Annotated in this window: 101 protein-coding genes and 5 pseudogenes (2 of these 106 cut by a window edge); 34 read left to right on the top strand and 72 right to left on the bottom strand. The window is 66.8% G+C overall.

The features are described 5' to 3' along the window. Positions 1-485 carry the 5' portion of a hypothetical protein gene (locus GDIA_RS12240; protein WP_012554306.1) on the bottom strand. It extends 364 nt beyond the left edge of the window, so the window shows 485 of its 849 coding nt (coding positions 1-485); it begins with the start codon at positions 483-485; the stop codon falls past the left edge of the window. Between the two features lie 58 nt (positions 486-543). Then, positions 544-915, bottom strand: a pseudogene (locus tag GDIA_RS12235) (transposase); the annotation flags it as partial. A gap of 57 nt (positions 916-972) precedes the next feature. Here GDIA_RS12235 and GDIA_RS12230 point away from each other — a divergent pair. Next, positions 973-1,965: an IS481-like element ISGdi9 family transposase gene (locus GDIA_RS12230; RefSeq protein WP_012554305.1), complete on the top strand. Its 993-nt coding sequence runs from the start codon at positions 973-975 to the stop codon at positions 1,963-1,965. On the opposite strand, the pseudogene GDIA_RS18660 reads toward GDIA_RS12230, so the two are convergent. Next, a pseudogene (locus GDIA_RS18660) lies at positions 1,960-2,651 on the bottom strand (IS630-like element ISGdi4 family transposase); the annotation flags it as partial. The gene GDIA_RS12230 and the pseudogene GDIA_RS18660 sit on opposite strands and share 6 nt — an antisense overlap. A gap of 518 nt (positions 2,652-3,169) precedes the next feature. Next, on the bottom strand, positions 3,170-4,258 hold the full coding sequence (locus GDIA_RS12220) for an IS110-like element ISGdi15 family transposase (protein ID WP_012222184.1): 1,089 nt from the start codon (positions 4,256-4,258) through the stop codon (positions 3,170-3,172). Between the two features lie 280 nt (positions 4,259-4,538). Here GDIA_RS12220 and GDIA_RS12215 point away from each other — a divergent pair, with 280 nt between their 5' ends. After that, entirely contained in the window at positions 4,539-5,069 is a 531-nt protein-coding gene (locus tag GDIA_RS12215) for an RcnB family protein (protein WP_012222669.1), read from the top strand. Positions 5,070-5,123: 54 nt separating this feature from the next. Here GDIA_RS12215 and GDIA_RS12210 read toward each other — a convergent pair whose 3' ends face one another. The 7 genes and pseudogenes from GDIA_RS12210 to GDIA_RS12185 all read right to left on the bottom strand — a co-directional run bounded on the left by GDIA_RS12210 (position 5,124) and on the right by GDIA_RS12185 (position 13,192). After that, on the bottom strand, positions 5,124-6,137 hold the full coding sequence (locus tag GDIA_RS12210) for a Gfo/Idh/MocA family protein (protein ID WP_012554304.1): 1,014 nt from the start codon (positions 6,135-6,137) through the stop codon (positions 5,124-5,126). Positions 6,138-6,182: 45 nt separating this feature from the next. Then, positions 6,183-7,676: a CoA-acylating methylmalonate-semialdehyde dehydrogenase gene (locus GDIA_RS12205; RefSeq protein WP_012554303.1), complete on the bottom strand. Its 1,494-nt coding sequence runs from the start codon at positions 7,674-7,676 to the stop codon at positions 6,183-6,185. Between the two features lie 34 nt (positions 7,677-7,710). Beyond that, positions 7,711-8,511: a 5-deoxy-glucuronate isomerase gene (gene iolB / locus GDIA_RS12200; RefSeq protein ID WP_012554302.1), complete on the bottom strand. Its 801-nt coding sequence runs from the start codon at positions 8,509-8,511 to the stop codon at positions 7,711-7,713. Then, positions 8,493-9,329, bottom strand: a pseudogene (iolE, locus tag GDIA_RS12195) (myo-inosose-2 dehydratase); the annotation flags it as partial. The gene iolB and the pseudogene iolE, both read right to left, overlap by 19 nt. A 68-nt stretch (positions 9,330-9,397) precedes the next feature. Beyond that, positions 9,398-9,940: a thiamine pyrophosphate-dependent enzyme gene (locus GDIA_RS19965; protein ID WP_456305434.1), complete on the bottom strand. Its 543-nt coding sequence runs from the start codon at positions 9,938-9,940 to the stop codon at positions 9,398-9,400. A gap of 328 nt (positions 9,941-10,268) precedes the next feature. Then, a pseudogene (locus GDIA_RS19960) lies at positions 10,269-11,132 on the bottom strand (thiamine pyrophosphate-binding protein); the annotation flags it as partial. Between the two features lie 131 nt (positions 11,133-11,263). Next, a complete protein-coding gene (locus tag GDIA_RS12185) occupies positions 11,264-13,192 on the bottom strand; it encodes a bifunctional 5-dehydro-2-deoxygluconokinase/5-dehydro-2-deoxyphosphogluconate aldolase (protein WP_012554300.1) in 1,929 nt (642 codons plus the stop codon). A 260-nt stretch (positions 13,193-13,452) separates the two neighbouring features. Between GDIA_RS12185 and GDIA_RS12180 the strand changes: the two genes are divergently transcribed. From GDIA_RS12180 to GDIA_RS12165, 4 genes are all read left to right on the top strand, one after another. Next, positions 13,453-14,310 (top strand): MurR/RpiR family transcriptional regulator, encoded by an 858-nt coding sequence (locus GDIA_RS12180; RefSeq protein WP_012554299.1) that lies wholly within the window; start codon positions 13,453-13,455, stop codon positions 14,308-14,310. Between the two features lie 165 nt (positions 14,311-14,475). Further along, positions 14,476-15,651, top strand: coding sequence for an ABC transporter permease (locus GDIA_RS12175; RefSeq protein ID WP_012554298.1), 1,176 nt, complete (start codon positions 14,476-14,478; stop codon positions 15,649-15,651). A gap of 3 nt (positions 15,652-15,654) precedes the next feature. Then, complete coding sequence (locus tag GDIA_RS12170; protein WP_012554297.1) at positions 15,655-16,503, top strand: ATP-binding cassette domain-containing protein; 849 nt, start codon at positions 15,655-15,657, stop codon at positions 16,501-16,503. A 45-nt stretch (positions 16,504-16,548) separates the two neighbouring features. Then, a complete protein-coding gene (locus GDIA_RS12165; RefSeq protein ID WP_012554296.1) occupies positions 16,549-17,493 on the top strand; it encodes a substrate-binding domain-containing protein in 945 nt (314 codons plus the stop codon). Positions 17,494-17,589: 96 nt separating this feature from the next. Here GDIA_RS12165 and GDIA_RS12160 read toward each other — a convergent pair whose 3' ends face one another. From GDIA_RS12160 to GDIA_RS12150, 3 genes are read right to left on the bottom strand one after another with little or no spacing between them, the layout of a single operon-like run. After that, the gene (locus GDIA_RS12160) at positions 17,590-18,732 is read right to left on the bottom strand and encodes a Gfo/Idh/MocA family protein (RefSeq protein WP_012222639.1); all 1,143 of its coding nucleotides are present in this window, start codon (positions 18,730-18,732) and stop codon (positions 17,590-17,592) included. 26 nt (positions 18,733-18,758) lie between these two features. Then, positions 18,759-19,595, bottom strand: coding sequence for an SDR family oxidoreductase (locus GDIA_RS12155; RefSeq protein WP_012554295.1), 837 nt, complete (start codon positions 19,593-19,595; stop codon positions 18,759-18,761). A gap of 7 nt (positions 19,596-19,602) precedes the next feature. Further along, entirely contained in the window at positions 19,603-20,799 is a 1,197-nt protein-coding gene (locus tag GDIA_RS12150) for a phytanoyl-CoA dioxygenase family protein (protein ID WP_012554294.1), read from the bottom strand. Between the two features lie 91 nt (positions 20,800-20,890). Here GDIA_RS12150 and GDIA_RS12145 point away from each other — a divergent pair, with 91 nt between their 5' ends. Beyond that, positions 20,891-21,991 (top strand): LacI family DNA-binding transcriptional regulator, encoded by a 1,101-nt coding sequence (locus tag GDIA_RS12145; protein ID WP_012554293.1) that lies wholly within the window; start codon positions 20,891-20,893, stop codon positions 21,989-21,991. Between the two features lie 7 nt (positions 21,992-21,998). Here GDIA_RS12145 and GDIA_RS12140 read toward each other — a convergent pair whose 3' ends face one another. Genes GDIA_RS12140 through GDIA_RS12130 form a run of 3 tightly spaced genes read right to left on the bottom strand, consistent with a single transcriptional unit; the run spans position 21,999 to position 24,421 of the window. Continuing rightward, a complete protein-coding gene (locus GDIA_RS12140; RefSeq protein ID WP_012554292.1) occupies positions 21,999-23,396 on the bottom strand; it encodes a DHA2 family efflux MFS transporter permease subunit in 1,398 nt (465 codons plus the stop codon). Beyond that, positions 23,393-23,950, bottom strand: a complete 558-nt coding sequence (locus GDIA_RS12135; protein ID WP_012222634.1) for a cysteine hydrolase family protein — start codon at positions 23,948-23,950, stop codon at positions 23,393-23,395. Before GDIA_RS12135 ends, GDIA_RS12140 begins: the two co-directional genes overlap by 4 nt. An 18-nt stretch (positions 23,951-23,968) precedes the next feature. Then, a complete protein-coding gene (locus GDIA_RS12130; RefSeq protein ID WP_012222633.1) occupies positions 23,969-24,421 on the bottom strand; it encodes a MarR family winged helix-turn-helix transcriptional regulator in 453 nt (150 codons plus the stop codon). A gap of 100 nt (positions 24,422-24,521) precedes the next feature. Here GDIA_RS12130 and tcuC point away from each other — a divergent pair, with 100 nt between their 5' ends. Further along, complete coding sequence (gene tcuC / locus GDIA_RS12125) at positions 24,522-25,796, top strand: MFS transporter (protein WP_183115971.1); 1,275 nt, start codon at positions 24,522-24,524, stop codon at positions 25,794-25,796. Positions 25,797-25,834: 38 nt separating this feature from the next. Here tcuC and GDIA_RS12120 read toward each other — a convergent pair whose 3' ends face one another. The 7 genes from GDIA_RS12120 to GDIA_RS12090 form a co-directional block, all read right to left on the bottom strand. Beyond that, on the bottom strand, positions 25,835-27,226 hold the full coding sequence (locus GDIA_RS12120) for an NAD-dependent succinate-semialdehyde dehydrogenase (protein ID WP_012554290.1): 1,392 nt from the start codon (positions 27,224-27,226) through the stop codon (positions 25,835-25,837). Positions 27,227-27,594: 368 nt separating this feature from the next. After that, the gene (locus GDIA_RS12115; protein ID WP_012222629.1) at positions 27,595-29,022 is read right to left on the bottom strand and encodes an NAD(P)(+) transhydrogenase (Re/Si-specific) subunit beta; all 1,428 of its coding nucleotides are present in this window, start codon (positions 29,020-29,022) and stop codon (positions 27,595-27,597) included. Continuing rightward, entirely contained in the window at positions 29,019-29,381 is a 363-nt protein-coding gene (locus tag GDIA_RS12110; RefSeq protein ID WP_041249245.1) for an NAD(P) transhydrogenase subunit alpha part 2, read from the bottom strand. The genes GDIA_RS12115 and GDIA_RS12110 overlap by 4 nt, the downstream gene beginning before the upstream one ends. Continuing rightward, the gene (locus tag GDIA_RS12105) at positions 29,372-30,547 is read right to left on the bottom strand and encodes an NAD(P) transhydrogenase subunit alpha (protein ID WP_012222627.1); all 1,176 of its coding nucleotides are present in this window, start codon (positions 30,545-30,547) and stop codon (positions 29,372-29,374) included. Before GDIA_RS12105 ends, GDIA_RS12110 begins: the two co-directional genes overlap by 10 nt. Before the next feature lie 376 nt (positions 30,548-30,923). Beyond that, positions 30,924-32,030 (bottom strand): NADH:flavin oxidoreductase/NADH oxidase, encoded by a 1,107-nt coding sequence (locus tag GDIA_RS12100; protein WP_012554289.1) that lies wholly within the window; start codon positions 32,028-32,030, stop codon positions 30,924-30,926. A gap of 48 nt (positions 32,031-32,078) precedes the next feature. Further along, positions 32,079-32,888 carry a phosphate/phosphite/phosphonate ABC transporter substrate-binding protein gene (locus tag GDIA_RS12095; protein WP_012222625.1) on the bottom strand — a complete coding sequence of 270 codons (810 nt, stop codon included), beginning with the start codon at positions 32,886-32,888 and terminating at the stop codon, positions 32,079-32,081. Further along, a complete protein-coding gene (locus tag GDIA_RS12090; protein WP_012554288.1) occupies positions 32,885-33,799 on the bottom strand; it encodes a fatty acid desaturase in 915 nt (304 codons plus the stop codon). The genes GDIA_RS12095 and GDIA_RS12090 overlap by 4 nt, the downstream gene beginning before the upstream one ends. A gap of 137 nt (positions 33,800-33,936) precedes the next feature. On the opposite strand from GDIA_RS12090, the gene GDIA_RS12085 reads away from it, so the two are divergent. Continuing rightward, positions 33,937-34,857: a helix-turn-helix domain-containing protein gene (locus tag GDIA_RS12085; protein ID WP_012222621.1), complete on the top strand. Its 921-nt coding sequence runs from the start codon at positions 33,937-33,939 to the stop codon at positions 34,855-34,857. Next, the gene (locus GDIA_RS12080) at positions 34,850-36,145 is read left to right on the top strand and encodes an MFS transporter (protein WP_244410088.1); all 1,296 of its coding nucleotides are present in this window, start codon (positions 34,850-34,852) and stop codon (positions 36,143-36,145) included. The genes GDIA_RS12085 and GDIA_RS12080 overlap by 8 nt, the downstream gene beginning before the upstream one ends. A gap of 427 nt (positions 36,146-36,572) precedes the next feature. Here GDIA_RS12080 and GDIA_RS12075 read toward each other — a convergent pair whose 3' ends face one another. The 8 genes from GDIA_RS12075 to GDIA_RS12045 form a co-directional block, all read right to left on the bottom strand. Further along, positions 36,573-36,839 (bottom strand): ArsB/NhaD family transporter, encoded by a 267-nt coding sequence (locus GDIA_RS12075; protein WP_244410087.1) that lies wholly within the window; start codon positions 36,837-36,839, stop codon positions 36,573-36,575. Next, positions 36,776-37,612 carry an IS5-like element ISGdi1 family transposase gene (locus tag GDIA_RS12070; protein ID WP_012222260.1) on the bottom strand — a complete coding sequence of 279 codons (837 nt, stop codon included), beginning with the start codon at positions 37,610-37,612 and terminating at the stop codon, positions 36,776-36,778. Before GDIA_RS12070 ends, GDIA_RS12075 begins: the two co-directional genes overlap by 64 nt. Next, on the bottom strand, positions 37,581-38,759 hold the full coding sequence (locus GDIA_RS12065) for an SLC13 family permease (protein WP_081434732.1): 1,179 nt from the start codon (positions 38,757-38,759) through the stop codon (positions 37,581-37,583). Before GDIA_RS12065 ends, GDIA_RS12070 begins: the two co-directional genes overlap by 32 nt. Beyond that, a complete protein-coding gene (locus tag GDIA_RS12060) occupies positions 38,756-40,018 on the bottom strand; it encodes an MFS transporter (RefSeq protein ID WP_012554286.1) in 1,263 nt (420 codons plus the stop codon). The genes GDIA_RS12065 and GDIA_RS12060 overlap by 4 nt, the downstream gene beginning before the upstream one ends. 264 nt (positions 40,019-40,282) lie before the next feature. Continuing rightward, positions 40,283-40,690 (bottom strand): VOC family protein, encoded by a 408-nt coding sequence (locus GDIA_RS12055; RefSeq protein ID WP_012554285.1) that lies wholly within the window; start codon positions 40,688-40,690, stop codon positions 40,283-40,285. Positions 40,691-41,163: 473 nt separating this feature from the next. Then, complete coding sequence (locus GDIA_RS12050; RefSeq protein WP_012554284.1) at positions 41,164-41,547, bottom strand: type II toxin-antitoxin system VapC family toxin; 384 nt, start codon at positions 41,545-41,547, stop codon at positions 41,164-41,166. Further along, on the bottom strand, positions 41,544-41,840 hold the full coding sequence (locus GDIA_RS18655) for a type II toxin-antitoxin system Phd/YefM family antitoxin (protein WP_173363392.1): 297 nt from the start codon (positions 41,838-41,840) through the stop codon (positions 41,544-41,546). Before GDIA_RS18655 ends, GDIA_RS12050 begins: the two co-directional genes overlap by 4 nt. Positions 41,841-42,042: 202 nt before the next feature. Then, positions 42,043-44,442 carry a TonB-dependent receptor gene (locus GDIA_RS12045; protein WP_012222607.1) on the bottom strand — a complete coding sequence of 800 codons (2,400 nt, stop codon included), beginning with the start codon at positions 44,440-44,442 and terminating at the stop codon, positions 42,043-42,045. Between the two features lie 296 nt (positions 44,443-44,738). Here GDIA_RS12045 and mgtA point away from each other — a divergent pair, with 296 nt between their 5' ends. Continuing rightward, positions 44,739-47,258, top strand: a complete 2,520-nt coding sequence (gene mgtA / locus GDIA_RS12040; RefSeq protein WP_012554283.1) for a magnesium-translocating P-type ATPase — start codon at positions 44,739-44,741, stop codon at positions 47,256-47,258. Here the strand turns inward: mgtA and GDIA_RS12035 are convergent. After that, on the bottom strand, positions 47,255-47,758 hold the full coding sequence (locus GDIA_RS12035; protein ID WP_012554282.1) for a hypothetical protein: 504 nt from the start codon (positions 47,756-47,758) through the stop codon (positions 47,255-47,257). The genes mgtA and GDIA_RS12035 overlap by 4 nt on opposite strands. A gap of 157 nt (positions 47,759-47,915) precedes the next feature. Then, the gene (locus GDIA_RS12030; protein ID WP_012222603.1) at positions 47,916-50,363 is read right to left on the bottom strand and encodes a membrane-bound PQQ-dependent dehydrogenase, glucose/quinate/shikimate family; all 2,448 of its coding nucleotides are present in this window, start codon (positions 50,361-50,363) and stop codon (positions 47,916-47,918) included. A gap of 382 nt (positions 50,364-50,745) precedes the next feature. On the opposite strand from GDIA_RS12030, the gene GDIA_RS12020 reads away from it, so the two are divergent. Both GDIA_RS12020 and GDIA_RS12015 read left to right on the top strand, forming a co-directional pair. After that, on the top strand, positions 50,746-51,288 hold the full coding sequence (locus GDIA_RS12020; protein ID WP_012222601.1) for a cupin domain-containing protein: 543 nt from the start codon (positions 50,746-50,748) through the stop codon (positions 51,286-51,288). Next, the gene (locus GDIA_RS12015; RefSeq protein ID WP_012222599.1) at positions 51,285-51,803 is read left to right on the top strand and encodes a VOC family protein; all 519 of its coding nucleotides are present in this window, start codon (positions 51,285-51,287) and stop codon (positions 51,801-51,803) included. Before GDIA_RS12020 ends, GDIA_RS12015 begins: the two co-directional genes overlap by 4 nt. A gap of 144 nt (positions 51,804-51,947) precedes the next feature. Here GDIA_RS12015 and GDIA_RS12010 read toward each other — a convergent pair whose 3' ends face one another. The 7 genes from GDIA_RS12010 to GDIA_RS11985 form a co-directional block, all read right to left on the bottom strand. Beyond that, entirely contained in the window at positions 51,948-53,060 is a 1,113-nt protein-coding gene (locus tag GDIA_RS12010; protein WP_012222596.1) for a sugar ABC transporter substrate-binding protein, read from the bottom strand. A gap of 56 nt (positions 53,061-53,116) precedes the next feature. Next, entirely contained in the window at positions 53,117-54,556 is a 1,440-nt protein-coding gene (locus tag GDIA_RS19915) for a GMC family oxidoreductase (protein WP_407635491.1), read from the bottom strand. A 39-nt stretch (positions 54,557-54,595) separates the two neighbouring features. Next, positions 54,596-54,772 (bottom strand): NAD(P)-binding protein, encoded by a 177-nt coding sequence (locus GDIA_RS19910; RefSeq protein WP_390614212.1) that lies wholly within the window; start codon positions 54,770-54,772, stop codon positions 54,596-54,598. A 72-nt stretch (positions 54,773-54,844) separates the two neighbouring features. Beyond that, positions 54,845-55,627, bottom strand: coding sequence for an enoyl-CoA hydratase/isomerase family protein (locus tag GDIA_RS12000; RefSeq protein ID WP_012554279.1), 783 nt, complete (start codon positions 55,625-55,627; stop codon positions 54,845-54,847). Positions 55,628-55,695: 68 nt separating this feature from the next. Next, positions 55,696-56,754 carry a LacI family DNA-binding transcriptional regulator gene (locus GDIA_RS11995; protein ID WP_012554278.1) on the bottom strand — a complete coding sequence of 353 codons (1,059 nt, stop codon included), beginning with the start codon at positions 56,752-56,754 and terminating at the stop codon, positions 55,696-55,698. 95 nt (positions 56,755-56,849) lie between these two features. Beyond that, positions 56,850-57,266, bottom strand: a complete 417-nt coding sequence (locus GDIA_RS11990) for a hypothetical protein (protein ID WP_012222588.1) — start codon at positions 57,264-57,266, stop codon at positions 56,850-56,852. Positions 57,267-57,492: 226 nt separating this feature from the next. Beyond that, entirely contained in the window at positions 57,493-58,116 is a 624-nt protein-coding gene (locus GDIA_RS11985) for a YitT family protein (RefSeq protein WP_043459304.1), read from the bottom strand. 121 nt (positions 58,117-58,237) lie between these two features. On the opposite strand from GDIA_RS11985, the gene GDIA_RS11980 reads away from it, so the two are divergent. After that, the gene (locus tag GDIA_RS11980) at positions 58,238-59,152 is read left to right on the top strand and encodes an SPFH domain-containing protein (protein ID WP_012554277.1); all 915 of its coding nucleotides are present in this window, start codon (positions 58,238-58,240) and stop codon (positions 59,150-59,152) included. 136 nt (positions 59,153-59,288) lie between these two features. After that, on the top strand, positions 59,289-59,999 hold the full coding sequence (locus tag GDIA_RS11975) for a TetR family transcriptional regulator (protein WP_012554276.1): 711 nt from the start codon (positions 59,289-59,291) through the stop codon (positions 59,997-59,999). Here GDIA_RS11975 and GDIA_RS11970 read toward each other — a convergent pair. Further along, the gene (locus GDIA_RS11970) at positions 59,968-61,251 is read right to left on the bottom strand and encodes an NAD(P)/FAD-dependent oxidoreductase (protein WP_012222578.1); all 1,284 of its coding nucleotides are present in this window, start codon (positions 61,249-61,251) and stop codon (positions 59,968-59,970) included. The genes GDIA_RS11975 and GDIA_RS11970 overlap by 32 nt on opposite strands. A gap of 83 nt (positions 61,252-61,334) precedes the next feature. Beyond that, on the bottom strand, positions 61,335-62,837 hold the full coding sequence (exaC, locus tag GDIA_RS11965) for an acetaldehyde dehydrogenase ExaC (protein WP_012222576.1): 1,503 nt from the start codon (positions 62,835-62,837) through the stop codon (positions 61,335-61,337). Positions 62,838-63,271: 434 nt separating this feature from the next. Here exaC and GDIA_RS11960 point away from each other — a divergent pair, with 434 nt between their 5' ends. The 5 genes from GDIA_RS11960 (at position 63,272) to eutC (ending at position 67,506) form a co-directional block, all read left to right on the top strand. Beyond that, complete coding sequence (locus tag GDIA_RS11960; protein ID WP_012554275.1) at positions 63,272-64,651, top strand: ethanolamine ammonia-lyase subunit EutB; 1,380 nt, start codon at positions 63,272-63,274, stop codon at positions 64,649-64,651. A gap of 98 nt (positions 64,652-64,749) precedes the next feature. Beyond that, positions 64,750-65,988: an alpha-hydroxy acid oxidase gene (locus tag GDIA_RS11955; RefSeq protein WP_012222572.1), complete on the top strand. Its 1,239-nt coding sequence runs from the start codon at positions 64,750-64,752 to the stop codon at positions 65,986-65,988. 113 nt (positions 65,989-66,101) lie between these two features. Continuing rightward, entirely contained in the window at positions 66,102-66,362 is a 261-nt protein-coding gene (locus GDIA_RS11950; protein WP_012554274.1) for an antitoxin, read from the top strand. Positions 66,363-66,376: 14 nt separating this feature from the next. Beyond that, on the top strand, positions 66,377-66,772 hold the full coding sequence (locus GDIA_RS11945) for a type II toxin-antitoxin system VapC family toxin (protein ID WP_012222568.1): 396 nt from the start codon (positions 66,377-66,379) through the stop codon (positions 66,770-66,772). Next, positions 66,769-67,506 (top strand): ethanolamine ammonia-lyase subunit EutC, encoded by a 738-nt coding sequence (eutC, locus tag GDIA_RS11940; protein ID WP_012222567.1) that lies wholly within the window; start codon positions 66,769-66,771, stop codon positions 67,504-67,506. The genes GDIA_RS11945 and eutC overlap by 4 nt, the downstream gene beginning before the upstream one ends. A 10-nt stretch (positions 67,507-67,516) precedes the next feature. Here eutC and GDIA_RS11935 read toward each other — a convergent pair whose 3' ends face one another. Continuing rightward, positions 67,517-67,981: a retropepsin-like aspartic protease family protein gene (locus tag GDIA_RS11935; RefSeq protein WP_012554272.1), complete on the bottom strand. Its 465-nt coding sequence runs from the start codon at positions 67,979-67,981 to the stop codon at positions 67,517-67,519. A 111-nt stretch (positions 67,982-68,092) separates the two neighbouring features. Between GDIA_RS11935 and GDIA_RS18650 the strand changes: the two are divergent. Further along, positions 68,093-68,263: pseudogene (locus GDIA_RS18650) on the top strand (IS5/IS1182 family transposase); the annotation flags it as partial. A gap of 112 nt (positions 68,264-68,375) precedes the next feature. Beyond that, positions 68,376-69,433 (top strand): IS630-like element ISGdi4 family transposase gene (locus GDIA_RS18645; protein ID WP_157864088.1). Its coding sequence is split into 2 segments (ribosomal slippage): positions 68,376-68,868 and positions 68,868-69,433, totalling 1,059 coding nucleotides; the frame shifts between segments, so codons are not numbered across the junction. Here GDIA_RS18645 and GDIA_RS11920 read toward each other — a convergent pair. Together GDIA_RS11920 and GDIA_RS11915 are read right to left on the bottom strand one after the other, a co-directional pair. Next, positions 69,430-70,200 carry a hypothetical protein gene (locus GDIA_RS11920; protein WP_231854182.1) on the bottom strand — a complete coding sequence of 257 codons (771 nt, stop codon included), beginning with the start codon at positions 70,198-70,200 and terminating at the stop codon, positions 69,430-69,432. The genes GDIA_RS18645 and GDIA_RS11920 overlap by 4 nt on opposite strands. 230 nt (positions 70,201-70,430) lie before the next feature. Continuing rightward, positions 70,431-72,242: a putative bifunctional diguanylate cyclase/phosphodiesterase gene (locus tag GDIA_RS11915; protein ID WP_012554271.1), complete on the bottom strand. Its 1,812-nt coding sequence runs from the start codon at positions 72,240-72,242 to the stop codon at positions 70,431-70,433. A gap of 619 nt (positions 72,243-72,861) precedes the next feature. Here GDIA_RS11915 and GDIA_RS18640 point away from each other — a divergent pair. From GDIA_RS18640 to GDIA_RS11895, 3 genes are all read left to right on the top strand, one after another. Further along, positions 72,862-73,554, top strand: a complete 693-nt coding sequence (locus GDIA_RS18640; protein ID WP_081434730.1) for a helix-turn-helix domain-containing protein — start codon at positions 72,862-72,864, stop codon at positions 73,552-73,554. Beyond that, positions 73,455-74,400, top strand: a protein-coding gene (locus tag GDIA_RS18635) for an IS630-like element ISGdi6 family transposase (RefSeq protein WP_076611189.1) whose coding sequence is annotated in 2 segments (ribosomal slippage) — positions 73,455-73,793 and positions 73,795-74,400 — 945 coding nt in all. Because the reading frame shifts where the segments join, the coding sequence is not laid out codon by codon here. Before GDIA_RS18640 ends, GDIA_RS18635 begins: the two co-directional genes overlap by 100 nt. 27 nt (positions 74,401-74,427) lie before the next feature. Further along, positions 74,428-74,658 (top strand): S24 family peptidase, encoded by a 231-nt coding sequence (locus GDIA_RS11895; RefSeq protein ID WP_041249240.1) that lies wholly within the window; start codon positions 74,428-74,430, stop codon positions 74,656-74,658. 16 nt (positions 74,659-74,674) lie between these two features. On the opposite strand, the gene GDIA_RS11890 is transcribed toward GDIA_RS11895, so the two are convergent. From GDIA_RS11890 to tkt, 10 genes are all read right to left on the bottom strand, one after another. Further along, a complete protein-coding gene (locus GDIA_RS11890; RefSeq protein WP_012554269.1) occupies positions 74,675-75,709 on the bottom strand; it encodes a retropepsin-like aspartic protease in 1,035 nt (344 codons plus the stop codon). Positions 75,710-75,723: 14 nt separating this feature from the next. Then, positions 75,724-76,272 carry a gluconokinase gene (locus GDIA_RS11885; protein ID WP_012222552.1) on the bottom strand — a complete coding sequence of 183 codons (549 nt, stop codon included), beginning with the start codon at positions 76,270-76,272 and terminating at the stop codon, positions 75,724-75,726. Further along, positions 76,269-76,973, bottom strand: a complete 705-nt coding sequence (rpiA, locus tag GDIA_RS11880; protein ID WP_012222551.1) for a ribose-5-phosphate isomerase RpiA — start codon at positions 76,971-76,973, stop codon at positions 76,269-76,271. The genes GDIA_RS11885 and rpiA overlap by 4 nt, the downstream gene beginning before the upstream one ends. 64 nt (positions 76,974-77,037) lie before the next feature. Further along, a complete protein-coding gene (gene pgl / locus GDIA_RS11875) occupies positions 77,038-77,775 on the bottom strand; it encodes a 6-phosphogluconolactonase (RefSeq protein WP_012222550.1) in 738 nt (245 codons plus the stop codon). Beyond that, positions 77,775-78,596, bottom strand: a complete 822-nt coding sequence (locus GDIA_RS11870; RefSeq protein ID WP_012222549.1) for a Cof-type HAD-IIB family hydrolase — start codon at positions 78,594-78,596, stop codon at positions 77,775-77,777. Before GDIA_RS11870 ends, pgl begins: the two co-directional genes overlap by 1 nt. Before the next feature lie 42 nt (positions 78,597-78,638). Next, complete coding sequence (locus GDIA_RS11865) at positions 78,639-79,517, bottom strand: Cof-type HAD-IIB family hydrolase (RefSeq protein ID WP_012222548.1); 879 nt, start codon at positions 79,515-79,517, stop codon at positions 78,639-78,641. Continuing rightward, positions 79,514-81,046 carry a glucose-6-phosphate dehydrogenase gene (zwf, locus tag GDIA_RS11860; protein ID WP_012222547.1) on the bottom strand — a complete coding sequence of 511 codons (1,533 nt, stop codon included), beginning with the start codon at positions 81,044-81,046 and terminating at the stop codon, positions 79,514-79,516. Before zwf ends, GDIA_RS11865 begins: the two co-directional genes overlap by 4 nt. A 44-nt stretch (positions 81,047-81,090) precedes the next feature. Then, entirely contained in the window at positions 81,091-82,089 is a 999-nt protein-coding gene (gene gnd / locus GDIA_RS11855) for a phosphogluconate dehydrogenase (NAD(+)-dependent, decarboxylating) (RefSeq protein WP_012222546.1), read from the bottom strand. 111 nt (positions 82,090-82,200) lie between these two features. Beyond that, positions 82,201-85,068: a bifunctional transaldolase/phosoglucose isomerase gene (locus tag GDIA_RS11850; RefSeq protein ID WP_012554268.1), complete on the bottom strand. Its 2,868-nt coding sequence runs from the start codon at positions 85,066-85,068 to the stop codon at positions 82,201-82,203. Between the two features lie 115 nt (positions 85,069-85,183). Beyond that, positions 85,184-87,295, bottom strand: coding sequence for a transketolase (gene tkt / locus GDIA_RS11845; RefSeq protein WP_012554267.1), 2,112 nt, complete (start codon positions 87,293-87,295; stop codon positions 85,184-85,186). A gap of 425 nt (positions 87,296-87,720) precedes the next feature. Between tkt and GDIA_RS11840 the strand changes: the two genes are divergently transcribed. From GDIA_RS11840 to GDIA_RS11825, 4 genes are all read left to right on the top strand, one after another. Then, the gene (locus GDIA_RS11840; RefSeq protein WP_012554266.1) at positions 87,721-88,794 is read left to right on the top strand and encodes an MBL fold metallo-hydrolase; all 1,074 of its coding nucleotides are present in this window, start codon (positions 87,721-87,723) and stop codon (positions 88,792-88,794) included. 41 nt (positions 88,795-88,835) lie between these two features. Next, entirely contained in the window at positions 88,836-89,357 is a 522-nt protein-coding gene (locus GDIA_RS11835; protein WP_012554265.1) for an ankyrin repeat domain-containing protein, read from the top strand. A gap of 69 nt (positions 89,358-89,426) precedes the next feature. Then, the gene (hisC, locus tag GDIA_RS11830; RefSeq protein WP_012554264.1) at positions 89,427-90,497 is read left to right on the top strand and encodes a histidinol-phosphate transaminase; all 1,071 of its coding nucleotides are present in this window, start codon (positions 89,427-89,429) and stop codon (positions 90,495-90,497) included. A 60-nt stretch (positions 90,498-90,557) separates the two neighbouring features. Next, positions 90,558-90,833: a hypothetical protein gene (locus GDIA_RS11825; RefSeq protein WP_012554263.1), complete on the top strand. Its 276-nt coding sequence runs from the start codon at positions 90,558-90,560 to the stop codon at positions 90,831-90,833. A gap of 298 nt (positions 90,834-91,131) precedes the next feature. On the opposite strand, the gene GDIA_RS11820 is transcribed toward GDIA_RS11825, so the two are convergent. Further along, entirely contained in the window at positions 91,132-92,814 is a 1,683-nt protein-coding gene (locus tag GDIA_RS11820; protein WP_012554262.1) for a Na+/H+ antiporter, read from the bottom strand. 184 nt (positions 92,815-92,998) lie between these two features. Here GDIA_RS11820 and GDIA_RS11815 point away from each other — a divergent pair, with 184 nt between their 5' ends. Both GDIA_RS11815 and gabT read left to right on the top strand, forming a co-directional pair. Beyond that, entirely contained in the window at positions 92,999-93,772 is a 774-nt protein-coding gene (locus GDIA_RS11815) for an EAL domain-containing protein (protein ID WP_012554261.1), read from the top strand. A gap of 139 nt (positions 93,773-93,911) precedes the next feature. Then, entirely contained in the window at positions 93,912-95,183 is a 1,272-nt protein-coding gene (gene gabT / locus GDIA_RS11810) for a 4-aminobutyrate--2-oxoglutarate transaminase (RefSeq protein ID WP_012554260.1), read from the top strand. Positions 95,184-95,198: 15 nt separating this feature from the next. Here the strand turns inward: gabT and GDIA_RS11805 are convergent, their stop codons facing one another. From GDIA_RS11805 to GDIA_RS11780, 6 genes are read right to left on the bottom strand one after another with little or no spacing between them, the layout of a single operon-like run. Next, positions 95,199-95,759: a thioredoxin-like domain-containing protein gene (locus tag GDIA_RS11805; RefSeq protein ID WP_012554259.1), complete on the bottom strand. Its 561-nt coding sequence runs from the start codon at positions 95,757-95,759 to the stop codon at positions 95,199-95,201. Next, a complete protein-coding gene (locus GDIA_RS11800) occupies positions 95,756-96,298 on the bottom strand; it encodes a MauE/DoxX family redox-associated membrane protein (protein WP_244410085.1) in 543 nt (180 codons plus the stop codon). The genes GDIA_RS11805 and GDIA_RS11800 overlap by 4 nt, the downstream gene beginning before the upstream one ends. Positions 96,299-96,319: 21 nt before the next feature. Continuing rightward, positions 96,320-96,826: a cytochrome c family protein gene (locus GDIA_RS11795; RefSeq protein ID WP_012554257.1), complete on the bottom strand. Its 507-nt coding sequence runs from the start codon at positions 96,824-96,826 to the stop codon at positions 96,320-96,322. Between the two features lie 6 nt (positions 96,827-96,832). After that, entirely contained in the window at positions 96,833-97,420 is a 588-nt protein-coding gene (locus GDIA_RS11790; protein ID WP_012554256.1) for a methylamine dehydrogenase light chain, read from the bottom strand. 34 nt (positions 97,421-97,454) lie between these two features. Next, positions 97,455-98,087, bottom strand: coding sequence for a thioredoxin domain-containing protein (locus tag GDIA_RS11785; protein WP_012554255.1), 633 nt, complete (start codon positions 98,085-98,087; stop codon positions 97,455-97,457). Positions 98,088-98,100: 13 nt separating this feature from the next. Further along, the gene (locus GDIA_RS11780) at positions 98,101-99,318 is read right to left on the bottom strand and encodes an amine dehydrogenase large subunit (RefSeq protein WP_012222511.1); all 1,218 of its coding nucleotides are present in this window, start codon (positions 99,316-99,318) and stop codon (positions 98,101-98,103) included. A 314-nt stretch (positions 99,319-99,632) separates the two neighbouring features. Between GDIA_RS11780 and GDIA_RS11775 the strand changes: the two genes are divergently transcribed. After that, positions 99,633-100,589 carry a LysR substrate-binding domain-containing protein gene (locus tag GDIA_RS11775; RefSeq protein WP_012554253.1) on the top strand — a complete coding sequence of 319 codons (957 nt, stop codon included), beginning with the start codon at positions 99,633-99,635 and terminating at the stop codon, positions 100,587-100,589. A gap of 110 nt (positions 100,590-100,699) precedes the next feature. Beyond that, positions 100,700-101,182: a hypothetical protein gene (locus GDIA_RS11770; protein ID WP_012222506.1), complete on the top strand. Its 483-nt coding sequence runs from the start codon at positions 100,700-100,702 to the stop codon at positions 101,180-101,182. 69 nt (positions 101,183-101,251) lie between these two features. Here GDIA_RS11770 and GDIA_RS11765 read toward each other — a convergent pair whose 3' ends face one another. The 9 genes from GDIA_RS11765 to GDIA_RS11725 all read right to left on the bottom strand — a co-directional run bounded on the left by GDIA_RS11765 (position 101,252) and on the right by GDIA_RS11725 (position 112,563). Further along, positions 101,252-102,091, bottom strand: coding sequence for an MIP/aquaporin family protein (locus GDIA_RS11765; RefSeq protein ID WP_012222505.1), 840 nt, complete (start codon positions 102,089-102,091; stop codon positions 101,252-101,254). A 44-nt stretch (positions 102,092-102,135) separates the two neighbouring features. Next, positions 102,136-103,635, bottom strand: a complete 1,500-nt coding sequence (gene glpK, locus GDIA_RS11760; protein ID WP_012222504.1) for a glycerol kinase GlpK — start codon at positions 103,633-103,635, stop codon at positions 102,136-102,138. Between the two features lie 109 nt (positions 103,636-103,744). Further along, positions 103,745-106,042, bottom strand: a complete 2,298-nt coding sequence (locus GDIA_RS11755; RefSeq protein WP_012222503.1) for an HPr family phosphocarrier protein — start codon at positions 106,040-106,042, stop codon at positions 103,745-103,747. Between the two features lie 2 nt (positions 106,043-106,044). After that, a complete protein-coding gene (gene dhaL / locus GDIA_RS11750; protein ID WP_012554251.1) occupies positions 106,045-106,680 on the bottom strand; it encodes a dihydroxyacetone kinase subunit DhaL in 636 nt (211 codons plus the stop codon). A 4-nt stretch (positions 106,681-106,684) separates the two neighbouring features. Further along, entirely contained in the window at positions 106,685-107,686 is a 1,002-nt protein-coding gene (dhaK, locus tag GDIA_RS11745) for a dihydroxyacetone kinase subunit DhaK (RefSeq protein ID WP_012554250.1), read from the bottom strand. A 46-nt stretch (positions 107,687-107,732) separates the two neighbouring features. Further along, positions 107,733-109,283 (bottom strand): glycerol-3-phosphate dehydrogenase, encoded by a 1,551-nt coding sequence (gene glpD, locus GDIA_RS11740; protein WP_012554249.1) that lies wholly within the window; start codon positions 109,281-109,283, stop codon positions 107,733-107,735. 201 nt (positions 109,284-109,484) lie between these two features. Continuing rightward, the gene (locus GDIA_RS11735; RefSeq protein WP_012222499.1) at positions 109,485-110,225 is read right to left on the bottom strand and encodes an SDR family NAD(P)-dependent oxidoreductase; all 741 of its coding nucleotides are present in this window, start codon (positions 110,223-110,225) and stop codon (positions 109,485-109,487) included. Positions 110,226-110,365: 140 nt separating this feature from the next. Beyond that, a complete protein-coding gene (locus GDIA_RS11730; RefSeq protein WP_012554248.1) occupies positions 110,366-111,361 on the bottom strand; it encodes a zinc-binding dehydrogenase in 996 nt (331 codons plus the stop codon). Between the two features lie 137 nt (positions 111,362-111,498). After that, on the bottom strand, positions 111,499-112,563 hold the full coding sequence (locus tag GDIA_RS11725) for an SDR family oxidoreductase (protein ID WP_012554247.1): 1,065 nt from the start codon (positions 112,561-112,563) through the stop codon (positions 111,499-111,501). 120 nt (positions 112,564-112,683) lie between these two features. Between GDIA_RS11725 and GDIA_RS11720 the strand changes: the two genes are divergently transcribed. Then, positions 112,684-113,395, top strand: the 5' portion of a protein-coding gene (locus tag GDIA_RS11720) for a LysR family transcriptional regulator (protein WP_211205822.1). Its footprint extends 155 nt past the window's final position; only the first 712 of its 867 coding nucleotides appear in the window; its start codon is at positions 112,684-112,686; its stop codon lies off the right edge, out of view.

Genomic DNA, 113,395 nt, shown 5'->3' with positions numbered 1-113,395 from the left:
CTGGCGATGTTCCGCGTGGTGGCATAGCGGTTTTGCTGCTTCCAGAGCTTCAATGCGGTGCGCAGGTCGGCGCGTTTCGGACCCTGAAGCCGGTCCAGGGACAGGCCGATGATGTTGGGCACGCGTGGCAGCCCGGTTTCGTCCGGCGCCGCGGCCCGCAGCGCGTGCAGGCGCGCAATGGCGTCATTGAGATTGCGTATGACTTCCAGCGGCGCAACCAGCGTGCCGACGCGTTCGAGGACGATGTTCCGGGGTGACTGGTATAGCAGGATCTGGATGACGGCCTGGAAGCACGACGCCGGGAAACATGCCGGCTGGAAGCGAATGCGCGTATAATGCGGAAATGTCGCCATGGCCGCGAATCCAAGATTCCGGATGGAATCCGAAACCATATCGTAATCACTGCGAAAGCATCCGATATATTTAAAAAATTCGTTACTATACGGATGCAGGATTTTTCCGTCGGGACTGATCAGTATTTCCATAAACCGTCACTTTGGCACTATATCAGGGTTTATAGAGCATTATACCAACTCCTGTTTGTTAAAACCCATGTGCCCATTGTCGTAGCCCGAGGGACATGATGCGCCAGGGCTGGTCGACGAGCTGGTTCCAGGCGTGGCAGCAGATATCGACGATGTCGTCGTAGGTGCGGAAGATCCGGTTCGACAGCCAGGTATTGCGCATGAACTGCCAGACGTTTTCCACCGGATTGAGTTCGGGCGAGCGTGGCGGGAGCGGCAGGATGGTGATGTTGGCGGGGATATCGAGTTTCGGGCTGGTATGCCACGCTGCCTGATCGACGATGAGGATAGCGTGAGCGCCCGGCGCTACGGCCTGCGAGATCTCGTCGAGATGCCGGTTCATGGCGTGGAGGTTGCACCAGGGCAGGACGAGGGCCGCTCCCTTGCCTAGCTGTTTGGTCCCGGGATTTGGTGGTGCATTATTTTCACATGAGTGGAAGGATGCGCTATGGGCCAGGTTCACCACGGAAGCGCCACGACGACAGCGGCAGTCCGTCGAGCGATACAACATAGTCAAGAGAGCCTGAGGGTTCTGACGAAACGCTACGGGATCAACCCGAAGACGGTCGCCAAATGGAAGGGGCGGACCGATACGTCGGATCGACGCACCGGTCCGAAGGTCGCATCCTCAACCATCCTGTCGACCGAAGAAGAAGCGATCGTTGTGGCCTTCCGTCGCCATACCCTGCTGCCTCTTGATGATTGCCTTTATGCGCTTCAGGCGACGATCCCGCATCTGACGCGATCTTCCCTGCACCGTTGTTTTCAGCGCCATGGGATCAGCCGCCTGCCCGAGACCGAAGGCGACAAACCAAAACGGTCGAAGTTCAAGAGTTATCCGATCGGCTATTTTCACATCGACATTGCTGAAGTCCGCACTGAAATGGGGCGCCTTTATCTTCTGGTGGCGATCGACCGGACCTCGAAATTCGCTTTTGTCCAATTGCACGAGAAAGCGACACGTCGCGTTGCCGGTGACTTCCTGCGTGCTCTGGCCGCTGCGGTTCCCTACCGCATCCATACCGTGCTGACCGATAACGGCACGCATTTTACCGATCCGGCCGGCAATGGATGGACACCCGAAGACATCAAGGCCATGCGGGCGGATGGTGTCCTGTTCCGGTGCCACTCTTTTGAACTGGCCTGTGCTGATCTCGATATCGAGCATCGACTGACAAAGCCGCGACATCCCTGGACGAATGGCCAGGTCGAGAGGATGAACCGCACGATCAAGGACGCCACCGTCAAGCGCTTCTACTACGAAACACATGACCAGTTGCGTCAACACCTCGCCGACTTCGTTACCGCCTACAATTTCGCCCGCAGGCTCAAGACCCTGCGCGGCCTCACTCCATATGAATTCATTTGTCAGCAGTGGGAAAAAGAACCATCACGGTTCATACATAATCCGCACCACCAAATCCCGGGACCAAACACCTAGCGCCGGACAGATCGCTCCGAAGATCCAGGCCGAACGTGTGCGCTGATCGGCAGGCGCGCGTGGACGGGTGCCGCGTCTGGCCCAGCGGCGCGTCAGCTTCGTTTTCTGGCCGACCCTCGCCTCGTCGCCCCACCAGAGTTCGATGGCCTTGCCGGGATGCCGGGCCCGGATCCCGGCCATGACGTCGGGGAAGCTTTTTTAAAAACGTCCTGGGCCTCGGGATCCTGGGCATGGTGCCGGGGGCGTCCCGTCAGAAGGCGGAAGTCGAGGCCCCGGATAACGGCGCTCAGCCGGCTGCGCGAAAGAGAGACGCCGAATTCCTCATAAAGCCATTGCCCCAGATCAGCCTGCCGCCAGCGCACCACCCCATGCACGGCAGCGATCGGGCCGTCCTCGATCCGGCGCATCAGCGCTTCCAACATGGCTGGTGTCAGGCGGGGAACGACACCGCCCCCATGATGATCCCGCACGCCATCCGGGCCCTCGGCGTTGAAACGCACCACCCAGTCCCGCACAATCTGCCGATCCGTCCCAGCCAGTCGTGCCGCGTCTCCGCGTGACGCACCATCGTAGATCGCCGCCAGCGCCAGAAGCCGACGCGCCTGGCCCGCATGCCTCGTTGTCCGCGCCAGAGCACGCAGTCCCGCCGCATCATAATCCTCACGCAACGCTAACGCCCCGCCCATTCGGATGCCTCCCGCCCGGTTCGGCATCCTGTGAATCACAGCTCGTTCCAGAACGATACCGTCAGGCAATCACATATGAGTCAGGGCGGACCGGAGTTGGTATTAATCCTGCCCTCTTAATCGGGCGGGTTTTTTGGTCAAGTTTTTCATTCTTCGTTTTCCTTTAGCTTCCTTTCACGATCACAGTTCTGCTCCTGGACTGGCATCTCGGCCCTGACTGAGGGTTCGTGGCACGCCGTGCACTCTTCCGCGCTCAGCGACGACTGATATGCCGCCCCATCCGTGGATGGGCGGCCGGCCTTTCGTCGTGGCGCATTTTGCCATCGGATTCACGGGGCAGCATCACAGGCACTCGAGCGGAGTCCCACGAGGCGTTCACCTGCGCGTGCTCCAGGCAAGATATCGTGCTTCCCGTCGTCCTCGACTGCACCCTTCCCCATCCGCCTTGGCGGATCTCCCTGTTCAGAACGCCGCGGTCATCCCGACACGCGGCGGAACATTCCTTTGCAGCTGGACACTCACGCGAGCGCCCGCGGCAATTTGCGGTTCTTGCAAGCGATATGACGGGCCCGCTCTTCGGGATCGACGGCCGGACCGCCGTCATAGACCGTTCCGTCGAGCCACATGGCATGCATGATCACGGCCATCTTGCGCGCCACGGCGACCGCCGCCTTGCGATGGCAGGACCGTTTCGCCAGTTCCAGGCCCCAGGTCCGCAGCTTGTCGCGCCCCTTGAAACGCGTCAGCAGGACCGACGCCGCTTCATAGAGGGACCGCCGCACCTCCGGATCGCCGGCCTTGCTGATGCGTCCCTGCACATCGATGCTGGTACCCGACTGCCAGCGCCGCGACGTCAGGCCGAAATACGCCGCGACGTCGCGCGAGCGCCGGAAGCGCGACGGATCGTCGATCGCCGTCATCACGCCAAGCGCGGTCACCGGCCCCACCCCCGGAATGGCCATGAACCGCCGGCACACCTCGTCACCCGCGACGATCCGCACCACCAGCTTGTGCAGCCGGGTATATTCTTCCCAGAGCACGGCCTTCGCCCGCAGCATCGCCTCCATGAGATCGCGGGTCAGCGCGTCCTGCGCCACGGCCTCGCGAACGGCGGTGTCGAAGCGCGCCCGCGAGACCGTGCCCAGGCGGATACCGAACGCCTTGAGCGAATGGCGGATCGTATTCTCGAGATCCATGAATTTGCGCTTGAGCGTGCTGCGCTGGGTCAGGATCAGACGCAGCCGATAGCTTGCTTCGCTCTTGATATGGGCCGTCCGGAACCAGCCGGTGCGCACGATATGCGCGATCCCCAGCGCGTCCGCCTTGTCGGTCTTGTTGCGCTGCGCCGACATCGCCGCCCGCACGTGTTTCGTCTCCAGGCAGACCGCCGGCAGGCCCAGCGCCAGCATCTCCGGATGCAGCCAGGGCGACAGGGAACCTGCCTCGTGACCCATACGGCGCAGGCGCGGCAGGAACGGCTTCACGGCATCCCTGAGCGCAGCCGGGTCCGTGGCCACCGTCGTTTCCAGATGCACGGTGCCCTGCTCGTCCACCACACAGACCGCCGTTTCGTCGATCGACACATCGAGACCGCAAAAGAATTCCATCGCACGCCTCCCGCGCTGCTGTTTCACCGCGGCAACTCTACCTTCTTTCCGGCCCGGGAGACCGCCAATCGACGACGACCGCTCAGGCCCGATTACGGCTGGCACCGGAAGAGCGCGGAACACGTATCGGCGCCCCGCCGTTGCCTGTGGGGGGCTTTCGGTGTCATCTGGCGGGAAGGGCTCGGGGCCGCATGGAAGAGCCTCCACCGTCTGTTACGAGTCCGGCCAATTTTCGCCACATCTGGAGAGGCTTAATGGTGTGGCAAGGAAAGAGATTTGGATGTCCATCAAGATGAACCGCTTCATGGCGCTTCTCATGGGTCTGGCCCTGGCGGTCGCGCCGGTTGTCGCGAACGCCCAGGGCGGGCCGGGAGGACATGACGGCGGTGGTCGCGACGGCGGTCACGGCGGCGAGGGCCCCCGAGGGGGTGGTCCGCGGGGTGGGCCGGGCGGCGGCGGCTTTCGTGGTGGCGATTTCCGTGGGGGCGGCGGCCCGCATGGTGGCCGGTGGCGCGCCGGGGACCGCTATAATGGCGGCGGCGTGTTCGTCGACAACTGGCGGGGGTACCACGGCCTGTACGCGCCCCCGCGCGGCTATCGCTGGATCAATTACGGCGGCGGCTTCCTGCTGGCCGCCATTGCGACGGGCGTGATCGCCAACGTCATCGCCGACGGGGCGTATGGCGGTGGATATGGCGCGGCCCCCGCGCCCTACCCGGCGGGAACCGCGTATCCGGCCTATGGCGCGTATCCGGGCGCGCCCGCGCCATACCCCGCCGCGCCCCCGCCGCCGCCGCCACCGGGGTACTGATTTCACGGATTCGGCGGGGTGCCTCGATCGGGGCGTCCCCGCCGAATCCGGGCATTACCGGCTGTAGAAGGCCGGTTTCGCGATCATCTCGATCGGTTCGATCCGCCCGCTTTCCTGCGCGCGGACGCAGGCATCGGCCGCGACGGAGGCCGCATAGCCCGCCCAGGAATCCGGGCCGGCCGGCGAGCCGGTGGAGGCCCGGTCGATGAAATCCTGGATTTCCGCGTCATAGGCGTCGATGAAGCGGTATTTCCAGTCCTTCATGATGTGGCGTGACAGTGTCTCGCCCGTCTTGACGGGAACGGCGGGCGGGTCCGGCAGGTTGGCCTGCCCCAGTTCGCCGACGACGGCGCACTGGATGTCGTAGCCGTACTGGCAGTTGACGAAGATTTCGACATCGATGCGGATGCCGCGCTTCGTTTCCAGCAGGGCGATCTGCGGGTCGCGCATGTGGGGCAGCGCCTTGCTGGTGCGGCGGGGGAAGATGACCTGCGCCGAGACGTATTCGCCATCCAGCAGCCAGCGATGCACGTCCAGTTCATGGACCAGCGTGTCGGTGATGGCCATCTCGGTCTTGTAGTTCGGCCCCACGCGCTGGTTGCGGTGCATGGCGTGGACCATCAGTACGTCGCCGATGGTGCCGTTATCCAGAATGGCCTTGAGGTCGAGATAGCCGGAATCATAACGCCGGTTGAAGCCGACCTGCACCAGCCGCCGGCCACGCGCCATTTCGGCTTCCATGATCCGCAGGCAGTCGGCCGCGTTGGTCGCCAGCGGCTTTTCGCAGAAGACGGGCTTGCCCGCCGCGATCGCGTCCAGCACGTATTCCGCGTGCGTGCCGCCCCAGGACGTGACCATGACGGCCTGCACGTCCGGCCGGGCGACCAGGTCGCGGGCGGTGTCGCATATCACCGCATCGGGTGCCCATTCCTGCGCCGCCCTGCGGGCATTGTCCGCATTGATGTCGTTCAGGGCGACGATCCTTCCGCCCGACAGGGCCCGGCTGACGCGCCTGATATGATCCTGGCCGATCGCGCCCGTACCGATCACGCCGATTCCGAGTGTCATGTGGCTTCTCGTTTTCTGTTCTTGGTTTTCTGGAAGCGATCCGGATCAGCCCAGTGTGGGCATGACGAATTCGGCACCCGCGCGGGCACTTTCCGGCCAGCGCGCGGTCACGGCCTTCAGCTTGGTGAAGAAGCGGATGCCTTCGGGGCCGTGCATGTGGTGGTCCCCGAACAGCGACCCCTTCCAGCCGCCGAAGGAATGGAAGGCCATGGGCACCGGGATGGGCACGTTGACGCCCACCATGCCGGCCTGCACCCCATGGACGAAGCTGCGCGCCGTATTGCCGTCCCGCGTGAAGATCGCGGTGCCGTTGCCGTACGCGTGGTCGTTGACCAGGCTGATGGCGGATTTGAAATCGGGCGCGCGGACGACCGCCAGCACGGGGCCGAAGATTTCCTCGCGATAGATGCTCATGTCCGGGGTGACGTGGTCGAACAGGCTGCCGCCGAGGAAGAAGCCCTTTTCATAGCCCTGCAGGGCGATGGAGCGGCCGTCGACGACCAGGTCCGCGCCCTCGGCCACGCCGGCATCGACATAGGACCGGACCTTGTCGCGATGCTGCGCGGTGACCAGCGGCCCCATTTCGCTTTCGGGGTCGGTGCCCGGTCCGATCTTCAGGCCGCGCACCTTCGGCGCCATCGCGTCGATCAGCGGTCCCGCGACATCGCCCACCGCGACCGCGACCGACAGCGCCATGCAGCGTTCGCCGGCCGAGCCGTAGGCGGCGCCCATCAGGGCGTCCACGGTGCGCGGCAGGTCGCAGTCGGGCATGATGATGGCGTGGTTCTTGGCCCCCCCCAGCGCCTGCACGCGCTTGCCCTGCGCCGCGCCGGTTTCATAGATGTAGCGTGCGATCGGCGTCGATCCGACGAAGCTGACCGCCTTGATGTCCGGGTGGTGCAGGATGTCGCCCACCATGTCCTTGTCGCCCTGCACGACCTGGAACACCCCGTCGGGGAAGCCGGCTTCCCTGAACAGGTCGGCCAGGAACAGCGAGGCCGAGGGGTCGCGTTCCGAGGGTTTGAGGATGAAGCAGTTGCCGGTCGCGATGGCCATCGGCGCCATCCACAGCGGCACCATGACCGGGAAGTTGAACGGCGTGATGCCGGCCACCACGCCCAGCGGCTGGCGCAGGGTCCAGGCGTCGATGCCGTTGGCGACCTGTTCGGTATATTCGCCCTTCAGCAGTTCGGGGATGCCGGTGGCGTATTCCACCACCTCCATCCCGCGCGTGATCTCGCCCCTGGCGTCCGACAGCACCTTGCCGTGCTCGGACGTGACGATGGCGGCCAGGTCGCCCGCGCGGCGTTCCAGCAGGTCGCGCAGCCGGAACATCAGGCGCGCGCGGGTCAGCGGCGGCGTGGCCGCCCAGGCGGGAAAGACGGCCAGCGCGGCCCGGACGGCGTCGTCCAGGTCCTGCCGCGTGCCCAGCGCCAGTTGGTGGGCGACCTGGCCCGAGGACGGGTCGAAGACATCCGCGCGCCGCGTGCCGTGGCCCTCGGTCCGCTTGCCGCCGATGAAGTGGCAGATGAGGCTCATGTCGGAACTCCGTAACCTGCTGGGCAGGTCTGCATCAGTAGGGAAGATGGGCCTGGTCGGGGTCCATGGTGAATTTCCATAGCCGCACCGGTCCGGCCATGACGTTCAGGTAATACAGGTCGAATCCGTGCGGCGCGCCGACCGGGTGGTAGCCCTTCGGCACCAGCACGACGTCGCCGTCGGCGATCGCCATCGCTTCGTCCAGCGATCCATCCTTGGTATAGACCCGTTGCAGGGCGAAGCCGCTGCCGCGCTTCAGGCGGTGGTAATAGGTTTCCTCCAGGTAGGTCTCGTTCGGGAAATCGTCGGTGTCGTGCTTGTGGGGCGGGTAGCTGGACCAGTGGCCGCCGGGGGTGATGACCTCGACCACCAGCAGCGTTTCCGCATCCGCCGTGTCGGGCAGGATGTTGCGCACCAGGCGCTGGTTGGTGCCCGTGCCCCGGGTCAGTTGCCCGACCTGGTCCGGCCCGATCAGGCGCGGCGGGTAGAGCCCCCGCGCGGGCGAGGCGCAGATGGCCAGTTCGACCGGCCCCTGCGCCTGGACCCGCCAGGCCGAACGGGGCGGCAGGTAGACCGACCACGGCAGGCCGTCGAACGGATTCGTCCGTTCCCCGATCACGCCGAAATCGATATCGGCCCCCGTGACGCGCGCGCGGCCCGAGACCAGAACCAGGCAGATTTCGGTATCGTCGGTCTGCCCGACGGCCACGGCGCCGTCGCGCAGGGTCCGTGCCTCGAACCCCACGAAGCGCCAGCCGGCGCTCTGGGGCGTGACCGAGACCACGCGCCCGGCATCGTCCGGCGCGTGGGGATGGATCAGGAGGCGTGACGGCATGACAGCAGCCCCGCATCGTGCAGTGTTCTGGCAAGGTAGTTCCGGCCCATGCGCGCATAGGTCAGCGGATTGGCGCGGGCCGGGTCCTGTTCGGCCTCGATGACCACCCAGCCGTCATAGCCGGGAAGGTTGCGGAACACGGCGGGAAAATCGATTTCACCGTCGCCCGGGACCGTGAACACGCCGTTCAGCACAGACCGGAGGAAGCTCCAGTCCTGCGCGTCGGCCTGGGCACGGATGGCGGGGCGCACATCCTTGGTGTGGACATGGGCGATGCGGTCGCGATAGCGGGCGGCCAGCGCCGCCGGGTCCGCCCCGCCCCACCAGGCATGGCCGGTATCCAGCAGCAGGTGCACCGATTCCCCGGTCAGGCGCATCAGGGTGTCGATGTCGGCGGGCGTCTGCACCACGGTGCCCATATGGTGGTGATAGACCAGCTTCAGCCCCGCCCGGGCCACCGCGTCACCCACGATCGTCAGGCGCCGTGCGAAACCCTGCCAGTCCTGGCTGTCCAGGACCGGGCGGGCGGAGAGCGGCACGTCGATTTGCGTATGCACCGTGTTGGACGTTTCCGCGAAGATCATGACCGGTGAGCCCATGGCGCGCAGCAGTTGCAGATGGTCCTGCATGGCGGCGATTTCGTCTTCCGCGCTGCGGGTCAGCAATTCGCAGGAATACCAGCCGGAGATGCAGGCCAGGCCGTGGGGGGCCAGCGCCGCGCGCAGGGCGTCCGGCGTGCGGGGGAACTTGTTGCCCAGTTCCAGGCCCTCCATCCCGGCGCTGTGCGCCTCGGCCAGGCAGGTTTCCAGCGGGGTCTCGCCCCCCAGTTCCGGCATGTCGTCGTTCGACCAGATGATGGGGTTGGCGCCGATTTTTGCGGACATGGTCAGTTTCCGATGCGTTGGGAATTGCGCTTGCATTCGTATTCCGCGCGGGCCTGGTTCACGCCCGGGCGGGCCGAGATTTCGGGCACCGCCACGTCCCACCACGCGCCGCCGTCCTGCGTCGTCGGCATGGGGTCGGTGTCGATGACGATGACGGTGGTGCGGGCGGCGTCGCGGGCCTGGCGGACCGCTTCCTCCAGCGCCGCCAGGCCGGACACCTTGACGGCGTCGGCGCCCAGGCTGCGCGCGTGGGCCGCGAAGTCGATGTCGGGAAATTCGTGCATATGCATAGAATTTTTCCACAGATTGTTGAACGGCGCGCCGCCGCATGCCTGCTGCAGCCGGTTGATGCAGCCATAGCCGTGATTGTCCAGCACGACGATGGTCAGCCTGAAGCCCAGCATCACCGAGGTCGCGATTTCGGAATTCAGCATCAGGTAGGAGCCGTCCCCCACCATCACGATGACCTCGCGCGACGGATCGGCCATCTTGACGCCGAGCGCGCCGGCCAGTTCGTACCCCATGCAGGAAAAGCCGTACTCCATGTGGTAGCCGCCCGGCCTGTCCGCCCGCCAGTGCTTCTGCAGTTCGGCCGGAAGCCCCCCCCGCCGCACAGACGACGACGTCCGCAGGCGTGCCGGCGCGGCGCACGGCGCCGATCACCTGCGCGTCGGACGGCAGGGCGCCCGATGGCGGGGCCGAGGCCGAAGATGCCGCCAGGCAGCGCGCCGAGATTTCCAGCCATTCGGCGCGAGCGCGTTCGGCCATGCCCGTCCAGTCGCCTTCCGCGCGCCAGTCCCCCAGGTGCGCGTCCAGCGCCGCCAGCCCCACGCGCGCGTCGGCCAGCAGCGGCTGCGCCTCGTGCTTCATGGCGTCGAACGCCTGCACGTTCAGGCCCACGATCCGCATGTCGGGGTTCTGGAACAGGCCCCAGGACCCGGTCGTGAAATCCTGCAGCCGCGTGCCGATGGCGATCACGACGTCGGCACGCGCCGCCATGGTGTTGGCCGCGCTGGTGCCGCTGACGCCGACCCCGCCCATGTTCATGGCCAGCATGGCCGGCAGCGCGGATTTCCCCGCCTGGGTTTCCCCGGCGGGAATGCCGTGCGCGGCGCAGAAGGCGGCCACCTGCTCCCCTGCCCCGGAATACGGCACGCCGCCGCCGACCACCACGAAGGGCCGCCGCGCCGCGCGGATGATGCCGGCCGCGTCGTGCAGTTCCCGTTCGTCGGGGGCGGGGCGCCGGGGCCGGTGGATGCGCTCGGCGAAGACATGCTCGGGATAGTCGAACGCTTCCGCCTGCACGTCCTGGCACAGCGCGAGCGTCGCCGGGCCGCATTCGGCGGGATCGGTCAGCACGGCCATGGCGCGGGCGAAGGCGGGAATGAGCTGTTCCGGCCGGGTGATGCGATCGAAATAGCGCGATACCGGGCGGAAGGCGTCATTGGCGGTGATGGTGCCGTCCCCGAAATCCTCGACCTGCTGCAGCACGGGATCGGGCACGCGGTTGGCGAACACGTCGCCGGGCAGCAGCAGCACCGGCAGGCGGTTCACGTGCGCCACGGCGGCGCCCGTGACCATGTTCAGCGCGCCCGGGCCGATCGAGGTGGTGCAGGCCATGGCCCGCCGCCGCCGCTGCGCCTTGGCATAGGCCGTGGCGGCGTGGACCATGCCCTGTTCGTTATGGGCGCGGAAGGTGGTGATGTCGTCGCGCTGGGCGTGCAGTGCCTCGCCCATGCCGGCGACGTTGCCGTGGCCGAAAATGGCCCAGACACCGCCGAAGAACGGCACGATCTGGCCGTCCAGCTCGGTCTTCTGCGCGCACATGGCGCGGACCAGCGCCTGTGCCATGGTCAGGCGGATCGTGTTCATGACCGTTGTCCCGTTGCGTCGGTGGTGCGCGGCACCGCCTGCCAGGCGGCGACGAAGCGCGCGAAACGGCGGCTCATTTCATCGACCGCGCCTGCGTCGTCCAGGCTGCCCGCGAACCAGGCGCGGGCCGGGTCGCCGAAGATGGTGCGGCCGATCGCGAAGCCCCGGACCCAGGGCGTGACCGCGGCGGCCTGGAACGCGGCCAGCAATTCCTGTTCGGGCGCGTCCAGGCCCAGGATGACGACGCCCCGGCAATCGGGGTCGTTCGCGCCGATCACCTCGCCGATGGCGTGCCAGGCGGCGGGGCTGGACTGTCCTTCCAGCTTCCACCAGTCCGGGCGCAGTCCGGCGGCGTAGAGCATCTGCAACGCGCGGGATACCGTGTCGTCGCGCATCGGGCCGTTCTTGCCGGCGATGATTTCCAGCAGCAGCTCGCGGCCGGTCCGGCGGCAGGCATCCTGCGCGCGCAGCATTTCGCGTTCCTGGCGCTGGCGCAGGGCCTCGTCATCGTCCGGGTGGTAGAAGCACAGGCATTTCACCACCTGGTCGGTCGGCCATTCGGTCAGGTGGGCGCCCAGGCTGCCGCCGAACTCGAAATCCAGCGGGCGCGAGGCCGGCAGTTCGATCGGGCGGGCCGTCCACAGACCGCTCTTCGACGCGGTGAACAGCGCGTCCTGGCCGTAGCGCCCGTCCATGAAGACGCCGAAGCCCGGTGCGCCGTTCGCCACCCTGACCGCCGCCTGCACCGCGAGCGTCTTGAACTGCGGAATGCGCGACAGCGGGGCCCCGGCTTCCAGCGCGATGGCTTCGAGCTGGATGCGATGGTCGCAGGCCAGCGCCATGACCGGATAGGCCTGGGCGCGCCGCGTGGTGACCCAGTGCAGGTGATTCAGCGCGACATCATGCCGCAGCGCGGTTTCCACGCTGCCATGGTCGAGGAAATAGGTCAGTTCCCGCCAGGTCGGGATTTCGGGCGAGCACAGCAGGCGCGACACCGCGAAGGCGCCGCAGGCATTGGCGTAGCGGCAGCAGGTCTCCAGCGCCTCGCCCCGCACCCAGCCGCGCAGGAAGCCCGACATGAAGGCATCGCCCGCGCCCAGCGTGTTGTAGACCTCGACCGGGAAGCCGGGGCCGGAAATGCCGTCATCCAGCCGGTCCGGGATCGCACCGTCGAACACCACGCAGCCCATCGGCCCGCGCTTGCACACGATGGTGGCGGCCGAGCGCGCGCGGATGGCGCGGATGGCATCCAGCGTGTCTTCCGACCCGCCGGCGATATGCAGTTCCTCCTCGGTGCCGACGATCAGGTCGCAGTCCGGCAGGATCGGCGCCAGGTGGCTGGTGACGGTGTCCGATCGGACATAGCGCGCCTCGCCGTCCCCGATGCCGGCCAGGCCCCACAGGTTGGGGCGGTAGTCGATGTCGAACACCACCTTGCCGCCGGCGGCGCGGATGATCCGCATGGCCTTGCGCTGCGCGGCGGCGGAGCCGGGCCGGGCGAAATGCGTGCCGGTCACGACCAGGACACGGCTGGACCGGATCAGGGCCTCGTCGATATCGCCCTCGCCCAGGGCGCTGTCGGCGCAGTCGGTGCGGTAGAACAGCAGCGGGAACGTGGTCCGGTCGCGCACGCCCAGGATGGCCAGCGCGGTGAAGCGGGCCGGGTCGGTGTGCACGCCCCGCACGTCCACCCCTTCGCGGCGCAGCTGTTCGCGGATGAAGCGCCCGAAATGCTCGTCCCCGACCCGGGTGACCAGCGCCGATTTCAGGCCCAGCCGCGCGGTGCCGATGGCGATGTTGGCGGGGCAGCCGCCGACGGCCTTGCTGAAGCTGGCCATGTCCTCCAGCCGGCCGCCGATCTGCTGCCCGTACAGATCGACCGACGCGCGGCCGACCGTCACGACGTCAAGTGCAGGGTTCGTCATTCCTTACCTCTTTTCGGGCGACCTCTTGGCGGGCCTGCTTGGCGGCGATTTAGGGATAAATGTTCCCTTTGCGTCAAATCACAGAACGTTTATTCCGTTTTCCAGCGGGCAATTCCGGCGCCTTCCGGGTGTCAACATCATGATTATTCTTGGTTATATGGCCGAAATCCCGGCGCGGGCGGCCTGAACATGAATGTTCCATTGCATTTCATTCCGTGAAATAACCGACCCCATATCCCCTTGCCCGATACGAGAGCACGATGCCCAACGACATGGCCGCCGGATCGATCCCGATTCAGGATTTCGATGTGCTGCGCGACGATATTCGCGCCCGCTACGATTCGCTGCCGAAGCGGCTGGCCCAGGTGGCGGATGCGATCATGGCGGCGCCGGACGATTTCACCTTCGGGACCGTCAGCAGCGTGGCGTCCGTGGCGGGCGTGCAGCCTTCCACGATCATCCGTTTCGCACGGGCCTTTGGATTCCACGGGTTTTCCGACATGCAGGTAGTGTTTCGCGAGCGCCTGCGCGGCCGTGCCTCGACCTACCAGGCGCGGCTGGATGCCCTGCGGGGGCCCGACGGCGCCAGCCCGCCGGCCACGATGCTGCTGGAAGGATTCGCCCACGCGCTGGAACAGTCGCTGACCCGCCTGCGCGCCAGCATCGACGCCGAGCGCCTGGAGCGCGCCTGCGCCGTCCTGGCCGAGGCCGAGACCCTGTTCGTCCTGGGGCTGCGGCGGTCCGCGCCGGTGGCGGATTACCTGTCCTATCTGCTGAACAAACTGTCGATCCGCCATGTCGATGTCCGTTCGGCCACCGGCATGGAGGACGAGATCGCGTCCTTCGCCACGCACCGCGACGCCGCGATCGTGATCAGCTATTCGCCCTATGCCCGGCGTACGATCGAAGTGTTCAACCAGTTCCAGGCGGTGGGCGTGCCGACGATCGTGCTGACCGACAGTCCGTTCAGCCCCGTCGTGCCCGCCGGCGGGCTGTGGTTCGAGATTCTGGAACAGGATTTCCAGGGCTTCCGGTCCAATGCCGCCGCGACGGCGCTGGTGATGACGCTGGCCACGTCGGTGGCCAAAATCCGTGACGTAAAGGGCAGAAAACGGTAACGGCCGCCCCGTCCGCGGGCAGCACAAACGCGTGAGAAGCGCGCGGGCCGGGGCGGATGACGCGTTTGCGCCTTGACCTTGCGGGGACAAGAACGGAATGTGCGTTCCGTAGACATACAAAAATAGAAACGACGGTTCATCCTGCGTTTCATGGAGAATAATCGAATGTCTATCGAACCTTCAGGTGGGCCGCTGCTGGCGGCCCAGCCGGGCGCGGTCCTGCCCCCGGCACCCCGCGCACCGGACGGGGCCGGCACGCCGGACGAGCGGCTGCGCCATTCCTCGCTTCTGGTCCGGGCCATGCGCCGGCCCGAACTGGGCGCCATCGGCGGACTGGTGCTGGTGGGGATCTTCTTCGCCTTCACCGCCGACCGGTCGATGTTCTCGCTGAACGGCGGGCTGGCGATCATGAACCCCTCGGCGCAGCTCGGCATCATGGCGGTGGCCGTGGCGCTGCTGATGATCGGGGGCGAATTCGACCTGTCCATCGGGTCCATGGTCGCGTTTTCCGGCCTGGCCTTCGGCATCTTCCTGCTGCAATGGCACCTGCCGCTGCTGCTTTCGATCCTGCTGACCCTGGTGGTCGCGGCGATCGTGGGCACCATCAACGGCCAGTTGGTGATCTGGACGCGGCTGCCGTCCTTTATCGTGACGCTGGCCTTCTTCTTCATCCTGCGCGGCCTGTCCCTGGTCGGGCTGAAGGCGGTCACGGGCGGCACCACCCAGTTGCGCGGCTTTACCGAGGCCGCGTCGGACAGCATCTTCACGCCGCTCTTTTCCGGCTTCGCCTTCGGCGGCCCGTTCCGGTGGGCGGCGCATCACGGCCTGATCGCGCTGCTGCCCGACGGCACGCCCGCCGCACCCGGCATCCCGATCGCGGTGATGTGGTTCGTCGGCCTGACCACGCTTTCGACCTGGTGCCTGTTGAAGACGAAGCTGGGCAACTGGATCTTCGCCAGCGGCGGCGACCCCAGGGCGGCCCGCAATTCGGGCGTGCCGGTGGACCAGGTCAAGACCGGGCTGTTCATCCTGACCGCGTGCGCCGCGGCGCTGGTCGGCATCCTGACGGTGCTGGATGCCGGGTCCACCGATGCGATGCGCGGCACGCAGAAGGAATTCCAGGCCGTGATCGCCGCCGTGATCGGCGGGTGCCTGCTGACGGGGGGATATGGATCGACGCTGGGCGCCTTCTTCGGGGCGATCATCTTCGGCGTGGTGTCGATCGGGCTGAGCTACACCACGTTCGACAGCGACTGGTTCCAGGTCTTCCTCGGGGTGATGCTGCTGATTGCGGTGATCTTCAATAACAACCTGCGCCGGAAGGTGACGGGGGAGCGTTGAGCCATGAATTACATCACACCACGTGGGACATCCTCAGGGCATGGCGGTTCGGACGCGGTCGATCTGCCGCCGAAGGGCACGCCGATCATCGAAATCAAGGATGTCCGCAAGGAATTCGGGCAGGTCATCGCCCTGGCCGGCGTGTCGCTGACCGTCCGGGCGGGCGAGGTGCTGTGCCTGCTGGGCGATAACGGCGCCGGCAAGTCGACGCTGATCAAGACGCTGTCGGGCGTGCATGCGCCCACCAGCGGCACGATCCTGGTCGATGGCCAGCCCGCCCATTTCCACGGCCCGCGCGACGCGCTGGCGGCGGGGATCGCCACCGTGTTCCAGGACCTTGCGATGATTCCGCTGATGTCGGTCACGCGGAATTTCTTCATGGGGCGGGAGCCGGTGCAGGGCGTCTTTCCCTTCCGCTGGGTGGATTTCAAGGCCTGCCGCCGCATCACCCATGACCAGATGAACAAGATCGGCATCGACGTGCGCGACCCCGACCAGGCGGTGGGCACGCTGTCGGGCGGCGAGCGCCAGTGCGTGGCCATCGCGCGGGCCGTCTATTTCGGCGCGCGGGTGCTGATCCTGGACGAACCGACATCGGCGCTGGGCGTCGCGCAGACCTCGATGGTTCTGAAATATATCGACCAGGTCAGGAACAGGGGCCTGGCCGTGGTCTTCATCACGCACAATGTGCGGCATGCCTTCGCCGTGGGGGACAGTTTCACGGTCCTGAACCGCGGCAAGACGCTGGGTTCCTACCGGAAGTCGGAAATCGACATGGACCGCCTGCAAAGCCTGATGGCCGGCGGGCGGGAGATGCAGAAGCTTTCGGACGAACTGGGCGGGATGGTGTAGCAGGCTTCCATCATTCCAAGACGACGATAACAAGAAGAGAAAGAAATGAAAAAATCGTCCGTTATCGCGGCAGGCATCCTGGCGCTTTCCAGTGCCGCGTGGGTCCCCGCGGGCCGCGCCGCCGACAAGTCGATCAACATCATCATGGTCACCCATGGACAGGCTGCCGATCCCTTCTGGGCGGTCGTGCGCAACGGCGCCAAGGCCGCCGCGCAGCAGGCCGGCGTGCATGTGGAATTCCGCCAGCCCGACACGTTCGACATGACGCAGATGGCCAACCTGATCACCGCCGCCGTCAGCCAGCACCCCGACGGGCTGGTGGTCAGCGTGCCCGACGTGGATGCGCTGTCCGGCCCCATTCACAAGGCGCTGGCGGCCGGCATCAACGTCATCGCCACCAACGCGGCGGCGGAAACCGCGCGCCAGGTCGGCGTCGGCCTGGATGTCGGGCAGGAGGAATCCACGGCCGGCGAGGCCGCGGGCGCCGCGATGAAGAAGGCCGGCGGCACGAACGCGCTGTGCGTCAACCAGGAACCGGGCAACGTGGCGCTGGACCATCGCTGCGCCGGATTCGCGAAGGCGTTCGGAAAATCCAAGGTCCTGCCGGTCGATATGGATACCAGCAGCACCAAGGCCAAGATCCAGGGCGCGTTGCGGGCCGATCCCACGATCGACACGATCATCGGGCTGGGCGCCGAGACCGTGGGTGAACCCGCCGTCTCCGCCGTCAAGGCGCTGGGCCTGACCGGCAAGGTGCGGGTGGGCGCGTTCGACCTCGCCCCCGGCTTCCTGCAGGAAATCCGCGACGGCCAGGCGCTGTTCGCGGTGGACCAGCAGCCCTACCTGCAGGGCTATCTGCCGGTGATGTTCCTGGCCCTGAAGGTGCGGTACGGGATGATGCCGGCCAGCGACGTGGCTTCGGGCCCCAGCCTGGTGATGAAGGACCAGGCTGCGTCGGTGATCGCGCTGTCCGGACAGGGTATCCGGTAGAACCAGGCCGCGAAATTCATCCGGCGCGCCGTCATCGGCACGCCGGATTTTTTATGTAATATATTCCATTTTTCCGAAGCACGTGATTTTCCCACCTTATTGGGCGGGAACGTCCATCCACTGCCGGGTCCGGGACGAATCCCGGACGGCTTCCATGACCATGGCGGTGCGCAGCGCATCGCGGAAGGGTGTCTCGGCGGGCGCCACGCCGCAGACGGCGTCGATCAGGTTCCGGACCTCGATGACCTTCAGGTCGTTGAAGCCAAGCTGATGGCCGGCGCCGGGGGTAAAGGCCCCGTAGGGCGGATAGGCGGGCGAGGCGGTCAGGCGCGTGAAGCCACGGCGGTTGGCGGCCTGCCCGGATTTGAACAGTTCCAGTTCGTTCAGGCGTTCCTGCGTGAAGCGCAACGCCCCCTTCGACCCGGTGACGTCGAACGACAGGCCCATTTCACGCCCGGTCGCGACCCAGGACGTGAACAGCGTGGCGGTGAACGGGTGGTCCTGGAAGCGGGCCAGGATCGCGGCCTGGTCGTCGATGCCGACCCGGTGCGACTGGCCGTCGGACGACGTGCGCGTGGGATAGACGGTATCCAGGCCGGCGCAGACCGACGCGACCTCGCCCAGCAGGTAGCGGCTCATGGAAATCAGGTGCGAGCCGATATCGGCCAGTGCGCCGCCCGCTTCCTCGGGCTGGAAACGCCAGGACCAGGACCCTTCGGGCGTGCCCATGAAGCCGGCGATATACTGGCCGGAAAACCCGATGATGTCCCCGATCTCGCCACTGGCGATGATTTCCTTCGCCGTGTGGACCATCGGGTTGCGCAGGTAGTTGAAGCCGACCTGCGTCACCACGCCGGCGCGCTCGGCGGCCTCGGTCATGGCGCGGGCGTCTTCCAGTGAGGTGGCCAGCGGTTTTTCGCAATAGACATGCTTGCCCGCCGCGATCGCGGCCAGGGCCATCGGGGCGTGCTGGCGGTTGGGCGTGGTGATGGCGACGATATCGACCGCCGGGTCCAGGACAAGCCGTTCCCATTGCGCGGTGAAGCGCGCGAAGCCGAGTTCATAGGCCGCGCGCGCCGCCTTGTCGGCGGAGATGTCCGCCAGGATTTCCAGCCTGGGCTCGGCGGCCAGGGGGAAGACCCCGCCCACCGTGCGAAAGGCCAGCGCATGGGCCTTACCCATGAAACCGCTGCCGATCAGCCCTATGCCCAGCGTGCGTCTTGAAACGTTTTTCGTCATGACCTGCTCCTGGTTTCTTTTTTTCGTTATTCGCCGTGCAGGCGCATGGCCTGGGCGGGATGGGGCGAATCATCGTACGCGCCCCAGACCGACTGGTCGAAACAGATGACCGATCCCGTCATCAGGCCGGATTCGGCGCTGGACAGATAGGCGCAGGCGCGCGCGACCTCCTCGGGGCTGATCAGGCGGCCGAAGGGCTGCGTCTGGGCCGCGTCCTTCAGCCAGCCCTCGGACGCGCCGTGGAATTCGCGCTGGATGCGGTCTTCACCGTCCGACGCCATCCAGCCGATATTCAGCGCGTTGACCCGGATGCGATTGCGCAGCAGCGCATAGGCGGTATTGCGGGTCAGCGTTTCCAGCGCCCCCTTCGAGGCGCAATAGGCGGCAATGAAAGGCTGCCCGCCCATGGCGGACATCGAGCCGATATTGACGATCGTGCCTTCGGTCGATTCCCGGATCATGATCTTCACGGCGTCCTGGATCAGGAAAAAGGGCGCGCGCACGTTGACCGCCATCATGCGGTCGAACAATTCGGGCGTGGTGTCCAGGATGGTGCCGCGATCGGTCAGTCCCGCCGCGTTCACCAGCGCGTCGATCCGGCCGAACGCGCCGTCGCACGCCTGCACGACGGCCCGCACGTCGTCCATGTCCGCGAGGTCGGCGGCCACGAAGCGCACGTCGGTATCGAAATCGCGCCGCAGCCGGGCCGCGACGTCTTCACCCTTGTGACGGTTGCGGCCGCAGATCACGATCCCCTTGGCGCCGCGCTGCGCGAACACGGTGGCGATGGCGGCACCCAGCCCCTGCGTGCCGCCCGTGACCAGGGCCACCTTGCCCGTCAGGTCGCCTGTCTTCGTCGTCATGTTTCGCTTACTCCCCTTTTTTTCTTGCGTCCTGCGCCAGCAGCGCCTCGACGAACAGATGCTCGCTCCACCGCTCGTCCAGGGCCTCGTGCATCAACTGGGCCTGGGTGCGGGGGGCGAGGTTATGCAACGGCGGATCGCGATCGAGGTTCGTGGGAAACGAATAGCCCTCGGCGCAGGCCGCGACCGTATTGCCGATGCCTTCCAGATCCAGGATATTTTCGGATTTCAGGGTGCCGAGCGCGGAGTACAGCGCCGCGCACATGCGCGTCCTGTTCACCGTTTCCATGGCCCGCCCGAATGCCGAGGAGATCTGCAGCAGGTTCGCCAGCCGGCCGATATCGCGCGACCTGTTCGCGCCGGCGGCATGGAACAGGGCGGGGTTGAAGAAGACCATGTCGCCCCGGGACAGGGGAAGCTGGACATGGTGGGCGTGGAAATACTCCACGAAATCGGGCCGGGTGACCGCCAGGTAGCCCGCAAGATAGGTCTGGCTGTAGGGCAGGAACAGCGTCGGCCCGCTTTCCAGCGGCATGTCGACATGCGCCACCGCGCCCTGCAGCGTCAGCATCGGCGAAAGCTGATGGACGTGGCGCGGATAATGCGCCATGGCGTCCGGACTCTGGAAGCCCAGATGGTAGTCGCGATGGGGCGCCTGCGCGCCGCCGCCGGGATTGACGCGATTGACCTGCGCCGTCACCTGGTAGGCGGGGCCGAGCCAGGCCCGGGCCAGAAGGGCGATGACGGGATTCGCGTAATAGCGGGCGAAATTCCCGGGATCTTCCAGGCAGTGCTTTTCCAGCGCGTTCCACACCCTGTCATTGGCGCCCGGCTTGGCGAAATGGTCGCCGCCGCCGCTCTGGGTGCGCCGTTCCTCGTCGATGATCCGACCGAAGACCGAACTGGCCTGATCCAGCACGCCGGGATCGTCCATCGCGCCACGGAAGACCGCGACGCCGGGGCCATCCGCCAGCAGGGCGCAGAGTTCCGATTTCACCGCGACGGCGCGTTCCGCGTCGTTCCGGACGAGGGCCGCCAGTTCCTGCCCGTCATAGATCGGGATGTTCCGTTCGATCGCGTGGGCGTGGGGGTAGTGCGCGGGATCGGCCGTGCGTTCGACCAGTTTCCTGAAGGACGGCAGGTCGCAGTCGGCCTGGGTGAGCGTGGACGGCTGAGTTCTTGTCTTGCTCTCGTTGTTTTTCATTGTCCGCCTCCTTGAGACGCCGTTACGCTACAGGCGTCGCGGGTGCGAAACAGACTGGAAAACCATCAAAAACCCATCAGACGGCGGCGCCATGACGCATATGTTCCCGATCAAGGATATCGCCCACCAGGCGGGGTTGAGCATGGCGACGGTGGACCGTGTGCTGAACGCGCGGGCGGGCGTCAGCCGGCAGACGGGCCTGCGCGTCCGTGCCGCCATCGCGGAACTGGAACGGCAGGAGGCACGGGCGCTGCTGCCGGGCCGGAAGATGACGATCGACGTGCTGATGGAGGCGCCGCGCCGCTTCACGACCGAGGCGCGCGCGGCGTTCGAGGCCGAGATGGCGGCGTTCGTGCCGCTGGTGTTCCGCTGCCGCTTCCACCTGATGGAAACCGAGGGCCCGGCGGCGCTGGCGCGGGCGATCGACCGCATCCGCCTGCGCGGCACGGACGGCATGCTGGTCAAGGTACCCGATACCCCGGTGATCCATGCCGCCGTGGCGCGCGCGGCGGCGGCGGGGATCACGGTCGTGACGTTCGTCACCGACCTGCCCTCGGCCCCCCGGGCGGCCTATGTCGGGGTCGACAACCGGGCGGCGGGCGAGACGGCGGCCTATCTGGTCGGCCGGGCGCTGGGGGCGCAGGCGGCCACGGTGCTGGTCACGATTTCCAGTTCCCGGTTTCGGGGCGAGGGCGACCGGGAAAAGGGATTCCGCACGGTCATGCGTGCCTGTTACCCGTCGATCCGGGTGACGAGCGTCTGCGAGGGACGCAGGCAGGATGCGGAAACCGGCCGGCTGGTCCACGACGCGCTGGCGGCCGACCCGACGATCTGCGCGATCTATTCGATCGGCGGCGGCAATCGCGCGACCCTGGACGCGTGCCGCGAGATGGGCCGGGCGATCCGCATCTTCGTGGCCCATGACCTGGATGCGGACAATCGTGCCCTGCTGGCCGGGCATGCGATCGACTTCGTCCTGTACCATAACCTGCGGGCGGACGCCCGGGCGGCGTTCGACGTGTTCCGGCACGGTGCCTTCTGCAGGGGCGAGAGCGTGGCGCGCCTGTCGTCGGTGGAAATCGTGACGCCCTACAATCTTCCGGTCAGCCCGCCGGACATCGGGCCGCCGGACATCGGGACCGAGCGGCAGATCCGGTGGAACGCCCCCGCGTGGGGCGCGCCGTCCGGATAGGGGGCGATCACGGCGCGGGTCCGGCCCCGGGAAGCCGCCGGGGCAGCCGCAACGCCGCCAGGACCAGCAGCGCGTGCAGGATGCACAGCAGGCCGAACGACGCGGCAAAGGCGCCCGGAACCGTCGCCGCGCCGGCCGTGGCGGACAGGCGCCACCCCAGGAAGGTCGCGCACAGCGTCGTCAGCATCGGGCCGCCCAGGCGCTGGACGATGTTCATGGCGGTGGTGGCCATCGGCAGGTCCCGCCGCGCCACCGCGGCATAGCCCGAGGTCATGGACGGGATGCCGATGGCGCTGATGCCGATGCCCCGCAGGAACAGGCCGGGCGCCAGCACGGCGGCGGCGAACCCGTGGCGCGCCAGGACGATCAGCGGCAGCGTCCCGGCCAGGGCCAGCAGCGCGCCGCCGGCCGCCAGCCGGCGGATGCCGAAGCGTTTCGTCAGCCGACCCATGAACGGATAGGTGCACATCATGCCCAGCCCCAGCGGCGCCATCAGCCAGCCGGTCTGGCCGGGCGACAGCCCGCAGGCCCGGACCAGATAGATCGGAACCAGCATCTGCCCGGCATAGGAAATGCCGTTGAGCATGAACAGGGCGACGATCGCGGCGGAGAAGTTCCGGCCCCCGAACAGGCGCAAATCGATCAGCGCCGCGTCGCCCCGGGCCCGCGCCGCGCGGTAATAGAGCGCGAACAGGATGACGGAGACGGCCAGGGCCGCGCCGCCGGTCCGCGTGCCCGCATGGTCCGAACCGTAGAGGAACAGGACCAGACCCGGCGACAGCAGGGCCAGCCCGGTCAGGTCGAGGCCGCGCGGCCGCGTGTCCTGCCGGTCGTCGGGCAGGACCGTCGCCGCCAGCGCCAGCGCCAGCCCCCCGACCGGCAGGTTCACGAGGAAGAGCCAGCGCCATGAGGCGAAATGCAGGATCGCGCCCGCGGCGACCGGCCCCAGCAGCGGCGCCAGCAGGATCGGCAGGGCGGCGATGCCGGCCACCTGCGCCATGTTCCGGCCGGCGACGCGGGCGACCATCATCTGCGCCATGGGGGCCAGCAGCCCGCCGGCCATGCCCTGCAGGACACGGAAGGCAACCAGCGACGGGGCCGACCAGGCCAGCCCGCACAGCCCCGAGGAAAGCGTGAAGGCCGCGAAGCACCACAGATAGAGCGCCCGGGCGCCGATGCGGTCCACCAGCCAGCCGTTCAGCGGCAGCGTCAGCGCCAGGGCGAGCAGATAGCCGCTCATCACCCACTGGATGGCCGGCAGGCCAGCATGCAGCTCCACGGCCAGCGGCGCCAGCGACACGTTGACGACCGTGGCGTCGAGCTGCGCCATGAACGACCCGATGGCGGCGACGCACACCACGCGCCACGCGCCGGGGGCGAGCCGGTCGGCCGGGGGTAGGTTCATCCGCGTTCGAGAAGGTCGATGACCTGCCGGGTGGACCCGGTCTCGCCCAGTCGCGGGAAGATCCGCTGGACGCTGTTGTCGTGCGCCTCGGGGCTGAGGTCGGTCATGGCGTCCAGCGCCAGGGTGACGTTGAGGCCCATCGCATGGGCCTCGCGCGCCGTCGATTCGACGCCGAGGCTGGTGGCGATGCCGGCCAGCACCACCTGGGTGACGCCGAGCGCCCGCAACTGCCGCGCAAGGTCGGTGCTGGCGAAGGCGCCCCATGTTGTCTTGGTCACGCGCAGGTCGCCGGGCTGGGCGTCCAGTTCGGGCACCAGGTCGGCCCAGTCCGGCGGCATGCCGTCCAGGCTGAAGCTGCGTTCCGTGCGGCCCGGCGCGCCGCCCGTCACGTTGACCAGCACCACCGGCAGGCCGCGCCGGCGGAACGCGGCGGCCAGCGCGGCGGCGGAGGCCACGATGCCCGCGACGGGATGGACGGTCGGAAAGCCGACGATGCCCTTCTGCAGGTCGATGACGACCAGGGCGGTCCTGGGGTCGAGAACGGTGAGGGTCATGGGAATGCCTTGCGCTTGTCAGGGATCGAGGAGGCGTTTGAGAAGATCGACGGCGGCGGCGAGCTGGTCCTGTTCCGGGGCCGTCAGCCTGGCCTGCACGGTACGGAACAGCCAGTCCTGCCGCGCCGCCCGACCGGCGCCGATCCAGTGCCGGAACCGGTCGGTCAGCGAGACGATGGTCTGTCGGCCGTCCGAAGGGTCGGGGGTGGCCGAAACGTGGCCGGCCGCCAGCAGGGCCGCGATGATGGCGCCCATCGATTGCGGCCGCATGGCCTCGGCCCGCGCCAGCGCGCTGCCGGTCATGGGTCCGTCGCGTTCCAGCCGCAGCAGGACCGATTTCTGGGCCGACGTCAGGTCGCCGGCATCGGCCTGCTCGCGCAATCGCCGGACCAGCGCGCCGAGGACGAGGCGCAGTTCGGCGGCCAGGGCGAAGGCCCGCGCGCTTTCGGAATCGGAAGGTTCGGACACCATCCGCCCGACATGGCATGTATGAAGGTAAACTGCAAAGTTATTCTACACACCCGCCGGGCCGGGGTGGACCGAAGGGATCGCGATGCGGCATTCATCGGCCATGACGACGCACCCCCCGACCGATATCCCGCGCATCAGGGCCGCCCTTCAGGTCGCCGCCGGCAACATGCTGGAGATGTACGACTTCATGGTGTTCGGCTATTACGCCGCCGCCATCGGCCAAGCCTTCTTTCCGTCCGGCAACGCCTATGCCGAGACGCTGAAATCCTTCGCGACCTTCGGCGCGGGCTTTTTGATGCGCCCGCTGGGCGCGCTGATCCTGGGCGCCTATGTGGACCGGATCGGGCGGCGGCGGGGCCTGCTGCTGACGCTGTCGCTGATGGCGATCGGCACGCTGACCCTGACCGTCACCCCCCGCTATGCCGCGATCGGCCTGGCCGCGCCGGTCATCGTGCTGTGCGGGCGGCTGCTGCAGGGGTTTTCGGCCGGCGTGGAACTGGGATCGACATCGGTCTACCTGGCGGAAATCGCGCGGCCCGCCCATCGCGGCTTCCTGGTCTCGCTGCAATCGGCATCGCAGCAGGTGGCGGTGATCGGCGCGGCGGCGATCGGGGTGGCGCTGGCGACGATGCTGCCCGACGCCACCATGCGGCAATGGGGCTGGCGGGTGCCGCTGCTGGCGGGCTGCCTGATCGTGCCGGTCCTGTTCGTCCTGCGCCGGCACCTGCGCGAGACCGCGGCCTTCGCCGCCCAGGCCGCCCCGCCCCACCTGCCCGAGGTGCTGGCCACCCTGCGCCGGGAATGGCGCGTGGTATCGACCGGCGTGATGATGGTGCTGATGACCACGATTTCGTTCTACGTCATCACGGCCTATACCCCGACCTTCGGCAGCGGCGTGCTGCATCTGTCGGGCCGCGACAGCCTGGCCGTCACGCTGTGCGTCGGTCTGTCGAACCTGCTGCTGCTGCCGGCCTTCGGCGCGGTGTCGGACCGGGTCGGACGGCGTCCGCTGCTGGCCGGCGCCACGATCGCCGCCATCCTGACCGCCTGGCCCGCGATGTCGTGGCTGGTCGCGTCCCCGTCCTTCGCCCACCTGCTGGCGGTGGAGATCTGGCTGTCGCTGATCTACAGCGCCTATAACGGCGCCGCCGTGGTGTACCTGACCGAGATCGTGCCGCCGCGCATCCGCACCACCGGCTTTTCGCTGGCCTATAGCTGCGCGACCTGCATCGGCGGCTTCACGCCGGCGCTGTGCACGTGGCTGATCCATGTGACGGACAGCCGCGCGGCGCCGGGGGCGGTGCTGTCCGCCGCCGCCCTGTGCGGACTGGCCGCCGCACTGGTCGCGCGGCCATTCCGGAAAACGGAGGGGTAGGCGCCCGCCCGAAGGCAGGCGCCCGCCCCCGCGGGCCGTCAGAACGGCGCATCGATGTCCACGACGTCGATCAGCTTGGCATTGACGAATTCCTTGATGCCCAGCCCGATCAGCTCGCGCCCGTAGCCGGAGCGCAGCACGCCGCCGAACGGCAGGTCGGCCTTCACCATCGTGGGATGGTTGACATAGACCATGCCGGTCTCGATCTGCGCGGCCACGGCCTCGCCGCGCGCTTCATCCCGGGTGAAGACCGAGCCGCCCAGGCCATAGGGCGAGTCGTTGGCGATGCGGATCGCATCCGCCTCGTCCTTCGCCCGGAACAGCAGGGTGACGGGGCCGAAGAATTCCTCGCGCCGGGCCGGATTGTCATGCGCGACGTCCGACAGGATCACCGGGCGGAAGAAGGCGCCCGCATTGGGCAACGGCAGCGGAATCTCCTCGGCCTTCGCCCCGGCGGCGACCGCCCCTTCGACCTGCTTCTTCAGGTCGTTGACCGCACCCTGCGACGACAGCGGCGCCAGCGTGGTGGACGGGTCCATCGGGTCGCCCATCTTCAGCTTCGCCACGCCTTCGCGATAGCCCTTGGCGAACGCGTCGTACACCTTGTCCACGACGATCATCCGCTTGGCCGAGACGCAGACCTGCCCGGCGTTCCAGTGGCGGCCGAACACGGCCCACTTGATCGTCTTTTCGAGGTCCGCGTCCTCCAGCACGATGAAGGCGTCCGACCCGCCCAGTTCCATGGTCGATTTCTTCAGCGCCGCCCCGGCACCGGATGCGACCTTGGCCCCCGCCCCTTCCGAACCGGTCAGCGCCACGCCGCGCACGCGGTGGTCGGCGATGATGCGCGAGACCTGGTCATGCGTGGGATAGAGGTTGCGGAACCCGCCCTTCGGCAGGCCGGCCTCGATCATCAGCCGGTCCATGGCCTCGGCGCATTGCGGCACGTTGGACGCGTGCTTCAGCACGACCGTGTTGCCGGCGGAAAGCTGCGGCGCGATGATGCGGGCCACCTGGTAGAACGGGAAGTTCCACGGCTCGACGGCCAGCAGGATGCCCAGCGGCTGGAAGATGATCCTGGCGCGGCCTTCGTCCTTGCTGGCGACCGGCAGGCTCTCCGGCGCCAGCAGCTTTTCCGCATTCTTAGCGTAATATTCGAAGATCGCGGCCGACAGTTCGGTTTCCGCGCGCGCTTCGGAAATCAGCTTGCCCATTTCCAGCGTCAGCAGGGCGGAATATTTCTCGCTGTCGCGGCGCAGGATGTCGGCGGCCTTCTGCATGATCTTCGCCCGTTCGGCGAACGAGGTTTCGCGCCAGGACAGGAACGCCGCGTGCGCCGCGTCCAGCGCGGCATCGACCTCGGAATCGGTCGAATTCGGGAATGTCTTGATCTGTTCGTTCGTAAACGGATTAATCGTCGCGTAAGCCATTGAACTTGATCCTCTGATTGTCGGCCTTGCGCGCTGCGGCGGCGCGTGCCCGATCAGTTCTGGAAGTCCGGAGCGGACCGTCCCTCGACATGTCCGTTCCGCAGGTCGTCAAAGATCTTTTTTATGTCTTCAAGTTTCTCATCCTCTCCGACCGTGCGCCATCTCCCGAAAGATGAAGACGGCGCCTCGATCACGTCCCGTCGGCACCGGCGATCGAACCCGGGACCATGCCGGACGGCAGTCCCCGCGGAACGATCGTCCGCGCCGGGCAGCATAACCCATCGCCCATGAAAACGCGAACGAGGAACCGACAGTAATGCGCGCGCGATCGACGCCCCACACCGCATTTTGAACACATTCTGATGCAATCAGTTCGTTCCAAGTGCCTTCAATGACTCGACCATCTTGGTCAGTACGGCCTGTGCGTCACCATAGACCATCGACGTATTCTTCTCGAAGAACAGCGGATTCTGGACACCGGAATACCCGGCCCCCTGCCCGCGCTTGATGACGAACACCTGTTTCGCCTGGTCGGCGTTCAGGATCGGCATGCCGTAGAGGGGCGATGTCCTGTCCGTCCGCGCCGAAGGGTTGACGACATCGTTCGCGCCGATCACCAGCGCCACGTCGGTTGACGCGAAGCTGTCGTTGATGTCGTCCATGTCGAAGATCATGTCGTACGGCACATTGGCCTCGGCCAGCAGCACGTTCATGTGGCCGGGCATACGGCCGGCAACGGGATGGATCGCGAATTTCACGTCCACGCCGGCGGCTTGCAGCATCTTGACGAATTCATAGAGCTTCTGCTGCGCCTGGGCGACGGCAAGCCCGTAGCCGGGAATGATGATGACGCTGGACGCATAGCGCATCGACGTCGCCGCGTCGGCCGGATCGACCGACTTCATCTGCCCCTGCGGCCCCGCCGCCACCTGCGTGGCGGATGCCCCGAAATTGCTGAACAGGACATTGGCCAGCGACCGATTCATGGCCTTGGCCATCAGGACCGTCAGCAGCGTTCCCGCCGCCCCCACGACCATGCCGGCGATCATCAGCGCCGGATTGGCCATGACATAGCCTTCCAGCCCCACGGCCAGGCCGGTAAAGGTGTTGTAGAGCGAAATGACGACCGGCATGTCCGCGCCGCCGATCGGCACGGTCATGCACAGCCCGAAAAACAGCGCGCCGGCGAAGAACAGTTCGGCGTACAGCCCCGCCTGCTGCGATCCGGTGATCTGCGTCGCCACCACCAGGCCGCCCAGCAGGATCGTGGCGAAGAACACGATCGCATTGAACGCCTGCTGGCCGCCGAAACGGATGGGATTCTTCATGCGCCCGTCCAGCTTGGCCCATGCGACCAGCGAGCCGGTCAGCGACACGCAGCCGATCAGCGCGCCCGTGACCGTCACGCCGAAATGCAGGGCCGAGCCTTCCTGGTGCCGCAGCAGCGCCACGGCCGCCACCGCCGCCGCCGCGCCGCCCCCCATGCCGTTATAGAGCGCCACCATCTGCGGCATGGCCGTCATGGCGACGGTCCTGCCCTTCCAGGCGGCCCAGCTTCCGCCCAGGACCAATGCCAGGACCGCGAGCGCCAGGTTGGCCGGCAGATGCGGCCGAGCGGCACCCTGCACCCCGAAGACCTGCAGGAAGCAGAGCCCGACGACGAACGCCATGCCCCAGCCGGCCGTGACGATGCCCCGCACCGCCGTGACCGGGGACGACATGCCCTTCAGCCCGTATATGAACAGCATGGATGCGATCAGGCCGCTGAAGCCGACGACAGAATCGATCATGGTCATGATGCCGCCTTTTGGTCACCGGCGGGCTTCGATCCCGGCGGGGCGGTGGCCGGAGCGATGGCCGGGGCGATACTGGGGCGGAACATCGCCAGCATGCGGTCCGTCACCGCATAGCCGCCCACCACATTGCCCGCGCCCAGCAGCACGCCGAGGAAACCGATGACCTGCTCGGCCGTGTCGGTCGCGGAAAACAGCGCCGTCAGCGCGCCGACCACGACGATGCCATGGATGAAGTTGGACCCCGACATCAGCGGGGTATGCAGGATCGACGGCACGCGGCTGATGACGACATAGCCGGTGAAGGCCGCCAGCACGAAGATGTAGAGCGCGATGATGAACGTCATCGAGGTCATGAGCATGGCGCGTCTTCTTTCACCGCGAGGGCCGGCTTCACGGAAGGCGGGCCTTCCACGACCTGCCGCACCGCATCGTTGACGATCCTGCCGTCATGGGTCACGAGCGTCTTCGCGATGACCTCGTCCGTCATGTCCAGCGACAGCTTGCCGTCCCTGACGATCTGTTCCAGCAGGTTGAGGACGTTCTTCGCATACAGTTCGCTTGCCTGTTCGGCCAAGCGCGACGGCAGGTTGACAGGACCGATCAGGGTCGCCGGACCGGCCTGCACGGTTTCGCCGGCCCGGGTGCCCTCGCAATTGCCCCCGCCCTCGGCACCCAGGTCGACGATCACCGATCCGGGCTTCATCCTGGCGATCTGCCGGGCGTCGATCAGGCGCGGGGCCTGGCGGCCCGGCACGGCGGCCGTCGTGATGACCAGGTCGGATCGCGCGATGTGGTCGCTGAGAACGGCGCGCACCGTCGCCTTCTCCTCGGCGGTGAGTTCGCGCGCATAGCCGCCCTGACCCGTCGCATCCACGCCGGTTTCGACGAATTTCGCGCCCAGCGAGCGAGCCTCGTCCCGGGTCTCGGGCCGCACGTCGTAGCCTTCGGTCACCGCGCCCAGGCGGCGTGCCGTCGCCAGCGCCTGCAGGCCGGCCACGCCCAGGCCCATGACCAGCACCTGAGCCGCGCGGAGCGAGCCCACCGCCGTCGTCATCATCGGCAGGATTTTCGGCATCTGCACGGCGCCCAGCAGGACGGAATAATACCCCGCCAGCGTCGCCTGGCTGGACAGGGCATCCATGGCCTGCGCGCGGCTGATGCGCGGCACCTGCTCCATGGCGAAGGCCGTGATCCGCCCGTCGCGCAGGGCTTTGACCAGATCTGGATTGTTCCTGCCATATACGAAGGAAATCAGGATCGCGCCGGGCTTCATGGCCTGCACGTCCCCGGTTGCCGGCGGCTGGATGGCCAGAACGACATCCGCCGAACCGAGCAGCGCCTTCCGGTCGGGCTCGATCCGCACGTCCTTGTAGCTGGCGTCGGGATAGGATGACGGGACGCCCGCGCCCGCTTCCAGCGCCACATCGCATCCCAGCCGCCCGATACGGGCCGCGACGTCCGGGACCAGGGCGACGCGCCGTTCGTCCGCCCCCTTTTCCCTGATCGCTGCAATCTTAAGACTCATGACCAGTTCTCACATTGTATTGCATGCTGAATTCTGCTCTCTCGTCGCAGATATACTTGCATTACTATTTATTTTTCGTGAAAAGGTAATATGAGAGACTGATTTATTGATATCCGGACGACAAGACGATGACCATTGATCTGGATCATCGAATCGTCATTATGATATGCGCGCAATGCAGGTCAGCCGCGTCCTGCGCGAGTGACCAACGAATATTTCATGAACAGAAATATTGAGACACAATCTGGCTGGAATCGGAATGTCCGCCGCACCGGCCGGCAGGGTGCGGTACGGGCGTCGGAAGCCGGAGGCGGCTTTCGCGCAGACCGTGGTCAGGGGGAATCACCTAACCACGTGAATCCGATGACTGACTGCTCTAGCCCCTGGTCTTGAACAGGTCCTTGTGGACCCGGGGCTGGCAGCGCAGGTACTGGTCGGGAGCCTTCACCTGGGCGCCCAGATGCGCCGCCGCGTGCCACGGCCAGCGCGGGTCGTAGAGGATGGTCCGGGCCAGGGCGATCATGTCGGCGTCGCCGGTCGCGACGATCGCTTCCGCCTGCTCGAACCCCGTGATCAGGCCCACGGCGACCACCGGCATGGTCGTTTCCGCCTTCACCGCGCGGGCCAGCGGGACCTGGTAGCTGGGGTGGACCGGGATCTGCTGTTGGGGGCTGAGCCCGCCGCTGGACACATGGATGGCGTCGCAGCCCCGGGATTCCAGCGCTTTGGCCAGCGCGATCGTCTGTTCGACATCCCATCCGCCCGGCACCCAGTCGGTGCCGGAGACGCGGATCGTCACCGGGCCGTCGGGAAAGGCCTCGCGCACCGCGTCGAAGACCTCCAGCGGGAAGCGCAGCCGATTTTCCAGGCTGCCGCCATACGCATCGTCCCGCCGGTTGGAAAGCGGGGAGAGGAACTGGTGCAGCAGGTACCCATGCGCGCCGTGGACCTGTATGGCGTCCAGGCCAAGCCGGGCCGCCCGCCGGGCCGCCGCCGCGAACGCGTCGCGCACCCGCCGCAATCCGTCGATGTCCAGGGCCTGGGGCGCGTGGTCGCCTTCGGCGAACGGCACGGCGGACGGGGCCACGGTCTGCCAGGCGTTGGGCGAGCCCGGCGGCAGGTGCCGCCCGCCCTTCCACGGCAGGTCGGTCGAGGCCTTGCGCCCCGCATGCGCCAACTGGAGCGCGATGGGCATGTCGGACCACGGGCGGATGCCCTCGATCGTGCGGCGCAGGGCGGCCTCGGTCGCGTCGTCCCACAGGCCGACATCGGCATAGGTGATCCGCCCTTCCGGCAGGACGGAGGTGGCCTCGATCGTCAGCAGGCCGGCGCCGGACAGGGCCAGGCCGCCCAGATGGATCAGGTGCCAGTCCGTCATGCAGCCGTCCACGGCCGAATACTGGCACATCGGGGCCACGACGATCCGGTTGTCCAGCGACAGGCCGCCGAGTCTGATCGGTTCGAAGAGTTTCGGTCCGCTCATGGTTCGCTCCCCAGGTTATGGTCAGGGCTGCATTCTTCGTTCTTTTTTTCAGAAAAGAGAAGCGATCACCCGTTGCAGCACCTGCCCGGTTTCCGGGTCCAGCCGCCCCGACGCGATGAACGGCAGGCCGGGGCGTCGCGCGGTCCAGCCCACGGGGTGGATTTGGGCGGCGGCCGGTTCGTGCCGCAGGGCCAGGGCCCAGCTTCGGCAGTCGATGGCGGCGACATCCGCCCGCCCCTCGGCCACCGCGCGGATCGAATCGCGGTGCGCGCCCGTTTCCACGCGGGCGGAAAACAGGTCCGGCCCTGCCCCGGCCTGGTGCAGGTCGTCGCGCAGGGCGAGAAAGCCGGACAGCGAATGCGGCGCGTTATAGGCCAGCACCCGCCCCCGCAGGACGGCCAGCGGCAGGATCGCCCGCCCGTCGGGGGGCGGCGCCACCGCCGGGCCGGTCGCACGGCGGGCGACGACCGCGCTGGTATAGGATGTGCCGCTGCCGCCCGCGACGCCATCGTAGCGGCCGGGACCGATTACGGTAACGTGCGCGGCCAGGCCGTGGGCCATCGGGCCCCAGCAGGCCTGGGCGATCAGCAGCGCCGGATGCCGCCACAGCACATCCAGGTCCAGTTCCTTCGCCGGCAGGGTGGCGGGGTCGGGTGCCAGCAGCGTGCCGTCCGGCGCGCGGATGCCGCCGGGGACGGCGGGCATGTCGCCGTTGCGGCGCACCAGGCCGTCGGGCGCTGCGATCCCCGCCGCCCGCAGGTGGCCGCGCAGTTCCGCCCAGCGGCGATCGACCCGCGACCGTTCCTCGGGCCAGTCGTACATCGGCAGGGCGGCGATCAGCGTCACGGGCAGCGTCATGGGCCGGCGGCCCGGCGGGGCGGATGGGCTAGCGGTTCCTTGCGCCGCAGCAGGTAACGCCACGTGATGGCGCCGTAGCCGCGATAGACATACCCGCCATTCAGGCCGTGCCAGTGCTGCCGGTCCGCCCGGTACGCGGCGGGCAGCCGATACCAGGGCAGGTCCGGCCGCGCGTGATGGACGATGTGCAGGTTGTTGTACAGGAACACGGGGGCCAGCCAGGACCGTTCGACGATGACGGTCCGCCGTTCCGGGACATCGTGCCATTGATGTTCGCAATAGGTGCGGATACCGATCAGCGCCGCGCCGCCATAGGCCGGGCCGGCCAGGTAGAGCCAGAACGGCATGCCGAACACGCGCTCCACGATCCAGGCCACGGGAAGCAGCGACAGCGCATGGATCAGCCACGCCGCGCGCACGGCACCGTCACCCCGGCCGATCCGCCGCGCGTCGGCCGCGACGAAGCGGCCGAACCCCACCACCGGCCCCAGCACCAGCCGCCCGAGAAACAAATTGTTCAGGCCCAGGAGCCATCGCGCGGGCCAGGGCAGGCGCGCCAGCCGCGCGGGGTCGTGATAGTAGCTTTCCGGATCGTCGTCCGGGTCGGTCAGCGTGCCGTCGCGATGGTGCGCCAGGTGCGTCTCGCGATACCGCCGGAACGGATACAGCAGGCCGATCGGCAGGCCGACCAGGATTTCGTTCAGCCCGGCGGACGGTGTCGGATGCCGGTGCGTCGCCTCGTGCTGCAACGAGGAATGGAAGGCAATGGCCACGGCCAGCAGCGCCAGCCCCGCGACGGGACTGAAGCGATAGACGACCGTCCCCGCCGCCAGCCATGTGCCGTAGCACAGCAGGATGGCGAGGCAGGTCGGCCATTCGATCGCCGGCCGGGCGGAAACGTCCCGAATCATAAGCACATCCACCAAAATAACTATTTCTTGACGTGTAAATATGGAGTGCCCATAAAACAACGTTATATGTGGAAATTGGTGTTGACATTTGTCATATTCCACCAGTGCGTGTAGTTATTTATGAACGGGTTCGTGGAATGGACAAGCGCGTCATCGCCGGGATGTTCCGGGCCCGGCTGCTGACCCTGATCGACCGGTCGGGGCTGAACCGGTCCAGCTTCGCGGCCGAAATCGGGATCGACCGGTCGGCCCTGTCGCAATTGCTGTCGGACGATGCGGTGCGGCTGCCGCGCGCGGACACGCTGGCGCTGATTGCCGGCCGGCACGGCGTGACCGTGGACTGGCTGCTGGGCCTGACCGACGACGACCCGGCGCAGGCGCGGCCCGATGCAGGCACCGAGATGGTGGAAAACGGCCGCTATCACAACATTCCGCTGCTGACCCGCTGGCATGCCGAGGCCGCCGGCACCAAGATCCGGTCCGTGCCCCACCGGCTGCCCGACATCCTGCGCACACCGGCGATCGTGCGCTATGAATTGCGGAACGACGTGCGGACGGAGGACGGCCGGCAGGCCCAGGCGGCGGCCGAAATCGCCCGCGGCCTGGATTTCAAGCGCCGCCCCGGCACCGATATGGAAGTCTGCCTGTCGATCCAGGCGCTGGAGGCGCTGGGAGCAGGCGCCTTTCCGTGGGACGGGCTGGCCGCGTCCGTCCGGCGCGAGCAGTTCCGGCATATGGCCAGGATGGTGGATGCGGTTTATCCGTCGTTCAGGATTTTCCTGTTCGATGAACGAACCCTGCATTCCCTGCCTTATACGATCTTCGGCACGCAGCGTGTCGCGATTTATGGAGGCGACATGTATGTCGTGCTGAACGAACCGGAGGCGGTCATGCGCATGCAGCGCCATTTCGAGCACCTGATCCGCCATGCCGCGATCCAGCCCCATGACGTGGCGGCCTATCTGCGCGGCCTGGAGCGGCATATCGAAGCCGATGCCACCGAACCGTTCCTGGCCGTGCGGCCGGACCGGGCCGCCGGGGCGTGCCTGGGTGGCTGAGCGGTCCGGAGGCGCGGCGCCGCACTGGCTGGCGGCGATGCCGGGCGGGGCGGGCGCCGGGGTCGGGCGCCGGCGGGGGCCGACGCGGCTGGTGGTGCTGGGGCTGCTGATCGCGGCGGGGTGCGTCAGCTATATCGACCGCACGGCGCTGGCGGTGTCCACTGTGGAAATCGGTCGGGAATTCGGGCTGTCCTATACCGACCTGGGCCTGCTGCTGTCGTCCTTCGCGACCGTTTACATGCTGTGCCAGATTCCTGCCGGGCTGGTCGCCGACCGGGTACGCGCGCGGCGGCTGCTGCTGTTCAGCCTGCTGGTCTGGAGCGCCGCCCAGATCCTGTCGGCGTTCTCCACGGGCATGGGCGGGCTATTGGCTGCGCGCGGCCTGCTGGCCATCGGCGAGGCGCCGATCTTCCTGGCCGGGACGCGCGTGATCGCGCTGTGGTTCGACCGGGGCCGGCGGGCCATGCCGATCGGCCTGTTCAATGCGTCCTCCGCGCTGGGGCAGGTGCTGGCCCCCGCGCTGCTGGGCGGCATCGCCGTGCAGTTCGGCTGGCGCGCCATGTTCGGCGTCGTGGGCTGTACCAGCCTGGTCCTGGCCGTGATATGGGCGTGGGTCTATCGCGACCCGCGCACCGTGGCGGCGGGGCGGGGCGAGGACGCGCCCCCGCCCACGATCGCCGAGGAAATCCGCTTCCTGCTGTCGCATCGCAGCAGTTGGGCGCTGGCCGGCGGGTTCGTCGGCGTGGTCTATCTGCAATGGCTGTACGCGGCGTGGCTGCCGACCTACCTGCAGACGGCACGCCATGCCGCGGCGGCGCGGGCCGATTACCTGTCGTCCCTTCCGCAACTGGCCGGATTCCTCGGGGGGCTGGGCGGCGGCGTGGTGTCCGAGGTACTGGGCCGGATCGGCTGGCCCGCCGCGCGGGCCTGCCGCGTGCCGCTGGTCGCGGCGCTGTTCGTCGCAGCGGCCGCCACGATCCTGGCGCCGCTCTGCCCCACGATGGTCCTGTCGCTGGTGGCCATGTCCGTCGCGCTGTTCGCCGCCGGCATCGCCATGACCTGCGGCTGGACGCTGGGCACGGTCCTGATCGACGACGGGTCGATCGCGACGCTGGAAGCCATCCAGAACATGGGCGGCTCGCTGGGCGGCGCCATCGCACCGGTCCTGACCGGCGCGATCACCCAGCGGACGGGGTCCTTCACCATGGCAATGGTGGTCGCCGGCTTGGTCGCGGCGCTGTCCGGAATCATCTACTGGGTGGGAACGGGCCGGCGTATCGAGGCATGAGCGCCGCTTGAAAATCGGCGGTTCCACCGTTCGCGAACACGGCGGCTTGCGACACCAGATCGACAGGTCAGGGGCTCGGCTACCAATCCCAGGGGAGGACGTCCCGCACGGACCGCTGTCAGCCGCCGTACACCCCGCCCCGTCATTCAAGCAGGGCAGTCCATTTCCCGGGTGTGGACACCGGTATGCATTCGTCGAATGGCCGAGTTGGCCGGGAAAGCGGAGTGTCCGCTATCGGCAATATAGTGGAGAAAAACTGACAGTAATGCATTCGAACTGGGCGAAGCCTCAACAGCCACTTTCTCCGTAGAACAAAAACCATTTAACAGACAGCAAGCGCATCTATTCATAGAGTTCGTCGGAAAATAAATTTTATCTACGGACAGCTCTGAGGCTGGCAGCAGCCTGCGAATATCGTCTAATCTGTTCACCCGATCAAAAGCCGGGCACCGAGTACCGTGAGGAGCGCAACGGGCATCGCCACGGCGCCAACCCTGAGAAATTGCAGAAACCCGATCTCTTCGCCTTCTCGACGGATCACCTGCAACCAGAGAATTGTGGCCAGAGATCCTGTCACGGAAAGGTTTGGGCCAAGATCCACGCCGATTAAGAGCCCGATCCGAAAGTTCTTCAACCGTGACAATGCCTTGCTGTCCGTCGTGTGAGCATTCGGATCGAGGCGATCAATGTCCATGCGGTTGAGGAAGCAATGGATTGTTCCCAGTCTTTGGCGAGCCGCCTGCACCGTCCCAGCCATGCGAATGTCCGTTCAACCACCCAGCGGCGCGGCAGGATCTGAAAGCCCTTCGCCGTATCGGACCGCCTGATGATTTCAAGGGTCCATTTTCCCATGGAGGCGAGCGCGGATCGCAATTTGTCGCCAGCATAGCCGCCATCAGCGAAGATGTGGCGCAGCCAGGGAAAGCGCCTGCGTATCGCTGCCAGGACATCAACAGCCCCATCACGGTCCTGGATGTCGGCGGCATGAACGAGGAGAAAGATCAGGAAGCCGCAGGTATCCGTCACAATATGGCGCTTGCGGCCCTTGACCTTCTTCCCCGCGTCATAGCCCGAAAGCCCGCCACTTTCCGTGGTTTTCACCGACTGGCTGTCAATCACGCCCGCGCTCGGAGAGGCTTCACGCCCCTCGATCTCGCGCAGGCTCATGACCAGCACCGTATTCATGACTTCGAACACTCCGGCACCACGCCAGGCGTAAAAATAGCGCCTGACGGTCGAGACCGGCGGAAAGCATTTCGGCAGCAGGCGCCACGCACACCCGGCCGAGGCTATGTAGAGCATCGCGTTGACCACCTCGCGCATATCCGTAGTGCGGGGGCGACCGCCCCGTTTCGCCGGGGGTACAAATGGCATGATCAAAGCCCACTCCCCGTCCGTCATATCCGATGGATATCGCAACCCTTCCCGGCTATGTTCACGTCGGGCAATACCAGTCCATGTCACCATTCACTCCATCTCTTCGCAAAGACGGATGAATCACAACAGGCTGGTATTGTTCAAAAACTTTCGGATCGGGCTCTAACAGGTTATCAACTACCAGTCGCGATACATGAGTCTGCGCCACTGTCTCACTGGCAATCAATCCAGCAGGCAGGTTGTTCATGATGTTGGAAATGAAGGCCAAAAGAGTGCCAGCTCCCCAAGCTGTGGCCACAAGGTCGGTATTGGCGGCGTGTTGAAGCAGGTGGTCAAGAACCCCGACCACCCCCGCACTTTCGACGGCGGCTACCAGAACGAACAGGCCGCCGACCAGCGGGAGAACACCCCATGAAATATCCCTCATGAGCGCAATCGGCGATCGTCGTGCCAGCGTCGATACGCCCAATGCTGTTCCAATACCGGCGAGCGCTGTTGGTAAGCCGAGAGGCAGATCAAAAGCGGACACTGTGACAAGCAAAAGCGCGGTCAGGGCGATGCCGACAAAAGCCGCTTTGCCGCCTAGTGTTAATGGGGTGGTCCCAACCTGGGAGATGCAGTCCTGACGCAAGTGTGACTGTTCCATGAGGCGCAAAACACCATAAGTCGTCACGATCGCCAGGAGCGACGGGAGCGCGAATGACCTTATCCATGATCCCAGCGCGGGGAGTGCGCCGTCATACAGAACCAGGTTCGCCGGATTGGAGACAGGCAGGACAAAGCTTGCCGCATTGGCAACGAGTGCACAGGCAAACAACAGCGGAAGAGGATCAGCTTTTGCCTTTTTTGCTGCCTCGAACACGGCTGGTGTCAGCACAACAGCCGTTGCGTCGTTGGACATGAACATCGTCACTACGACACCGGCCAGATAGACCAGTGTGAACAGCTTTGCCGTTGAACCTGCGGCATGATTGACCGCCCAGGTCGCGATCCAGTCGAACAGCCCGTTTGCACGGGCCGTTTCACTGAGCAGCATCATGCCGATCAGAAACAGATAGACGTCGCCGCCCTTCAGGAGGCCGGTCTCCGCCATGGTCAGGGGGATCAGCCCCGTAAGCACGAGGGCTGCCGCCCCTATGACGGCCCATACCCACTCCGGAACCCGGAACGGTTGGATTATGACACCGGCCGTCGCCAGAGCCGCGATTGCCCAGATCGCCTCTTGGTGAAAGGTCATGCCGACACCTGATCGGCAGAGCGTAGGATCGATGCCGAGCCTATACAGAGCCCCAGTGACAAGATTGCAAAACAGCCCAGACTATAAAACGCCACCGGATATCCCAGATCTTCGGCAAGCCATCCTCCCAGAGCCGGAGAAAGGCTTGCTCCAATGCCCTGCGCCGTCATGACCACACCCTGTCCGATATTGATGCGTCCGGTTCCGTTCAGCAGTCTGGCCACCAGACCCGGCACGGCGACACTCTGAAGCCCCGCACCGATCCCATCGAGGATCTGCACCGGCCACACCCCCCAATGCTGGATGAAGCTTCCCGCGATCAAACCACGCAGCGGTAGGGCGGCAAACGATATCAGCAGGACGATCCAGTACCCACGGTTCCTGACGACACGTATGGCCAGCAGGCTCACGACGATCATCACAGCCTGTGCGACCATCACAGTCATCGCCGTGAACATGGCGGGATTACCTTTGCCTGCACTGACGACCGCCATGCCGTAGAGCGGGAGCATCGCGGCATTTCCGAGATGGAAGAAACACAAACAACTCGCCAGAATGAGAAGAGGCTTGTGTCGCAGAAAGGATCGTAGCCCCTCGGTCGTCCCCTCATCGTGAGCAGGTTCATCGTCCAGTCCGCGTGCAGCTTTATGATCTATGGATTTTTCCGGGATCAGGAGCACCGCAGAAATGGCGAACAGACCGAAGGCGACTTCAAGAAAGAAAATCGCTGAGAGGCCAAACTGCCAACCGAGCCAGCCAGACAGTCCGGCCCCGGCCATATTGCCGGCGTGGTTCCAGGCCTGATTACGGCCAATTTGTGTGTTGAAGCCTTTCTGGCGCACGATCCCGAGCGTTATGGCCGCCATCAGAGGACCAATCCCGGCTCCGGCCAGAGCGGTTGCAAGTTGACTGACCGTCACAACCGGCACCGCTTGCGAGCTTAGCAGAAGGAGTGACGCGGAAATCGTGCAGAGCGCTGCCACAATGACGAGCAACCGCTTTTTCGTCGTGTGATCAATCAGCGCGCCCGCGGGAATGGTGGCGAGCATTCCGGCAACGCCTCCCACGGTCATGACGGTTCCGATCGGTCCCGTCTGCCAGCCGTGACGCTGAAGAAAAACGCCCAGAAAGGGCCCTATCCCCGCTTGGACGTCCGCCATGAAGAAATTGAGAGCGCATAAGGCAAACAAGGCCCGATTGAGCCTCGGAATAGCGAGGGTTTTGCCAGTACAGGCTGCAGTGGTATGCGGCTGGGTCATCACGTTCTCTTCGTTAAGAAGCAAGCTTTAACTGCGTTCGAGAGAATAAGTTACAAAACTATTTTTCCCGTGCTTTTTGTTGAATTTATTGAAGTTATTATCAATGTTCACTCTTCGGATAAAGTCGTTCAATCAGGAAAATGTCCGCTCTCGGAAAATGCTTTTCTACGCTTTTACGTCTTGAGTGAGGCGGTTGCTGCCTGTCTGATCCTGCATCATAGATCAGACAGGCAGTTCAGGTTACTCAGCCGCTCATGCCGGGCATTATTGTGGGTTTCCCGGATACGCTTCTACGGGCCGAACTGGCGTTAATGTCGTTATTTCGATGAAGTAGCCACCCTTCGCTCGAAAGTAGAAAGACCACGCGCCATGTGCGTCGCGTGGTGCCTGCACCTCCCAGCCGTCCTCGCTCAGGCGCTTATATAGAGCATCGACGTCCTCGCGAGACTTTTGGATGAAACCAATGTGCAGGATGTCGAATTGCTTGGGATAATCGAAGCCTTCGAGCTTGTTGTCGAAATGGTTGACGATCAGCACCAGCCCATCATTGTCCTGCATGATGGCCATCTTGGTTCCACGTACAACAAGATTGCGCAGGCCGAAATACTGTTCGAACATTGCGCGATCAGCCTCGGTATCGTGGCTGTAGAGGTTGATGTGGTTCAGCTTCATGACTGTGCCTTTCCGTTGGTGAGACGGACACGAGCCGGTCGCAACATGGACAACAACGACCGACCACGGACGAGGCCTGTCCTCGTCGTGTCCGGCCATGGCCAAGAGCGGTCTTACTCGCTCAAGCGTGACTGTCTCTGAAGAGACCACAGGTTGTCACCATACCTGCATCGCTGTCTTTTTAGGCAAAATCGACTTTGCTGATACCAGCAGCAGCGGTCAAGCAGCATCTTCAGGCATGTCCGCTTCGTAGAAGCTTATTGAATGAAGAAAACGACCAAGAAGAGGGCGAAAGCCGCCAATCTCTTCTCTTTGGGTCCGCTTTCCTGGCACCCTTTCCCGAAAGCGGACCAACGATGCCTCGCATCGACCCACGTGTGCAAACGGTATGATCGCCTGAAAATTCGTGCTCACGCTGCCGAAAAACTGACGCGGCGCCCCTAGAAGGATTGAGGGAAAGCCCTATGGAACAATCATGAACAGCGGATTTTTTTAATAGGATAGCCATCCATCTGGCTGTCGTCCGACAGAAACAGTGCATGTTCACTCTGCGCCTGCGCCATCAGCAGGGGATCGAAGGGATCTCGATGGTGCATGGGGAGTTCCATCAGGACTTTCAGATGCTCAGGCTGGATCTGAAGAAGGGTAAAACCCTCTGCCGGGATGGCATCGAGGATTTCGTTCAGATCGGCATCCAGCGTGCCGATCCGGATCTTGATCGCGATCTCCCAGAGCGAGACGACGCTGACCAGAATATCGTGCGCCGGGTCTGCGATAATCTCCCCGGCCTGGGGCCCGAGTCTTTCAGAATCTGATAGCCACCAAAGCAGAGCATGCGTGTCGAGCAGGACCTTCACGACTCTCCATCCATGCTGTCGAGCACATCCTGTGGCGTCTGGTCAAAATCATCACGCAGCCTGATCCGCCCGCGCAATGCGCCGGGCTGGCGACGAGGACGACAGGATGGTGAAGGAGGACGTAATTCGGCCACCACTTCATCATGTGATGTCACCAGGATCGTGCTGCCCTGCCGGACCTGACGGAGATAGGTGGTCAGGTTCCCCCGGAGTTCCCGCACTCCGATTTTCAGCGGAGCAGGCCCGCCGCCAGAAAGCTGTTCACTCATATACCCCTCCCTATGTGTCATCATACCATGTACACACAGGGAGGAGACAAGCGATAAATAGGTGCTATGGCCAACCTCACAGATCAGCCGCTTTTGACAAGGAGAGTGCATCTTCGACATCGGCATCCCAGATACCGCACAGTACTGTTCAGTTTCCCCGGCAACCTTTCCCAAAAGCGGACCAATGACGCCCCGCACCAACCGTGTTTGGAAACGGTATAATCGCCTAGAAATTCGCACTCACGCTGCCGAAGAACTGACGCGGGGCCCCCAGAAGGAAATAATTGTATCCGGTATCGGTGAAATTGTTTCCCAGTTCGTTGGTGGTGGCCACGTAGGTCTTGTTGGCCAGGTTGTAGATATTGAAGCTGGCCGTCACGCCCTTCAGGAACCGGACATCGCCGAAATTGTAGCGCATTCCGAAATTCGCCAGGAAATAGCCGGGTACGTGCAGGTCGTTGGTATAGGTCAACTGGCGGCTGGAGATGTAGTTGCCGTCGACATGCACGTTGAAGTTACGGATCGTGTAGGCGATGCTGCCCTTGTACATGAAGGTCGGATAGTTGGGGACCAGCTTGCCGCGTGTGGGTTCCAGGCCGGTCGCGGTCATGACGTTCTGGTCGTACGTCGAATGTGCGTAGGAGAACGAATTGTAGATCGACAGCCCGTCCACCGGGCGCACGGTCGCGCTGACCTCGGCCCCGTTGGTGGTCACCCCGCCGACATTCTGCACCGCCGTGATGGGATTGATGCCGGCATTGCTGGAAATCAGTTGCAGGCGATTGGAGAAATTGATCCGGTACAGCGAGACGAGGCCGCTGACCAGCGGGCTGGTATAGCGGTATCCGCCTTCGTACACCCAGTCCGTTTCCGGCCGCAGCGAGGCCTTGGACGCCTGGAACGCGGTCTGGTTCGCCGTCCAGGGAGTGGCCGAGACGTTGGTGCCGTACCCGTCCTCGGGGTAGCTGCGCATGTTGTGCGAGACGTCGAAGAACAGTTCGTGATGCGGCAGGAAGCGCCAGTTGGCGGAAAGCTGGGGCAGGAAGGCGTTCGACGCCGTCAGGCTGCCCTGGGCGATCAGGTTGCCGCCGTTCAGCGCCGGCACCTGCCCCGGCACATGGTTGCCGGCCGAGACGATCATCGACTTGAACCCGGCATTGAGCGTCAGGTTGTGCGTGACGTGATACGTGTCCTGCAGGTGGAAGGCGAAGGTGTTGGTGTTGAAGACCTCCTGCCACGGGGCGGCGAAGACATTGCCGGGATAGCCGCCCGTCGGGTTGCCCAGCGTGCCCGTGCCCAGCAGCGGGGCCTCGGCGAAGGCACGGTTTTCGGTGAACTGGTCGTATTCGTACCAGACACCGGCATTGATCGTGTTCCGCGCGACGGTATAGGTCACCGCCGACAGGAAGCCCGCGCGCGTGATGCCGGGATTCTGCACACGCTGTGACAGCGGCGCCCGGTTGGGCGAATGCATGTACGGCGTGGACCAGGTGCTGTAGCCGCTGTCGCCGTGGCCGTAGACCGTCGTTTTCCAGTTCAGGTGGGAATTGAAGTTTTCGTCCAGGGTCACGCCGCCCAGGTAATCGACGCGGTTGGCGGTGCCGGCATAATAGGCGGCGTCGAACGGGTCGTTCGATTTCGTGTATTGCGCGGGGTAGATGCCCTGGGCGGCCCGATAGGCGGCGGTGTAGTCGGGATAATAGTTGGCTAGGCCGGGGCCGATCGTCCGCAGGTAGTTCGGCGTCATGTCCTGGTAGTCGAACTGCTGGGTGGAACTCCAGTCGAAGAATACCTTCAGCGACGAATCCCGCGCCAGGGGCTGTACCAGCTTGGCGTTGACCTGGTCGGAATAGTCATAGCCCTGCCCCTTCCACAGGTTCATGTCGGTCCGGGCGTAGGAGACGAAGAAGCGCGTGCCGGTCGGGTTCAGGTCGCCGCTGTTCAGGCGGACGAAGGTGCGGAAGGTCGCATTGCTGCCGAAGGTCTGTTCGACCGTGCCGCCGCGCGTATGGGACGGGTCGATGGAATGGAACTGGATGGCGCCGCCCAGATTGCTGCTGGAGGCAACATCGATGCCCCCGGCCCCCTGCGAGACATCGACGCCCGCGATATTGTCGCTGGTCAGCGCCCGCGTGATGGTCAGGCCGTTGTAATTGTTGAACTGCTGGTCGCCCAGCGGGATATCGTCCAGCGTGAAGCCCAACTGGTTCTGGCTGAACCCGCGCATGAACACCTGGCTGGAATATTCATAGGCGCCGAAGGGATCGGCCGACTGATACAGCACGCCCGGAAGCTGGTCGAGCACCTTCAGCGGCGACGTGCCGGGCACGCTCTGCCGCATCATGCTGGTCGTGACGCTGGTCATCTGCCGCGTCGATCCCTGCCCGAACACCACGATGGATTCCGGCTGCGGCGGGGACGCGGGCTGGACCGGCCGGGCCGCCGGCGCAGCGCGGCGCGGCGCGGGCTGCGCCGTGTGCTGGGTGGCCCGCGGCTTCGCCGCCGGGGTCGGGTCCGCCGCGTGGGCGGCGGACAGGCCGGTCAAGGCAGTGGACAGCAAAAGGCACCACGCCCCACGCCCCCGCCTGTTCGACTGGTTTCTTGCGAAGAACGGGACGAACTTCATGGGCGGAATTCCACAGTTTATAACAATTAATTAATCGTATTGTATGATATGAACGTCATATGCGCGTTGAATGTAAACATTCCGGCGGTTTTTGACGTATTTCACCGTCGTGTTGCGTATGTTCAACAGTGCCCCTGGACCCGTGGGCCTAACGCGGGGCGCGGGCGTCGGCTGCACGCATAAGGGCCGGGGGCGGCTTCGGTTTTGTGCCGAACCGGCGAATGGTGCGGCCGTTAGGGATTCAGGCTGCGGAAGGCGGGGAGGCCGCGCAACGCGGCGTGGATCGGCGCGGTGGGATGGCGGACGCTCGGCTTCCTGACCTGAAGGTGTTCTGGACCCGCACGCCCGAAGCCCTCTGCGGCCTGCTGCAGTGCGGGCTGGACGGGCTGAGCACGGCCGACGCCCAGGACCGGCTGGAACGCTACGGCCCCAACACCGATGCCCCGCCCCGCCGCGCCGGCCCCGTGCGGGCGGTGACGCGGCGGCTGTTCGAACCGCTGTCGCTGATCCTGCTGGCGGCGGGGGTCGTTTCGGTCGCGACCGGCGATGCCGGGGGCGGGTCGATCATCGTCGCCATCCTGGTGCTGTCGATCGGGCTGGATACGGTCCAGGAAGGATACGCGCTGAAGGCCGCCGAGGAATTGCGGCGGTCGGTCGCGCTGCGGGCCGAGGCCCGGCGCGACGGGCGGTTCGTCGATGTGGACGTGGCCGCCATCGTCCCGGGCGACATCCTGCGCGTGCGGGCCGGCGACATCGTTCCCGCCGATGCCCTGGTGCTGTCGGCCAGCGGCTTCACCGCCGACGAAGCGGCGCTGACGGGCGAGCCCTATCCGGTGGAAAAGCGGGCGGGACCGGCGGAAACCCCCGATGCGGCAGAGGCCACGAACGCGCTGTTCCGGGGCGCCGTGGCACAGACCGGCGAGGCGATCGCGCTGGCGGTCGGCACCGGGCGCCTGACCCTGTTCGGCGCCGCCGCCGCCGCGCTGGCCGAGGCACGGGGCCCCTCGCCCTTCCAGCGCGACCTGCACGCGTTCGGGCTGGTGGTCGCGCGGCTGACGCTGGCGCTGGTCGTCATCGTGCTGGCCGTCCGCGTGCTCGCCGGGCGGCCGGCGCTGGATTCGCTGATGTTCGCGGTGGCGCTGGCCGTGGGGCTGACGCCCGAACTGCTGCCGATGATCACCACCGTCACGCTGTCGCGCGGCGCCATCCGCATGGCGCGGCGCAAGGTGATCGTCAAGCGCCTGGCCGCGATCCACGACCTGGGCGCGATGACGGTGCTGTGCACCGACAAGACCGGGACCCTGACCTCGGCCGAAATCGCGCTGGCCGGCTCGCTGGATGCCGCCGGCAGGCCCTCCGCCCGTCCGGCGCGGCTGGGCGCCATCGCCGGGCGGCTGGGGGGTGATCGCGGCGCGCTGGACCTGGCGCTGGCCCGGGGAGCGCCGGCCGAGGACGGCTGGACCGAGACGGCGCGCCGGGCCTTCGATTTCAGCCGGCGGCTGGGGTCGATCCTGACATCCGGCCCCGAAGGCGCGGTCCTGATCGTCAAGGGCGCGGCGGAGGCCGTGCTGCCGCTGTGCACGACGCAGCGCGCGCAGGGCGTCCTGCCGATGGACGAGGCGGCGCGCGCGGCGGCGGCCGAGCGTATCCGCGCCCTGGCCGCCGCGGGACAGCGGGCCATCGCCATCGCGTCCCGCCCCTGGACGACGCCGCCCGGCGAGATCGGAGACGAGGATGAGGCCGACCTGGTCTTCGAGGGGCTGTGCACCTTCGTCGATCCGCCCAAGCCGACCGCCGCCGGGGCCATCGCCCGCCTGGCGGCGGCGGGAATCACGCTCAAGATCCTGTCGGGCGACGATCCGGTCATCGTCCGGCGGATTGCCGGCCTGGTCGGGATCGACGCCGAGGACGTCCTGTCCGGCCCCGACATCGAAGCCTTCAGCGACGAGGCGCTGGCCGTGCGGGCCCAGGCGGTCCATGCCTACGGCCGGCTGGCGCCCGACCAGAAATCGCGGATCGTCAAGGCGTTGCGGGCGCGGGGGGCGGTCGTCGGGTTCCTGGGCGACGGCATCAACGATTCCCCGGCGCTGAAGGTCGCGGATGTCGGGCTGTCGGTCGAGGGCGCGACCGGCGTGGCCCAGGCCGCCGCCGACATGATCCTGCTGGCCCCGGACCTGGAAGTCGTCGCCGACGGGGTCGAGGAAGGGCGGCGGACCTTCGCCAACATCCTGAAATATGTCCGCATGGGCGCCAGTTCCAACCTGGGCAACATGCTGTCGATGGCCGTGGCCTCGATGACGCTGCCGTTCCTGCCGATGCTGCCGACCCAGATCCTGCTGAACAACCTGCTGTACGATTTCTCGGAAATCGGCATTCCGTTCGACACCGTGCGGCCGGAAGCCGTCGCCCGGCCGCAGGTCTGGGACATGCGCGGCCTGCTGCGGTTCGCGGCCGTGATGGGGCCGCTGTCCTCGCTGTTCGATTTCCTGACCTTCGGCGCGCTTCTGTTCCTGTTCCATGCCGGGGAAACCGCATTCAGGACGGCGTGGTTCCTGGAATCCATGGCGACGCAGATCCTGGTCATCTTCATCATCCGCACCAACGGGCGCCCGTGGCGCACCCGGCCGCAATCCGCCCTGGTCGCCTCGTCCCTCCTCGCCCTGGCCGTGGCCATGGTGCTACCCTTGACGCCGGCGGGGCGATGGGTGGGGTTCCAGCCGCCTTCACCCGCGATGGCGGCCGTCCTGTCCGGTCTGGTCGTGGCGTACCTGCTGGCCGCCGAACTGGTGAAGAGGTGGGTGGTGGCCAGGAGCTAAAATGTCACATTGGCCCGCATCGCGAAGACGAGCGCGTTGGGAAAATGGGTGCTCAGGCCTTTGACATGGGCGATCTGGTACCAGTCCAGATCGGCACCAATGGAAACCTGGTGCGCATAGGCACCCGTCTGCCGCATGCCCCCGACCGGATTCCCCGCGGATTCCGCCAGGTAATTCAGAAAAGGGTAAATGCCACGCCTGTGCAGGAACGGCAGGATACCGCCCCAGTCGCCAAACAGATGGGCGGTCTGATAGGGGCTGGTGCCCGGCACGAGGAGGGTCGAGGGCTGAAGCGGGCGCACCAGCATCGCGGCTTGCTGCGCCGTTTCGATGGCCTCGTCCTGCGGTCCCTCCTTCGCGGCCTGCGCAAAAGCCGATGCCACGTCGTCCGTCGCCTGGGCGGCGGCGGAGGCCGGCAGATATGCCCCGAGAACACACGCCAGCAGAATGATGATACGTCCGAAACCGCAGCCGGAAAAATCTGTCCGGACACTCATCATGCCTGGCCTTTCCTGTTGCCGCCGGGCGTACCGCAGCAGATCCTCCCTACGAAGACGATCGGAGGAATTATGATGGGGGGATACTCACCAAGGGGAAGCGCCGCGCCGCCTGGACCCGCTTCGCCCGAGCGGCGAAGCGGGTCCGGTTTCTCACGCGTCATTTAGGCAGGGCGAAAGCCACGACCTCGTCGCCGTTCCGTGTCTTGAGGCCGCCATGCCCGCCCACCGCGAGCACCACATATTGCCGCCCGTCCTTGCCCATATAGGTCATCGGGGTCGCGTTCCCGCCGGCATCGAGGGTGGTTTCATAAAGAATCCGGCCGTTCCGCCCGTCGAGGACACGGAACGCCTGGTCGGCAGTGGCGCCCATGAAGACCAGTCCGGTCGGGGTCGTCAGCGTGCCGCCCATGCTGAAGATGCCGGTCGGCAGCCCGACGGGCATACGCAGGGCATTGGTCGGGCCGACATTCTTCGTCGTTCCCAGCGCGCGTTCCCAGATCTTCCGATGATGCACTAGGTCGATGGCCTGCGTCCTGCCCCAGGGCGGCGCCAGGCACGGCGCCCCGAAAATGCCCAGCCACGGCTTGATGACGGCGGAATAGGGCAGGCCATGCTGCGGATTGTTCGAAAAAGTCGGCTCGGGATAGGGCTGGTTCCATCCGGCCCATGGCTTGAACAGGCCCTGCTTCAGGGCCTGCCCATACGGGACAAGCTGCATGGTGAACGGGATATAGGTCGTGTTGACATACAGGACGCCGCGCGTGGGATCGATCGTCGCGCCATACCAGTCGTCCACGCCGTCGAATGCCGGAAACCCGATCGTTCCCTGCGCGCTGGGGGGTGTGAACAGGCCCTGGAACCTCATGCGTTTGAAGGCGATGCGACAGGCCATCTGGTCGAACGGCGTGATCCCCCACAGATCGTCCGTCGTCGGGTCGGACCGGCGCAGGTTCGGCATGTCCGGCGAATAGGGCTGCGTCGGGGAATACCGTTCGTCCGCAACGGTGCCTCCCGGTACCGGTCGTTCCTCGACACGGTAGAACGGCTTGCCGGTACGACGGTCGAGCACGAACAGCTCGCCCTGCTTGGTGGTCTGGACCAGCGCGGGGGTCATCCGGCCGCTGCTGTCCGGCAGATCGACCAGCGACGGGCCGACCGGAAGGTCGAAATCCCACAGGTCGTGATGGACGGTCTGGAAGTGCCAGCGTTCCTCGCCCGTCGTGATGTCCAGCGCCACCAGGGACGTATCATACTGCTCGTCGAAGGGACGGCGCTTGACGCCGTAATAATCGGGCGTCGCGATACCCAGCGGCACATAGACCATGTTCAGGGCGGGATCGGCCGTATAGACGCCCCAGCCATTGGGGGTGCCGCGCGTGAAGGTTTCACCCGGATTCAACGGGCGGTTGGCGGGCGTATGCCCGATATCCCACCCCCAGGCCAGTTGGCCCGTGGTCGCGTCGAAGCCGCGAATGACGCCCGACGGCTCGCCCACGGTCTGGTTGTCGTAGACCCAGCCGCTCAGCATGATGCGATTGTTCATCACCATCGGCGGAGACGTGATGAAGTGGAATCCCGCCGGGATGACGCCCATGCCTTCACGCAGGTCGACAACGCCGTCATGACCGAATGCCGGGCACAGGCGACCGGTATCGGCGTCAAGCGCGAACAGGGTCGGGGGCGAGCCGGAATCGGTGGAAATGATGCGATGCGGGCAGGGCGATCCGGCGGGCGCCTCGAAATAGGATACGCCCCGGCAGGCCTGGTAGATATTCTGGCCGTAATCCCCATTGGGGCTGTATCGCCACACCTGCTTGCCGGTGGTGGCGTCCACGGCCACGACATCGCGATGCGGCGTGCAGAAGACAAGATTGTCGCCGATCTTCAGCGGCGTCGCCTCGAAGCTGAATTCGCGTCCGCGCGCGTTTTCGTCGGCGCGCGGCACATCCCCGGTATGGAAGATCCAGGCCGGTTTCAGGTCATGGGCATTGTCCGCGGTGATCTGGCTCGCCATTCCGAAGCGGTCACCGGCCGAGGTACCGCCCATATAGCGCCATTCATTGTTGGCCAGGGATTCCGCATTGATCAGCGCGCCGTCACGATGGTCCGTCGGAAACGGATTGTGCTGGATCGTGCGCGAGGCCGTAACGGCCCATCCGCACGCGAACAGGAAGACGAACAGGGCGGCGCAACTGCCCATGCCGCCCAGTACGGTCGTATTGATGCGGACGCGCCCATTGGGGTCCCGCAGGCGGCCGGCCACCCACGGGCCGAAAACCCACAGGCCGATGCCGGATGGCAGCGCCAGGGGCGGCAGCAGGCGCCATCCGTCAAGCCCCACCCGTGACAGCGCCCATACCAGGGTGCTGCCCAGCATGATAGCATAGACCCACAGCCCCGCACCCCGCCCGGTGACGATCAGGCCGCCGCTGACCAGCGTCAGCACGCCCGCGACAGTATAGTAACTGCTGTCGCCCAGCGTGATCAGCCACACGCCCGGAATCGTCATGACGACGCCATAGATGATCAGAAAAAATCCAGTGATCCGCAAGGAAAGAGGAACAGGTCGCGTTTGTCCCAAGGCGCTTCTCCGGTTTATCTTCATGCAGGCGCAGCATCATGCAACGATACTAACCACGAATATGTCATAAGGTTTCTGGCCGAAGACGCGCCGAGGCGGCGGGACCCGGGATCGCGGCCTGTCGGATACGCTCCTCCCGGATGCGCCCTTTACGCTCACAGAAACGTCATCCGGTCATGCAGCAACAGTTCGTCGCAGACGCGTTAGCCATTCATACCAGGACCACCACGTGTCTTTTCAATCGCTTCACCGCGACCGGCCCTCTACACGATCCCACCCACGGTTGCGGGGCGGTCCAATCCGATGCCCGCATAGCTGTCGCGGCCCAGAAGGCGCGTGCCCCCTATCACATCATCCGCTTCCCCCTCCAGCGGGAGCAGCGCTTCAATGCGGAGACTCGCCAGTCATGACTGCATATTTCCTTCCCCGCCCATCGCAGGTCCGTCTCGGCGCAGCGGCGCTGCTCGCCCTCGCCGGTCTCACCGGCCACGCGCGCGCGCAATCGCCCGCGCCGCCGACAGCCGTCTACTGGGACAACTGGGTGGATCATAACGGCGTCAGCCACATGACGCGCTGCCAGTTCCATACCTACACGCTCAAGACCGTCAACAAGCCGGCGGCGCCCCAATGGTCGGACCCGACCCCCGAAGGCACGGCCCAGGTGGTGTCCACGGTGCAACCCAGCCACTGGAACGGCGCCTGGCATCCGGACCCCAAGGTGCAATGGATCATCCCGCTCAAGGGAAGCTGGTGGGTCCAGGCGCAGGACGGCACGCGCGTTACGCTCAACCCGGGCGACGTCTCACTCGGCGAGGATCAGATGAGCAAACCCGACGCGCAGGGCCATCGCGGCCATCTTGCAGGCAATGTGGGCGACGGCCCGGTCACGCTGATGGTCGTTCAGCTTGCCGAAAAGCCCACGGTCGATCAGCCGTGTCGTTTCAAATGATCCGGGGCATGGACCATGTCGGCATCACGGTGCCCGACCTCGAATCCGCGAGCCGTTTCCTTGTTGAAGCGTTCGGGGCGATTGCGCTTTACGACAACATGACGCGGAAGAAGCCGCCTTTCGCGGGGCCGGAGGCAGAAGCCACGCTCGGCCTGGAAGCCGGCGGCGCGGTCATCGCCATGCGCATGCTCAAGCTCGGCTTCGGACCGGGGATCGAGTTGTTCGAAATCCGTGCGCCGGATCAGCATCCGCCGGCGCGCGCGTCCGATTTCGGGCTGCAGCATTTCGCGCTCTATGTGGACGATATCGAGGCGGCGACCCGACGCTTCACCGAGGCCGGCGGGACACTGCTGACGCGTCCACGCGCACAGCTCGGCATCGAAGAGGGCGAGGGCAATACGTTCTGCTATGGCCGCACCCCCTGGGGAATGACGGTCGAGTTCCTGAGCACGCCCAACACCCGGACGATCGACGCCCAATCGCCCACACCGCGATATCAGCCGCCGCGAACCTGAGCGGCGCACCGCATCGCGACATCCCGCCCCCTTGACGATGCGGCCTCGGCCGCGGTCAAGGGGGCGGGAACGGGCGTGCCGACGCACGCCAGCACGATCCTCGACCGTTCCGCGGCAGGACCCGGGCAAGGTCCGCCCTGCCGGTCAGGCTTTGTACTGGATCTGGCCCTTGCTCAGGCCCCAGAAATCCTTCCAGTCGTATGTCGGATTGCCGTCGATATATTTCGATTTGAAGTCCCGCGCGTCCGTGGCGGTCACCATGACGGTCGGACCGTAGAATTCGCGATGGTCCTTCGGCTCGGCGGACGGCCTGAAGACCCCCGTCGCGGCATAATAGGCCAGCGCCGCCGTGATGCCGCCGCCCCAGTACGGGTTGTTGAACACCGTCGCCAGGATTTTGCCCTTGATCACCAGATCCACCGCCTGCGGATTCCCGTTATAGGAGACGATGGGCATGGTCTCGATCCCCTCGGCCCGCAGCGCCTCGATCACGCCATAGGCGATGGTGTCGCTGGCGCAGTGCACGCCCTTGATCCCGTCGCCGTAGCGGGTCAGGAAGCCGGACATGACCTGATTGGCCTTCTGGGTATCCCAGTCGGCGGCCTGGACCCCCGGAAGCTCGACATTCGGATAGGCCTTCAGCGCGTTCTTCAGCCCGGCCAGGCGCTCGATGGACGGGTTATTGGAGGCGATGCCGCCCAGATGCACCACGCCGCCCTTGCCGCCCATCGCATCGAACAGCAGCCGCGCCGTCTGTTCCGACGGCCCGACATCCGACCATGTCATGTGCGAGACGTAATGGTCGCCGAAATCCCAGGGATGCAGGTCGTCGGTCTTGTTCCAGATGGTCGAGACATAGGCGCCGGCCCGGCTGACCGCCTCGACCACCGGGCGGCAGTTCGGGGCGTCGTTGGTGTCGGCGGCCAGCGCGACCCCGCTGCCGTAGCGCGACAGAACCGCCTTGATGTCGGCAAGGGATTTCTCGCTCGATCCTTCGTTGATCAGGTTGATCAGCGCGCTCCGGGGCAGGCCCAGGCTCTGGACGAACGCCTCGCCGCCGGAAACGATCGCGTTCCAGTACGGGTCCGTCCGGTCGCGATAGCTCCACGCGATCGGCGGCGCCGACCCCGCCGCCCGCGCGCCGCGCGGACGCAGCGCGCCCATCGTCGCCATCCCGCCAAGCCCGTAGGCCGACAGCAGGAGCAGGTTGCGCCGGCTGATCGTCTGCTGTTCAATGTAGGCCTTGATGAACGACATGTGTGTCTCCACGCCCCTGTTTTGAGGCACACCATTGCGGGCACGGGCCCGGGTCGTCAGGCGACCTCGCGCCGCGCGTGCTGCGGGATATCGTTGCGCTGGTCGTCAAGGATCGCCGGCGCCAGGGGCTGCCGGCCGAGGATCATGTCCGCACCTTTCTCGCCCACCATGATGGTCGGGCTGTTGGTGTTGCATGAGGGTATCTTCGGCATCACCGACGCATCGCAGACGCGCAGCCCGGCAATGCCGTGCAGGCGCAGTTCCGGGTCCACCACGGCATCCGCCCCGACGCCCATCCGGCACGTCCCCACCGGATGGTGGTCGGTCTTGGCGTTCCGGCACGCGTAATCGAACAGTTCGGCGTCGGTGCGCACGGCGGGACCGGGCAGACGCTCGGCCAGGACGAAATCCTGCATCGCCGGCTGCAGGATGATCTCGCGCGCGATCTTCAGGCCCTCGATCGACATGGTTCGATCATGCGGATCGCTGAAATAATTCGGATCGATCAGCGGGGCGGCCGCCGGGTCGGCGGACCGCAGCGTCACGGTGCCGCGCGACCGGGGGCGCAGATAGGCGGTATTCAGGGTCACGCCCGCGTTCCGAAGCCGCGCGACGCCTGCCTCGATCCCCGAACCCAGGCCCAGGTGAAACTGAAGATCCGGATATGCGGCCCTGGGATCGACGTACCAGAACCCTCCCGTCTCGAAAAGGCTCGAGGCTGCCGGGCCGTTTCTGTAGATCAGGTATTGCAGGCCGGCGGCAAGCGTCCGATGCGGCCGCGCGACACCGTCATAGGTGAAATCGCCCCTACATTCGGCAATGACGAAAAGATCCAGATGGTCCTGCAGGTTGCGGCCCACGCCCGGCAGATCGTGCATGACGGGGATATCCAGGGCGCACAGTTCGTCGGCCGGGCCGATGCCCGATTGCAGCAGCAGCTTGGGCGAGCCTATGGCCCCCGAGCAGAGAATGACCTCGCGCTCCGCCCGGACGAATCCCGTCCGGCCGGAAAACGAAAGCTCGACCCCGATTGCCCGCCCCTTCTCGACCACGACCCGCAGCACCTGGGCATTGAGCCGCACGGTCAGGTTTTTCCGCCCCCGCGCCGCGCCGAGATAGGCACGGGATGCCGACGACCGTTCGTGATTGCGCTGCGTCAGCTGGAAGAACCCGATGCCGGCCTGACGGGGTCCATTGAAATCATGGTTGTAGGGAATACCAAGTTCCTGGGCGGCCTTGATATAGGCCTCGCAGATCGGCAGGGGCGCCGCGGGCATCGACACACCCAGCGGCCCCCCGGCACCATGATAGTCGTCGAGGAAGCGCTGGTTGTTTTCCGCCCGTTTGAAATAAGGCAGGACGCGACGATATTCCCAGGCCTCGCAGCCCTTTTCCCGTGCCCAGCCGTCATAATCGCCCGCGTTGCCACGGGTGTAGATCTGCGCGTTGATCGACGATCCGCCCCCGATCACCATGGCCTGCGTATAGCGCAGCACGCGGCCCTGCATGTGCCTCTGGGGAACGGTCTCCCACCCTCAGCTGCCGATGCCCTTGGTCATTTTCGCGAAGCCGGCGGGGATGCGATACAGCATGTTCCGGTCGCTTCCGCCGGCCTCGAGCAGGAGGACCCGGACCCGGGGGTCCTCGCTCAGGCGGGCGGCGAGAACGCAGCCCGCCGGCCCTCCGCCCACAATCACATAGTCATATGCCATGTCTTTCTCCCGGAGCGGATTGCAGCAGGGTCGGGTCGCGTGCCCCTCAGGGCCTGGCCATCCGTCGTGTGGTCACGACCAGCCGCCCCTGAATCGCGGCGCGCGCTTTTCACGGAACGCGGTCACCCCTTCCGTCATGTCGGGGCGGCCCGAAACGGCGATCGCCGCCAGCGCATCGACGTCGGCCCCCCGGTCCTCGCCCTCGGCGATCGAAATCATGAGCTTGATCGCCTCGGTCGCGCCCGGCGCACGCCCGACGATCCGGTCGGCCGCCTGTTGCGCGGCCGGCAGGGCGGTCCCCGTGGCCACGACGCTGTCGAAAATGCCCAGGTCGCGCGCCTCGCCGGCCGTGAGGACCTCGCCGCCCAGCGCCATCCGGCGCACGACCTGCGCCCCCAGGCGCCTGACAAGGCGCTGGGTACCCGACCATCCCGGCACCATGCCCAGACTGGCCTCCGGAAGGCCGACGCGGACATGCGTCTCGGCGATGCGGATATCGGCGGTGGCCGCGATCTCCAGGCCGCCGCCCAGGGCGTGGCCGTTGATCGCGGCAATCAGCGGCATCCGCAGCGTCGCAAGGCGATCGAAGACGCGATGGCCATGCCGCACCCAGTTATGGCCGAAATCGCCGGGGCCCATTCCGCCCCAGGCATGGATGTCGCCCCCCGCGCAGAACGCGTCCCCCTCACCCGTCAGGATGGCGGCACGGACGTGCGGGGCACCATCGACCTCGTCGCAGGCATGGAACAGCGCGTCCAGCATGCCGAGGTCGAGCGCGTTGCGCCGGGCCGGACGCGCCAGGGTGACGGTGGCGACAGGCCCCGCGATCGAAACCTTCACCGTTCCGTCAGGCATCGGGCGACTCTCCGGTCCGCTCTTGTTTTGCCTTTTTTCTAATTGGAAGGTTCCAGAGCCGCGTCGGTTCAGCGCATTTCGGGGACGGCGCCTGCCGCCGCGACCGGTCCGGCCGACCAGAGCTCGCCACAACTGGCGCGCACGACCAGCCGTGCCGGTGTCGTGATCGTCTCGGGCCGGACGTCGCCGGAACTGATGCGGTGCAGAAGGATCTGCGCCGTGCGCCGGCCGACCGCCTCGGGGTCCGTTGCGACGGTCGTCAACGCCGGGACGGCCGTCCGCGCGCCCATGACGTCGTCGAACCCGACGATCGCGAAATCCCGCCCCGGTTCCAGTCCGGCGCCGCGCAGCCCGTCGCAGGCCCCGAACGCCACCGCGTCATTGACGCACATGCAGGCCATCGGATGACCCGGCATGTCCAGCAGGCGCCCCATGGCCTGGACCCCACCCGGCCGCGAGGCGTTGCTTTCGACGGCATACGCCTCCTCGAACAGCAGGCCGGCCTCCGCCATCGCATCGCGCAGGCCGGACAGGCGCGTCTGGTAGACCGACGTATCCGGAAAGCCGCCCAGCCAGGCGATGCGGCAGTGGCCGAGGCCGATGAGATGGCGCGCGGCCTCGTGGCTGCCGGCCCGATTGTCGGCGACGACGGTGGTTGCCCTGAGGCCGGGAAGGTCCCGGACCGCAAGGACGATCGGGACCGGCCCCGCCATATGGGCCTTCAGGTCGGCGGCGCGCGTGCCGCGCGCGGGCGACAGGATGATCCCCGAGACACCGTGTTCGAGCATCGCGGACAGGACCTCGGCCTGGCGTTCCACGCTCTCGCCCGTATGGGCCATCAACTGCACGAAGCCGGCCGACTGCACGATCATGTCCATGCCGACCGCCATCTCGGCGAAGAAGCTGTTGGTCACGTCATTGACGACGATCCCGATCGCGTTCGAACGGGACTGGCGCAGGTTGGCCGCATTCCGGTTATAGACGTACCCGACCTGCCGGATGGCGGCCAGGACCCGGCTGCGGGCGCCTTCGCTGACGATCGGGTTCTTCTGAAGGACCAGGGAAACCGTCGATTTCGACACGCCCGCCACGCGCGCCACGTCCAGAATGGTAGGCTTGGCCGACACCGGATCCTCCAACCGCCCCATGGCCGGATCGCCCGGCCGGAAGCCGGCATGCTACAATGGGTTCATGCGCCGGAGCCAGTAGGGCATGGTCCTGCCTAGCCCTTCACCCCGCTGGTCGCGATGCAGGGGAAATGCTGCCGGGCGCGGCCCTGGATGTCCGCGGGGCGCCGCATCGGCAGGGCCAGGACGAAGCCGCGCACCGCACGGGGCAGATGGACCAGCAGGTACCGGACCACCGCCTGCTCCGAAACGCCCGCCGCCGCGGCGAGGTGCGCCAGGTCCTCGGGCGGGATCAGCCGGGCGATCATGGCGGCGCTCGTCTCCGCCGGGTGGGGCTGGCAGCCCCAGCCCCGTACCTGGTCGTACACCGCGGCGTCCCCGGCGCGATCCAGCAGGCCGTACATCCCCATGCCGGGCTTGTCGGTATCGAGATACGCATCAATCGCGGCGGCCAGCGCGTGGCGTTCGTCGGCCGTCATGTCCGGTTCGTTCCGGGATGGTGGCTGCGTCATCCTGCCCTCCCCTTCCGCGCACCTCCAACACGCCGGCAGCGGGGAAAGTTTCGGGCGGGGGTTCGGAGGCTGTTCCAAAAGCCCTGATGCTGAGCGAGAGCGGCCCGAAGGGCCGCGCCCGGCGTGTGTTCCCGAGCACCGAAGCGGAGCGGCCTGACGGGCCGAGAGCATCGGAGCACAGGGAACGCGCGTCGGATCGCCGGCATCAGGGCTTTTGGAACAGCCTCTAATAGCCCGTGTAGCGCCCGGGCCGGTGGAAGGTCGCGACCACGCCGCTGATCGCGACGGCGCTGACGGCCGACAGCAGGACATGCCGGACGTCGATCGCCAGCAGCGACACCAGCAGGATTCCGACATCGATGGTCAACTGGGCCTTGCCGACGTTCCAGCCCCTTGTCTTGTACAGCCACAGCGTGACGACGCCCGTGCCGCCCACGCCCGCCTGGTGCCGCGCCAGCGACAGGATACCCATGCCGATCGTGGTGCCGCCGAAGAACGCCGCCCAGAGCGGGTCGATGAAGCTGAGTCCCATGATGTGGGGAAAGACCAGTGAAAACAGCGTGATGCTGCTGCTGACCAGCAGCGTCTTCACCGTGAAGGCGATGCCCATCGTCCGTGATGCGAACAGCAGGAAGGGAATGTTGATCAGCGTGAACAGCATGCCCGCCGACAGCGGCAGGACATAGGACAGCAGCAGCGCCACGCCGGCCACGCCGCCCGTGACCAGCCCCGCGCGATGCAGGCAGGCCAGGCCGAGGACGATCAGCGAACAGCCGATGACCAGCGCATAGGCGTCCTCGAACACCGAGTGCCGGAGAGGGTTCCTGTCAGCGGAGGGCGGGCTGGGCATGTCGGCCATTCGAACGAAAGGGGAAACGGGCGGAGCCTCTCCTAGAGAGCGCATCTGCGCCTGTAAAGGGCGCCGCGTGCCCCCGATTGCCGGGAGGAACAATAATAGATATCGTATCGTCATGGTATTCCAGAACTATGCCGCCAGCCCGAAGTCGCTGGCCCGCTATGGCGTCATCGCGATCGGCGGTCTTGTCATCCTTTCTCTGCTGTCCGGGTCCGGTTATACGATCGACCAGAAGAATATCGGCGTCGTGACGCGCTTCGGCGCGGTGTCGCGCACGGCGGGGCCGGGACTGCACTTCAAGCTGCCCTGGATCGAGAGCGTGACGGAATACAGTACCGCGATCCAGCAGGTCGAAATCCAGAAATCCGAGGTCTTCACCGCCGACAACCAGGGTGTGGACGTGACCATGCTGGTGCAGTTCGCCGTTCCGGATTCCGACGTGCGGAACCTGTACGAGCATGTGCCGTACTACGAACGCCGGATCTATACCCTGGCGAACGACCGGATGAAGTCGGCGTTCGGCAAGCGGCAGGTGGCCGACGTGCCGCGGTCGCGCGCCCAGATCGAGGGCGAGATCAAGAGCGACGTCGCGGCGCAGGCCATGGCGCTGTACGGCATCGAGGTGTCGGAGGTCCAGATTACCGACCTGGACTATACCGCCGCCTTTCGCAACGCGATCGACATGATGACCAAGGCAAAGGCCGAGGTCACGCGGTCCGAGCAGTTGCGCCAGAAGGCCCTCATCGACGCCGAGCGCCAGCAGATCGCCGCCCGCGCCAACGCCGACGCCGCCGTGGCGGGCGCCGAGGGCGAGGCCCGGTCGATCAAGGCGCGATCCGAAGCCGAAGCCGCCGCAACCCGAATCAAGGGCGAGGCCGAGGCCGACGCGATCAGGGCCCAGGCGGCGGCGCTGGGGGCCAGCCCGGAATACGTGTCCTATACGCAGGCGAAACGGTGGGACGGGAAGCTGCCGAGCACCATCCTGGGCTCGCAGCCCATGCCGATGCTGAACATGTCCATGGGGCATTAGGGTTCCAGGCTTTCAAAAGCGCCGTTTCTGACGATCCGGGCCACGCGCCCGGCAATGGGGTATTTGAAACGGCGCCCTGTTCTTTTTTGAAAGAAGGAACAAGGATCGGACGATCAATTCTTTACTGGCGGCAGGTGTGGGGATCGTCCTTCTGGACTATCCTGCCGAAATCCATTTGAGAAAGCCTGCCGTGTCGTCTGCATCGCCTCAATCCGTCCTGTCCCGCCGAGAGCAGCGCCGCGTCGAAACGCGCGCCTCGCTCATCAACGCGGCAATGTCCCTGCTTTCCACGAAAGGTTTTGAAGAAACCACGGTCGATGAAATCGCGCAGACCGCCGGAATCGCACGGCGCACGCTGTTTCGCTATTTCCCGACCAAGGCCGACATCGTGACGGCATGGACGCAGCAGATGACGGACGTCCTGGCACGCAGCGTCGCCGCATGCCCCGCCAGCCTTCCCCCGCAGGCCCTGCTCGGTCACGCGCTCGAATCCGTGGTTCCGCATATCGCGCCCACCCCGCGTGAGGCCTACGCCTGCGTCTATCTGATCGAACGCACGCCGGCGCTGCTGTCGGTCAGCCTGCGTAAATACGCGCAATGGGAAGACAGCCTCGCGGACGCACTGATGCAGCGACTGGCGCCGTCCGACGACCGGGCATTGTCCGCGCGCGTCGCCGCGCGATCCGGCATCGCCGCATTCCGGACCGCGCTGGACGAATGGATCAGGCTGAAGGGGCGCAGCCGCCTGGTTCCGATCCTGCGCCGGATCATGCGACTGCAGGCCGCGATGCTGGCCCCGGCCGATCTGGACTGGATCAGTCCAGACGAACTGACGGCCGCACCATAGTGTCGATCCAGTCCGCGACACAGGACATCAGGCCGCGAAAGAAACCGTACAGTTCGACCTGATGCTGACGATAGAGCATCAGATGGCCCACCCGTGCCGTCAGGCCCTTCAGCACGCCGCCACCGAAGACGCTTCCACCGGGCAGCGTACCCCAGCCGTTATAATTGCCCAGGGCCACGATCGCGCCCTTGTTGCGGAACACGCAGGCGGGGACGTCCTGCCCGTCGCGTATCCACGCGGACAGATGGCGGGCCAGATGGTGCGCCTGCTGCCGGGCCACCTGTGCCGTGGGCGGCAGCGGGTCGTCGACGATGAACGAACAATCCCCCAGCGCGAAAATCCGGTCGTCATCGACGGAAAGCAGATTGGGCTTGACCAGGATCTGCCCCGAACGGCTCAGGGACAGGCCGCCATAGGATTTCGTCACGTCCGGCGCCTTCACGCCCGCGGCCCAGACGCGCAGCGTGGCCGGAATATGCGTGCCGTCCTTCAGGCTGAATCCCGTCTCGTCGGCGCCCGAAACCATGGCCGAGGTGCGCACCGAAACGCCGATCCGCTCCAGTTCCTGCTGCGCCGCGGCGGACACCGCCTCCGGAAAAGCGGGCAGTACGCGCGGTCCGGCCTCCAGCAGGGTGATCCGGAGCCTGGGCGGCGTCGGGCCGAACGCATGCAGCCCGACGATGTCGAGCGCCTTGTGCAGTTCGGCGGCCAACTGCGTTCCGGTGGCGCCGCCGCCGACGATGGCGATGTCCAGCTCGGCATTCGTCGCATAGGCCCGCAGGAGTTCCATGCGGAATTTTTCGTTGAATCCGTTCGCTTCCACCAGATTGTCGATGAACAGGCAATGTTCCGCGACGCCCGGGGTCCGGAAATCGTTGGCGCAACTGCCGATCGACAGCACCAGCGCGTCATAGGTCACGGTGCGGCTTTCCAGGACGGTGCTGCCGTCCGAGGCCCGCAGCGGGCCAAGCACGACCTCCCGCTTCGCGCGATCCAGGGAAATCACCTCGCCCGGCCAGAACTCGAAATGATGGGCGCCGGCCTGCGACATGAAGCTGATGCGGTCGTTCTCGTTCTGCGCGGTGCCGGCAGCGAAGCAGTGCAGCATCGGCTTCCAGACGTGCGAGAAGCTTTTATCGATAAGCGTGATGCGCGCGCTGCCCTGCTTCCCCAGTGTCCCGCCAAGCCGCGTCGCCAGGGCAAGTCCGGCCACACCACCGCCGACAATCAGGATTTCGGATCTGGACACCATCGATTTTCAAATTCCATACCAGCAGAATGGAAAACGGGGCGCAGCATAGCAGGCCCCGCCCCGAAAGCTCAGGAGAAAAAACCTCAGAAGAATCCGAGCTTTTTCTCGCTGTAGCTGACCAGCATGTTCTTCGTCTGCTGGTAGTGTTCCAGCACCATCTTGTGCGTTTCGCGGCCGATGCCGGACTTCTTGTATCCGCCGAACGCCGCGTGCGCGGGATAGGCATGGTAGCAATTGATCCAGACCCGCCCCGCTTCCAGGCCGCGCCCCATGCGATAGCAGATGTTGGCGTTGCGCGACCACACGCCGGACCCCAGGCCGAACGGCGTGTCGTTGGCGATCGCCAGCGCCTCTTCCTCGGTCTTGAAGGTGGTCACGGCCAGCACCGGCCCGAAGATTTCCTCCTGGAAAATCCGCATCTTGTTATGGCCGCGGAACACCGTCGGCTGGACGTAGAAGCCGTCGTTGAACGCGGCCCCCAGGTCGGGCTTGGCGCCGCCGGTCAGCAGTTCCGCGCCCTCGTCCTTGCCGATGCCGATATATTCCAGGATCTTGTTTTCCTGCATGCTGGAGTTCTGGGCCCCCATCATGGTCTGCGGGTCCAGCGGGTTGCCGTGGCGGATGGCCTTCACGCGGGGCAGGGCGCGTTCCATGAACCGCTCGTAGATCGATTCATGAACCAGCGCGCGGCTGGGGCAGGAACAGATCTGGCCCTGGTTCAGGGCGAACATCGTGAAGCCCTCGATCGCCTTGTCCAGGTAATCGTCGTCCTGGTCCATAACGTCGGCAAAGAAGATATTGGGCGACTTGCCGCCCAGTTCCAGCGTGGCCGGGATCAGGTTTTCCGCCGCCGCGTGCGCGATCATCTTGCCGGTCGGGGTCGATCCGGTGAAGGCGATCTTGGCGATGCGCGAACTGGTGGACAGCGCCGCGCCGACATCGCGGCCCAGGCCGTTGACGATGTTCAGGGTGCCCGCCGGGAACAGGTCGCCGATCAGTTCCATCAGCACCAGGATGCTGGCGGGGGTGGTTTCGGCGGGCTTCATGACGACGCAGTTGCCGGCGACCAGGGCGGGGGCCAGCTTCCACGACGCCATCAGGATCGGGAAGTTCCACGGAATGATCTGGCCGACCACGCCCAGCGGTTCATGGAAATGATAGGCGATGGTCGTGTCGTTGATTTCGCTCAGCGCGCCTTCCTGGGCGCGGATGCACCCGGCGAAATAGCGAAAATGGTCGATGGCCAGCGGAATATCCGCCGCCAGGGTCTCGCGGATCGGCTTGCCGTTGTCCCAGGTCTCGGCCCGGGCCAGCAGGTCGAGATTCGCCTCCATCCGGTCCGCCGCCTTCAGCAGCACCCGCGACCGCTCGGCCGGCGAGGTATGGGCCCAGGATTTGAAGGCCTTGTGCGCCGCGTCCAGCGCCAGTTCGACATCCTCGGCCGTCGATTGCGGCACTTCGCACAGGACCCGCCCGTCCACCGGGGACGTGTTCTTCATGTACGCGCCCTTCACGGGGGACGTCCATTCGCCGCCGATATAGTTTCCGTAACGGGATTTGAAGGGAGGTTCCTGATCGATGCCCACGGTGCCGCTCCGTCGTCTGCGTTGAATGCCGGACCCGGCGTCGCACGGGTCCTTAAACAGGACCGAATCGGTCCGTTTAATTATTCGGTGGATATATAGGCGGGAGTCGAAGAGCAAGCGATCGGGGAATCACGTCTACGTGAAAAATGGCACCAAGTGCCATATTTTTATGAGAGAAAAACAATTTATAACAATGTATTATTCCACATCCCCATTTTCTATTCAGACATGACAATCGTGCTGCACCCGTCATCGCGCCCATCATTTTCGAGCCCGTTCCCGCCGGAATTTCCATTCAATTCATTGTCGATATTCGGGGTTCCGTGCCTTTATCAGCCCGCGATAAACTCCTGTCCGGCAACCAGTCTCATTCTCTTCAAATATCTGAACGGGCTTCGCTATTCGGAAGACAAAAGAGAAGGATCATCCCCACCGTGCCCTATCGGATCATCCTGGACAGCGAACGCTACAATTTCGCCCATCTGCGCCACGTCCTGGCCTGCGCGTCCCCGGCGCGGTCGGGCGACGAACTGGCCGGCCTGGCCGCCGCCGACCCGGTGGAACGCATGGCCGCCCGGCATGTCCTGGCCGACATTCCGCTGCGCGATTTCCTGAACGATGTGCCGGTACCCTACGAGGATGACGAGGTCACGCGGCTGATCGTCGATACGCACGACGCGGCGTCCTTCGCGCCGGTCGCGCACATGACGGTCGGGCAGTTCCGCGACTGGCTGCTGTCCTACACGGCCGATGGCGACGCGATCACGGCGCTGGGGCCGGGCCTGACGCCGGAAATCGTGTCGGCCGTCAGCAAGCTGATGCGCAACCAGGACCTGATCGCGGCGGCGCGCAAGATCCGGGTGGTGACGGCGTTCCGCAACACGCAGGGCCTGCCCGGCCGGCTGGGCACGCGGTTGCAGCCCAACCACCCGACCGACGATGCGCGCGGCATCGCGGCGTCGCTTCTGGACGGGCTGCTGCTGGGGGTGGGCGACGCCGTGCTGGGCATCAACCCCGCCACCGACAGCATCGCCAACGGCATCGTGCTGCTGGACATGCTGGAACAGGTGCGCACCCGCTATGCCATCCCGGCCCAGACCTGCGTGCTGACGCACATCACCAACGCCATCGCGATGATGGCGCGCGGGGCACCGGTCGACCTGGTGTTCCAATCCGTGGCGGGCACCCAGGCCGCCAATGCCGGCTTCGGCGTGTCGCTGTCCGTGCTGGCCGAGGCCCATGACGCGGCCCGGTCGCTGAATCGCGGCACGGTGGGGCACAACGTGATGTATTTCGAGACCGGACAGGGCTCCGCGCTGTCGGCCGGCGCCCATCACGGCATGGACCAGCAGACGGCCGAGGTCCGGGCCTATGCCGTCGCGCGCGCGTTCTCGCCCCTGCTGGTGAACACGGTGGTGGGATTCATCGGGCCGGAATACCTGTATGACGGCAAGCAGATCATCCGCGCGGGGCTGGAAGACCATTTCTGCGGCAAGCTGATGGGCCTGCCGATGGGATGCGACGCGTGCTACACCAACCATGCCGAAGCCGACCAGGACGACATGGACAACCTGATGATGCTGCTGACGGTGGCGGGGGTGAATTTCCTGATCGCCGTGCCGGGCGGCGACGACGTGATGCTGAGCTACCAGAGCCTGTCCCATCACGACATGCTGACCCTGCGATCCAGCTTCGGCGTGCGCGCCGCGCCGGAATTCGAGGCCTGGCTGCATGAAATGAACTTGCTGGACCCCGACGGGCGGCTGCGCGTCAATGCCCCGCAGAGCCTGGGGCGTATCCTGGGGCCGGGCTGACATTTCAGAGGCTGTTTCAAAAGCCTCTCGGACCGGACCGGCAACCCCGCCCCCCGCAAAACGCTGGAAAACCAGTATACTGCGAGAGGCACCCGACGATGACGGCGACGGACCAGACCCTGCCCGCCCTGGACGAACCGATCCCGGCCCGCATTCCCGGCTGGCTGCGTGCCATCCGGGCGCGGCGGGGGGAGGCCCCGCGCTTCCTCAACCTGCATGATTATGCCCCGGCCGCCCGGCGGTTGCTGCCGCGCGCGCTGTTCGCCTACATCAACGGGTCGGCGGGCGACGGGCGGGCGCTGGCCGCCAATCGCGCGGCCTTCGACCGCTGGTGCCTGGTCCCGCATGTGCTGCGGGGCGTCAGCCGGCGCAGCGCGCGCACCCACCTGATGGGCCATCACTACGCCATGCCGGTGGGGATTTCGGCCTTCGGCGCGGCGGCGGTGATCGGCTTCGACGCCGACCGGGCGATGGCGCGGGCAGCATATGCGGCGGGCGTGCCCTACCAGCTCAGCGCCAATTCCATCACGCCGATGGAAGACGTCATCCGCGACAATCCCGATGCCTGGTTCGCCGCCTACCTGCCCGCCAATCCGTCGCTGATCGACCGGATGCTGACGCGCATCGGCCGGGCCGGGTTCCGCACGCTGGTCATCACCGTGGACGTGCCCGTGGCGGCGCGGCGCGAGGACGAGACCCGCGCGCACTACGCCATGCCGCTGCGCCCGTCCGCCCGTCTAGCGTTCGACATGCTGTCGCACCCGCGCTGGCTGCTGGGCCGGCTAGGGCGGACGCTGCTGGCGCGCGGCATTCCGCATATCCAGAACATCACCCCCGGCCGGGGGCCGTCGATCTTCGCGCGGTCGGTCGGGGCGGTCGGCGGGGCGGCGGACTTCAACTGGGACCATATCCGCGCCATCCGCCGGTCATGGCCGGGGCGGCTGGTGCTGAAGGGCATCCTGTCGGCGCAGGACGCCGTGACGGCGCAGCAGATCGGCGCGGACGGCATCATCGTATCCAATCACGGGGCGCGGCTGTGCGATTGCGTCATCTCGCCGCTGGAGGCGCTGCCCGCCATCCGGCAGGCCTGCCCGGACCTGACCGTGCTGCTGGACAGCGGGGTGCGGCGGGCGGGCGACGTCATCACGGCCATCGCCCTGGGCGCAGACGGCGTGATGATCGGGCGGCCGTTCTTCTTCGCCACCATCCTGGGTGGGCAGCCGGGGCTGGCGCACGCCATCGGGCTGATCGCCGGCGAACTGGACCGCGACATGGCGTTCCTGGGCCTGCTGGACCTGCGCGAAAGCCGCGAAAACCGCCTGCATCGGCGTGGCTGACAGGGGTGACATGATTGGTGCGTTCATGACACTGGCCTATGAAACGCTTGATATATACCATGCCGTATACCATAAAGCGCCATATGCCACGTCACCTGTCGCGGAGGGGTGTGATGACGCAGGTCGCAAAAATCTTCAACAATGGCCGCAGCCAGGCGGTTCGTCTGCCGGCCGCCTTTCGCTTTGAAGGCACGGAAGTCTTCATTCGCCGTGACGAGGCAACGGGCGACGTCATCCTTTCGCGCCGACCGGAAAGCTGGGACGGCTTGTTCGCTGCCATCAGGGAGGGCGGCGTGCCGGACGATTTCCTCAGCGACTCCGAACGCGATCAGGCACAGGACCATCGCGATCCGTTCGCCGAGGGACCGAAGTGAGCGCCGGCTTAACAATGACCCGGATGCTCGACACCAATACGGTCAGTCACATTCTCAAGGGGCATCCGCGTGCGCTGGAGCGCCTGTCTCAGATCCCCATGGCGAGCGTCTGCATCTCCGTCATCACGGAAGCCGAACTGCGTTTCGGTATCGCCAAACGTCCGGAGGCGACCCGGCTCCATCGGGTCGTGAACGAATTCCTTCAGCGCGTGGATGTCCAGCCATGGGAATCATCGACGGCCGATTCATATGGCAACCTGCGGGCCGCGCTGGAGGCATCCGGAAAGATCGTGGGAAGTCTTGACCTCCTGATCGCCGCGCATGCCCTGGATCTGAATTCGATCCTCGTTACGAACGACGCGGGATTCAGCAAAATCGCCCAATTGGAAACCGAGGACTGGACAGCATGACCGCCCACGACCTCACCGACCCGGCATCCGACCCGTGGGGCCCCCTGCGCCGCCTGACCAGTGCCCGGATCGGCCAGGCGCGGACCGGCGACACCGTGGCGGGGGCCGAGGTCCGGGCCTTTCAACTGGCGCACGCCCGGGCCCGGCAGGCCGTGCTGGCCCCGCTGCGGACCGAGGCGCTGGGCCTGGACGAGGCGTTCGTGCCGGTGCGCAGCCAGGCGGCCGATCGCGGGGAATTCGTCCGGCGGCCCGACCTGGGGCGGCGCCTGTCGCCCGACAGCGCGGCGGGGCTGGTGCCCGGATCGTACGACATCGCCTTCGTCATCGCCGATGGGTTGTCGGCCCTGGCGGCGGAACGCCAGGGGCCGCCGGTCCTGGCCGCCTGCCGCGCCCTGCTGCCCGGCTGGCGGATCGCCCCGGTGGTGGTGGCGCACAATGCCCGCGTGGCGCTGGGCGACGATATCGCGCAGCGACTGGGCGCGCGCTGCGTGGTCATGATGATCGGCGAGCGGCCGGGCCTGAGCGTCGCGGAATCGCTCAGCCTGTACATGACCTGGGACCCGTATCCGGGGCGGATGGATTCCGAACGCAACTGCATTTCCAACATCCACCCCCATGGCGGCCTGACGCCCCGACAGGCGGCGGCCACGCTGGCACGGCTGCTGAACGAGGCCCGCCGGATCGGCGCCAGCGGGATCGTGCTGAAGGACGAGGCGGGAGCGAGGATCGCGTGATCCTGCATCCTCAGCGCGGCGCGTCCGGGGCGGGGCGCCCTTCCTGAAGGGCCTGCACGTACATCGCGTCCTGCCGGCGTGACAGCCAGACGCGATGGGTGCGGAAGAAATCCGCGCCCAGCAGGGTCTGGTCGGTGTCCGTCACGGCCAGTTGCGGGTGATTCAGCACGAAATCGTCCCCGATCCGCAGCGTATCGAACTGGTGCAGGTAGGTCCTGTTGTCATTGTCATCGATCCCGATGCTGTTTCGCGTCGGGTCGTGGCGCAGGGCCCCATCCGTGACCCCCGCCGCGTGCGCGTCGGACGTGCTGATCACGGTGCGCCAGGCCCCGCTGTCGAGAATGGCGTCGATCGGATGTCCGTCCAGATGCAGCTTCACGATGATCCGCGGCGTGCGCCCGGTGGTATAGCGGATCGGAATCCTGTGCGCCCGGCCGGGCCAGAGCGGCAGATCGCCCTCGGCGCATCCCGCCACCCGGTAGAGATTGATCTTGTGGTCGGGCAGGTGGAGGGTTCGAAAAACCCTCTGGTTCTGGTCCTATCTGTGTGATTCCATCTGTCCTGCGTTGATTGAGGATGATGGAAGATGAAGCAGCCGGGATTTTTTGACGTTGAAGAGCGGCTTGCCCGGTTAAGCGGGCTTGGCGATCAGCTCGAAGCATTTTCCCGGACTGTAGATTTTGAAGCGTTCCGTCCTGATCTGGAGAAGGCTCTGGCCTATTCAGATGGAAGCAAAGGCGGGCGACCGCCATTTGATCCGTTGCTAATACCAACTCCGGTCCGCCCTGACTCATATGTGATTGCCTGACGGTATCGTTCTGGAACGAGCTGTGATTCACAGGATGCCGAACCGGGCGGGAGGCATCCGAATGGGCGGGGCGTTAGCGTTGCGTGAGGATTATGATGCGGCGGGACTGCGTGCTCTGGCGCGGACAACGAGGCATGCGGGCCAGGCGCGTCGGCTTCTGGCGCTGGCGGCGATCTACGATGGTGCGTCACGCGGAGACGCGGCACGACTGGCTGGGACGGATCGGCAGATTGTGCGGGACTGGGTGGTGCGTTTCAACGCCGAGGGCCCGGATGGCGTGCGGGATCATCATGGGGGCGGTGTCGTTCCCCGCCTGACACCAGCCATGTTGGAAGCGCTGATGCGCCGGATCGAGGACGGCCCGATCGCTGCCGTGCATGGGGTGGTGCGCTGGCGGCAGGCTGATCTGGGGCAATGGCTTTATGAGGAATTCGGCGTCTCTCTTTCGCGCAGCCGGCTGAGCGCCGTTATCCGGGGCCTCGACTTCCGCCTTCTGACGGGACGCCCCCGGCACCATGCCCAGGATCCCGAGGCCCAGGACGTTTTTAAAAAAGCTTCCCCGACGTCATGGCCGGGATCCGGGCCCGGCATCCCGGCAAGGCCATCGAACTCTGGTGGGGCGACGAGGCGAGGGTCGGCCAGAAAACGAAGCTGACGCGCCGCTGGGCCAGACGCGGCACCCGTCCACGCGCGCCTGCCGATCAGCGCACACGTTCGGCCTGGATCTTCGGAGCGATCTGTCCGGCGCTAGGCAAGGGAGCGGCCCTCGTCCTGCCCTGGTGCAACCTCCACGCCATGAACCGGCATCTCGACGAGATCTCGCAGGCCGTAGCGCCGGGCGCTCACGCTATCCTCATCGTCGATCAGGCAGCGTGGCATACCAGCCCGAAACTCGATATCCCCGCCAACATCACCATCCTGCCGCTCCCGCCACGCTCGCCCGAACTCAATCCGGTGGAAAACGTCTGGCAGTTCATGCGCAATACCTGGCTGTCGAACCGGATCTTCCGCACCTACGACGACATCGTCGATATCTGCTGCCACGCCTGGAACCAGCTCGTCGACCAGCCCTGGCGCATCATGTCCCTCGGGCTACGACAATGGGCACATGGGTTTTAACAAACAGGAGTTGGTATAACGAACGGTACGGACAGGATATAAAACAGGCACAAATACGCAATCAGGAAACATCCGAAAATGATGATCGCATGATATCCGCCCGCCTCTTCCCGAGAGTCCTGCGTCCAGTCCATGTTCCTGAACGAAATCGGCTGTATTCCGGAAATCGCCGTTGTCCGGCCCCCCGGCCGTGCCCGCACCTCGTAGGCCGAATTGTCGGGACTGGACGCGCTTCGATTGGCATCGGGATCCTGCAACGATGCCGTCGGGTCGGAAACTCGGGACGGGCCGGCCTGTTCGGCCGCGGAGACATCCGGATCACTCGATAACGCCACCCGTTCCGCGTCCCCGTTATAGAGCGGACTGTTTTCCGCGTCGGCGCGGGACGGTTTTGCAGTGCGGCTGTACAGCAAATAGATCAAGCCCCGCGCGCCGCTCAATGAAAGCGAGGATATGCCGCGACTCGTTTCGACAGTCGCGGTCGTGGACGAGGTGAGCGCGCGAACGAATCCGTCCAGTTGGTCATCTTCAAGGACGAGGCCGTTCCGGCCCGCGCTGAATTCGCGATTTCCGATATCCATCGTATAATTCGGGGATAGTCCGCCGCCGTTTCCAAGCGTCACGCGCAGGGACGGCAGCCCTCTCCTCGCTTTGATTCCAATGAACAGATCGCCCTGATGACTGACGAGTCGTGCGTCGGAGTCATCGTTCGCCACGAATAACTGCCATTGGTCCACGTCCCGTTCCATATGATAGGTGGCGGCCATGCCCCCGGGCAGCGTCTGTCCGTAACCGGCGGAGGCGGCGCACAACAATGCCACGGAACACGATATAAGAAGGAATGTACGAGATTCAGTCATTTCTATAATATGCTCGAATCCATGCGCGATTATGTATTGACGACGACTATCGTCGCTTCATGGGAATTTAATTCTGTTAATATCCATTTTTGTTACGAAATTCATATGAACAAAACCTGTTCTGCACTTACAAGGACCTATTCGTCACTTTCGGTGATCGTTCCGTCACGAGATTGCAGCCAGTTCGGAATTTCGGCTGACGGCAGCGGCTTGCTGATCAGGTAGCCCTGCACGACATCGCAGCCCAGTTGACGCAGTTTCCTTACCTGCGCGATCTCTTCGACGCCTTCGGTGACCACTTTCACCCCCAGTCGCTTTCCGATCGTGATCGCCGCCTCGGTGACGATCATCGAACCGACGTCCCGCTCCAGACTTGTGACGAAGCTGCGGTCGATCTTGATTTCCGTCAGGGGAAGATGGGTCAGGCGCGACAGGGAGGAAAAGCCGGTTCCGAAATCATCGAGCGCCAGGCCTATTCCGATCGCAAGCATGGCGGAAAGGGTCGCCCCGGTGTCGCGGCTCTGCTGCATCATGGCGCTTTCCGTAATTTCGACCGTCAGGCGGCGCGGTTCCAGCCGATACCGCTTGAGAAGGGCGGCGATCCGCCGGGGCAGATCGGTGTTTCGGATACTGACGGCAGAGACGTTCACGCTGACCGTGGGCAACCGCATTCCGGCCCGGTCCCATTCCGCCATCTGCCGACACGCTTCTTCCATGGACCATCTGTCGATGATTTCGATCTGCCCCGTCTGTTCGGCGACCGGGATGAATTGCGACGGCTGAATGAGCCCCATTGCAGGATGATACCAGCGGGCCAGAGCCTCGACCCCATATATCGTTCCGCTTTCCATGCAGATCTGCGGTTGGTAGAACAGGCGGAATTCGGATTTCTGGACGGCCTTGCGCATGGCCGAGCCGAGAAGGACCCGGGCCTCGACGTCATCTCCGGTGGCGGCGGGGGCGTTCTGCACGCTGCCGCGTGTGGCCTTCTTCGCCTCGCGCAGCGCGATCTGCGCGTGATGGACGACCTGTTCCACCTCGGTCCCGTTCTCCGGAAACGTGCCGATGCCTGTACTGCACGATATGACGATGTCCTGCCCGCGGATGCGGATGGGGCTGCGGAGGGTTGCGACGAGATCCCGGGCGAGGTCGTTTGCCGCCGTGTCCTGTTCTCCGGGAATGACGATGGCGAAGTTGTCTCCGCCGAGACGGCCGATGACGGCATCGCCGCGGCAATGGGTGGAAAATCGGCAGGCCACGATCTGCAGCAGACGGTCACCCTGTTCGTACCCCATCGCATCGTTGAAGTCCTGAAACAGGTCCACGTCCAGGATGATGAGCGCGAATGGTGACGTTGGCGTTTCCGTCGTCATCTTTTGCAAAAGATCGAATATCGCGGCGCGGTTCGGAAGGCCGGTCAGCGCGTCGTGGCGGTCGATTTGGTCCAGCCGCCTGCGGGTTCTGCCGTATTCGATGATCGCAACGCACGAGGAACGGCAGTGCGAGACGATTTTTTCCCCCCAGTCCGCGATGCCGTGCCGATGCCGCGAATACAGGGCGAAGATGCCGATCAGCTGGCCCCTGCCGTCGAAGAGGGCCGACGCCCGGCAATCGGACAATGCGATGTCGTGCGTTTCGTCCTCTCCCGGTCGCCATACGATTCTGTATGCTTCCTCGGGGTTCGCGCGAAGAGCGGCAATATCCGCATCCGTCAGGGTCATGTGTTCCAGCAGAGCGATTTTCGCGCGCGGAAGACTGTCGCCCGAGAGAATTTCGAGCCCCTGCTCCAAATTGACCCGCAGTACTGTCGCCACGCTGTCCGGCACAAGACGTTCGACCTCGGCACACAATACGCCGGCGATATCCTGACCCTGCCCTGTACCCCGCCATGTCGTTTCGAATAAGAACTGTTTTAGGATACGATTATGAAGATCCAGGATTCTTTCCAAAATCCCTCACCGCTGCAACGAAATTGCCCATGATGTTCCGGCTGTATCAGCCACGTCGAGGTCGAACGCTCGATGGGTTCCCATGACGGCAGGCCGCGGCCATGGCGCCCCTTGTCCCAAGGCACTTTCAGATGCGCTATGAGTGCAATGCTGACGATTGATTCCGGATCGGCGCCGAGATACGCGGCCGCAATCCTGACAGTTCGTGCGGAACGGAAGGCCCGTCAGGACAATACCGATCCGATCAGATTTCGTAAGGATTGCAGTCCATGGTGACGGAATCGCCCGTCCGACCGACCAGGGTGCCGACCGTGTCGGGATGCGGCCCATGGGGCGGAACGCCGCCGCCATGAGTGTCGAAATTCCTTCGCATGCGCAGGAAGGTGGTCGACGTGCATCCCCGCCGGCTTTTGTGCCATAGGTAATACTCCTCAAACACGGCTGGCTGCCACCAGCCGTTATTTTCCGCCCCGCTTCGCATGTTTTAAAACGAGAGGAACGACATGTGGATGTACATTCAACTTTAAAAACCCAGTTATGGTACTTTTTCTTAGATGAGTCATATCTGACTGTGGATAAGTCAGACCATTTATCGATATACGACTGAATATAGATCCACATGTCGAATTCCGAGCGCCCAATGCGCGATTTGTCGGACCTGGCAAAAAACCGACAAATAGAGCCGATGGTTATCAGGCTACGAGAAGTAGTGGATCGGACCGGAGGCGCGAAAGCTGTGGCCGCACGCACGGACATCCCTCTCAGCACACTTTCAGGTTACCTGTCGGGTCGGGAACTCAAGCTTTCCGTCGCGCGCAAGATCACGGAAGCCTGCGGTGTCAGTCTTGACTGGCTTGCGGCAGGAGAGGACGGACCTGCGGCCCGGGAATTCGGCAATGCCCGGCAGGCGGGTCCCGAGTCGGTCGAGTTTCTGAATTACGACGTCATTCTCTCCGCCCACCAGGGCGTCGACGGGGATAGTTCTTATATCGAAACGAGAATATCGATACCGCGGGATTTTCTCCCTTTGTCCATTCAGTCCAATACGGACAACATTTCGGCCGTCACGGCGAAATGCGACAGCATGAATCCGATCATAGACGATGGAGACATTCTTTTAGAGCGTGATGATTTCGGTCTGAATCGGAATATGGGTACCCAGATTGCCGAAAATCTGATTCAACATGCTGTCTGGATTGGAGGCCAGCATGGATGGCGCGTCCTTATTCGATGGATCTTCGCGACCGGGTTGTGGCAGCCGTGGAGACAGACGGCCTCTCCTGCCACGAGGCCGCGAAGCGCTACGGTGTAGCACCCAGCACCGCGATCCGGTGGATGCAGAGCTTTCGGCGGACCGGCAGCGTTTCCCCTGGCCAGATGGGCGGCCACAAGCCGAAACGGCTGACGGGTGCGCATCGGGAATGGCTGATCGAGCGTTGCAAGGCGGGGGGCTTTACCCTGCGGGGCTTGGTCGCAGAACTTGCCGGGCGCGGGCTCAGGGTCGATTATCGCTCTGTGTGGGTCTTCGTCCACGACGAGGGGCTCAGCTTCAAAAAAAACACTCGTCGCAGCCGAACAGGACCGTCCTGATGTCGCCCGACACCGGGCGCGATGGCAAAAATACCAACACCTCATAGATCCCGCCCGCCTGGTGTTCATCGATGAAACCTGGACCAAAACCAATATGGCGCCGCTACGCGGCTGGGCGCCGCGTGGCGAACGGCTCCGGGCCAAAGTGCCTTGGGGTCATTGGAACACCATGACCTTTATTGCCGCCCTGCGGGTCGATCGGATCGATGCGCCGTGGCTGCTCGATGGTCCGATCAACGGCGAAAGCTTCCGCATCTACGTCGAGAATGAACTCGTGCCGACGCTCAGGCCTGGTGACATCGTGATCGCTGACAACCTCGGCAGCCACAAAAACAAGGCAGCACGCGCAGCCATCCGACAGGTCGGCGCGCGCCTGATCCTCCTGCCAAAATACTCCCCAGACCTGAATCCCATTGAACAGGTCTTTGCCAAGCTCAAGCACCTGCTCCGCAAGGCCGCGGCTCGAAGCCGCGACGCAGTCAGTTCAACCATCGGCGAACTCCTGCGCAGCTACGCTCCCAGCGAATGCGCCAATTATTTCATAAACTCAGGATATGGACCAACCTAAAATCATCACGCTCTAATAAGAACGGATGTGCATACGCTCACAAGTGGCAGCATCTATGCCCTGCGGGTAGAAAACACCCTTCTGGTCAGGCGTCTGATCCTCAAGACCAACGGCAACGTCCAGGTCATCAGCGAGAACCCGCGTTACCCGACCGAGGAACTGAACGCCGAGGACGTTCGCAGGATGGTCCAGGACGACGGCTTTCCGGCCAGGATCATCGGCCGGGTCATCTGGCGCGCCGGTAGCCTGATTCCATAGGACGTCGGAAGGCCCGTCATGGCGGGGCGGCGGGCGGGTCCTGCACCGCGACGTCGGCCAGGCGGGACTGGGCCGGGCTGGCGCCGGCGGAGGCCGTGTCCTGGCCGGGCTGCGTGGCCTGGGGGTCGGAAAAATAGACCATGCGGGTGGGCATGGCGAACAGCACCCGCCGGCCGCGAAAGAAATTCATGCCCAGGATGTTGGTGGTGGACCGGGTGACGTCGGCGGTCAGGTCCGTGCCGCGATAGGTGCCCAGCACGAAGGGGCCGAAGCGGTGGCGGTGGCCGATGATCGCGTTGCCGGCATCGGTGCGCGAGCGGGGATCGGCCGCCAGCGCCGCCGCGTCCACGCCGATGTCGGCGGCCTCGCTCGCCTGGATGAGCGAGGCGTTCGACCCGGGTTCGAGTTCCATGCCGATCGGCACCCCGCCGATCGCGACCTGCACCATCACGCTCATGCCCCGGCTGTTCGGCAACAGCGGCGCGGCATAGGCCGGACCGCCCACCAGCCGGGACACCGGCGGGCAGCCGGCGGCGCCGGTCGCCTGGAACAGGGTCAAGGTCCGGTCCGGGAAATCCAGCAGCACGTCGTAATTGCCCAGGATGTCGTAGCCCACGATGCCCAGCAGCGGCCGGCCCGCCACGCGCCTGTCCCCCGTCGTGCCCAGCATGACGGCCTGGACGTCGCGGGCCGTGCCGTGGCCGAGGGCCAGCTTGCGGACCACGGTTTCGTACACCGTGCCCTCGCCGGTCATGGTCCGGACCTTGATGGGGGTACCGTGGGGATAGGTCACGTCCGGGCGTTCGAACACGCCCAGATTTTCCTGGGTCAAGCCCAGGAAGGCCAGTCCGTCGGTCCCGTCGATGGTCACGGGAATGCCCGGGCTGCCGTCGCCCGTCAGCAGCGGCGCGGACAGGACATGGGCCACGCAGCGGGACGGCACCACGACGGGGCGCCCGTCATCGACCGGCGCGGGCTGCGCGCGCAGAGGCAGCGCGAACGCGGCCGCCAGCCCGAAGGACAGGGCCGCCGCCGGCCGAGACCGCCCCAATTCCAGGCCGCCCCTTATCGCTTGATGCGGTATTTCAACTGGCCGATCGTCTTGGCGATGACTTCGGCCGGGGCGTTTTCGCTTTCGATGACCAGCGCGTGCTCGTCCGCCGTGGGCTCTTCCAGGGTCGCGAGCTGGCTGGGCAGCAGGCTGGGCGGCATGTAATGCCCCGTGCGCCGAGCCAGCCGGGCCTTCAGGATCGATTCCGGCACCTTGAGATACACGAACACCACCGGGTCCATATCCCCCTGGCGCAGCACGTCGCGATAGGCGCGTTTCAGCGCCGAGCAGGTCAGGATGCCGCCGCCGCCGTCCCTGATCCGGGCCTCGATCCACGCCCGGCATTGTGCCAGCCAGGGCCAGCGATCCTCGTCCGTCAGCGGAATGCCGGCGGCCATCTTCTCGACATTGGCCCGGGGATGCAGCAGGTCGCCTTCCTGGTAGGGCCAGCCCAGGATGTTGTGCAGTCCTTCGGCCACCGTGGTCTTGCCGCAGCCGGACACGCCCATGATGACCAGGATCTGCGGCCGGATGCCCGCCGCTTCCGGCAGGGGGGCGTTCATGCCGCCACCAGGCGGGTCAGGCCGCTGCGGCCGGCCACGATGACTTCGGACGTGCGACGGATGAACAGTCCGCTTTCGATCACGCCCACGATGGCGCGGATGTCCGCCGCCAGTTGCGGCGGGTCGGCGATGGGGCCGAAGGCGCAGTCCAGGATCATGTTGCCGCCGTCGGTCACGAACAGGCCGCCATTGCGGTCCATGCGCTGCGACACCCGGGCGCCGAGTTCGCCCAGTTGCCGCGCCGTGCTTTCCCAGCCGAACGACGTGACTTCGACCGGGACCGCGACCCGGCTGCCCAGATGATCGACCAGCTTGCTTTCATCGACCACGATGATGAAGCGCTTCGCTGCCGAGGCGACGATCTTTTCGCGGAACAGGGCGCCCCCCAGACCCTTGACCAGGTTCAGCGAGCCGCGTTCCACCTCGTCCGCGCCGTCGATGGCCATGTCGAGCTGCGGATGGGTGGCGAACGTCACCAGCGTGATCCCATGCGCGCGCGCCTGTTCGGCCGAGTGTTCCGAGGTGGGGATGGCCACGAAGCGCAGCCCCTCGGCCCAGCGGCGGCCCAGCGCGTCGATCATCATCGCCGAGGTGCTGCCCGATCCCAGCCCGACGGCCATTCCGTCCTGGACCATGGCGGCGGCTTCTTCCGCCGCCATGCGTTTCAGTTCAATCATCGGGTCCGAATTCTGGACGCCCATCTTGCTTCCTCCCGGAACCTGCCGGTGTTCCGGCGGTCCTCTTGTCTTTCGCGCCGGCCGATTTTCAGACGGCGGCGGCCGCCTTGTCCAGCAGCCAGACCAGTTCGCCCTCGGTCGTGATGTGGCTGGCGGGTTCGGCGGGGTCGCCGGCCCGAACCTTGGCGAAGGCTTCCCGCTTGCCGGCACCGGCCAGCATGAACACGACATGCCGGCTGGAATGGATGGCGGGGTAGGTCAGGGTCAGGCGGGTATGCGGCGCGTCGTCCGGCACGCAGGTCGAAACCCACAGCCTGCGTTCCTGCAGCACCGGCTGGCGGGGGAACAGCGACGCGGTATGGCCGTTGTCGCCCAGGCCCAGCATCACGACGTCGAACAGCGGGCGGCCGGGTTGCAGCGTGTCCGCGCCGTACACCGCCTGCAGTTCCGCCTGGTAGCGTGCGGCGGCGGCGGCGGGGTCGCCCTCGGTCGGCATCGGGTGGACGTTGGCCGGCGGAATGGAAATGTGCGACAGCAGCGCCGTGCGCGTCATGGTGTAGTTGCTGGCCGGGTCGGTGGCCGGCACGAACCGTTCGTCCCCGAAGAAGAGCTGCGTGCGGTCCCACGGAAAGCGGGTGGCGAAATCGGCCGAGCCCAGGATTTCATACAGTCGCTTGGGGGTGGACCCGCCGGACAGCGCGACCACGAAGGGGCCGTCCGTCTTGGCCAGGGCCTGTTCCGTCAGCCATCTGGCCATATATTGCGCGATCGCCTCGCCATCGGCGAGGACGATCATTTCGCCGGTTTTCACATCATGACCGCTCATCAGACATCGTCTCCGAGAATATAGCGTTCCACCCCGATGGCGAATCCTTCCTCCTCGGAGGAGGTGGAAACGTGGGTGGCCTGTGCCTTGACCTCGTCTATCGCCTGGCCCATCGCAATGGACAGGCCGCTGCGCACGAACATCAGCACGTCGTTGGGCTGGTCGCCCAGGGTCGCCATCTGCGCCGCCGGGATGCCCAGCAGCCGTTCCAGCGCCTTGACCACCCCGCCCTTGTTGGCATCATGGTGGGTGACGTCGACATAATAGGGCTGCGACCGCGCGGCCGAGGCCGCGTCGCCCAGCGCCTGCTGCAGGTCGTGCTCGACCTTCTTCATCAGTTCCAGATCGTCGCTGACGCCGGTGATCTTGACCACCTGGTCCAACTGCGCGCCGACATCGGCGACCTTGGGCGGGAATTTCACCGTCCACTGCTCGCGCGCCACATGGGGCGCCTCGGCGTTCGAGACGATCCAGTCGTTGCCATTATACACCCACGGGTCGACCCGATGGTCGCGCAGGATCTCCAGCGTGCGGCGCGCGACGTCCTGGGTCAGGGTGTGGGCCTCGATCACCGAATAGTCGGGGCGGACGATCATGCCGCCGTTGAAGCCGGCGATCGGCTGGTCGATATGCAGCGGGTCGATCACCATCTTCATGCCCAGCGGCGGCCGGCCGCTGGTGATGGTGAACACGATCCCCCGCTCGCGCAGGCGTTCCACGGCGCGGATGGCGCGCGGGGTCAGGATCTTCTCCCGCGTGACCAGCGTGCCGTCGACATCCGCGAGAACCAGGCGGATCGGTCCCGATTGTGTAGCCGTCATTTCATCATCCCCTTGGCCATCATTCCCTGGGCCATCGTCCCCTCAGGCCCTGTTCGCCTGGGCCCTGTTCGCCTGGGCCCGGGGCAGGACATATCGTTCCATGGCATGCGCCCAGCCATCCTGTTCGTTGGTGTCGGTCACGAAGTGGGCGTGCGCCTTCACCCCGTCGGGGGCGTTGCCCATCGCGATCGAGACGCCGGCCTCGTCCAGCATCGGGATGTCGTTGTTCATGTCCCCGATGCAGGCCACGTCATGGATATCGATATCCATAAGCCGCGCCAGTTCCAATGCCGCATAGCCCTTGTTCGCCTGGGGATGGGTAATATCGAGGTAATAGTCCGAGGAACGGTGCACGCTGGCCCGGCCGGCCAGCCGGGTGCCGATGTCCGCCTCCATCCGTGCCAGCAGGGGATAGTCGGACGAAGCGCCCATGATCTTGCCCACATCGTTGTAATGCCCGGCAAAATCGGGCAGCACGACCGGGTCGGTCTGCACCGTGCGGCGTTCGCGCTCGACATACGCGCCGTCGGGATCGGTGATCAGCCAGTCATGGCCGACGAACAGCCACGCATCGACGCCGTGGGATTGCAGCATCCCGACCGCCTGTTGCGCCGCGTCCGGGTCCAATGACAGACGCGAGATGATGGTGCCGTCCGGCTGCGTGACCAGGCCGCCGTTCAGTCCGGCGCGCGGCGTGTCGATCCCCAGCGGGCCCAGGAACATCTCCATCCCGCGCGGGGGGCGGCTGCTGACCAGGCACAGCGCGATGCCGGCGGCGCGCAGCGCCCGCGCCGTGTCCAGCACCGCCGGCGTCAGGCGCTTGTCCGGCGTGACCAGCGTGCCGTCGATATCGGAAATGACCAGGCGGATGCGGTCCGACGGGCCGGCACGGCGGGCCGCGCCCGGGTCCGTGGCCGTCATTCCGCCAGGTCCTGCCATTGGCGACCGTCGCGCGCCAGCAGGGCGTCGGCCTCGATCGGGCCGGCCGATCCCGCGGCGTAGGGGCACAGCGGCGCGGCCTCGGTCCGCTCGCCCCAGTCCAGGGCGGGCTGCACGGCGCGCCATCCGGCCTCGATATTGTCGGCGCGCTGGAACAGCGTCGCATCGCCGGTCAGGCAATCATAGATCAGCGTTTCGTAGCCGGTGCTCGGCCCCTCGCTGAACCATTCGGAATAGTCGAACTTCATCCGCACGCCGCCAAGCCGCACCGTCGGGCCCGGGATCTTGGCCCCGAACTGCAGGGTGACGCCTTCGGTCGGCTGGATGTGGATGGTCATGATGTTCGGCGTCAGCCGGTCGACCGGCGTGTCGCGGAACAGCGCGTAGGGCGCGCGGCGGAAATGGATCGCGATTTCGGTCTTGCGCACCGCCAGCCGCTTGCCGGTGCGCAGGTAGAACGGCACGCCGGCCCAGCGCCAGTTATCGATGGCCAGCTTCATCGCCACATAGGTTTCGGTGCGCGAAGCCGGCGCCACGTCCGGTTCGTCCCGATAGCCACGCACCGGGGTGCCCCCCAGGACGCCGCCGCCGTACTGGCCGCGCACCACGTCTTCCGGCCCCGTGCAGTGGATGGCCTTCAGCACCTTGGATTTCTCGTCGCGCACCGCGTCGGCGTCGAACGAGACCGGGGCCTCCATCGCCGTCATGGCCAGCAACTGCATCAGATGGTTGGGCACCATGTCGCGCAGCGCGCCGGTGCCTTCGTAAAAGCGGCCGCGCTTTTCCACGCCCACGGTTTCGGCCGCCGTGATCTGGACATGGTCGATGTTCTGGCGGTTCCACAGCGGTTCGAAGAACCCGTTGGAAAACCGCAGCGCCATGATGTTCTGGACCGTTTCCTTGCCCAGGTAATGGTCGATCCGGTAGATCTGCCGCTCGCGCAGGGTGCGCAGCAGGCGGATGTTCAGTTCGCGGGCCGAATTCAGGTCGTGGCCGAACGGCTTTTCGACGATGACGCGGCGATAGGTCTCGCCCACCTCGTCCGTCAGGTGGGATTCGCCCAGGCGGTCCACGATGGTGCCGAAGAAACGCGCCGCCACCGCCAGGTAGAAGACGGCATTGCCGCTCCCGATGCGCGCGCCCAGCCGTTCGAACGTCGCCGGGTCCTCGAACGAGCCGCGCAGGTAGGACACGCGGGTGTTCAGCCAGCGCCAGATGTCGTCACGCAGCACGGCGGCGGCGGTGCCGCGCTTGGCCACGAAATCCTGCAGCGCCTCGTGGAACTGGGCGCGCAGGATGTCGTCGGACAGTTCGGCCCAATCGACGGCAACAATGGAAAAACCGTCATCCAGCAACCCGGCGCAGGCCAGGTTGTAGATGGCGGGGACCAGCAGCCGCTTCGTCAGGTCCCCACCCCCGCCGAAGACGACGAAGGTGCACGGGGGAGCACGCCGCGGCTGCAGGCCTGCCCCCTGGATTTCGGACGATGCAGACGCGACGATTCCATCCATGTCAGATTTTTCCCTGAACTGTTGCCACCCGTCGTTTTGAGGACTCAGTCCTTCTTTTCGACGTGCCCGCCGAAGCCGAACCGCATGGCGGAGAGGACCTTTTCCGCATAGTTGTTGCCGGTACGCGAGCGGAAGCGCGTGAACAGCGAGGCGGTGATGACCGGGGCCGGCACCGCTTCCTCGATCGCGGCTTCCAGCGTCCAGCGGCCTTCGCCGGAATCCGCGACCTCGCCCGTGAATTCGGACAGCGACGCGTTCTTGGCCAGGGCTTCGGCCGTCAGGTCCAGCAGCCAGGACGACACGACGCTGCCGCGGCGCCAGACTTCCGCGATGTCGGCCATGTTCAGGTCGAAGCGCTGGTCTTCCGGCAGCTTGGGCGAGTTCTTGGACTTCATGATGTCGAAGCCTTCGGCGAAGGCCTGCATCATACCGTACTCGATGCCGTTATGGACCATTTTCACGAAATGGCCGGACCCGGCGGGGCCGCAATGCAGGTAGCCCTTCTCCGCCCGGGGGTCGAGGCCCGGCTTGCCGCGGTCGGGGGTCGGCGCGACATCGCCCTTGCCCGGCGCCAGGGCATCGAGGATCGGGTCGATATGGTCGGTCGAATCCTTGGTGCCGCCGTACATCATGCAGTAGCCGCGCTCCAGGCCCCACACGCCGCCGGAGGTGCCGACGTCGACATAGTGGATGCCCTTGTCCGCAAGCTGGGCGGCACGGCGGATATCGTCCTTGTAGTACGTGTTGCCGCCATCGATGACGATGTCGTCCTTGCCCAGCAGGCCGTACAGTTCCTGCACCGCGTTCTCGGTGATCTCGCCGCACGGCAGCATGACCCACACGATCTTGCGCTTGGCCGTCAGCTTCGCGACCAGGTCGGGCAGGCTGGTGGCGGCGACGCCGCGGCCGCCTTCGATCCGTTCGGAAACCTTGGACACCGTCGCGGCGTCACGATCGAACAGGACCACGTCATGCCCGTGCCGCGACAGGCGGACGGCGATGTTTCCGCCCATGCGGCCCAGGCCGATGATGCCGATTTGCATGTTCTTGAATCTCCTTGGCGCGGCCCTTCGCCACGCATAATTCGGCCGCCCGGGCGGTGCCCGGGGGCCAGCAGAAATGCCCCGTCCGCAGGACGGACGGGGCGGTTCGGATCAGAGCGCGGCGGTGATCGCCTGGCCCAGCGCCTGCAGGCCGGACTTCAGGTCACCCGATATATGCACCCGCAGCGCACGGCGTCCCCGTTCGGCCAGGACGTCGAAATCGCCACGCGCCTGCGCGGCCTTGACCACGCCGAAGGTGAACTTCTCGCCCGGGACCGGCAGGTCGGCGGCATCGTCGGCCGTGATCTGCAGGAAGACGCCGCTGTTGGGCCCGCCCTTGTAGGCCTGGCCCGTCGAATGCAGGAAGCGCGGCCCGAATTCGGCGGCCGTCGCGACCTTCAGCGCGTCGCGGATGGCCAGGCGGGTACGCTGGATCCAGGCGCGGTGTGCATTGTCGCGTTCGATATAGGCCAGCAGCCCGACATAATCGCCCGCCTTCACCCGGCCGAAATGGGCCTTGAGGATGGCGGCCAGCGAGTCGCCCTTCAGCGCCGCCGCGTTGGTCGCGTCGGCGAAGAACGAGAAGGCGCCATCGGTCGCGAACGGCGTTTCCGGCGGCAGCTTGCCCGTCTCGTTATAGGCGGTCGTCAGCTTCTTGGTTTCGATCTTCGACGCCTCGACATCCGGCTGGTCGAAGGCGTCGATCCCCAGGATGGACCCGGCGACGGCGGTGGCGAATTCCCAATGGAAGAATTCCTGCGCGATCTGCCGCTTGTCCTGCAGGTGGATCGTCACCACCGGCTCGCCCGCCGCGACCAGGGCCTTGACGGCCTCGTCCTCTTCCGAACAGGCGTCCGTTTCCAGGCGCAGATAGGCGAAGACGCGGTCCTTTCCGTACAGCGCGGGCGCGCCCAGCGTCTCGTCATCGATGGGGATCAGGCCGCGGCCGATCTTGCCGGTCGATTCCGCCAGAAGCTGTTCCATCCACGCGCCCATGTCGCTGATCGGGTGCGAGGTCACGAACGTCACCTTGTCGCGGCCGAACTGCGTGGCGGCGACGCCCAGCACGGTGCCCAGCACCACGCCCGGGTTCAGCGCCGGCGGCACCGAGGCGGCCGAGGCCTTCACCCCGCGCAGCGCGGAGTCCAGGAACAGCTTCAGCGGCACGCCGGAGGCGGCGGCGGGGACGATGCCGAAATTCGACAGCACCGAATACCGGCCGCCGATCTGCTTGTCGCCGTAGAAGATCTTCCAGAACCCGTCCTTCTTCGCGACCTCTTCCATATGCGAGCCGGGATCGGTCACGGCCACGAAGTGGCTGCCGACCTTGTCGCCCAGCACCTTCTTGGCCGCGTCGAAGAAATAGGCCTTGAGGATGTTCGGCTCCAGCGTGCCGCCCGACTTGGACGAGACGATGAACAGCGTGTGGGCGAGATCGACCTTCTTCTCGAACGCCTTGATCTGCTGCGGGTCGGTGCTGTCCAGCACGTAAAGGTGCGGGAAGCCGTCATGCTTGCCGAAGGTTTCGGCCAGCACTTCCGGCCCGAGGCTGGAACCGCCCATGCCCAGCAGCAGGATGTCCTTGAACCCCTTCTGCTTCACTTCGGCCTGGAAGGCTTCCAGCGCCGGCAGGTCGGCCAGCCGGTCCTCGACGATATCCAGCCATTTCAGCCATTTGGATTCGTCCTTGCCGGTCCAGACGGTGGCGTCGCGCGCCCACAGGCGGCGGACGGTGCCGTCCTTGCGCCATGTGTCCAGGCTGGCCTTCACCGCCGCGTCGATGTCGGCGGGCAGGTTCAGCGTCGTGGTGGTCAGCGCATGGCCCAGCAGGGCGTTCTGCTTGGTCGCGACCGAGCCCAGCAGGTCGTCGAACGCGTCGGCGAACGAGGACACGCCTTCATTGACCAGCGTGGTCGTCACGCCGTCCAGGTCCAGGCCCAGGCGCTTGGCTTCCGCCATCACGTGGCGTGCGCCCTCGACGTCCTCGGTCAGCGAGGCACGGACCTTGCCGTGGTCGCGGAAGGCATCGAACGTGGCGGGCGGGATGGTGTTGACCGTGTCCGGGCCGATCAGTTCCTCGACATACAGCACGTCGCTGAACGTCTTGTCCTTGGTGCCCGTGCTGGCCCACAGCAGGCGCTGCGTCTGCGCGCCGGCGGCCGCCAGCTTCTGCCAGCGGGCGGATTTCGTGACCTCCAGCCAATGCTGGTAGGCGACCTTGGCGTTCGCGATCGCGACCTTGCCGCGCAGCGCCTTCAGCGCCGCCGCGTCCTTGTCGCCGGCCGCCACGCGGTCGTCGATCTTCTTGTCGATCTTGCCGTCGATGCGGCTGACGAAGAACGAGGCGACGCTGGCGATGCCCGACACGGGCAGGCCCTTGGCGTGCCGGTCCTCGAGCCCCGCGATGTAGGCCTCGAGCACCTTCTTGTAGGCGTCGATCGAGAACAGCAGCGTGACGTTGATGCTCAGTCCCTCGGAAATCACGGTGCGCACCGCGGGCGCGCCCTCGTCCGTGCCGGGGATCTTGATCATCAGGTTTTTGGCATCGACCGCCTTCCACAGGCGGCGGGCCTCTTCCACCGTGCCGTGCGTGTCGCGCGCCAGGTAGGGCGAGACTTCGAGGCTGACATAGCCGTCCAGGCCCTTGGTCGCTTCATAGACCGGGAACAGGACCTTGGTCGCCGCCTTGATGTCGTCGATGGCCATGGTTTCGTACAGGGTGCCGGCATCGACGATGCGATGGGCCAGGATGTCCTTGTACTGCGGATCGTAATCGGTGCCCTGCCCCATCGCCTTCTGGAAGATGGCGGGGTTGGAGGTCACGCCCTTCAGCCCGTCCTCGTCCACCAGCTTCTTCAGGCTGCCGTTCTCGGTATAGGATCGCTGGATGAAGTCCAGCCACGGGGACTGGCCGAACTGTTCCAGTGCCTTGAGCGGATTGGCGGCGCCCTGAACACCCGTCTTCTGCACGACGTTCATGGTGTTGCTCCTTCGTTGTCATGGCGGGTTATCGCCGGCCAAAAGCCGGTCCCCGCCCCTTTCGGTAACCGAAACGGGCCGGGGCGCGCCGCGTGGCGGGCGCCCCGGCCACGAATCAACCCTTGGCCACCTGCTTGCGCGCTTCGGCCAGGACGGCTTCGACGGTGAAGCCGAATTTCTTGAACAGTTCGCCGGCCGGGGCCGAGGCCCCGAAGCCGTGCATGGCGATGATCGAGCCGCTGAGGCCGACATAGCGGTCCCAGCCGACCGGCGAGGCCATTTCGACCGCGACGCGGTTGGTGACCGTCGGCGGCAGGACGCTGTCGCGGTATTCCTTCGGCTGGGCCTCGAACAGGTCCCACGACGGCATGGAGACCACGCGCGCCTTGACCCCTTCGGCCTTCAGCGTCTCGTACGCCGAGACCACCAGCCCGACCTCGCTGCCCGTCGCCATCAGGATGACGTCCGGCGTGCCGTCGCAATCGCCCAGCACGTAGGCGCCTTTGGCCAGGCCCGACGCCGGGGCATAGACCGTGCGGTCCACCGTCGGCAGGTTCTGGCGGCTGAGGATCAGCACCGACGGGCGGTCGGTCATCGGGATCAGCGTGCGCCACGCTTCCGCGACCTCGTTCGCGTCCGCCGGGCGGATCAGCGTCACGCCGGGGGTGGCGCGAAGCTGCACGAGCTGTTCGATCGGCTGATGGGTCGGACCGTCCTCGCCCACGCCGATGGAATCATGCGTGAAGATATAGACGACCGGCTGGTTCATCAGCGCCGACAGGCGGATCGGCGGCTTCATGTAGTCCGAGAAGATCAGGAAGCCCGAGCAGTAGGCCCGGATGCCCGCCAGCGAGATGCCGTTGCAGATCGAGCCCATGGCGTGTTCGCGCACGCCGAAATGCAGGTTGCGCCCGCCATAGGTGCCGTTCCATTCCGGCGGCTGGAACGAGCCCGCGCCCTGGAAGGTCAGGTTGGTCTTGGTGGACGGCGACAGGTCGGCCGAGCCGCCGATCAGCCACGGGAAGTTCGGCGCGATCGCGTTCAGCACCTCGCCCGAGCTCTGGCGCGAGGCCACGCCCTTGGCGCTGGGCTCGTACACCGGGATGTCCTTGTCCCAGCCTTCCGGCAGGCGATTGGACAGGATGGCGTCCACTTCCTTCGCCAGGTCGGGATAGTCCCTGGCGTAGGACGCGTACAGCGCCTTCCACTGCGCGCTGGCAGCGGCGCCACGGGCGCCCAGGCCCTTCTGGAAATGTTCCAGCACGCCGTCGGGGACGTAGAAGCTCTTGTCTTCCGGCCAGCCATAGGCCTTCTTCGCGCCGCGGATTTCCGCGTCGCCCAGCGGTTCGCCGTGCGCCGAGGCGGTGCCGGCCTTGTGGGGCGCGCCCCAGCCGATGACGGAATGCACGATGATCAGGGTCGGACGGCCGGTTTCGGCCTTGGCGTCCGCCAGCGCCGCCAGGAAGGCCGCCTGGTCGTTGGCGTCCTTGACCTCCAGCACGTGCCAGCCATAGCCCTCGAACCGCTTCTGCACGTTCTCGGTGAAGGCGATGTCGGTCGAGCCCTCGATCGAGATGCGGTTGCTGTCGTAGATCCAGGTCAGGTTGCCCAGGCGCAGGTGGCCGGCCACCGACGCGGCCTCGCTGGCCACGCCTTCCATCATGTCGCCGTCACCGCAGAACGTGTAGACGTGATAGTCGAACAGCGGGAAGCCCGGCTTGTTGAAGCGGGTGGCGAGCCATTTTTCCGCCATCGCCATGCCGACGGAATTGCCGCAGCCCTGGCCCAGCGGGCCGGTCGTCGTCTCGACGCCCGCCGTGTGGTGGTATTCCGGGTGGCCGGGGGTGCGGGAATCGAGCTGGCGGAACTGTTCCAGGTCCTTCAGCGTCAGCGACGGCGCGTCCAGCACCGTGCCGTGCTTCACGTCGCGGATGCCGGCCAGGTAGATCAGCGAATAGATCAGCATCGAGGCATGGCCGATCGACAGCACGAACCGGTCGCGGTTCGGCCACAGCGGATCGGCCGGGTCGTAGCTGAGGACGTTCTGCCACAGGGCGTAGGCCGGCGCCGCCATGGCCATCGGCGTGCCCGGATGGCCGGAATTCGCCTTCTGCACCCCGTCCATGGACAGGGTACGGATGGTGTTGATGCACAGCACATCCTCGGCGGACGGGCCGGTGGCCCCGCCTTCGAAGGCCCGAACAGGTTGGGTGAATATGGAACGCATTAAATCGCCTTCTCCATTATGGTTGCCCTGTCTCATCCATCCGATCGGGTCCCCTGCCCATGAAGCGGCCACGCTGCGCCGGTCATCCCGGCGGCGGCACGCACGCTTCGATACCATGGGTTGAGGACTGCCCTTGCCTGGGGATCCCGTTCGTCATTTTTTTGTCATCCGGTCGCGACCCTGGCCGTTCTGTGACCCTGGCCACCCGGGGGCCCGGACGAATTTTCCGCAGTACAATCTCACGACCTCCCCCCGGGGGCAAGTCACGTGACGGACCCAAAAAACGTTCGCAGTAATAGAGCGCCGGCTGGCCGCAGGATTCCAGTCCCCGCTCATCACGAGTTCTCGACCGTGGCGCGCGCGGGGGCGGGTCGCGTGGACGGGGCGGGCGCGCCATAATGGGCGCCCGCGCGTGGAGGACCATGATGCCGCCTGCCCCCCTGCCCGTGTCCGACCATTGCGACGGGCGCCGTTTCTTCAATCCCGCCAGCATCCTGCCGCCCCCCGCGCCTGCCGCCGCCGGCGGGGCGCCGCGCCCCGGGCGCCTGCTGTCGATCCTGCGCTGGCAATGGGCCCGCCGCCGCCGCGCCGCCTGGCCCGTGCCGCCGCAAGGGCCCGCCCCGGCGGGCGACCCGCATGCCGCGCCGGCCCCGGGCCATGCCCATGTCACCTTCATCGGACATTCCACCTTCCTGCTGCGCCTGCGCGCCGCCGACGGGTCGGTGGTGACGGTCCTGACCGACCCCGTCTTTTCGGACCGCTGTTCGCCCGTGCGCTGGGCCGGGCCGCGCCGGGTGCGGCCGCCGGGCCGGGCGATCGGCAGCCTGCCCCGGGTGGACGCGATCGTGGTGTCGCACTGTCATTACGACCATATGGACCTGGACAGCCTGGCCTTCTTCGCCCGCCGCGACGCGCCGGTCGTCATCACGCCGCCGGGCAATGCGCGCCACCTGCGCGGGTCGGGCCTGCGCGACGTCGTGGAATGCGACTGGTGGCAGGGCCACACGGTCGGGGGGCTGCGCATCACCTGCACGCCGGCGCGCCACGGGTCGGCCCGCACGCCGTTCGACCGGAACCGGGCGCTGTGGGGCGGGTTCGACATCCGGCCGGCGGAGGGCGCGGCGCCTTCGGTCTTCTTCGCGGGCGACAGCGCGCACGGGCGGCACTGGGGGCAGATCCGCGCGCGGCTGGGCGCGCCGGACGTCGCCCTGCTGCCCGTGGGCGCCTATGACCCCCGCGAGCTGATGGCGGCGGTGCACACCACGCCCGAGGAAGCCGTGGCGGCGATGGCCGAACTGGGCGCGGCGCAGGCGATCGGCATGCATTTCGGCACCTTCCGCCTGACCGACGAGCCGTTCGACGAACCGCTGCACCGGCTGGCCGCGTCCTGCGCGGCGGCGGGGCTGGATGCCGGCCGGTTCACCTGGCTGGCGCATGGGGAATGCCGGGCCTTCGCCGCCGCGGCGCAGCCCCTACTCGCACAGCAGGCGGCCCGCTGATAGGATCGGGGCCCCGATTCACCCGACTCCCCGAGGCCATGATGAACCAGACGCCGTCCCCCGCCCCGGACCAATTCAGCGCCGACGACATCGCGGGCCTGTTCCTGGACGCGGCGCGGGACGGGCAGACCGACCTGGTCGCCGCCTTCCTGGAGGCCGGGATCAACCCCGACACCTGCAACGATCGCGGGCATTCCGCCCTGATCCTGGCGGCGTACAACAGCCATGCCGAAACCGTCGCCTGCCTGATCAAGGGGGGTGCCACGGTCGACCTGCGCGACGGCAAGGGGGCGACGGCGCTGGCCGGCGTGGCCTTCAAGGGCGACGTGGAGGTGGCGCGGCAACTGGTGGCGGCCGGCGCCGCGATCGACGCGCCGAACCATGTGGGGCGGACGCCGCTGATGTTCGCCACCATGTTCAACCGCGCGCCGATGGCCGCCTTCCTGCTGGAATGCGGGGCCGATCCCGACTACCGGGACGGCGAGGGCGACAGCCCCCGGCTGCTGGCCGCGCGGAACGGATTGGCCGCGCTGACGACGCTGATGCCGGCGGCGCGTTCCTGACCGCGTTCCGTTCCCGAGGATGATCCTCTAGAAGGGCACGTCCTTTCCTTCCCGCCAGCGGAACCTGTCATGAGCCGTTTCTGGAGCCCCGTCGTCCACCGCCTGACGCCCTATGTCCCGGGCGAGCAGCCGAAACTGACGAACCTGATCAAGCTCAACACCAACGAATCGCCCTATGGCCCGCCGCCTGGCGCGCTGGAGGCGATTCGCGCCGCCGCCGACGATACGCTGCGGCTGTATTCCGACCCGACGTCCGAACGGCTGCGGGCCGCCATCGCGCAGGCCCACGATGTCGGCATGGACGAGATCTTCGTCGGCAACGGATCGGACGAGGTGCTGGCCCATGCCTTCCACGCGCTGCTGCAGCATGACGCGCCGCTGCTGACGCCCGACATCACCTACAGCTTCTATCCGGTCTATTGCGGGCTGTACGGCATCGCGCACCAGCCGGTGCCGCTGGACGACGCCATGCGGATCGACGTGGACGACTACCGGCGCCCCTGCGCCGGGCTGGTGCTGCCCAACCCCAACGCGCCGACCGGCATCGCGCTGGGGCTGGGACAGATCGAGACCCTGCTGCGCGCGCAGCCCGACCGGGTGGTGGTGATCGACGAGGCCTATGTCGATTTCGGCGCCGATACCGCGATTCCGCTGGTGCGGCGGTTTCCGAACCTGCTGGTGGTGCGCACCCTGTCGAAATCCCACGCCCTGGCCGGGCTGCGGGTCGGGTACGCGATCGGCCATCCCGACCTGGTCGAGGCGCTGAACCGCGTCAAGGACAGCTTCAATTCCTATCCGCTGGACCGGCTGGCCCAGGCCGGGGCCGCCGCCGCCATCGCCGATCGGGAATGGCTTGCACGAACCACGGGAAAGATCATAAAAACACGGATCGGGCTGACATCCAGCCTGAGGGGCCTGGGGTTCGAGGTATTGCCCTCGCAGGCGAATTTCGTGTTCGCCCGCCATCCTGATCGTGACGCCGCACACCTGGCCGCCGCCCTGCGGGAGCGGGGCATCATCGTGCGTCATTTCAGGACGCCCAGGATCGCGGAATGGCTGCGCATCACGGTCGGCACCGACGAGGAATGCCGGGTCCTGACCGATGCGCTGGGCACCATCCTGACCCGGAACGCGGACTGACCACACACTGTCCGGCCGCCCCCCGGCCCGACCTCTCACTTTCTGATATGGACGAGTACCATGCGCGCATTCCACGGCCAGATGTCCGACAACCAGCCGATCCGCCGCACCCACGCGGAAAAGCAGAAGCAGTTGCGCGACCTGCGCGAGACACTGGCGGCCATGAAATCGCATACTGCCCCCACCCTGCGCGAGAGCGTGCAGAAGCGCATCCGCCAGCTCGAGGCCGAACTGGCCGCCGCCCCGGCCCTGAAGGACCAGCCCGCCGGCGCCCCGCGCACGCCCCGGGGGGACCGGCCGGCCGGGGGATCGCCCCGGCGCATCCGCACCCTGTGACGGCATAGGGGCCGGGAATGGACCTGTCGCGCCGCCTGCTGTGCGGGGGCGCGGCCGGCCTTCTCGTGCCCGGCTGCCGATGCGCTGATCCGCTTCGGGGCGGACCGGGCGCGGAGGCGCGCCTGCGGCGCATATAAAAGGCTGTTTCAAAAACCCCGATGCTGAGCGAGAGCGGCCCGAAGGATCGCGCCCGTCGTGTGTTCCCGCGCACCGAAGCGGAGCGGCCTTATGGGCCGAGAGCATCGGAGCACAGGAAACGCGCGTCGGATCGCCGGCAGCGGGGCTTTTGAAACAGCCGTCACGCGACGCGTGGCAGGGTCCGGGCGCGGTTGCGCAGGACCTGTTCCTCGTAATCCATTTCCTGCTGCAGCAGGGATTCGGTTTCGTCATTGACGTACTGGGCGGCGCGCAGGTTGCGCAGTTCGATCCGCGACGCGCGCAGGTTGGTCAGGCGGATCGCCAGTTCCAGGCGCATGCGCCGGATCGACCCGACCTGCGCCGCGCTGGCCGCGCCGTCACCGTCGCGCTGCAACTGGCCCAGGCGGTTTTCATATTCCTGCATCAGGCGGGCGATGATCTCGATCCGGGTTTCGCCGGCCTCGTCGCGGATCTTGGCCCGCGCGGTCAGGGCCGCCTGTTCGTCGCGCATGGCGCGGATCATCGTGCGCAGCAGCACCAGCCGCGCCCAGTCGACCTCGCGCGCCTGGGGATCGACCTGCCCGGCCGGCATGCCGCGCGCCAGCCAGGGCAGGGTCAGGCTGGCCGCCAGCAGCGACACCAGGATGACCCCGGTGGCCAGCGTCACCAGCAGGTCGCGGTCGGGAAAGCCCGGCACGTCCCCCACCGCCTGCGGCAGGGACAGCACCGCCGCCAGCGTGACCGCGCCGCGCACCCCCGCGACCGTGCCGACCAGCACGGTGCGCAGGCCCGGCCAGTGCATCGCCCCGCGTTCGTGCCGGGCCCGCCACGCCGCCACCGCCAGGATGATCCACAGCCCCGCGAAGCGCAGCACGCACATGGCCAGGTGGATGGCGACGATGACCAGAAGCAGCAGCCAGGGCGACCGGCCCGCCTGCCGCACCAGCGCGATCCCGTTTCCCGCCAGGTCGGGCAACTGCAGGCCCAGCAGCAGGAAGATGATGGAATTGAACACGAAGCCGACCATGTCCCACGTCGTGCGGGCCTGCAGGCGGGTGGTGATCTGGGTTTCCTGCAGCACGCCCGTCAGCTTGGCCGTCATGCCGCCCGCCACCGCCGCCAGGATGCCCGAGCACCCCACGAGTTCGGCCAGCAGGTAGGCGGCGAAGGGCAGCAGCAGCATGAAGGTGACCTGGGTCGGCGGGTCGTCGTACCCCCGGCGCAGCAGCATCCGGTCCAGCCGCGCCGCCGCGTAGCAGACCAGGATGCCGATCGCGATTCCGCCCAGCGACAGCAGGCCGAACGTGGCCAGCGCGCCGCGCAGCGAGAACGCCCCCGTTACGGCGGCCACCGCCGCGAACCGGAAGCAGACCAGGCCGGACGCGTCGTTCAGCAGGGATTCGCCGTCCAGCACGTGGACGATGGTGCGCGGCACGGACGGCCCCAGCATGCCGCCCACGGCCACCGCGTCGGTCGGCGACAGCACGGCGGCCAGCGCGAAGCAGGCCGGCAGCGCCAGCACCGGGATCAGCCAGTGCACGGCATAGCCGCACAGGATGGTGGTCCCCACCACCATCGGCACCGCCAGGGCGAAGATGATGCCGCGCAACTGGCCGAATTCGCGCGTCGGCATGCGGAACGCATCGCGGAACAGCAGCGGCGGAATGAACAGCAGCATGAACATGTCGGGGTTCAGCACGACATGCAGCCCCGCCACGGACCCCACCACCCCCAGCGCGATCTGCCACAGCGGCAGCGGGATGGGCACGGGCAGAAGCCGGGAAAACAGGCTGCTGATCGCGGCCACGAACAGCAGGATCAACCCCACGATGACGTCGTGCATGGCCGCGCTTCGATTTCCCCGATGCCGATCCGCGAAAGATCATCACGGTTGCGGACACGCTACACGGATTTCCCGCGACTGGCCATGCGGGGCGTCCCGGATAGCGAAGCGGCTGGATATGGGCTGCTTTCCGGGACCGACATGCGATAGTCATGAATTCGAATATCCACGTCCGGAACCCCCCATGACAGCATCACCCCCGTCCAGTCGCGCCCCCTGCCAGGCCTGCCACGACCATCAGGATCTGTTTCCGTTCACGATGGCCTTCCAGCCCGTCGTCGATCTGGTGAATCGCCGCATCGACGGGTACGAGGCCCTGGTTCGCGGCCCTGGGGGCGAGGGCGCGCCGAGCGTCCTGGCGCAGGTCACGGAGGAAAACCTGTATGCTTTCGATCAGGCGTGCCGCACCCGGGCCATCCGGCTGGCGTCCCGGCTTGGGCTGGACCGCCGCCTGAGCATCAATTTCCTGCCCAACGCCGTCTATAACCCGCGCGCCTGCATCCAGGCGACGCTGCAGGCCGCCCGCGAAAGCGATTTTCCCCTGGAAAACCTGACCTTCGAGATCCTCGAGACCGAACATCTGACCGAGACGAAGCACCTGCAGGACATCATCGGCGAATATCATCACCATGGCTTCAAGGTCGCCCTGGACGATTTCCCGACCGGACAGTCCGGGCTGATGCGGCTGGCCGATCTCAAGCCCGACATCATCAAGATCGACCGGGCCCTGGTACAGGATTGCGACCGGGACCAGGTGCGCCGCACGATCATCGCCGGCATCATACGGATTGCCACCGATCTGGGCGTCAAGGTCGTGATCGAGGGCGTGGAGCGCCTTGAGGAGGTGCGGGCCCTGCACGCCGTGGGCGGCCGCTTCTTCCAGGGGTTCTTCTTCGCACGGCCGCTGTTCGAGCAGATCGCGCGGGACGGCGATATCGACTGGCCCGTCATGGCCTGACGGACGCCCCCGGCCACCGGGAACGGCGTGGCGGGCGGTGACCGGACGTCACCGGGGACGACCGACAAGGCGGCTCCCGCGTCGGCGGGGCGTGGCCTACATCTGTCGGGCGGATTCACGCCAGACGAGGACAGGCACGATGTCATCCACCAATTCCGATCTTCAGGCCCGGCGCGAGGCCGCGGTGCCGCGCGGCGTCGCATCGGCCACCGCCATCCATGCCGCGCGGGCGGAGAATGCCGAGCTGTGGGATGTCGAGGGGCGGCGCTATATCGACTTCGCCGGCGGCATCGCGGTGCTGAATGTCGGCCATCGCCACCCCCGTGTGATGGAGGCGGTGCGGCGGCAGGCGGAGCTGTTCACCCACACCGCGTTCCAGGTCGCGCCGTATGAATCCTACATCGCCCTGGCCGAGCGGCTGAACGGGCTGGCGCCGTTTCCCGGCCCGGCGAAGACCATCCTGTTTTCGACCGGGGCCGAGGCGACCGAGAACGCCGTGAAGATCGCCCGCGCGGCGACCGGGCGCAGCGGCGTCGTGGCCTTTACCGGCGCCTTCCACGGCCGGTCGCTGCTGGCGTCGGCGCTGACCGGCAAGGTCCGGCCGTACAAGGCGCCGTTCGGCAGCATGCCGGCGGGCGTCTATCACGTGCCGTTCCCGGCCGGGGAGGTCACGGTCGAGGACAGCCTGAAGGCGCTGGATTTCCTGTTCGCGGCCGATATCGATCCGGCGCAGGTGGCCGCCATCATCATCGAGCCGGTACAGGGCGAGGGCGGATTCCGTCCGACCCCCGCCGCCCTGCTGCGGGCGCTGCGCGCGGTCTGCGATACGCACGGGATCGTGCTGATCGCCGACGAGGTGCAGACCGGCTTCGCGCGGACCGGGCGGCTGTTCGGCATCGAACTGTCGGGCGTGGCGCCGGACCTGGTCTGTATCGCGAAATCGCTGGGCGGCGGCTTTCCGCTGTCGGGCGTGATCGGCCGCGCCGCGCTGATGGATGCGGTGGGGCCCGGCGGGCTGGGCGGGACCTATGCCGGGGCGCCGATCGCCTGCGCGGCGGCGCTGGCGGTGCTGGACGTCATTGCCGAAGAGGGGCTGGTGGAGCGGGCGAACGCGATCGGCGCCCTGATCCGCGACCGGCTGGAGGGGATGCGCGTCCGGCGCGGCCTGACGCCGATCAGCGCGCCGCGCGGGCCGGGAGCCATGATCGGCTTCGACATCCTGGAGGGGCCGGACGGGCCGGTGCGCGCCGGCGGGGCCGCCGCGATCTGCGCCCGCGCCGCCGAACGGGGGCTGATCCTGCTGTCATGCGGCATCCAGGGCGAGACGGTGCGCATCCTGGTGCCGCTGACGGCGCCGGACAGCCTGATCGAGGAAGGGCTGGCGGTCATCGAGCAGGCGCTGGCGCTTTAAATCCGGGCCCTGGCCCTACGCCGCCCGCCCGGCGGCGGCGGGGATCAGGGCTTCGACCTGCCGCCGCGTATTGACCACGTCCTTCGCCAGGATGGTGCCGTTGGAATCCAGCAGCACCAGGGTCGGCAGGCGGCTGACCTGCAGCACCAGGCCCAGTTCGACCCCCGTGACGAAGGCGACGCCGCCCAGGCCCATCCGGTCGCGCATCGCGACCAGTTCGGGCGGGGCGCCGTCCCCGACCAGGACCGGGTCCAGTCCGCGATCACGCGCCACGTCCAGCGCGACGGGCAGCACGCGCTTGCAGACCGGGCAGTCGGGCGCCACGAACAGCAGCATGCGCACGGTGCCCGGCGGCAGGGCCTCGCCCATCGGGAACGGCGCGCCGGACAGGGTGCGCATGGTGATGCGCGGAATCACCTGCCCGACATCCAGCCCGGACTGGGGCTGCTGCAGGCCGATGGGGGCGATGCGTTCGTGCAGCACCCCGATCTGGCGGGCCAGGGCCAGCACGACCAGGACCAGGACGACGATCGCGGCGAACAGCAGGATCTGCGAGACGATCAGGGCAGTCATCATGCGGACGGTTCCTCGGCACCGGCGGGCAGCAGGTGCGATGCGGCCAGCCCCAGCGCCAGCAGGCAGGCCCCGGCGGCCAGGGACTGATAGCGCAGCAGGGCGGCGGCGGGCAGGCCGGCAAGGCCGGGCAGCAGCGCCGGCGGCGCCAGCAGCAGCGTGCGGGCCACCGCGCCCCACGACAGCCGCGCCGAGGCCAGGCCCGGCAGGCAGCCGCAGGACAGGTCGGTCCGGCCGCGCATCACGTTGACCGCCATGGACAGTGCGAACAGCACGAACAGCAGGGCGGCCCCGTACCCGGCCGCGCGCACGGACACCCCGCCCAGCAGCATCGCGCCCAGGACGGTTTCCACCGCCCCCAGCGCCCAGGCGGCGGGGCCGAGCAGCGGATCGGGCAGCAGCCGGTAGGCGGCGAGCGTGCCAAGGAACGTGTCGCGATCACGCAGTTTCGCAATCCCGGCGGCCAGCAGCAGCACGCCGACGCCCCCGGCGAGCAGCGCCGCCGTTACCGGCGCGACTGCGTGGTCGAACGAATCCATCATCTCTCCCTGTTCCATATCCCGTCAGCGTTCGCGCGCGGCCTGCGCGGTGTCGTATTCATGCAGCCCCCGCGCCGCCGGGCAGGCGCGCACCACGCCCCGGACCACCTGGTCACGGTACATGTGCAGGTCGGCCACCCGCAAGGGTTGTGCCCGCAGGGCCGCGATTTCGTCCGGCGTGTAGGGCCGGCCGCCCGGCGGCACGCTGGCGCCGCCCAGGGTGAAGACCACGAAATTCATCATGTCGGCCAGGTCGTGCGACGACAGGTTGGCGAAGGCCACGTTCGGCAGGCGGACCAGATAGTCCCGCCCTTGGCCGGTACACAGGAAATAGCCCACCTGTCCGGCCAGGTCGGGCACCACCTGGCGCCCCGAGCGGCCCTGGATGCCGTGGCAGCCGCCGCAGCCCACCAGGTAATGGCCCTGGACCATGGGCACGACCGGCATGCCGGCCGGGGCCGGAACGCCGTATGCGAGGACCGGTGCCGCCGCGATGGCGGCGAGCAGGCCGAGAACCGGCAGCCGACGCACCGCCCGTCAGCCGGCCTGGCCGATGATCGCGGCGGTCGAGCAATGATAGGCGGTCGAGGCCGTGCCGAAGCACCAGATGATATCGTTGCTGGCCTGCGGCCGATAGATCGGCATTTCGCGGTCGGCGGTGTTGCACGAACAGGATTTGGGGGCGGCGCAGAGGCTGCGGCCGCAGCAGTCGCGATAGGCGATGACGTAGGCGCGGCCGTCATCGGGGTTGCGGCAGGTGCCGATCCACGACACCGGCGAGGGCTGGGTGCCGGGCGGGCAACTGTGCACCCCGCCGCCGCAGCAGCCGCACAGTACGCCGTCGATCGCGCAATGGCGCCAGTACGTGCATTTGGTGGGATCGGCGGATTGCGCGCGGCGTTCGAAATCGCTGAGCGCGGGGTCGGGCGTCGCCGGGGCGGGACCGGACGTAGCGGCGGGCGTGGCGGCGGGCGCGGCATCGGCCCGGGCGACCGGCAGCAGCGGGAAGGCGGGCGCGACCGCCATGGCGGCGCCGATGCGCCCCAGCATGCCGCGCCGCGACGAACGTGCCGCCAGGCGCCGGGTGACGGTTTCGCCCAGCGTGTCGAGGAAAGAGACCGGCATTGACGTTTTACACTCCTCAGAGCCTGGCGGCCCGTCAGGCCGCGTGAGGGCGGGCATCCAGGTAGGATTGCACGGACACATGGCCGGTTTCGCCTGCCACGACCAGGCTTTCCAGATGTTCGCGGCTGTTGACCAGGCCCTTGGCCACGATCGTGCCCGTCGCATCCAGCAGGAACGCGAAGGGCAGCTTGTCCACCCCCAGCATGCGGCCGATTTCCGGATCGTTCACGAAACGGGACGGTGAAATGGCGAACCGCGCGGTCAGGTCGTGCTGCATCGCGTCGGTATCGTCGCCCAGGCACAGCAGGTCGATGGCTTCGCGACGCGTGAAATCCCCCGCGATGGGCAGCATCTTGCGCGAGATGGGGCAGGCGCCGGAGACGAACAGCAGCAGCGTGCTGCCGCCGTCGGCGCGGCTGCCGCCCAGCGCGACCTCGCCCCCGTCCAGCGCGCGCAGGATGCGGGACGGCAGGCGCACGCCGGGGGCGGGACCGCCGGACGTCATCAGCGCGCCCACGGGCGCCACGCGGGCGAACAGGCGGCGCATGCGCCGGAACAGCAGCGCCAGCACCGGCACCAGCGCCAGCAGCAGCAGCCAGTCCAGCACCTGGGTCCAGGCCAGGATGGCGCTGGTATCCAGCGCGGCCATGGAATGGGAATCGATCATCGTCCCGTCCCCGTCACAGGTCGGGCGCCAGCAGCATGGGGCCGGCCTGGGCCTCGATACTGCGGCGGAGCGTGCCGGTGCGCACGTCGATGACCGCCATCGTCCCGTCCTGGGCCGCGGCGTAGAGCAGCGGCGCGGCATCCGCGCTGACCGCGATGCCGCGGGCGGGCGCGGGCAGGTCGATGCGCCGCACCAGCGCGTGGCGGGCGGGATCGAGTTCCCAGACCTCGGTGCCCGGGTTCTTGTGCGTCCAGTAGGTGCCGGTGTGCATCAGCACGAACAGGTGCCCGGTGGCGCGGTTCCAGGCGAAGGGCTGCGACCCGCCGGGACGCCATGCCAGTTCCTGCACCCCGGTGCCCGCCGCCGGCTGGCCCGCCGCCTGCTGGATGGACCAGGGGGCCGCGATCACGGGCGCCTGGCCCAGCGCCGCGTCGTAGACCTTGCCGGTATAGGAGACGAACAGGGCGTGGCCGGTGGCGCGGTCCACCGGCGCGCCCTCGAAGATCGGGTCGGTGTTCGCGTCGAAGAACGGGGTGGTGTGGGTGACGGTGGGCTTGCCGCCGTCATAGCCGACATTGGTCAGCGAACCGTCGCCGCACAGGCTGGAGAAGCCGCCCGATTTCCAGGGATAGACCAGGGCGCAGCCGGGGATGTCGACCGTCCGCGCCACCGCGGCATGGGCCAGGTCGACGACCGTGACCGATGTCGCCGGGCTCATGTTGAAGCTGTAGGCCCATCTGCCGTCGGCGCTGAGGGCGAAGTCGCGCGACTGGTACACCGCCAGCGCCCGGGGCGGCAGCGTGATTTCGCGCCGCAGGGACAGGGTGCGGGCGTCATATTCCTGCAGCAGGTCCTGCCGCGTGCCGTGGTCGACGCGCGACCAGATCGTATCGGCCACATAGACGCTGCGCCGGTCGGGCGACAGCGCGATATTGCCCACGATGCCGGCGGGAATGGTGCCGAGGATGCGCCCGGCATCGGCGTCATAGAGCGTGTAGGCGGTGCGGGCGGTGGGCGGCAGGACCCAGTGCGGGGCGAAAGGCGGCAGGGTGGCGACGTCGCTCTGTTCCGCCTCCAGCACCGGGGGGACGGCGGCGCGGGACGGCGCGGGCGCCCCCGCCACGGCCACCGCCACGGCCAGTCGGGCGGCCAGCAGCGCGCCCGGCACCGCCAGGCCGCGCGGCACGCGGCGGCTTTCCGTCAGGCCGGTCCGGTCATGAGATATCGCCATCCATCGCATCATGCAGACTTCCGCAGTTTCAGGCCCCGAGCGGCCCGGCGGGGCGAAGTATATCCACCGGCCCCGGGGTGGTTTTACCGGGCTTCGGCACGCGGCAGAATGGAACCCGAGCGGTCTATGTTCGAAAATTTCATTTTGTTGCCGGCAAGGCACAGTTTCTGTCCCCCCGCTTCCGGCACACCGGATTTTTCTTAGTTGACCGTAACGTTGCGTGGAAGGCGCCTTCGCGTGCGGCGGTGGTGACAAAAAGGCACCGGTATGCGCACATGGTCCCCCGACCCGAGCATCCGAGACTGCGGAGCCCCATGTCCGACCGGCGCCCCCTTCCCCCGTTCGCCCCGTTGCGGGCCTTCGACGCCTTCGGCCGGACCGGCGGCATTCGCCGGGCCGCGACCTGGCTGGGCGTGGACCACGCGGTGGTCAGCCGGCAGGTGCGGGCGCTGGAGCAATGGATCGGGGTGCCATTGCTGGACCGGTCCCCCGGCCAGGGCCAGGGAACGCTGAACGCGGCGGGCCGGGCCTATCACGCGCGGATCGCGGCGGCGCTGGACGAGATCGCGAGCGCCACCGAGGCGCTGCGCCTGGGCGACGCGTCGCACCTGAGCGTCTGGTGCGTGCCGGGCTTCGCCTTCCACTGGCTGGTGCGACGGCTGGGCGCGTTTCGTGCCGAACATCCCGAGATCGACCTGGTGCTGCGCCCGACCGACGCGCGGGCGTCGTTCTGGTCCGACGGGGTGGATGCGGATATCCGCTATCGGCTGGACGGCGCGCCCGGCGGTGCGCCCGATGGCGCGTACGACACCCCGGGCATCCGCCGGGTGGATCTGGCGCGGCCGGTGGTGTTCCCGGTCGCCAGCCCCGATTTCATCCGCCGCGCGGGCACGATCCGCACGATCGGCGACCTGCCGGCGCTGCCGCTGCTGGCCGAGGAGGACAGCCACGAATGGCTGGCATGGTTCGCGCGGCAGGGCGTGGCCGTGCCCCGCATCACCCCGGCGGCGCGGCTGTGGCATGCCCATGTGGTGCTGGCGGCGGCACGTGAGGGACAGGGCGTGGCGCTGGCCAATCCGTTCCTGGTGGCGGACGACCTGGAGCGCGGTACGCTGGTGCGGCTGGGCCCGCCGGGCGCGCCGTTTCCGGGCGTGGAGATCGGGGCCTATACGCTGTTCGTGCCGGAAACCCGGCGGGACCGGCCCGCCCTGGTGCGCTTCAGCACCTGGCTGTCGCGCACCGCCGGCGCGTTCCTGCCGCCGGAGCGTTAAATCCCCTGCGCCGGCACGGGAAATCTGGTTATGATCGCGCGATTCCAGACTGGGACACAGAAAATGGGTATGCCAATCGGTGACGGGGTGCCGGCCCCCCTGACCCTGCCATGACGGCGGGCCGGCGCGTCGCGGCGTTGCTGCTGGGGATGGCGGTCGGCCTGGGCGGCTGCGTGCAGCCGACCGGCCCGGTGTTCGGCGACTGGTACGGCTATCCGCCCCTGCCCGGCCCGCAGGCCTATGTTTCCGTCGAACTGGTGCTGCTGGGCCCGCCGACCGCGCGCCAGGGCCGGTTTCGGATGCATACGCAGACGATGTGGCTGGACGCCGCGCAACAGAACCAGTCGGACTATATGGGCGGCACCTGGACCGCGCAGCCGGTGACGATCGACGGCCAGGCGTGCCTGCGGATCGACCTGTCCGGCCTGAGCACCGGCATGCACCACGAGACGCTGATTTCGCATTTCATCGAACTGCCGAACGGGATGCTGGTGCCCGCCACCAGTGACGGCAGGCCGGACCTCAGCCCCGGCGGCCTGGCCTTCCGCCTGGCGCCGCGCCCGCGCAACAGCTTCGCCTACGGCCGGGTATGATACGGGAAAGGCCGCGTGATTCCCCGGGGAATCACGCGGCCGGTCCCTGTTCCCCCTGCTCCGTCGTCCCTATTCCGCCGCGCGGGGCGGCGGGGTCGTGACCACGGCGTGCAGGGCCTTCTGCGCGCGGATGTGCGCCGGCAGGAACGGGTGGACCAGATATTCATAGACCGTGGCCCCCACGACGCCGCCGATCAGCGGCCCGGCGATCGGCACCCACCAGTAATTCCCCGGCGAGGGGAAGGCCGATTGATCCCATCCGGCGAAATAGGCGAACAGGCGCGGACCGAAATCACGGGCGGGGTTGATGGCCCAGGCCTCCAGGTAGCCCATCGAGGCGCCGATCAGGGCGACGAGGAAACCGATGATCAGGGCACCGAAATTCGCGCCCGGCGCCATTTCGTTATATTGCTCGGTAATCGCGAAGATTCCGAACAGCAGGAAGGCGGTCAGGATGATCTGGTCGCTGAACGCGTGCATGGGCGTGATGGCGTGGCCCGGATGGGTGAAGAAGACCCCGGCCGCGCCCCCGGCCGCGCGCGTCAGGTGGTGCACCGTGTTGAAATCGTCGATGACGGTGACATACAGCGCATAGACGATGGCAGCCCCGAGGAAGGCGCCGATGATCTGCGCGATGCAGTACGGCACCACCTTGCGCCACGGGAAATGCCGGTAGATCGCCAGTGCCAGCGTGACGGCCGGGTTGGCGTGGGTGCCGGACACCGAGGCCGTCGCATAGATGGCGATGGTAACGCCCAGCCCCCAGGAAATGCACACGCCCCAGTAGGCGTTCAGGTAGGGACTGGGATCGTACAGGATGTACATCGCCGCGACGGAATCGCCGAAGGCGATGATGATGAGGACGGCGAGCGCTTCGGAAATCAGCTCGCCGAGAAATTCTCTGCTCATGGGTTCTTCCCCCCACATGGTCTCGTTGCAGGCGCCCGCGATCGTCAATCCACCCAGTCGAAGGACCGCTGCACGGCCTTCTTCCAGGATTTCGTGTAATGGGCGCGGCGGTCTTCCGGCATGGACGGTGTCCAGGTCTTGTCGATTTCCCAGTTGGCGCGCAGGTCGTCCGTGTTGCTCCAGTACCCCACGGCCAGCCCCGCCGCGTAGGCGGCGCCGAGGGCCGTGGTTTCGACGACCTTGGGTCGGACGACGGGAACGTTCAGGATGTCGGCCTGGAACTGCATCAGCAGTTCGTTGGCCACCATGCCGCCGTCGGTCTTCAGGCTGGTCAGCCTGATGCCGCTGTCGCTTTCCATCGCCTCCACCACGTCGCGCACCTGATAGGCGGTGGATTCCAGCGCCGCGCGGGCGAAATGCGCCCGGGTGACGTAGCGCGTCAGCCCGGCGATCACGCCACGGGCGTTTTCCTTCCAGTACGGCGCGTACAGGCCGGAGAAGGCCGGCACGATATAGATACCGCCGTTATCCTCCACGCTGCGGGCCAGCGGTTCGATCTGGGTCGCGATATCGAACAGTTTCAGATTGTCGCGCAGCCATTGCACCAGCGCCCCGGTGATGGCGATGGCGCCCTCCAGCGCGTAGCAGGGGCGTTCCTCGCCGAACTGGTAGGCCAGCGTCGTCAGCAGGCCCGCCTTGGACTGCACCGGCTTGACGCCCGTGTTCATCAGCAGGAACGAGCCCGTGCCGTAGGTGTTCTTGGCCTCGCCCGGTGAAAAGCAGGTCTGGCCGACCAGGGCGGCCTGCTGGTCGCCCAGGATGCCGGCGATCTTCGTACCCTTCAGCGTCGGCGTGGCGATTTCACCATACACGAAGGATGAGGGCACGATTTTGGGCAGGCATGCGGCGGGAATGGCGAAGACGTCCAGCATGCCGCGATCCCAGTCGCAGGTTTCCAGGTTCATCAACTGGGTGCGCGAGGCGTTGGTGACGTCCGTCACATGGATGCCGCCGTTCGGCCCGCCGGTCAGGTTCCAGATGACCCAGCTGTCGATGGTGCCGAACAGGGCCTGCCCCGCTTCCGCCTTCGCGCGCGCGCCATCCACGTTGTCCAGCAGCCAGCGGAGCTTCAGCCCCGCGAAGTAACTGGCCAGCGGCAGGCCGGTGACCTGGCGGAAACGGTCCTGCCCCCCGTCGGCGGCGAATGTCGTGACCAGTTGATCGACCCGCGTATCCTGCCACACCAGGGCGTTGTGCAGCGGCCTGCCGGTTTCCCGGTCCCACAGGACGGTCGTTTCCCGCTGGTTGGTGATGCCGACGGCGGCCAGGTCCTCCGCCGCCAGGTTGGCGCGGGCCAGCGCCGCCCCGATCATTTCGTTGGTGTTGTTCATGATTTCGACAGGGTCATGTTCCACCCAGCCCGGGCGGGGATAGATCTGTCGATGTTCCTTCTGCGCGACCGAGGCGATCCGGCCTTGGCGGTCGAAGATGATGAAGCGCGAACTGGTCGTTCCCTGGTCGATCGCGCCGACATAGCTGGTCATGGTGCCTGCTCCCTTTACGGTTTTTCTTCTTGCGGCATACCGCTTGGCGGTTTTCTGAAATTTTCCTTATATCACGTGATGTTTGCGAAAAACCATGCGATTCTCCCCGTCAGGCGGCGAAGGCGGCGCGGATCGCGCCCAGGCGCGTCGCGGCCATCGACAGGCGGCGAATGCCCGCCGCGACCAGCAGGCGCGCGGCACGCGGATCGCCCGCCGCTTCCCCGCAGACCGAGACGGACCTGCCGTTCGCGTGCCGGACGACGTGCGCGCACAGATCGATGACAGCGGGATGCGCGGCGTCCGCGAACGCTGCGAAATCCTGCCGCCCGCGTTCCGCCGCCATGACATATTGCGTCAGGTCGTTGGTGCCGATCGAAAAGAAGTCCGTTTCCGCCACAAGGTCTTCGATCCGCAGCGCGGCGGCGGGGACTTCGATCATCGCGCCCAGCGGGGGGATGGGCGTTCCGGCCTCGCGGCACGCATCCGCCAGGATGCCACGCGCCGCGCGCATTTCCTCGGCGACTGTGACCATCGGCAGCATGATGCGCAGGTCGTGTGCACCGCCCGCGCGCAGGATCGCGCGCAGATGGGTGCGGAAGAACGCGGGACGGCGCAGCAGGGCGCGCAGGCCGCGCACGCCCAGGGCCGGATTGTCCTCGGGATCGAGGGCGAGGAACGGGATCGGCTTGTCCGCCCCGGCATCCAGCGCCCGCACGACGACCGGACGCCCCCGGAACGGCGCCAGCAGGGCGGCGATCCGCTCGGCCTGCTCGGCCTCGGCGGGGGCGTCCGGGCGGTCCAGGAACAGGATTTCCGTGCGCGCCAGGCCGATCCCGTGGGCGCCGGCCGCCGCTGCCGCCAGGCTTTCGCGCACGGTGCCGACATTGGCCCACAGTTCCAGGCCGGTGCCGTCCCGCAGGGGCAGCACGGACGGGCCGGCGGCGGGCGCCGGCGACGGAGGGGACTGGAAGCGCCGGGCGGTGGCCGGGTCGGGGTCGGGCACGATCTCCCCACTGGCGCCGTCGAAGGCGACGGTGCGGGGAACCGGGTCCAGCGTCACGCCGGCCAGGGCGGGAATGCCGGCGCCCCGCAGCAGGATCGCGGCATGGCTGGTCGCCCCGCCCTGCCGGTCCAGCACGCCGATGACGGAGGCCGGCAGGGACGCGGCCTCGGCCGCGGTCAGGGTATCGACCAGCAGGATGCACGGCGCCGGCCCCACCGCCAGGTCGCGCGGCCCCGTGCCGGGCAGCAGGCGCTGGAGCACCGCGCGCCCGACCTCGATCACGTCCTGCCCCCTGGCCCGCAGGTAGGGCGCGTCCAGCGCGCCATAGCGGGCGTGGGTGGACAGGACCGCGCGCCACCAGGCGGCGGCCTCGTTCAATCCGGCGTCCTGGATGGCGGCATAGGCCGCATCGACCAGGGCCGGATCGTGCAGCAGCGTCGCCTGCGCCGCCATGATGGGCGGGCCGGCGCTCAACCGGCCGAACGTGGCGTCGATGGCGGCGCGCAGCCGGATGCGGGCGGCGTCCCGGTCCGGGGCGGGATGGTCCGGGATGGCCAGGGGCGCGCGGTCCACGACATGCAGCGGGCCGGCGACGCGGCCGGGCGAGACCGGGATGGGCCCCGTGGCCGGGGGCGCCGGCAGGTCGGGCGGGGGCGCTTCGGGCGCCTGGGCCAGAAGGGTGGCCAGGGCGGCGACCGCGGCTTCGGCCTGCGGGCCGGAGGCCTCGATCGTGACGGTGGCCCCCGCGGCGGCGTCCAGCGTCAGCAGCGCCGTCAGGCTGTCGGCGCGCGCGCTTCTGCCGTTCGCCGTCAGGCGGATATCGGCATCGTAGCCCGCCGCGACGGTCACGAACGCGGCGGCGGGGCGCAGGTGGAGCCCCGCCGGGTCCGCCAGCGTGACGGCGCGGCGTGCTGTCGCCGTTGTCGTTGCCGGCGAAGGCATGGGCTTGGGCTGGGGCTGGGGCGCGGATGGCGCGATGTCCGCGCGTTTCGCGGCCAGTCCGTTTTCCGCCTCGGCCAGGACCCGTTCGACCGGCAGGCCGGCGGCGGCGGCCAGGGCGGCGGCCAGCGCGCCCTCGACGAAGGCGGCGGGCGAGAGGTGGAGTCTGGCCCGCACGCCCGCCGGCATCAGGTCGCGCGCCATGTCCGCGCTGAGCAGCGCGCTGCCGATATCCATCAGCACGACGATGGCGCCGCACGCCGCCGGCAGCGATTCGGCGGCGGCGACGATGGCCATGGGATCGGTGCCGAGGTCGCGGCCGCCCGGCCCGGCGCCGGCCGCGCGGGCGATCGCGACGCGCGTGCCGGTCATCTGCCGGATCAGGGCCTCGGTCGCTTCGGCCAGCGCCGCGCTGTGCGACACCAGCAGCAGGGCGGTGGGGGCCGTGATGTCGGGCGCGTCCATCGCTAGCCCGCCGTATCGGCCAGGGCCGTCAGCAGAAGCGCCGAGGACGCGGCGCCCGGGTCCTCATGCCCCGCCGAGCGCTCGCCCAGATAGCTGGCCCGCCCCTTGCGCGCGATCATCGGGATGGTCGCCTCCGCGCCCTGCCGGGCGGCCTCGGCCGCCCGGGCGAGGGCCTGCGGCGTGTCGGGGCCGGACTGGGTGCCGGACAGGGCCGCCACCGCCGGGATCAGGGCGTCGAGCATGGTCTTGTCGCCCGCCACGGCCTTGCCCCGCGCCGCGACCCCGGCCACCCCGGCCGCCAGCAGCGTGCGCCATGCCGGAACGTCCAGGGCGGAGACGTCCCGGGCCGCCTTGCCCATGTCCAGGAAGAACGTGCCGTACAGCGGCCCCGACGCACCGCCCACGGTGCTGATCAGCGTCATGCCGACCAGCTTCAACAGGGCGGCGACGTCGGGGGGCGGTTCGTCCAGCTTGCCCGCCACGGCCCGGAAGCCGCGCGCCATGTTCGCCCCGTGGTCGCCGTCGCCGATCACGGCGTCCAGCACCGACAGGCTGTCCTGCCGGTCGTCGATGACCTGTGCCGCCCGGCGCAGCCAGACGCACAACAAGGCGACATCCGCCGTGCGGGCATCCGGCATGCGCTCACGCCCCCCAGCGCAGGGCGGGCGTGACGCACGGGGCGTCCCAGTAGCGGGTCATCTCGTCCGTCAGGCGCAGCAGCGTGATCGACGTGCCGGCCATTTCCAGGCTGGTGATGTAGGACCCGACCAGCGAGCGGGCGACGGTCAGCCCATGTGCCTGGGCGATCCGGTGGGCCGCGCGATAGACGATATACAGTTCGATCAGCGGCGTGCCGCCCAGGCCGTTGACGAACAGCAGGACCGGGTCGCCCCGGCGGAACGGCAGGTCCTCCAGGATCGGCTGCATCAGCATGTCCGCGATGCGGTCGGCGCTTTCCATCCCGACGCGCTTCCGTCCGGGTTCGCCGTGGATGCCGATGCCGAATTCCATTTCGTCTTCCCCCAGTTCGAAACTGGGTTTTCCGACATGCGGCACGGTGCAGGACGTCAGCGCCACGCCCATCGAGCGGACGGACGCGTTCACGTCCCGGCACAGGCGGGCCAGCGACCCGAGGTCCGCCCCGGCCTCGGCCGCGCCGCCGCAGATCTTCTCCGCCAGGATCGTGCCGCCGACGCCGCGCCGCCCCGCCGTGTAGAGGCTGTCCTTGACCGCCACGTCGTCGTCGATGATCACGGCCTCCAGCCGCAATCCTTCCTCCCGCGCCAGGTCGGCCGCCATGTCGAAATTCATGACGTCGCCCGTGTAGTTCTTGACGATGTGCAGCGCCCCCTGCTCGCCCGTCACCGCGCGGGTCGCCGCCAGGATCTGGTCGGGGGTCGGGCTGGTGAAGACCGCGCCCGGACAGGCGGCGTCCAGCATGCCGCGCCCCACATAGCCGCCATGCATCGGTTCGTGCCCCGATCCGCCGCCCGAGACCAGCGCGGCCTTGCCCTTCACGGGCGCGTCGGCGCGCATGATGTAGGCGGGGTCGAGATGGACGGTCAGCAGGTCGGGGTGGGCCGCCGCCACGCCCTCCAGGGCTTCGGTGACGACCCGGTCGGGGGCGTTGATGAGCTTCTTCATGCCTGGTCTCCAGGGACCTGTTCGGGCGGGGCGAATCCGATACGTCCTAGGCTACATCCGCCACCTGCGATTCCACGGGCTTGCCGCGATGCGCGATATAGGATTCGAGTTCCGCGACCTGCCCGGCGGAAAACAGGAGGCCGAGCTTGGACCGGCGCCACAGGATATCCTCGGCCGAACGGGCCCATTCGCGGTCGATCAGGTAATCGACCTCGCGCGCGTACAGTCCGGATCCGAAATCCTGGCCCATCGCGGCGGCGTCGCCGGCCGCGATGTCGAAGGCCCGCGTGCCGTAATTGCGCATCAGGCGCCAGGCATTGTGTTCGTCCAGCCAGGGTGCCCGCGCCCGCAACTGCGCCAGCATGCCCAGAAAATTCCGCCCCACGAATTCGCCGCCCGGCAGCGCGTGCAGGCCGGTCCACGGCACCGCGCGCAGCGACCGCACATGGGGGGCCAGCCTTTCGATCGCGTGTTCGGCCAGCCTGCGATAGGTCGTGATCTTTCCGCCGAAAATCGAAAGGACGGGCGCCCCGCCCTCGGTATCGACATCCAGCACGTAGTCGCGCGTCACGGCCGAGGCGCTGCTGGCCCGGTCGTCGAAGAGCGGGCGCACGCCGGCATAGCTCCATACGACGTCGGACGGCTGGACGGGCTTGCGGAAATACCGGTTCACGCTGTCGCACAGATACGTGATTTCATCGGGCGAGATCGCGACCTTGCCCGGGTCCGCGTCCCACGGAATGTCGGTCGTACCGATGAGGGTGTAGCGGCTTTCGTACGGAATGACGAAGATGATGCGGCGGTCGGGATTCTGCAGGATATAGGCCTGCGATCCCTCGAACAGGCGCGGCACCACGATGTGACTGCCCTTGACCAGCCGCACCTGCTTGTTCCCCCCGACCCCGAGCGTGCCGTGCAGCACCGAGGCGACCCAGGGGCCGGTGGCGTTCACCAGCGCGCGCGCCCGGACGGTGCCGGTGCGGCCGGTTTCCTGGTCGGCGATCGTGGCCTCCCACGACTCGCGGCCCCTCGTGGCCGAGACGAACCGGGTGCGGGTGCGGATTTCCGCGCCGTGGGCGGCGGCGTCCATGGCGTTCAGGACCACCAGCCGGGCGTCCTGCACCCAGCCGTCGGAATAGATGAACCCCCGGGTGAATTCGGGTTTCAGCACGGCGCCGCTGGGATGGTCGGCGAAGGTGACGCTTCGGGTGCGCGGCAGCGTCATGGTCAGGGCCAGGTGATCGTAGAGGAACAGCCCCGCGCGCAGTTCCCAGACCGGACGCGCCAGCTTCGAATGCGGCAGCACGAAGCGCATCGGCCAGATGATGTGCGGCGCGATCCGCAGCAGCACCTCGCGCTCCATCAGCGCCTCGCGCACCAGCCGGAATTCGTAATATTCCAGATAGCGCAAGCCGCCATGGATCAGCTTGGTGCTGGCGGACGAGGTATGGCCGGCCAGGTCGTCCTGTTCCACCAGCAGGACGCGCGCCCCGCGCCCGGCGGCGTCGCGCGCGATGCCGCAGCCGTTGACGCCGCCCCCGATGATCAGAAGGTCGTACGATCGTCCGTCACCGGACGCGGCACGGTCGCCCGGCATGGGTGTCGCGGATGATGGCGAGGGGAAAGGTCGAAAGGATGACATGCGTGCCTCCTTGCGGTGGACATTCATATCCGAAGACGGCCGGGCGTCTCAATTCGATTCCGCGCCCGGGCGAACGCATATCCGTGAGGATGCGATCAGGTTTCACGCCCCGTGCGTTCCAAAGCGAACATCCCCGCCCCCACGCCGGATGCGCGCTCACACCTGGGCGGCGCCTCCGTCCACGAACAGTTCCACCCCGGTGACGAAGCTGGCGTCGGACGAGGCGAGGAAGAGCACCGCGCTGGCGACCTCCTCCGCACGGCCGACGCGTCCCATGACGACGGTCGCGGCCAGGGCCTTCTTTTCGTCGGGATCGGAGAAGGTGTGGTTCAGCAGCGGGGTATCGATCGGCCCCGGGCTGACCACGTTGACCCTGATCCCGCGATCCTTGAGGTCCGATGTCCAGGAACGGGCGAAGGACCGCACGGCCGCCTTGGTCGCGGCATAGATGCTGAAGGCGGGAAAGCCCTTGATGGACGCGATGGAGGCATTCAGGACGATGGCGCCCCCGTCCGGCATCAGGGGCAGCGCCTTCTGCACCGTGAAGACGACCCCCTTGACGTTGATGTCGAAGATCCTGTCGTAATGGTCTTCGGTAATCGCACCGAGCGGGACCATTTCGCCCAGGCCCGCGTTGGCGAAGACGATATCCACGCGGCCCTTCTCCCGGCCGATCTGGTCATAAACCCTGTCGAGGTCCGGGAGTTTCGCGACATCGGCCTGGATGGCGCTGATGCCCCCGCCCGCGGCGGAGACCGCGGCGTCAAGCTCGGGCCGGCGGCGTCCGGTGATGTAGACATGCGCGCCCTCCCCGGCGAACAGCCGGGCCGTGGCGAGGCCGATTCCGGCGCTGCCACCGGTGACAAGGGCGATCTTGCCCTCGAGTTTCCGTGACATGCTGCGTCTCCGTTCCAATATCCTGCGGGAAACCGCCATCGGTACGGATCGTGTCTCCGGTCATCCGGCGTGCCACGAGGGACGCGGGAGGGGCGATGGCATCACCCATATCGTCCGGCGATGCCATGCGTTCGAATGTCCTATATCTTCACCAGCACTTTTCCCGTTGTCCGGCCGGCCTTGAAGGCGGACAGGCTTTCGGGCAGGGCCGTGAACGCCGTCACGCGGACGGGCTGCGTTTCCAGCGCGCCGGCCTGCACGTCGTGCATCAGGCCGGCGCCGGCCATGCGCCAGTCGCGCCAGTCCTGTGGCGACGCGTGGTCGTGCATCGCGTTCAGCGCCACCTCGTGCAACGAGAGCGCGGTGGCGAACGGCGGCAGGGGCGGCGCGTCCAGCCGGTCCTGGATGCAGACCAGATGCCCGTTGAAGCCGAGCATCGGCGCCAGCGTCCTCGCATAGCCCCCGCTTGTGGTGTCGAACACGGCGAACAGGCGGCGCGGCCCCAGCGCCTGTTGCAACGCGCCCTGCCAGGAATCGTCCTGATAATCGAACGCCCCGCAGACCCCCAGGCCCAGCAGGCGCGCGTGATGGCGGGGCGACGCCGTGACCCAGACCCGCCACCCCCGCCGCACCGCCAGTTGCGCGAGGATCAGCGCGACCGCGCCCCCTGCCCCCGTCACCAGCACATCGCGATCGGGAACGGACGGGACCTTGGCCAGCGCCTGCCACGCCGTCAGGCCGGGGCAGGGAATGCCGGCCGCGACCTCGTCACTGACGCCGTCGGGAACCGGCAGGACGCTCTCGGCCCGCAGGGTGGTGTAGTCCGAGAAACTGCCGTCCCGCGCCAGGCTCTGGTGATACGCGACCCGCTGGCCGACCGGCAGGCGGACATCGGGGCCCACGGCGGCGATCCGGCCGACCCCGTCGACCCCCGGAACGCGGCCGGATTTCCAGGCGGCATGGCCGTTCTGGATGATCTTCCAGTCCACCGGGTTGAACGCGGCCAGGGTATTTTCCACGACGATTTCGCCCGATGCGGGCTGGACCGTCGCTTTTTCCACCAGTTGAAGTTCATCCGGTTCGCCGGGCGCGTCCCAGCTCCAGGCCCGATAACGGCTCCGCAATGCGTCCGGCATTCTCGTTCCCCTGTTGATGGCGCACAGGGACATTGGGATAGGACGGGACATTATTGAAGCTGGAGAATCCTGATATCAGAGTCCGTCTGGCATCATGACGCGCCCGCCCGCCGGGACCGTTATCGCCGGAGCCGTTATCAGGGAATCAGCCTTTCCGCGCGCAGGCGTGCGAACAGGTCGGTGAAGGAATCCGGCGTGTACTGGTAGGACGTGAAGCCGGCGCGGCGGCTCTTGCTCATGTCGGTCACGCATTCGACGGGCCGGCCCAGGTCGGCGTCGGTATGCCAGGCCGATGCCAGGCGCGAGATATCCGCCTCCCGCAGGCCGTGCCGGCGGGCGATGCCGGCCCACAGGTCGCCAGCCCCGGCCAGTTGCGCCTCCAGCGGCGTCGCCTGTCCCGGATAGGGGGCGGCCTCGATGTCGAACCAGGCCGCCAGGCGGGGCCAGAGCCACTTCCAGCGGAAGACGTCGCCGTTGACGATGTTGAACGCCTGGTTCCGCGCCTCGGCGCTGGTGCCGGCCCAGTACAGGTGCCGGGCCAGTTGCCGCGCGTCGGTCACGTCCGTCAGGCCGTGCCACTGGGCGGGGGAGCCGGGAAAGACGAACGGCCGCCCCGTTTCGCGGCAGATCGCGGCATAGACCGCCAGCGTCGTGCCCATGTTCATCGCATTGCCGACGGCGTGGCCGATGATCGTGTGCGGACGATGCACGCTCCAGGAAAACCCGTGCGCCTGCGCCGCCGCGAACAGGGCGTCCTCCTGATCATAGTAGAAATTGGCCAGGTCCAGGCGCGGCATGTCCTCGCGGAACGGCGTTTCCGGCGGCGAGCCGCTGGCATAGGCCTCGAACGGGCCGAGATAATGCTTCAGCCCGGTGGTCAGCGCCGCATGGCGCAGGCCCTGCGGTTCCGGCAGGGCCTCGAACACATGGCGGATCATGGCGCTGTTGACGCGGACGTTCTCGGCCTCGGTCGCGTGCCGCATCCACGAGCAGAAATAGACATGGGTCGGGCGCAGCCCGGCCAGGGCGGACCGCAGCGCCGCGGGGTCCAGCAGGTCCGCCGCCACGGGGATGACCGGCGCCATGTCGCCGCGCGGCCGCCGCGCCAGGCCGTGGACCACCCAGCCTTCGGCCGCCAGCCGCGCGGCAAGGGCCTGACCCACGATGCCGGTCGCACCGACGACAAGAGCAGTGTTCGACATATCCCTCTCCTTCCTTCTTCGGCCGGCGCCTGCTGGCCGCCTGGCGTCGTCAAACATGGATGGTGGACGATTGGCGCGCTAGCCTGCCCGAAGGCACATCATTTATGAGTTGAAGTCATCATGGGACGATTGGAGATCAACCGTGCGGGCGAGATGGACGTCTTCGTCCGCGTCGTGGACGCCGGGGGCTTCACGCCGGCCGCGCGGCTGTCGCGCATGACGCCGTCGGCCGTCAGCAAGCTGGTGTCGCGGCTGGAGCGGCGGCTGGGGACCCGCCTGTTCAACCGGTCCACGCGGCAACTGCAACTGACGCCGGAGGGCGCCGCGTTCTACGACCGCAGCGTACGTATCCTGGCCGACCTGGCGGAGGCCGAGCAATGCGCGTCGGCCAGCGCGCTGCCCCACGGGCGGGTCCGCATCAACGTCAACGTGCCGATGGGGCGCCGTTTCCTGCTGCCGCTGGTTCCGGCGCTGTCGGCCCGGTATCCGGACCTGGTCCTGGATATCGTGCTGACGGATACGGTGGTGGACCTGATGGAGGACCGCACGGACATCGCCATCCGCCACGGCCCCCTGAAAAGCTCGCGCCTGATGGCGCGCAAGCTGGGCCGGACGCGGATGAGGCTGGTCGCCGCCCCGGCCTACCTGGCGCGGTACGGGATGCCCGGAACGCCGGCGGACCTGCGGCGGCACAGGCGGATCGGGTCCAGCTACTGGCGCATGCATGACGGCTGGCCGCAACTGGACGATGGCGGCCCCGTGCCCGTCCTGCCGCCCGGCATCGTCCAGGCCAGCGACGGCGATGCGGTCCTGCAACTGGCGATTGCGGGAA

Origin of the sequence: Gluconacetobacter diazotrophicus PA1 5 (genome assembly GCF_000021325.1) — a bacterium.
Lineage (GTDB): Bacteria > Pseudomonadota > Alphaproteobacteria > Acetobacterales > Acetobacteraceae > Gluconacetobacter > Gluconacetobacter diazotrophicus.
The sequence above is the reverse complement of the archived record's forward strand: the minus strand, read 5'-3'. Positions and strand labels throughout refer to the sequence as shown.

What these genes read in the sequence shown, in the direction of transcription:
- GDIA_RS12220 (WP_012222184.1), bottom strand. Translation starts at nt 4,258, where the DNA reads ATGGAATTCTTTTGCGGTCTCGATGTGTCGATCGACGAAACGGCGGTC.
- tcuC (WP_183115971.1), top strand. Translation starts at nt 24,522, where the DNA reads ATGACGACGCACCCCCCGACCGATATCCCGCGCATCAGGGCCGCCCTT.
- GDIA_RS11780 (WP_012222511.1), bottom strand. Translation starts at nt 99,318, where the DNA reads ATGGCGATATCTCATGACCGGACCGGCCTGACGGAAAGCCGCCGCGTG.
- GDIA_RS12085 (WP_012222621.1), top strand. Translation starts at nt 33,937, where the DNA reads ATGGACAAGCGCGTCATCGCCGGGATGTTCCGGGCCCGGCTGCTGACC.
- GDIA_RS12205 (WP_012554303.1), bottom strand. Translation starts at nt 7,676, where the DNA reads ATGAGCCTCATCTGCCACTTCATCGGCGGCAAGCGGACCGAGGGCCAC.
- GDIA_RS11735 (WP_012222499.1), bottom strand. Translation starts at nt 110,225, where the DNA reads ATGTCACGGAAACTCGAGGGCAAGATCGCCCTTGTCACCGGTGGCAGC.
- GDIA_RS12015 (WP_012222599.1), top strand. Translation starts at nt 51,285, where the DNA reads ATGATCCGGGGCATGGACCATGTCGGCATCACGGTGCCCGACCTCGAA.
- GDIA_RS11955 (WP_012222572.1), top strand. Translation starts at nt 64,750, where the DNA reads ATGACGGCGACGGACCAGACCCTGCCCGCCCTGGACGAACCGATCCCG.
- GDIA_RS18655 (WP_173363392.1), bottom strand. Translation starts at nt 41,840, where the DNA reads ATGATGACACATAGGGAGGGGTATATGAGTGAACAGCTTTCTGGCGGC.
- GDIA_RS11785 (WP_012554255.1), bottom strand. Translation starts at nt 98,087, where the DNA reads ATGATCGATTCCCATTCCATGGCCGCGCTGGATACCAGCGCCATCCTG.
- GDIA_RS12115 (WP_012222629.1), bottom strand. Translation starts at nt 29,022, where the DNA reads ATGACCATGATCGATTCTGTCGTCGGCTTCAGCGGCCTGATCGCATCC.
- iolB (WP_012554302.1), bottom strand. Translation starts at nt 8,511, where the DNA reads ATGCCGTCACGCCTCCTGATCCATCCCCACGCGCCGGACGATGCCGGG.
- GDIA_RS12070 (WP_012222260.1), bottom strand. Translation starts at nt 37,612, where the DNA reads ATGGTGACATGGACTGGTATTGCCCGACGTGAACATAGCCGGGAAGGG.
- GDIA_RS12010 (WP_012222596.1), bottom strand. Translation starts at nt 53,060, where the DNA reads ATGTCGTTCATCAAGGCCTACATTGAACAGCAGACGATCAGCCGGCGC.
- GDIA_RS19910 (WP_390614212.1), bottom strand. Translation starts at nt 54,772, where the DNA reads ATGGCATATGACTATGTGATTGTGGGCGGAGGGCCGGCGGGCTGCGTT.
- GDIA_RS11850 (WP_012554268.1), bottom strand. Translation starts at nt 85,068, where the DNA reads ATGAACGTCGTGCAGAAGACGGGTGTTCAGGGCGCCGCCAATCCGCTC.
- dhaK (WP_012554250.1), bottom strand. Translation starts at nt 107,686, where the DNA reads ATGAAGAAGCTCATCAACGCCCCCGACCGGGTCGTCACCGAAGCCCTG.
- GDIA_RS12135 (WP_012222634.1), bottom strand. Translation starts at nt 23,950, where the DNA reads ATGACCCTCACCGTTCTCGACCCCAGGACCGCCCTGGTCGTCATCGAC.
- GDIA_RS12075 (WP_244410087.1), bottom strand. Translation starts at nt 36,839, where the DNA reads ATGGACATTGATCGCCTCGATCCGAATGCTCACACGACGGACAGCAAG.
- GDIA_RS12090 (WP_012554288.1), bottom strand. Translation starts at nt 33,799, where the DNA reads ATGATTCGGGACGTTTCCGCCCGGCCGGCGATCGAATGGCCGACCTGC.
- GDIA_RS11980 (WP_012554277.1), top strand. Translation starts at nt 58,238, where the DNA reads ATGGTATTCCAGAACTATGCCGCCAGCCCGAAGTCGCTGGCCCGCTAT.
- GDIA_RS11835 (WP_012554265.1), top strand. Translation starts at nt 88,836, where the DNA reads ATGAACCAGACGCCGTCCCCCGCCCCGGACCAATTCAGCGCCGACGAC.
- GDIA_RS12000 (WP_012554279.1), bottom strand. Translation starts at nt 55,627, where the DNA reads ATGCCTGACGGAACGGTGAAGGTTTCGATCGCGGGGCCTGTCGCCACC.
- GDIA_RS12060 (WP_012554286.1), bottom strand. Translation starts at nt 40,018, where the DNA reads ATGACCCAGCCGCATACCACTGCAGCCTGTACTGGCAAAACCCTCGCT.
- GDIA_RS11755 (WP_012222503.1), bottom strand. Translation starts at nt 106,042, where the DNA reads ATGGACGCGCCCGACATCACGGCCCCCACCGCCCTGCTGCTGGTGTCG.
- GDIA_RS11950 (WP_012554274.1), top strand. Translation starts at nt 66,102, where the DNA reads ATGACGCAGGTCGCAAAAATCTTCAACAATGGCCGCAGCCAGGCGGTT.
- GDIA_RS19965 (WP_456305434.1), bottom strand. Translation starts at nt 9,940, where the DNA reads ATGGAGTACGGCTTTTCCTGCATGGGGTACGAACTGGCCGGCGCGCTC.
- GDIA_RS11770 (WP_012222506.1), top strand. Translation starts at nt 100,700, where the DNA reads ATGACGGCGGGCCGGCGCGTCGCGGCGTTGCTGCTGGGGATGGCGGTC.
- GDIA_RS12165 (WP_012554296.1), top strand. Translation starts at nt 16,549, where the DNA reads ATGAAAAAATCGTCCGTTATCGCGGCAGGCATCCTGGCGCTTTCCAGT.
- GDIA_RS12030 (WP_012222603.1), bottom strand. Translation starts at nt 50,363, where the DNA reads ATGAAGATAAACCGGAGAAGCGCCTTGGGACAAACGCGACCTGTTCCT.
- GDIA_RS12055 (WP_012554285.1), bottom strand. Translation starts at nt 40,690, where the DNA reads ATGAAGCTGAACCACATCAACCTCTACAGCCACGATACCGAGGCTGAT.
- mgtA (WP_012554283.1), top strand. Translation starts at nt 44,739, where the DNA reads ATGGCGGACGCTCGGCTTCCTGACCTGAAGGTGTTCTGGACCCGCACG.
- GDIA_RS11885 (WP_012222552.1), bottom strand. Translation starts at nt 76,272, where the DNA reads ATGAACGCCCCCCTGCCGGAAGCGGCGGGCATCCGGCCGCAGATCCTG.
- GDIA_RS12095 (WP_012222625.1), bottom strand. Translation starts at nt 32,888, where the DNA reads ATGACGCTGCCCGTGACGCTGATCGCCGCCCTGCCGATGTACGACTGG.
- GDIA_RS12150 (WP_012554294.1), bottom strand. Translation starts at nt 20,799, where the DNA reads ATGAAAAACAACGAGAGCAAGACAAGAACTCAGCCGTCCACGCTCACC.
- eutC (WP_012222567.1), top strand. Translation starts at nt 66,769, where the DNA reads ATGACCGCCCACGACCTCACCGACCCGGCATCCGACCCGTGGGGCCCC.
- pgl (WP_012222550.1), bottom strand. Translation starts at nt 77,775, where the DNA reads ATGAGCGGTCATGATGTGAAAACCGGCGAAATGATCGTCCTCGCCGAT.
- GDIA_RS11820 (WP_012554262.1), bottom strand. Translation starts at nt 92,814, where the DNA reads ATGCACGACGTCATCGTGGGGTTGATCCTGCTGTTCGTGGCCGCGATC.
- GDIA_RS12180 (WP_012554299.1), top strand. Translation starts at nt 13,453, where the DNA reads ATGCCCAACGACATGGCCGCCGGATCGATCCCGATTCAGGATTTCGAT.
- GDIA_RS11865 (WP_012222548.1), bottom strand. Translation starts at nt 79,517, where the DNA reads ATGACGGCCACGGACCCGGGCGCGGCCCGCCGTGCCGGCCCGTCGGAC.
- GDIA_RS11790 (WP_012554256.1), bottom strand. Translation starts at nt 97,420, where the DNA reads ATGCCGGTCTCTTTCCTCGACACGCTGGGCGAAACCGTCACCCGGCGC.
- tkt (WP_012554267.1), bottom strand. Translation starts at nt 87,295, where the DNA reads ATGCGTTCCATATTCACCCAACCTGTTCGGGCCTTCGAAGGCGGGGCC.
- GDIA_RS12140 (WP_012554292.1), bottom strand. Translation starts at nt 23,396, where the DNA reads ATGAACCTACCCCCGGCCGACCGGCTCGCCCCCGGCGCGTGGCGCGTG.
- GDIA_RS11805 (WP_012554259.1), bottom strand. Translation starts at nt 95,759, where the DNA reads ATGATGACTGCCCTGATCGTCTCGCAGATCCTGCTGTTCGCCGCGATC.
- GDIA_RS12210 (WP_012554304.1), bottom strand. Translation starts at nt 6,137, where the DNA reads ATGACACTCGGAATCGGCGTGATCGGTACGGGCGCGATCGGCCAGGAT.
- GDIA_RS12215 (WP_012222669.1), top strand. Translation starts at nt 4,539, where the DNA reads ATGTCCATCAAGATGAACCGCTTCATGGCGCTTCTCATGGGTCTGGCC.
- GDIA_RS11840 (WP_012554266.1), top strand. Translation starts at nt 87,721, where the DNA reads ATGCCGCCTGCCCCCCTGCCCGTGTCCGACCATTGCGACGGGCGCCGT.
- GDIA_RS11870 (WP_012222549.1), bottom strand. Translation starts at nt 78,596, where the DNA reads ATGACGGCTACACAATCGGGACCGATCCGCCTGGTTCTCGCGGATGTC.
- GDIA_RS12120 (WP_012554290.1), bottom strand. Translation starts at nt 27,226, where the DNA reads ATGGCTTACGCGACGATTAATCCGTTTACGAACGAACAGATCAAGACA.
- rpiA (WP_012222551.1), bottom strand. Translation starts at nt 76,973, where the DNA reads ATGGGCGTCCAGAATTCGGACCCGATGATTGAACTGAAACGCATGGCG.
- zwf (WP_012222547.1), bottom strand. Translation starts at nt 81,046, where the DNA reads ATGGATGGAATCGTCGCGTCTGCATCGTCCGAAATCCAGGGGGCAGGC.
- hisC (WP_012554264.1), top strand. Translation starts at nt 89,427, where the DNA reads ATGAGCCGTTTCTGGAGCCCCGTCGTCCACCGCCTGACGCCCTATGTC.
- GDIA_RS11775 (WP_012554253.1), top strand. Translation starts at nt 99,633, where the DNA reads ATGTCCGACCGGCGCCCCCTTCCCCCGTTCGCCCCGTTGCGGGCCTTC.
- GDIA_RS12020 (WP_012222601.1), top strand. Translation starts at nt 50,746, where the DNA reads ATGACTGCATATTTCCTTCCCCGCCCATCGCAGGTCCGTCTCGGCGCA.
- GDIA_RS11945 (WP_012222568.1), top strand. Translation starts at nt 66,377, where the DNA reads ATGACCCGGATGCTCGACACCAATACGGTCAGTCACATTCTCAAGGGG.
- GDIA_RS18640 (WP_081434730.1), top strand. Translation starts at nt 72,862, where the DNA reads ATGTCGAATTCCGAGCGCCCAATGCGCGATTTGTCGGACCTGGCAAAA.
- GDIA_RS11725 (WP_012554247.1), bottom strand. Translation starts at nt 112,563, where the DNA reads ATGTCGAACACTGCTCTTGTCGTCGGTGCGACCGGCATCGTGGGTCAG.
- GDIA_RS12035 (WP_012554282.1), bottom strand. Translation starts at nt 47,758, where the DNA reads ATGATGAGTGTCCGGACAGATTTTTCCGGCTGCGGTTTCGGACGTATC.
- GDIA_RS11765 (WP_012222505.1), bottom strand. Translation starts at nt 102,091, where the DNA reads ATGAGCAGAGAATTTCTCGGCGAGCTGATTTCCGAAGCGCTCGCCGTC.
- GDIA_RS12105 (WP_012222627.1), bottom strand. Translation starts at nt 30,547, where the DNA reads ATGAGTCTTAAGATTGCAGCGATCAGGGAAAAGGGGGCGGACGAACGG.
- GDIA_RS11970 (WP_012222578.1), bottom strand. Translation starts at nt 61,251, where the DNA reads ATGGTGTCCAGATCCGAAATCCTGATTGTCGGCGGTGGTGTGGCCGGA.
- GDIA_RS11730 (WP_012554248.1), bottom strand. Translation starts at nt 111,361, where the DNA reads ATGCCGGACGCATTGCGGAGCCGTTATCGGGCCTGGAGCTGGGACGCG.
- GDIA_RS12065 (WP_081434732.1), bottom strand. Translation starts at nt 38,759, where the DNA reads ATGACCTTTCACCAAGAGGCGATCTGGGCAATCGCGGCTCTGGCGACG.
- dhaL (WP_012554251.1), bottom strand. Translation starts at nt 106,680, where the DNA reads ATGCCGGATGCCCGCACGGCGGATGTCGCCTTGTTGTGCGTCTGGCTG.
- GDIA_RS12170 (WP_012554297.1), top strand. Translation starts at nt 15,655, where the DNA reads ATGAATTACATCACACCACGTGGGACATCCTCAGGGCATGGCGGTTCG.
- gnd (WP_012222546.1), bottom strand. Translation starts at nt 82,089, where the DNA reads ATGCAAATCGGCATCATCGGCCTGGGCCGCATGGGCGGAAACATCGCC.
- GDIA_RS11920 (WP_231854182.1), bottom strand. Translation starts at nt 70,200, where the DNA reads ATGGCCGCCACCTATCATATGGAACGGGACGTGGACCAATGGCAGTTA.
- GDIA_RS11800 (WP_244410085.1), bottom strand. Translation starts at nt 96,298, where the DNA reads ATGATGGATTCGTTCGACCACGCAGTCGCGCCGGTAACGGCGGCGCTG.
- GDIA_RS12110 (WP_041249245.1), bottom strand. Translation starts at nt 29,381, where the DNA reads ATGCTCATGACCTCGATGACGTTCATCATCGCGCTCTACATCTTCGTG.
- GDIA_RS11825 (WP_012554263.1), top strand. Translation starts at nt 90,558, where the DNA reads ATGCGCGCATTCCACGGCCAGATGTCCGACAACCAGCCGATCCGCCGC.
- glpK (WP_012222504.1), bottom strand. Translation starts at nt 103,635, where the DNA reads ATGACCAGCTATGTCGGCGCGATCGACCAGGGAACGACCAGTTCGCGC.
- GDIA_RS12130 (WP_012222633.1), bottom strand. Translation starts at nt 24,421, where the DNA reads ATGGTGTCCGAACCTTCCGATTCCGAAAGCGCGCGGGCCTTCGCCCTG.
- GDIA_RS12100 (WP_012554289.1), bottom strand. Translation starts at nt 32,030, where the DNA reads ATGAGCGGACCGAAACTCTTCGAACCGATCAGACTCGGCGGCCTGTCG.
- gabT (WP_012554260.1), top strand. Translation starts at nt 93,912, where the DNA reads ATGTCATCCACCAATTCCGATCTTCAGGCCCGGCGCGAGGCCGCGGTG.
- GDIA_RS12145 (WP_012554293.1), top strand. Translation starts at nt 20,891, where the DNA reads ATGACGCATATGTTCCCGATCAAGGATATCGCCCACCAGGCGGGGTTG.
- GDIA_RS12045 (WP_012222607.1), bottom strand. Translation starts at nt 44,442, where the DNA reads ATGAAGTTCGTCCCGTTCTTCGCAAGAAACCAGTCGAACAGGCGGGGG.
- GDIA_RS12185 (WP_012554300.1), bottom strand. Translation starts at nt 13,192, where the DNA reads ATGACGAACCCTGCACTTGACGTCGTGACGGTCGGCCGCGCGTCGGTC.
- GDIA_RS12155 (WP_012554295.1), bottom strand. Translation starts at nt 19,595, where the DNA reads ATGACGACGAAGACAGGCGACCTGACGGGCAAGGTGGCCCTGGTCACG.
- GDIA_RS12175 (WP_012554298.1), top strand. Translation starts at nt 14,476, where the DNA reads ATGTCTATCGAACCTTCAGGTGGGCCGCTGCTGGCGGCCCAGCCGGGC.
- GDIA_RS12230 (WP_012554305.1), top strand. Translation starts at nt 973, where the DNA reads ATGGGCCAGGTTCACCACGGAAGCGCCACGACGACAGCGGCAGTCCGT.
- GDIA_RS11815 (WP_012554261.1), top strand. Translation starts at nt 92,999, where the DNA reads ATGACAGCATCACCCCCGTCCAGTCGCGCCCCCTGCCAGGCCTGCCAC.
- GDIA_RS11985 (WP_043459304.1), bottom strand. Translation starts at nt 58,116, where the DNA reads ATGCCCAGCCCGCCCTCCGCTGACAGGAACCCTCTCCGGCACTCGGTG.
- GDIA_RS11990 (WP_012222588.1), bottom strand. Translation starts at nt 57,266, where the DNA reads ATGACGCAGCCACCATCCCGGAACGAACCGGACATGACGGCCGACGAA.
- glpD (WP_012554249.1), bottom strand. Translation starts at nt 109,283, where the DNA reads ATGCCGGGCGACCGTGCCGCGTCCGGTGACGGACGATCGTACGACCTT.
- GDIA_RS12160 (WP_012222639.1), bottom strand. Translation starts at nt 18,732, where the DNA reads ATGACGAAAAACGTTTCAAGACGCACGCTGGGCATAGGGCTGATCGGC.